Source organism: Nocardioides marmoraquaticus, assembly GCF_054777915.1.
In genome coordinates this window covers 55,315-169,619 of record NZ_BAAHAA010000004.1, presented here as the reverse complement: position 1 = coordinate 169,619, position 114,305 = coordinate 55,315, and the positions used below count along the sequence as shown (strand labels likewise).

At 74.1% G+C, this 114,305-nt stretch carries 104 protein-coding genes, 1 tRNA gene and 1 riboswitch (2 of these 106 only partly in view); of the genes, 60 read left to right on the top strand and 45 right to left on the bottom strand.

The window, feature by feature from the left end:
* The 11 genes from ACYU8I_RS04755 to dnaA form a co-directional block, all read right to left on the bottom strand.
* On the bottom strand, window positions 1-945 hold the 5' portion of the coding sequence (locus ACYU8I_RS04755; protein WP_460838021.1) for an HNH endonuclease. It extends 348 nt beyond the left edge of the window; only the first 945 of its 1,293 coding nucleotides appear in the window; its start codon is at window positions 943-945; its stop codon lies off the left edge, out of view.
* A 318-nt stretch (window positions 946-1,263) separates the two neighbouring features.
* The gene (locus ACYU8I_RS04750; RefSeq protein WP_460838019.1) at window positions 1,264-2,097 is read right to left on the bottom strand and encodes a phosphotransferase family protein; all 834 of its coding nucleotides are present in this window, start codon (window positions 2,095-2,097) and stop codon (window positions 1,264-1,266) included.
* Window positions 2,098-2,104: 7 nt separating this feature from the next.
* A tRNA-Ile gene (locus ACYU8I_RS04745) sits at window positions 2,105-2,178 on the bottom strand.
* Between the two features lie 79 nt (window positions 2,179-2,257).
* Entirely contained in the window at window positions 2,258-3,037 is a 780-nt protein-coding gene (locus ACYU8I_RS04740) for a DUF3566 domain-containing protein (RefSeq protein ID WP_460838016.1), read from the bottom strand.
* Window positions 3,037-5,736, bottom strand: a complete 2,700-nt coding sequence (gene gyrA, locus ACYU8I_RS04735; RefSeq protein WP_460838013.1) for a DNA gyrase subunit A — start codon at window positions 5,734-5,736, stop codon at window positions 3,037-3,039. The genes ACYU8I_RS04740 and gyrA overlap by 1 nt, the downstream gene beginning before the upstream one ends.
* Before the next feature lie 53 nt (window positions 5,737-5,789).
* Window positions 5,790-7,937: a DNA topoisomerase (ATP-hydrolyzing) subunit B gene (gyrB, locus tag ACYU8I_RS04730; protein WP_460838011.1), complete on the bottom strand. Its 2,148-nt coding sequence runs from the start codon at window positions 7,935-7,937 to the stop codon at window positions 5,790-5,792.
* A gap of 198 nt (window positions 7,938-8,135) precedes the next feature.
* Window positions 8,136-8,669 (bottom strand): DciA family protein, encoded by a 534-nt coding sequence (locus ACYU8I_RS04725; RefSeq protein ID WP_460838008.1) that lies wholly within the window; start codon window positions 8,667-8,669, stop codon window positions 8,136-8,138.
* A complete protein-coding gene (gene recF / locus ACYU8I_RS04720) occupies window positions 8,662-9,828 on the bottom strand; it encodes a DNA replication/repair protein RecF (protein ID WP_460838006.1) in 1,167 nt (388 codons plus the stop codon). Before recF ends, ACYU8I_RS04725 begins: the two co-directional genes overlap by 8 nt.
* A 3-nt stretch (window positions 9,829-9,831) precedes the next feature.
* The gene (gnd, locus tag ACYU8I_RS04715; protein ID WP_460838003.1) at window positions 9,832-10,752 is read right to left on the bottom strand and encodes a phosphogluconate dehydrogenase (NAD(+)-dependent, decarboxylating); all 921 of its coding nucleotides are present in this window, start codon (window positions 10,750-10,752) and stop codon (window positions 9,832-9,834) included.
* Window positions 10,753-10,788: 36 nt separating this feature from the next.
* The gene (gene dnaN, locus ACYU8I_RS04710; RefSeq protein WP_460838001.1) at window positions 10,789-11,973 is read right to left on the bottom strand and encodes a DNA polymerase III subunit beta; all 1,185 of its coding nucleotides are present in this window, start codon (window positions 11,971-11,973) and stop codon (window positions 10,789-10,791) included.
* A gap of 431 nt (window positions 11,974-12,404) precedes the next feature.
* Window positions 12,405-13,886, bottom strand: a complete 1,482-nt coding sequence (gene dnaA / locus ACYU8I_RS04705; RefSeq protein ID WP_460838103.1) for a chromosomal replication initiator protein DnaA — start codon at window positions 13,884-13,886, stop codon at window positions 12,405-12,407.
* Between the two features lie 499 nt (window positions 13,887-14,385).
* Between dnaA and rpmH the strand changes: the two genes are divergently transcribed.
* From rpmH to ACYU8I_RS04665, 8 genes are read left to right on the top strand one after another with little or no spacing between them, the layout of a single operon-like run.
* Window positions 14,386-14,523 (top strand): 50S ribosomal protein L34, encoded by a 138-nt coding sequence (gene rpmH / locus ACYU8I_RS04700; protein ID WP_460837998.1) that lies wholly within the window; start codon window positions 14,386-14,388, stop codon window positions 14,521-14,523.
* A gap of 16 nt (window positions 14,524-14,539) precedes the next feature.
* Window positions 14,540-14,935: a ribonuclease P protein component gene (rnpA, locus tag ACYU8I_RS04695; protein ID WP_460837995.1), complete on the top strand. Its 396-nt coding sequence runs from the start codon at window positions 14,540-14,542 to the stop codon at window positions 14,933-14,935.
* Window positions 14,932-15,222 carry a membrane protein insertion efficiency factor YidD gene (gene yidD / locus ACYU8I_RS04690; RefSeq protein ID WP_460837993.1) on the top strand — a complete coding sequence of 97 codons (291 nt, stop codon included), beginning with the start codon at window positions 14,932-14,934 and terminating at the stop codon, window positions 15,220-15,222. Before rnpA ends, yidD begins: the two co-directional genes overlap by 4 nt.
* Window positions 15,223-15,256: 34 nt before the next feature.
* Window positions 15,257-16,276 carry a membrane protein insertase YidC gene (gene yidC / locus ACYU8I_RS04685; protein ID WP_460838101.1) on the top strand — a complete coding sequence of 340 codons (1,020 nt, stop codon included), beginning with the start codon at window positions 15,257-15,259 and terminating at the stop codon, window positions 16,274-16,276.
* Entirely contained in the window at window positions 16,273-16,830 is a 558-nt protein-coding gene (locus tag ACYU8I_RS04680; protein ID WP_460837991.1) for a Jag family protein, read from the top strand. Before yidC ends, ACYU8I_RS04680 begins: the two co-directional genes overlap by 4 nt.
* 53 nt (window positions 16,831-16,883) lie before the next feature.
* On the top strand, window positions 16,884-17,477 hold the full coding sequence (rsmG, locus tag ACYU8I_RS04675; RefSeq protein WP_460837989.1) for a 16S rRNA (guanine(527)-N(7))-methyltransferase RsmG: 594 nt from the start codon (window positions 16,884-16,886) through the stop codon (window positions 17,475-17,477).
* Between the two features lie 42 nt (window positions 17,478-17,519).
* On the top strand, window positions 17,520-18,515 hold the full coding sequence (locus ACYU8I_RS04670; protein ID WP_460837987.1) for a ParA family protein: 996 nt from the start codon (window positions 17,520-17,522) through the stop codon (window positions 18,513-18,515).
* Window positions 18,512-19,534, top strand: coding sequence for a ParB/RepB/Spo0J family partition protein (locus ACYU8I_RS04665; RefSeq protein WP_460837985.1), 1,023 nt, complete (start codon window positions 18,512-18,514; stop codon window positions 19,532-19,534). Before ACYU8I_RS04670 ends, ACYU8I_RS04665 begins: the two co-directional genes overlap by 4 nt.
* 346 nt (window positions 19,535-19,880) lie before the next feature.
* On the opposite strand, the gene ACYU8I_RS04660 is transcribed toward ACYU8I_RS04665, so the two are convergent.
* Window positions 19,881-20,654 carry a lysophospholipid acyltransferase family protein gene (locus ACYU8I_RS04660; RefSeq protein WP_460837983.1) on the bottom strand — a complete coding sequence of 258 codons (774 nt, stop codon included), beginning with the start codon at window positions 20,652-20,654 and terminating at the stop codon, window positions 19,881-19,883.
* A gap of 59 nt (window positions 20,655-20,713) precedes the next feature.
* Here ACYU8I_RS04660 and ACYU8I_RS04655 point away from each other — a divergent pair, with 59 nt between their 5' ends.
* Window positions 20,714-21,931, top strand: coding sequence for a pyridoxal phosphate-dependent aminotransferase (locus tag ACYU8I_RS04655; RefSeq protein WP_460837980.1), 1,218 nt, complete (start codon window positions 20,714-20,716; stop codon window positions 21,929-21,931).
* Between the two features lie 15 nt (window positions 21,932-21,946).
* Window positions 21,947-22,585, top strand: coding sequence for a GNAT family N-acetyltransferase (locus ACYU8I_RS04650; RefSeq protein WP_460837978.1), 639 nt, complete (start codon window positions 21,947-21,949; stop codon window positions 22,583-22,585).
* On the opposite strand, the gene ACYU8I_RS04645 is transcribed toward ACYU8I_RS04650, so the two are convergent.
* From ACYU8I_RS04645 to ACYU8I_RS04600, 10 genes are all read right to left on the bottom strand, one after another.
* Window positions 22,582-23,064 (bottom strand): SRPBCC family protein, encoded by a 483-nt coding sequence (locus ACYU8I_RS04645; protein WP_460837976.1) that lies wholly within the window; start codon window positions 23,062-23,064, stop codon window positions 22,582-22,584. The genes ACYU8I_RS04650 and ACYU8I_RS04645 overlap by 4 nt on opposite strands.
* Window positions 23,065-23,083: 19 nt before the next feature.
* Window positions 23,084-24,205 carry an N-acetylmuramoyl-L-alanine amidase gene (locus ACYU8I_RS04640; protein ID WP_460837975.1) on the bottom strand — a complete coding sequence of 374 codons (1,122 nt, stop codon included), beginning with the start codon at window positions 24,203-24,205 and terminating at the stop codon, window positions 23,084-23,086.
* Window positions 24,206-24,288: 83 nt separating this feature from the next.
* Window positions 24,289-24,615, bottom strand: a complete 327-nt coding sequence (gene trxA, locus ACYU8I_RS04635) for a thioredoxin (RefSeq protein ID WP_460837973.1) — start codon at window positions 24,613-24,615, stop codon at window positions 24,289-24,291.
* A 63-nt stretch (window positions 24,616-24,678) separates the two neighbouring features.
* Window positions 24,679-25,656, bottom strand: coding sequence for a thioredoxin-disulfide reductase (trxB, locus tag ACYU8I_RS04630; protein WP_460837971.1), 978 nt, complete (start codon window positions 25,654-25,656; stop codon window positions 24,679-24,681).
* A gap of 96 nt (window positions 25,657-25,752) precedes the next feature.
* Window positions 25,753-26,562: a transglutaminase-like domain-containing protein gene (locus tag ACYU8I_RS04625; protein WP_460837969.1), complete on the bottom strand. Its 810-nt coding sequence runs from the start codon at window positions 26,560-26,562 to the stop codon at window positions 25,753-25,755.
* A gap of 26 nt (window positions 26,563-26,588) precedes the next feature.
* Window positions 26,589-27,413: a hypothetical protein gene (locus ACYU8I_RS04620; protein ID WP_460837967.1), complete on the bottom strand. Its 825-nt coding sequence runs from the start codon at window positions 27,411-27,413 to the stop codon at window positions 26,589-26,591.
* Window positions 27,410-28,075: an RNA polymerase sigma factor SigM gene (gene sigM, locus ACYU8I_RS04615; RefSeq protein ID WP_460837965.1), complete on the bottom strand. Its 666-nt coding sequence runs from the start codon at window positions 28,073-28,075 to the stop codon at window positions 27,410-27,412. Before sigM ends, ACYU8I_RS04620 begins: the two co-directional genes overlap by 4 nt.
* Before the next feature lie 55 nt (window positions 28,076-28,130).
* The gene (locus ACYU8I_RS04610) at window positions 28,131-30,203 is read right to left on the bottom strand and encodes a protein kinase family protein (protein ID WP_460837963.1); all 2,073 of its coding nucleotides are present in this window, start codon (window positions 30,201-30,203) and stop codon (window positions 28,131-28,133) included.
* Window positions 30,204-30,331: 128 nt separating this feature from the next.
* Complete coding sequence (gene murJ / locus ACYU8I_RS04605; protein WP_460837961.1) at window positions 30,332-32,017, bottom strand: murein biosynthesis integral membrane protein MurJ; 1,686 nt, start codon at window positions 32,015-32,017, stop codon at window positions 30,332-30,334.
* Window positions 32,014-34,449, bottom strand: coding sequence for a hypothetical protein (locus ACYU8I_RS04600; RefSeq protein ID WP_460837958.1), 2,436 nt, complete (start codon window positions 34,447-34,449; stop codon window positions 32,014-32,016). Before ACYU8I_RS04600 ends, murJ begins: the two co-directional genes overlap by 4 nt.
* Window positions 34,450-34,535: 86 nt before the next feature.
* Here ACYU8I_RS04600 and ACYU8I_RS04595 point away from each other — a divergent pair, with 86 nt between their 5' ends.
* The 4 genes from ACYU8I_RS04595 to ACYU8I_RS04580 all read left to right on the top strand — a co-directional run bounded on the left by ACYU8I_RS04595 (window position 34,536) and on the right by ACYU8I_RS04580 (window position 37,927).
* Entirely contained in the window at window positions 34,536-35,972 is a 1,437-nt protein-coding gene (locus ACYU8I_RS04595; RefSeq protein WP_460837956.1) for a CCA tRNA nucleotidyltransferase, read from the top strand.
* A 29-nt stretch (window positions 35,973-36,001) separates the two neighbouring features.
* Complete coding sequence (locus tag ACYU8I_RS04590; RefSeq protein WP_460837953.1) at window positions 36,002-36,634, top strand: UdgX family uracil-DNA binding protein; 633 nt, start codon at window positions 36,002-36,004, stop codon at window positions 36,632-36,634.
* Window positions 36,635-36,738: 104 nt separating this feature from the next.
* Window positions 36,739-37,206, top strand: coding sequence for an SRPBCC family protein (locus ACYU8I_RS04585; RefSeq protein WP_460837951.1), 468 nt, complete (start codon window positions 36,739-36,741; stop codon window positions 37,204-37,206).
* Window positions 37,207-37,222: 16 nt separating this feature from the next.
* On the top strand, window positions 37,223-37,927 hold the full coding sequence (locus tag ACYU8I_RS04580; protein WP_460837948.1) for an AIM24 family protein: 705 nt from the start codon (window positions 37,223-37,225) through the stop codon (window positions 37,925-37,927).
* Window positions 37,928-38,003: 76 nt separating this feature from the next.
* Here the strand turns inward: ACYU8I_RS04580 and ACYU8I_RS04575 are convergent, their stop codons facing one another.
* Together ACYU8I_RS04575 and ACYU8I_RS04570 are read right to left on the bottom strand one after the other, a co-directional pair.
* Complete coding sequence (locus tag ACYU8I_RS04575) at window positions 38,004-39,104, bottom strand: inositol-3-phosphate synthase (protein WP_460837946.1); 1,101 nt, start codon at window positions 39,102-39,104, stop codon at window positions 38,004-38,006.
* Window positions 39,097-39,771, bottom strand: a complete 675-nt coding sequence (locus tag ACYU8I_RS04570) for a PadR family transcriptional regulator (protein WP_460837944.1) — start codon at window positions 39,769-39,771, stop codon at window positions 39,097-39,099. Before ACYU8I_RS04570 ends, ACYU8I_RS04575 begins: the two co-directional genes overlap by 8 nt.
* A 317-nt stretch (window positions 39,772-40,088) precedes the next feature.
* On the opposite strand from ACYU8I_RS04570, the gene ACYU8I_RS04565 reads away from it, so the two are divergent.
* Together ACYU8I_RS04565 and ACYU8I_RS04560 are read left to right on the top strand one after the other, a co-directional pair.
* A complete protein-coding gene (locus tag ACYU8I_RS04565; RefSeq protein WP_460837942.1) occupies window positions 40,089-42,236 on the top strand; it encodes a transglycosylase domain-containing protein in 2,148 nt (715 codons plus the stop codon).
* A gap of 61 nt (window positions 42,237-42,297) precedes the next feature.
* Entirely contained in the window at window positions 42,298-43,728 is a 1,431-nt protein-coding gene (locus ACYU8I_RS04560) for a glycosyltransferase family 87 protein (protein ID WP_460837939.1), read from the top strand.
* On the opposite strand, the gene ACYU8I_RS04555 is transcribed toward ACYU8I_RS04560, so the two are convergent.
* Genes ACYU8I_RS04555 through ACYU8I_RS04540 form a run of 4 tightly spaced genes read right to left on the bottom strand, consistent with a single transcriptional unit; the run spans window position 43,689 to window position 47,717 of the window.
* Entirely contained in the window at window positions 43,689-44,807 is a 1,119-nt protein-coding gene (locus ACYU8I_RS04555; RefSeq protein ID WP_460837937.1) for an alanine racemase, read from the bottom strand. The two genes, ACYU8I_RS04560 and ACYU8I_RS04555, sit on opposite strands and share 40 nt — an antisense overlap.
* A gap of 1 nt (window position 44,808) precedes the next feature.
* Window positions 44,809-45,990: a lipid II:glycine glycyltransferase FemX gene (locus ACYU8I_RS04550; RefSeq protein ID WP_460837935.1), complete on the bottom strand. Its 1,182-nt coding sequence runs from the start codon at window positions 45,988-45,990 to the stop codon at window positions 44,809-44,811.
* A 30-nt stretch (window positions 45,991-46,020) separates the two neighbouring features.
* Window positions 46,021-46,902 (bottom strand): alpha/beta hydrolase family protein, encoded by an 882-nt coding sequence (locus tag ACYU8I_RS04545; protein WP_460837934.1) that lies wholly within the window; start codon window positions 46,900-46,902, stop codon window positions 46,021-46,023.
* Between the two features lie 11 nt (window positions 46,903-46,913).
* The gene (locus ACYU8I_RS04540; RefSeq protein ID WP_460837931.1) at window positions 46,914-47,717 is read right to left on the bottom strand and encodes a deoxyribonuclease IV; all 804 of its coding nucleotides are present in this window, start codon (window positions 47,715-47,717) and stop codon (window positions 46,914-46,916) included.
* A 23-nt stretch (window positions 47,718-47,740) separates the two neighbouring features.
* Here ACYU8I_RS04540 and ACYU8I_RS04535 point away from each other — a divergent pair, with 23 nt between their 5' ends.
* The 5 genes from ACYU8I_RS04535 (at window position 47,741) to rplI (ending at window position 50,120) form a co-directional block, all read left to right on the top strand.
* Window positions 47,741-48,235, top strand: coding sequence for a hypothetical protein (locus ACYU8I_RS04535; RefSeq protein ID WP_460837929.1), 495 nt, complete (start codon window positions 47,741-47,743; stop codon window positions 48,233-48,235).
* Between the two features lie 99 nt (window positions 48,236-48,334).
* A complete protein-coding gene (gene rpsF / locus ACYU8I_RS04530) occupies window positions 48,335-48,625 on the top strand; it encodes a 30S ribosomal protein S6 (protein WP_030483671.1) in 291 nt (96 codons plus the stop codon).
* Between the two features lie 99 nt (window positions 48,626-48,724).
* Window positions 48,725-49,342, top strand: coding sequence for a single-stranded DNA-binding protein (locus ACYU8I_RS04525; RefSeq protein WP_460837925.1), 618 nt, complete (start codon window positions 48,725-48,727; stop codon window positions 49,340-49,342).
* Between the two features lie 83 nt (window positions 49,343-49,425).
* Window positions 49,426-49,662, top strand: a complete 237-nt coding sequence (rpsR, locus tag ACYU8I_RS04520) for a 30S ribosomal protein S18 (protein WP_460837923.1) — start codon at window positions 49,426-49,428, stop codon at window positions 49,660-49,662.
* 14 nt (window positions 49,663-49,676) lie between these two features.
* A complete protein-coding gene (gene rplI / locus ACYU8I_RS04515; RefSeq protein WP_460837921.1) occupies window positions 49,677-50,120 on the top strand; it encodes a 50S ribosomal protein L9 in 444 nt (147 codons plus the stop codon).
* Between the two features lie 228 nt (window positions 50,121-50,348).
* On the opposite strand, the gene ACYU8I_RS04510 is transcribed toward rplI, so the two are convergent.
* Entirely contained in the window at window positions 50,349-50,861 is a 513-nt protein-coding gene (locus ACYU8I_RS04510; RefSeq protein ID WP_460837919.1) for a hypothetical protein, read from the bottom strand.
* A 52-nt stretch (window positions 50,862-50,913) separates the two neighbouring features.
* Here ACYU8I_RS04510 and ACYU8I_RS04505 point away from each other — a divergent pair, with 52 nt between their 5' ends.
* Together ACYU8I_RS04505 and ACYU8I_RS04500 are read left to right on the top strand one after the other, a co-directional pair.
* On the top strand, window positions 50,914-51,630 hold the full coding sequence (locus ACYU8I_RS04505) for an MBL fold metallo-hydrolase (protein WP_460837916.1): 717 nt from the start codon (window positions 50,914-50,916) through the stop codon (window positions 51,628-51,630).
* 28 nt (window positions 51,631-51,658) lie between these two features.
* Window positions 51,659-52,351 (top strand): SDR family NAD(P)-dependent oxidoreductase, encoded by a 693-nt coding sequence (locus tag ACYU8I_RS04500; protein WP_460837914.1) that lies wholly within the window; start codon window positions 51,659-51,661, stop codon window positions 52,349-52,351.
* Between the two features lie 19 nt (window positions 52,352-52,370).
* On the opposite strand, the gene ACYU8I_RS04495 is transcribed toward ACYU8I_RS04500, so the two are convergent.
* Window positions 52,371-53,672 (bottom strand): MATE family efflux transporter, encoded by a 1,302-nt coding sequence (locus ACYU8I_RS04495; protein WP_460838097.1) that lies wholly within the window; start codon window positions 53,670-53,672, stop codon window positions 52,371-52,373.
* Between the two features lie 761 nt (window positions 53,673-54,433).
* On the opposite strand from ACYU8I_RS04495, the gene dnaB reads away from it, so the two are divergent.
* Together dnaB and ACYU8I_RS04485 are read left to right on the top strand one after the other, a co-directional pair.
* Window positions 54,434-55,741, top strand: coding sequence for a replicative DNA helicase (gene dnaB / locus ACYU8I_RS04490; protein ID WP_460838096.1), 1,308 nt, complete (start codon window positions 54,434-54,436; stop codon window positions 55,739-55,741).
* A 144-nt stretch (window positions 55,742-55,885) separates the two neighbouring features.
* Window positions 55,886-57,250, top strand: coding sequence for a GntP family permease (locus tag ACYU8I_RS04485; protein ID WP_460837913.1), 1,365 nt, complete (start codon window positions 55,886-55,888; stop codon window positions 57,248-57,250).
* 140 nt (window positions 57,251-57,390) lie between these two features.
* Here ACYU8I_RS04485 and ACYU8I_RS04480 read toward each other — a convergent pair whose 3' ends face one another.
* Window positions 57,391-58,020, bottom strand: coding sequence for a hypothetical protein (locus ACYU8I_RS04480; RefSeq protein ID WP_460837910.1), 630 nt, complete (start codon window positions 58,018-58,020; stop codon window positions 57,391-57,393).
* Between the two features lie 55 nt (window positions 58,021-58,075).
* Here ACYU8I_RS04480 and ACYU8I_RS04475 point away from each other — a divergent pair, with 55 nt between their 5' ends.
* Genes ACYU8I_RS04475 through ACYU8I_RS04450 form a run of 6 tightly spaced genes read left to right on the top strand, consistent with a single transcriptional unit; the run spans window position 58,076 to window position 64,779 of the window.
* Window positions 58,076-59,251 (top strand): MFS transporter, encoded by a 1,176-nt coding sequence (locus ACYU8I_RS04475; protein WP_460837908.1) that lies wholly within the window; start codon window positions 58,076-58,078, stop codon window positions 59,249-59,251.
* A gap of 25 nt (window positions 59,252-59,276) precedes the next feature.
* A complete protein-coding gene (locus tag ACYU8I_RS04470; protein WP_460837905.1) occupies window positions 59,277-60,074 on the top strand; it encodes a MerR family transcriptional regulator in 798 nt (265 codons plus the stop codon).
* A gap of 30 nt (window positions 60,075-60,104) precedes the next feature.
* Window positions 60,105-61,589 carry a fused MFS/spermidine synthase gene (locus ACYU8I_RS04465; RefSeq protein ID WP_460837903.1) on the top strand — a complete coding sequence of 495 codons (1,485 nt, stop codon included), beginning with the start codon at window positions 60,105-60,107 and terminating at the stop codon, window positions 61,587-61,589.
* A 31-nt stretch (window positions 61,590-61,620) separates the two neighbouring features.
* Window positions 61,621-62,469 carry a patatin-like phospholipase family protein gene (locus ACYU8I_RS04460; protein ID WP_460837900.1) on the top strand — a complete coding sequence of 283 codons (849 nt, stop codon included), beginning with the start codon at window positions 61,621-61,623 and terminating at the stop codon, window positions 62,467-62,469.
* A gap of 44 nt (window positions 62,470-62,513) precedes the next feature.
* Window positions 62,514-63,983 (top strand): peptide MFS transporter, encoded by a 1,470-nt coding sequence (locus tag ACYU8I_RS04455; RefSeq protein ID WP_460837897.1) that lies wholly within the window; start codon window positions 62,514-62,516, stop codon window positions 63,981-63,983.
* Between the two features lie 40 nt (window positions 63,984-64,023).
* Window positions 64,024-64,779, top strand: coding sequence for a hypothetical protein (locus ACYU8I_RS04450; protein WP_460837895.1), 756 nt, complete (start codon window positions 64,024-64,026; stop codon window positions 64,777-64,779).
* A gap of 535 nt (window positions 64,780-65,314) precedes the next feature.
* On the opposite strand, the gene ACYU8I_RS04445 is transcribed toward ACYU8I_RS04450, so the two are convergent.
* Genes ACYU8I_RS04445 through ACYU8I_RS04430 form a run of 4 tightly spaced genes read right to left on the bottom strand, consistent with a single transcriptional unit; the run spans window position 65,315 to window position 68,619 of the window.
* Window positions 65,315-67,033, bottom strand: a complete 1,719-nt coding sequence (locus ACYU8I_RS04445; RefSeq protein WP_460837893.1) for a DUF429 domain-containing protein — start codon at window positions 67,031-67,033, stop codon at window positions 65,315-65,317.
* Window positions 67,033-67,623 (bottom strand): hemerythrin domain-containing protein, encoded by a 591-nt coding sequence (locus ACYU8I_RS04440; protein WP_460837889.1) that lies wholly within the window; start codon window positions 67,621-67,623, stop codon window positions 67,033-67,035. Before ACYU8I_RS04440 ends, ACYU8I_RS04445 begins: the two co-directional genes overlap by 1 nt.
* 35 nt (window positions 67,624-67,658) lie before the next feature.
* Window positions 67,659-68,078: a hypothetical protein gene (locus ACYU8I_RS04435; protein ID WP_460837886.1), complete on the bottom strand. Its 420-nt coding sequence runs from the start codon at window positions 68,076-68,078 to the stop codon at window positions 67,659-67,661.
* A gap of 58 nt (window positions 68,079-68,136) precedes the next feature.
* Window positions 68,137-68,619: a C40 family peptidase gene (locus ACYU8I_RS04430; protein WP_460837884.1), complete on the bottom strand. Its 483-nt coding sequence runs from the start codon at window positions 68,617-68,619 to the stop codon at window positions 68,137-68,139.
* Between the two features lie 18 nt (window positions 68,620-68,637).
* Window positions 68,638-68,775: riboswitch (cyclic di-AMP (ydaO/yuaA leader) on the bottom strand.
* Window positions 68,776-68,915: 140 nt separating this feature from the next.
* Between ACYU8I_RS04430 and ACYU8I_RS04425 the strand changes: the two genes are divergently transcribed.
* From ACYU8I_RS04425 to ACYU8I_RS04415, 3 genes are all read left to right on the top strand, one after another.
* Window positions 68,916-70,079 (top strand): FUSC family protein, encoded by a 1,164-nt coding sequence (locus ACYU8I_RS04425; RefSeq protein WP_460837882.1) that lies wholly within the window; start codon window positions 68,916-68,918, stop codon window positions 70,077-70,079.
* Window positions 70,080-70,086: 7 nt separating this feature from the next.
* Entirely contained in the window at window positions 70,087-71,592 is a 1,506-nt protein-coding gene (locus ACYU8I_RS04420; RefSeq protein ID WP_460837880.1) for a cryptochrome/photolyase family protein, read from the top strand.
* 108 nt (window positions 71,593-71,700) lie between these two features.
* Complete coding sequence (locus ACYU8I_RS04415; RefSeq protein WP_460837878.1) at window positions 71,701-72,684, top strand: SDR family NAD(P)-dependent oxidoreductase; 984 nt, start codon at window positions 71,701-71,703, stop codon at window positions 72,682-72,684.
* A gap of 1 nt (window position 72,685) precedes the next feature.
* Here ACYU8I_RS04415 and ACYU8I_RS04410 read toward each other — a convergent pair whose 3' ends face one another.
* Complete coding sequence (locus ACYU8I_RS04410) at window positions 72,686-73,252, bottom strand: N-acetyltransferase (RefSeq protein ID WP_460837876.1); 567 nt, start codon at window positions 73,250-73,252, stop codon at window positions 72,686-72,688.
* Between the two features lie 22 nt (window positions 73,253-73,274).
* Between ACYU8I_RS04410 and ACYU8I_RS04405 the strand changes: the two genes are divergently transcribed.
* Complete coding sequence (locus ACYU8I_RS04405) at window positions 73,275-74,243, top strand: YihY/virulence factor BrkB family protein (protein WP_460837874.1); 969 nt, start codon at window positions 73,275-73,277, stop codon at window positions 74,241-74,243.
* A 157-nt stretch (window positions 74,244-74,400) separates the two neighbouring features.
* Here ACYU8I_RS04405 and ACYU8I_RS04400 read toward each other — a convergent pair whose 3' ends face one another.
* Window positions 74,401-75,693, bottom strand: a complete 1,293-nt coding sequence (locus tag ACYU8I_RS04400) for an MFS transporter (RefSeq protein ID WP_460837873.1) — start codon at window positions 75,691-75,693, stop codon at window positions 74,401-74,403.
* A gap of 95 nt (window positions 75,694-75,788) precedes the next feature.
* Here ACYU8I_RS04400 and ACYU8I_RS04395 point away from each other — a divergent pair, with 95 nt between their 5' ends.
* The 8 genes from ACYU8I_RS04395 (at window position 75,789) to ACYU8I_RS04360 (ending at window position 84,186) form a co-directional block, all read left to right on the top strand.
* A complete protein-coding gene (locus ACYU8I_RS04395) occupies window positions 75,789-76,211 on the top strand; it encodes a TOBE domain-containing protein (protein WP_460837872.1) in 423 nt (140 codons plus the stop codon).
* A complete protein-coding gene (gene modA / locus ACYU8I_RS04390; protein WP_460837869.1) occupies window positions 76,208-76,987 on the top strand; it encodes a molybdate ABC transporter substrate-binding protein in 780 nt (259 codons plus the stop codon). Before ACYU8I_RS04395 ends, modA begins: the two co-directional genes overlap by 4 nt.
* Before the next feature lie 10 nt (window positions 76,988-76,997).
* On the top strand, window positions 76,998-77,792 hold the full coding sequence (locus ACYU8I_RS04385) for an ABC transporter permease (protein ID WP_460837868.1): 795 nt from the start codon (window positions 76,998-77,000) through the stop codon (window positions 77,790-77,792).
* Window positions 77,789-78,877, top strand: coding sequence for an ABC transporter ATP-binding protein (locus tag ACYU8I_RS04380; RefSeq protein WP_460837866.1), 1,089 nt, complete (start codon window positions 77,789-77,791; stop codon window positions 78,875-78,877). Before ACYU8I_RS04385 ends, ACYU8I_RS04380 begins: the two co-directional genes overlap by 4 nt.
* A gap of 68 nt (window positions 78,878-78,945) precedes the next feature.
* Complete coding sequence (locus ACYU8I_RS04375) at window positions 78,946-79,659, top strand: GAF and ANTAR domain-containing protein (RefSeq protein WP_460837863.1); 714 nt, start codon at window positions 78,946-78,948, stop codon at window positions 79,657-79,659.
* Between the two features lie 170 nt (window positions 79,660-79,829).
* Window positions 79,830-81,716, top strand: a complete 1,887-nt coding sequence (locus tag ACYU8I_RS04370) for a penicillin-binding transpeptidase domain-containing protein (RefSeq protein WP_460837861.1) — start codon at window positions 79,830-79,832, stop codon at window positions 81,714-81,716.
* A 63-nt stretch (window positions 81,717-81,779) separates the two neighbouring features.
* Complete coding sequence (locus ACYU8I_RS04365) at window positions 81,780-82,694, top strand: oxygenase MpaB family protein (protein ID WP_460837857.1); 915 nt, start codon at window positions 81,780-81,782, stop codon at window positions 82,692-82,694.
* A gap of 151 nt (window positions 82,695-82,845) precedes the next feature.
* On the top strand, window positions 82,846-84,186 hold the full coding sequence (locus ACYU8I_RS04360) for an NAD(P)/FAD-dependent oxidoreductase (protein WP_460837855.1): 1,341 nt from the start codon (window positions 82,846-82,848) through the stop codon (window positions 84,184-84,186).
* A 120-nt stretch (window positions 84,187-84,306) separates the two neighbouring features.
* Here ACYU8I_RS04360 and ACYU8I_RS04355 read toward each other — a convergent pair whose 3' ends face one another.
* Complete coding sequence (locus tag ACYU8I_RS04355) at window positions 84,307-84,996, bottom strand: pirin family protein (protein WP_460837853.1); 690 nt, start codon at window positions 84,994-84,996, stop codon at window positions 84,307-84,309.
* Between the two features lie 91 nt (window positions 84,997-85,087).
* On the opposite strand from ACYU8I_RS04355, the gene ACYU8I_RS04350 reads away from it, so the two are divergent.
* Window positions 85,088-86,161 carry a hypothetical protein gene (locus tag ACYU8I_RS04350; protein ID WP_460837851.1) on the top strand — a complete coding sequence of 358 codons (1,074 nt, stop codon included), beginning with the start codon at window positions 85,088-85,090 and terminating at the stop codon, window positions 86,159-86,161.
* A 68-nt stretch (window positions 86,162-86,229) separates the two neighbouring features.
* Here ACYU8I_RS04350 and ACYU8I_RS04345 read toward each other — a convergent pair whose 3' ends face one another.
* Together ACYU8I_RS04345 and ACYU8I_RS04340 are read right to left on the bottom strand one after the other, a co-directional pair.
* The gene (locus ACYU8I_RS04345) at window positions 86,230-88,479 is read right to left on the bottom strand and encodes an oxidoreductase (RefSeq protein WP_460837849.1); all 2,250 of its coding nucleotides are present in this window, start codon (window positions 88,477-88,479) and stop codon (window positions 86,230-86,232) included.
* Window positions 88,476-89,033 (bottom strand): PadR family transcriptional regulator, encoded by a 558-nt coding sequence (locus ACYU8I_RS04340; protein ID WP_460837846.1) that lies wholly within the window; start codon window positions 89,031-89,033, stop codon window positions 88,476-88,478. Before ACYU8I_RS04340 ends, ACYU8I_RS04345 begins: the two co-directional genes overlap by 4 nt.
* Before the next feature lie 109 nt (window positions 89,034-89,142).
* On the opposite strand from ACYU8I_RS04340, the gene ACYU8I_RS04335 reads away from it, so the two are divergent.
* From ACYU8I_RS04335 to ACYU8I_RS04320, 4 genes are read left to right on the top strand one after another with little or no spacing between them, the layout of a single operon-like run.
* The gene (locus tag ACYU8I_RS04335; protein ID WP_460837844.1) at window positions 89,143-90,024 is read left to right on the top strand and encodes an ABC transporter substrate-binding protein; all 882 of its coding nucleotides are present in this window, start codon (window positions 89,143-89,145) and stop codon (window positions 90,022-90,024) included.
* Window positions 90,021-90,884: an amino acid ABC transporter permease gene (locus ACYU8I_RS04330; RefSeq protein ID WP_460837842.1), complete on the top strand. Its 864-nt coding sequence runs from the start codon at window positions 90,021-90,023 to the stop codon at window positions 90,882-90,884. Before ACYU8I_RS04335 ends, ACYU8I_RS04330 begins: the two co-directional genes overlap by 4 nt.
* A complete protein-coding gene (locus tag ACYU8I_RS04325) occupies window positions 90,881-91,642 on the top strand; it encodes an amino acid ABC transporter ATP-binding protein (RefSeq protein WP_460837840.1) in 762 nt (253 codons plus the stop codon). The genes ACYU8I_RS04330 and ACYU8I_RS04325 overlap by 4 nt, the downstream gene beginning before the upstream one ends.
* 47 nt (window positions 91,643-91,689) lie before the next feature.
* Window positions 91,690-92,844 (top strand): CaiB/BaiF CoA transferase family protein, encoded by a 1,155-nt coding sequence (locus ACYU8I_RS04320; protein ID WP_460837838.1) that lies wholly within the window; start codon window positions 91,690-91,692, stop codon window positions 92,842-92,844.
* Between the two features lie 149 nt (window positions 92,845-92,993).
* On the opposite strand, the gene ACYU8I_RS04315 is transcribed toward ACYU8I_RS04320, so the two are convergent.
* Window positions 92,994-93,611: a PepSY domain-containing protein gene (locus ACYU8I_RS04315; protein WP_460837834.1), complete on the bottom strand. Its 618-nt coding sequence runs from the start codon at window positions 93,609-93,611 to the stop codon at window positions 92,994-92,996.
* Window positions 93,612-93,634: 23 nt separating this feature from the next.
* On the bottom strand, window positions 93,635-95,014 hold the full coding sequence (locus ACYU8I_RS04310) for a serine hydrolase domain-containing protein (protein ID WP_460837832.1): 1,380 nt from the start codon (window positions 95,012-95,014) through the stop codon (window positions 93,635-93,637).
* A gap of 131 nt (window positions 95,015-95,145) precedes the next feature.
* On the opposite strand from ACYU8I_RS04310, the gene ACYU8I_RS04305 reads away from it, so the two are divergent.
* From ACYU8I_RS04305 to ACYU8I_RS04265, 9 genes are all read left to right on the top strand, one after another.
* Window positions 95,146-96,357, top strand: a complete 1,212-nt coding sequence (locus ACYU8I_RS04305; RefSeq protein ID WP_460837830.1) for an acetyl-CoA C-acetyltransferase — start codon at window positions 95,146-95,148, stop codon at window positions 96,355-96,357.
* Window positions 96,358-96,515: 158 nt separating this feature from the next.
* Window positions 96,516-98,702, top strand: a complete 2,187-nt coding sequence (locus ACYU8I_RS04300; RefSeq protein ID WP_460837828.1) for a 3-hydroxyacyl-CoA dehydrogenase NAD-binding domain-containing protein — start codon at window positions 96,516-96,518, stop codon at window positions 98,700-98,702.
* A gap of 181 nt (window positions 98,703-98,883) precedes the next feature.
* Complete coding sequence (locus ACYU8I_RS04295; protein ID WP_460837825.1) at window positions 98,884-99,618, top strand: ABC transporter ATP-binding protein; 735 nt, start codon at window positions 98,884-98,886, stop codon at window positions 99,616-99,618.
* On the top strand, window positions 99,593-101,161 hold the full coding sequence (locus tag ACYU8I_RS04290; RefSeq protein ID WP_460837822.1) for a hypothetical protein: 1,569 nt from the start codon (window positions 99,593-99,595) through the stop codon (window positions 101,159-101,161). The genes ACYU8I_RS04295 and ACYU8I_RS04290 overlap by 26 nt, the downstream gene beginning before the upstream one ends.
* A 164-nt stretch (window positions 101,162-101,325) precedes the next feature.
* Window positions 101,326-101,607 (top strand): LPXTG cell wall anchor domain-containing protein, encoded by a 282-nt coding sequence (locus ACYU8I_RS04285; protein ID WP_460837821.1) that lies wholly within the window; start codon window positions 101,326-101,328, stop codon window positions 101,605-101,607.
* A gap of 117 nt (window positions 101,608-101,724) precedes the next feature.
* Complete coding sequence (locus ACYU8I_RS04280) at window positions 101,725-103,431, top strand: DUF4012 domain-containing protein (RefSeq protein WP_460837819.1); 1,707 nt, start codon at window positions 101,725-101,727, stop codon at window positions 103,429-103,431.
* 37 nt (window positions 103,432-103,468) lie between these two features.
* The gene (locus ACYU8I_RS04275) at window positions 103,469-104,248 is read left to right on the top strand and encodes an SDR family NAD(P)-dependent oxidoreductase (protein ID WP_460837817.1); all 780 of its coding nucleotides are present in this window, start codon (window positions 103,469-103,471) and stop codon (window positions 104,246-104,248) included.
* Window positions 104,245-105,306, top strand: coding sequence for a phosphotransferase family protein (locus tag ACYU8I_RS04270; RefSeq protein WP_460837815.1), 1,062 nt, complete (start codon window positions 104,245-104,247; stop codon window positions 105,304-105,306). The genes ACYU8I_RS04275 and ACYU8I_RS04270 overlap by 4 nt, the downstream gene beginning before the upstream one ends.
* A complete protein-coding gene (locus ACYU8I_RS04265; RefSeq protein WP_460837814.1) occupies window positions 105,306-105,962 on the top strand; it encodes a histidine phosphatase family protein in 657 nt (218 codons plus the stop codon). The genes ACYU8I_RS04270 and ACYU8I_RS04265 overlap by 1 nt, the downstream gene beginning before the upstream one ends.
* 44 nt (window positions 105,963-106,006) lie before the next feature.
* On the opposite strand, the gene ACYU8I_RS04260 is transcribed toward ACYU8I_RS04265, so the two are convergent.
* Window positions 106,007-108,136 (bottom strand): MMPL family transporter, encoded by a 2,130-nt coding sequence (locus ACYU8I_RS04260; RefSeq protein WP_460837813.1) that lies wholly within the window; start codon window positions 108,134-108,136, stop codon window positions 106,007-106,009.
* A gap of 50 nt (window positions 108,137-108,186) precedes the next feature.
* Here ACYU8I_RS04260 and ACYU8I_RS04255 point away from each other — a divergent pair, with 50 nt between their 5' ends.
* Entirely contained in the window at window positions 108,187-108,648 is a 462-nt protein-coding gene (locus ACYU8I_RS04255) for a MarR family winged helix-turn-helix transcriptional regulator (RefSeq protein ID WP_460837811.1), read from the top strand.
* A gap of 26 nt (window positions 108,649-108,674) precedes the next feature.
* Window positions 108,675-109,433, top strand: a complete 759-nt coding sequence (locus ACYU8I_RS04250; RefSeq protein WP_460837809.1) for an SDR family oxidoreductase — start codon at window positions 108,675-108,677, stop codon at window positions 109,431-109,433.
* 176 nt (window positions 109,434-109,609) lie between these two features.
* Here the strand turns inward: ACYU8I_RS04250 and ACYU8I_RS04245 are convergent, their stop codons facing one another.
* The gene (locus tag ACYU8I_RS04245) at window positions 109,610-111,118 is read right to left on the bottom strand and encodes a PH domain-containing protein (protein WP_460837807.1); all 1,509 of its coding nucleotides are present in this window, start codon (window positions 111,116-111,118) and stop codon (window positions 109,610-109,612) included.
* Entirely contained in the window at window positions 111,115-111,636 is a 522-nt protein-coding gene (locus ACYU8I_RS04240; RefSeq protein ID WP_460837804.1) for a PH domain-containing protein, read from the bottom strand. Before ACYU8I_RS04240 ends, ACYU8I_RS04245 begins: the two co-directional genes overlap by 4 nt.
* Before the next feature lie 119 nt (window positions 111,637-111,755).
* Between ACYU8I_RS04240 and recC the strand changes: the two genes are divergently transcribed.
* Window positions 111,756-114,305, top strand: partial view of an exodeoxyribonuclease V subunit gamma gene (gene recC / locus ACYU8I_RS04235; RefSeq protein WP_460837801.1) — the 5' portion only. Its footprint extends 726 nt past the window's final position; only the first 2,550 of its 3,276 coding nucleotides appear in the window; its start codon is at window positions 111,756-111,758; its stop codon lies beyond the right edge, outside the window.

The window sequence follows — 114,305 nt, the reverse complement described above, 5'->3', positions numbered from 1 at the left end:
GCGTGAGTCCATGGCGACGAGGTCGCCGCGCTGGGGGTCGGTGTAGAGCCGTCTGACGAACACGTCGGCGGCGTCGCGGACGAGGGCGCGGGCGTGGTCGGCGGGGATGGTGGACTGCAGGCCGGTGTCGGTGACGACCTGGGCGGGTTCGTGGTGGGCGGCCGGGTCGTCGGTGCCGAGCAGCGCGGCGTCGGTCATCACGAGGGTGACCTCGACCGGGGACTCTGCGGCCGTGCGGCCGAGGATCCTCGTGACGAGCTCGTCGGCCATGACCTCCCCGCGGGCTCGTTCGTCACCGTGAGCTCTGGCGGTGTCGGCGATGCGGCACAGCTCGGCCCACACGCTGATGCCGTCGACGACGGGCAGCACCGCAGACAGCCGGGCCATGCCGTCGGGCGCGGGTCGCAGCGACACCCGCCGCTGCTTGACCGCGGCGGCGTTGCGGCGGACCGCGGCGGCAGGGTCGAGACGCTGCCCGATGAGCCGGGCCTCGGCTTCCGCGCCGCGGTCGGACAGGGCGCCGATGCCGCCGGGGCGCTGGTGCAGCTCCCGGTCCACCGCCGCCCGATCCTCTCGCGAGAGCAGCATCGTCTCCCTCGCGATGGAGAACGCCCGGAACTCGCTGGTCTCGCCGGCGGCGAGCGCGTCGTAGGTGCGGGGCAGCTCGGCCAGGGCGTGGGCGAACCCCACGAACCGGCGGGCGCGGTACGGCGACTGCCTCGTGGCGAGGCCCACCTGCGCCGGCACCCCGTCACCCCGGCCGACGGCGCGTTCGTGGTCGGCGAACGCGACGGTCGCCCTGGCCTGGCAGGCTGCGGCTGCGCCCTTGAGGCGCTCGCAGACAGCGAGCAGGTCGACAAGTGCCTCGGGTGGGAGGTGGTCGACGTCCTCGGTGCCGAGGCGCGCGACCAGGGTGGTGGCGGCGTCGGTGAGGGTGTCGATCATGTGTTCGATTCTAGCTATCACCGCCGACAAGATGCGGGTTGTGCACGGGGTCGTAAGCGGGTTGCGGGGTCTCGAGGCTCCTCGCCCGGGGGCTCGTCGCACCTCGACCACCCCAGTTCCGCGCTCCGGTGGTCGAGGTGCGAGGAGCGCCAGCGACGAGCCTCGGGACCCGGCGAGACGACCGGTGCGGCCCTTCGAGACGGTCGCTGCGCGACCTCCTCAGGGAGCAAGGAGGGCGTGCGGCGTCCGGGGCCTCGAGGCTCCTCGCCCGGGGGCTCGTCGCGCCTCGACCAGCCCCGCTCCCGCCCTCCGGCGACCTCAGGGGGTGGCGTCGAGCCAGCGGGTGGTGGCGGCGACGTACTGGGTGACGACGGCGTCGGGCTCGCCGGTGAGGACGGCGGCGACGACCTGCTCGATGCCGAAGGTGCGCCACCAGGTGCGGGCACGGTCGTACGTCGTGGGGTCGACGACGGCGCGCACCTGCTCCCAGCCGAAGTGGGCGAGGCAGGCGGCGTCGACGGCGGGGTCGAAGGGGGAGGCGACTTCCCAGTCGAGCACCCCGCAGACGCGGCCGCGCTCGTCCCAGTGCACGTTGGCACCGGCCAGGTCACCGTGCACGAGCCGCGGGGCGACGGGGTCCAGCGCGGCGGCGGCGTCGACCCGCCGTCGGGCCTCGTCCTGCAGCCGCTCGGGCAGCCGCGGCACGGCCTCGGCGAGGAGCAGGTCGTGCCAGCGCTCGCGGCCGGCGTATGCGTGCGGCACGTCGAGGTACGCCGCCACGGCGGACAGGTCGACGCCTGCCAGGGCGTCGAGCAGCTCGCCGAGCGCCTCCGGCGAGACCTCGTCGCGCGAGCGCACCTCGCCGGGCAGCCACGACAGCGCGACGGCGGTGCGGCCGCCCACCTGCCGGACCGGCGACAACGGCGTCGGCACCGCGAAGGGCAGGTCGAGGGCGTCGAGGGCCCGCAGCAGCGCCGTACGCCGCTCGAGCGCCGCGGCCGCGGACGGGTGCCGCGCGACCCGCACCACCGCGGTGCCCGGGAACAGCAGCACCTCGTGGTCCTGGCCGGCGGACACGGAGACCCGGTCGGCGTCGAGACCGGGCAGCAGCTCGGCGGCGACCGCCAGGAGCTCGGGGAGGGGAGTCGACATGAGGGGGTGGGCCTAAGAGGACTTGAACCTCTGACCTCTTCCTTATCAGGGAAGCGCTCTAACCGTCTGAGCTATAGGCCCGGGTGGCCTGCCGAAGGGATCGCCCCGGCGGACCGACAGGGAAGGTTACCCGACCCTCTCGGGCCGCCACAAAACGGGGTCAGTTGTCCTCGGCGAGGGTGACCTCGACGCCGCCGAGCAGGGCTGCGGAGAGGTTGTAGAGGAACGCACCGAGGGTGGCGATCGCGGTGATCAGCACGACGTCGAGCGCCGCCACGAGGGCGGTGAACCCGAGCACCCGGGAGGTGCCGAGGTAGTCGGTGACGTCGAACTGCGGACCGTCCGCGTTGCCGACGGCCTGCTGCACGATCGAGTTGACCGAGTCCCACACGCCGGCCGCGCCGAGCACCGCCCAGATGATCGCCACGGCGACGATGAGCACGATTCCGAGCGCGATCGAGAGCAGGAACGACGTCTTCATCACCGACCAGGCGTCGACCTGCACCAGCCGCAGCTGCGCCTTGCGGGTACGCCGCGCGGGTGCCGGCGGGGCGCCGCGACCGCGGGTCGCCTGGCCCGAGGGCACCCCGGCCGCCTGCGAGGCCCGCTCGCGCTCGGCCTGCTGGGCGCGCGCCGCCTCCTGGCGGGCCGCCTTGTCACGGGCCTTCTGCTCGGTGGCGGCGGACTTCGCGGCCTGACGCTCCTCGCGTGCGCGCTGCCGCTCGGCGGCCCGGGCGTCGCGCTCGGCCTGTTTGGCCTCGGCGGCCTCGCGCTTGGCCTGCTCTGCGGCAGCGGCATCCCGCTCGGACTGCTCGGCGGCCGCGCGGTCGGCGGCCGCCTTCTCGGAAGCGGCGCGCTCGTCGTCGGCGAGGGCAGGCGGCGGGGGCGGCAGGATGGGGCGCTTGCTCCCGGACTGGCCGCCGGCGTCTGGCTGGACCATCAGCTCTCCCGGGGATCGTCGGTCTCGTCGGGCCCGATCATGTCACCTGTGCCGTCGAGGTCCTCGTCGACGGCGTCCTCGCCCTGCACGTCGGCGGGCACGTCGGCCAGCTCGGCCGCCTGGACCTCGACGTCGTCGGCCGCCTCCTCGACGACCGCCTCGACCTCGGCGTCGCGCTCGACGCTGCGCGCCACGACCGCCACCTCGTCACCCGACTTGGGCGTCACGAACTTCACGCCCATGGTGGACCGACCCGTCGGCCGGAAGCCGTCGTCGATGGGGCTGCGCACGACCTGGCCACCGGAGGTGATCGACAGGATCTCGTCGCCGTCGACGACGATGAAGGCGCCGACGAGACCGCCTCGGTCCTCGTTGGTCAGTGCCATCGCCTTGATGCCGAGCCCGCCACGCGACTGGGTGCGGTAGTCGGAGATCGCGGTGCGCTTGGCGTAGCCGCCGTCGGTGATGGTGAAGACGTACTGCGGCCTCACGTCGGGGTCGTCCTCGTCGGACTGCACGACGTCGGCGCGGATCACCGACATCGACAGCATCGAGTCGCCCGGGCGGAACTTCATGCCGGTGACGCCGGAGGTGGCGCGGCCCATCGGACGCAGCTGGGAGTCGTCGGCCGGGAACCGGATCGCCTGGCCCTTGCGGGAGACGAGCAGGATGTCGTCGCCCTCGGCGACGAGCTCGGCGCCGATCAGGGCGTCGTCGTCCTCGCGGAAGTTGATGGCGATGACACCGGCCTGCCGCGGCGAGTTGTAGTCGGCGAGCCGGGTCTTCTTGACCAGGCCGTTGCGCGTCGCGAGCACGAGGTAGGGGGCTTGTTCGTAGTCGCGGATCGCCAGCACCTGCGCGATCTCCTCGTCGGGCTGGAAGCTCAGCAGCCCGGCCACGTGACCGCCCTTGGCGTCGCGCGAGGCCTCGGGGAGGTTGTAGGCCTTGGTGCGGTAGACGCGACCGGCCGTGGTGAAGAACAGCAGCCAGTGGTGGTTGGAGGTCGCCATGAAGTGCTGCACGACGTCGTCGCCCCGCAGCGCCGCCCCGCGCACGCCCTTGCCGCCCCGCTTCTGGGTGCGGTAGTTGCTGGCCAGGGTGCGCTTGGCGTAGCCGCCGCGCGTGATCGTGACGACGAGGTCCTCGTCGGGGATGAGGTCCTCCATCGACATGTCGCCCTCGGCGGCCACGATCTGCGTGCGGCGGTCGTCGCCGTACTTGCCGACGATCTCGCCGAGCTCCTCGACGACGATCGCGCGCTGGCGCGAGACGTTGGCGAGGATGTCCTCGAGGTCGGCGATCACGGCCTCGATCTCGGCCAGGTCGTCGATGATCTTCTGGCGCTGCAGCGCGGCCAGCTGCCGCAGCTGCATGTTGAGGATGGCGTTGGCCTGCAGCTCGTCGACGTCGAGCAGCGCCATCAGGCCGGTGCGTGCCTCCTCGGCGTCGGGGCTGCGCCGGATCAGCGCGATGACCTCGTCGAGCATGTCGAGCGCCTTGACCAGGCCGCGCAGGATGTGGGCGCGCTCCTCGGCCTTGCGCAGCCGGAACTCGGTGCGCCGGCGGATGACCTCGACCTGGTGCTCGACCCAGTTGCTGATGAAGGCGTCGAGGGACAGCGTGCGCGGCACCCCGTCGACGAGCGCCAGCATGTTGGCGCTGAAGTTGGTCTGCAGCTCGGTGTGCTTGAACAGGTTGTTCAGCACCACCCGCGCGACCGCGTCGCGCTTGAGCACGACGACCAGCTGCTGGCCGGTGCGCGAGGAGGTGTTGTCCATGACGTCGGCGATGCCCTGCACCTTGCCGCTCGTCGCCAGGTCGGCGATCTTCTCGGCGAGGTTGTCGGGGTTGACCATGTACGGCAGCTGCGTGATGACCAGGCGCACCCGGCCCGAGGAGTCCTCGTCGATGTCGACGACCGCGCGCTGCATGATCGAGCCGCGCCCGGTGCGGTAGGTCTGCTCGATCCCCTGGCGACCGACGATGAGCGCCTTGTTGGGGAAGTCGGGCCCCTTGACGCGCTCGAGGCACGCCTCGAGCAGCTCCTCCTTGGAGGCGTCGGGGTGCTCCAGCGCCCAGGTCGCGGCGGCCGCGACCTCGCGCAGGTTGTGGGGCGGGATGTTGGTCGCCATGCCGACCGCGATGCCGGCGGAGCCGTTGACGAGCAGGTTGGGGATGCGGCTCGGCAGGATGGTCGGCTCGGAGGAGCGCCCGTCGTAGTTGGGCGCGAAGTCGACCGTCTCCTCCTCGATGTCGCGCACCATCTCCATCGCCAGCGGCGCCATCCGGCACTCGGTGTAGCGCATGGCGGCGGCGGGGTCGTTGCCCGGCGAGCCGAAGTTGCCCTGGCCCTGGATCAGCGGGGCCCGCATCACCCAGGGCTGCGCGAGCCGCACCAGGGTGTCGTAGATCGCGCTGTCGCCGTGCGGGTGGTACTGACCCATGACGTCGCCGACGACGCGGCTGCACTTGGAGAAGCCGCGGTCGGGGCGGTAGCCGCCGTCGAACATCGCGTAGAGCACCCGCCGGTGCACCGGCTTGAGGCCGTCGCGCACGTCGGGCAGCGCCCGGCCGACGATGACGGCCATCGCGTAGTCGATGTAGGCGCGCCGCATCGAGGTCTGCAGCTCGATCGGCTCGATGCGCCCGCCGCCGTCGCCGTCGCCGCCACCGGCGAGGTTGCTCGTGGTCTCGGTCATGCGTCAGTGCCCTCCTGGGCTGGTGCTGTCGTCGTACGCCGCGGCACGCGGCGTCAGATGTCGAGGAAGCGGACGTCCTTGGCGTTGCGCTGGATGAAGCTGCGACGCTGCTCGACGTCCTCTCCCATGAGGACCGAGAAGATCTCGTCGGCCTGGGCGGCGTCGTCGAGGGTGACCTGGAGCATCAGCCGCTGGCTGGGGTCCATCGTGGTCTCCCACAGCTCGTCGGCGTTCATCTCGCCCAGGCCCTTGTAGCGCTGGACGGGGTTCTCCTTGGGAAGCTTCTTGCCCTGGGCGAGGCCGTCGGCCATCAGGGCGTCGCGCTCGGCGTCGGAGTAGACGAACTCGTGCTCGGCGGGCTTGTTCCAGCGCAGCCGGTAGAGCGGGGGCTGCGCCATGTAGACGTAGCCGTGCTCGATGAGCGGCTTCATGAAGCGGAACAGCAGCGTCAGCAGCAGCGTGTTGATGTGGTGGCCGTCGACGTCGGCGTCGGCCATCAGCACGACCTTGTGGTAGCGCAGCTTGTCGAGGGTGAACTCCTCGTGCACCCCGGTGCCGAGGGCGGAGATGATCGCCTGCACCTCGGTGTTGGCCAGCACCTTGTCGATGCGGGCCTTCTCGACGTTGAGGATCTTGCCGCGGATCGGCAGGATCGCCTGGATCCGTGGGTCGCGGCCCGACTTCGCCGACCCGCCCGCGGAGTCGCCCTCGACGATGAAGACCTCGCACTCCTCGGGGTTGCGCGACTGGCAGTCGCTCAGCTTGCCGGGCAGGCCGCCGCCGCCGAGCAGGCCCTTGCGGTTGCGGGCGAGGTCGCGGGCCTTGCGCGCGGCGACGCGCGCGTGCGCGGCCGCCTGCGCCTTGCGGACGATGTCCTTGCCCTCGGCGGGGTTCTTCTCCATCCAGTCGCCGAGCTGGTCGTTGACGATGCGCTGGACGAAGCCCTTGGCCTCGGTGTTGCCGAGCTTGGTCTTGGTCTGGCCCTCGAACTGGGGCTCGCCGAGCTTGATCGAGATGATCGCGGTCAGGCCCTCGCGGATGTCGTCGCCCTTGACGCGGTCCTCGGGCTTCTTCATCAGCCCCCAGGTCTCGCCCCAGCCGTTGACCAGCGAGGTCAGCGCCGCGCGGAAGCCCTCCTCGTGGGTGCCGCCCTCGTGGGTGTTGATGGTGTTGGCGAAGGTGTGCACCGACTCCTGGTAGGAGACGTTCCACTGCATGGCCAGCTCGAGGCTCATGTGGTTCTCGACGCCGTCGGGCGTCTCGGCCTCGAAGCTGATGATGCTCGGGTTGGCGGCCTGCTTGCGCTTGTTGAGGTGCTCGACGAAGTCGACGAGCCCGCGCTCGTAGCAGAAGCGCCGCTCCATGCCCCCGGTCTCGGAGGCGCGCACGGCGTCGTCGCCGGACTGGTCGACCTCGGGGTCGACGGTGCCGTCCTGGACCGCCTCGACGATGCCGGCGGCCGAGGGCCGCTCGTCGCGCACCACGATCTCGAGACCCTTGTTGAGGAAGGCGTACTCGCGGATGCGCGAGACGATCGTCTCCAGCGAGTGCTCGGTCGTCTCGAAGATGTCGGGCGAGGGGTAGTAGGTGATGGTGGTGCCGGTGCGCTCGTCGGGCTCGGTGGCGCGCACCTCCTCGAGCGGGCCGTCGGGCACGCCCACGGTGAAGGTCTGGCGCCACAGGTGGCCGCGGTTCTTGACCTCGGCGATCACGCGCGACGACAGCGCGTTGACGACCGAGACGCCGACGCCGTGCAGGCCGCCGGAGACCTTGTAGCCGCCACCGCCGAACTTGCCGCCGGCGTGCAGCACCGTCAGCGCCAGGGTCAGCGCGGGGAGCTCCTGGCCGGGCGCCGTGTCGGTGGGGATGCCGCGGCCGTTGTCCTCGACCCGGACGCCGCCGTCGGCGAGCAGCGTCAGCACGATGCGGTCGCAGTGGCCCGCGAGCGCCTCGTCGACGGCGTTGTCGACGATCTCCCAGATCAGGTGGTGCAGGCCGCGCTCGCCGGTCGAGCCGATGTACATGCCCGGACGCTTGCGGACCGCCTCGAGTCCCTCGAGCACCTGGATCGCGCTGGCGTCGTAGTTGCCGTCGCCGACGGAGTGACCGTCGACGATCGAGGCGGGCACGACGTCGGGAGCCGGGGGGTGGTCGTCGGGGAGCTCACCGGGGACGTTCTGCTCGGGGGTCTCGTCGGCCACGGACGCGGGTCCTCTTCTCTTCCTCGGACAGCGGAGGAGCCGCCTCGCGGAGCGGTCGGCGACTCGTGTCGATCCTACCTCTCCGAGCGCCTCGGATCACGCCCGAGGAGCCCTGTGAGCCGGGTTTCCGGCCCCTCGCGGCTGCTGATCCAGGGCGGGGTACGCCCGTCGGGCTGCCAGTGGCTCCACGGAGGATTTTCAGCCGTAGGTGTCGCGGGGGCCACGACCCTTGACCCGGAGCCTCCCGCGCGACCAGCTCGGGGGCCGCGGACCCTGCACGTCGATGGCGGTCACGGTGCCGTCGCCGAGCACCTCGTTGAGGCGGCGCACCAGGTCGGGGGCGAGGAGCGTGACCTGGGTGGCCCAGGCCGTCGACCCCGCGCGGACGACGAGCCGGCCGTCGGCGTACGACTCGGGCCGCACGTGCTGGCCGACCTCGCGCCCCACGATCGCCTCCCACCTAGCGAAGACGCCGTGCACCCGCAGCTCGGTCTCCCAGCCCTGGTCGAGCACGAAGCGCCCCAGCGCGGCGTCGACGGTCTGCGGGTCGCGGTCGTCGGGGTGCGCGCCCGAGGAGCGCGGCGTCGCCGGCTTGCGGTCGCCGAGGCGCCGCCCGGCGCGCAGCCGCCGCTCGCCGGTGCGCCCCGCCAGGCCGCGCGCCACCTGCTTGGCGAGGTCGAGGCCGGTGTCGTCGTGCTGCTCGTCGGGGGTGGTCTCCTCCTCCTCAGCCATGCGCCACCACCTGGCCGTCGGCCACGTCGTAGCGACGGCCGCGGAGCGCCTCGGGCACGTCGTCGGCGACCGCGGCGGTGACGAGCACCTGCTCGGCACCGACGACGAGGTCGGCCAGCTGGGCGCGGCGGGTCGCGTCGAGCTCGGCGAAGACGTCGTCGAGCACGAGGATCGGGTCGTCGACCCAGTGTCCTGCTGCGCCGCCCTCCACGCCCTGCGTCGGCTGGCGCAGCAGCTCGTACGACGCCAGCCGCAGCGCGAGCGCGAACGACCAGCCCTCGCCGTGGGAGGCGTAGCCCTTGACCGGCAGCTCGCCCAGGGTGCACACCAGCTCGTCGCGGTGGGGCCCGACCAGGGTCACGCCCCGGTCGACCTCGTCACGACGCCGACGGGCGAGCTCGGCGAGGAACGCCTGCTCGACCTCGGCAGGCCCCGCGCCCGGGTCGACCTCGAAGCTCGGGCGGTAGGCCAGCACCGCGTCGTCGCGCCGCGCACCCCGGGCGACCGCCTCGTAGGCCTTGCCCAGCAGCGGCACCAGCTCGTCGACGAGGGCGGCGCGGCGCAGCATCACCTCGGTGCCGAGGGCGGCCAGCCGCTCGTCCCACACCTCGAGGGTGGCCAGCATCGCCTCGGCGGCCGAGCCGCCCCGCACCCGCGCGGAGCGCAGCAACGAGCTGCGCTGCTTGAGCACGCGGTCGTAGTCGGCGCGGGTGCCGGCGTACCGGGGCGTGGCGAGCACCTGCAGGTCGTCGGCGAAGCGGCGTCGCTCCGACGGGTCGCCCTTGACCAGGGCGAGGTCGTCGGGGGCGAAGACGACCGTGCGCACCAGCCCGACGAGGTCGCGGGCCCGCGGCAGTGCGGCCCGGTTGACCCGGGCGCGGTTGGACTTCCCGGGGTTGATCTCGACCTCGAGGGTGGCGGTGCGGTCCTCGCGCACCACCGCGGCCCGCACCACCGCGCGATCGGCGCCCTGCCGCACCAGCGGCGCATCACCCGAGACGCGGTGCGAGCTGAGCCGCGAGAGGTAGTCGACCGCCTCGACCACGTTGGTCTTGCCCTGCCCGTTGCGCCCGACCAGCGAGCTCACCCCGGGCTCGAGCGCGAGCTCGAGGTCGGGGTAGGAGCGGAAGTCGTGCAGCGACAGGTGGGCGACGTGCACGGGCTACTTGTCGGCGGGACTGTCGACGTCGGCGGTGGTGGGCGGGGCCTCCGCCTTGGTCGCGTGGCCGCCGAACTGGTTGCGCATGGCCGCGATCGCCTTCATCGCCGGGCTGTCGTCCTGGCGCGACTGGAACCGTGCGAAGAGGGAGGCGGCGATGACGTGCATCGGCACCGCGTGGTCGATGGCCGCCTCGACGGTCCAGCGGCCCTCGCCGGAGTCCTCGGCGTAGCCGCGGATCTGCTCGAGGTGCTCGTCCTCGTGCAGCGAGGCGCACAGCAGGTCGAGCAGCCACGAGCGGATGACCGTGCCCTCGCGCCAGGAGTCGAACACGTGCGGGACGTCCTCGACGAGGTCGGTCGCCTCGAGCAGCTCCCAGCCCTCGGCGTAGGCCTGCATCATCGCGTACTCGATGCCGTTGTGGACCATCTTGGCGAAGTGGCCGGCGCCCGGCTTGCGGCCCGCGTGGGCCATGCCGAAGTCACCCTCGGGCTTGAGCGCGAGCAGCGCGGGCTTGACCTTGTCGACGTCGGCCTCGGAGCCGCCGTACATCAGGGCGTAGCCGTTCTTCGCGCCCCAGACGCCGCCGGAGACGCCGCAGTCGACGAAGCCGATGCCCTTCTCGGCGAGCGAGGCGGCGTTGTCCTGGTCGTCGGTGTACTTGCTGTTGCCGCCGTCGACCACGAGGTCGCCGTCACCGAGCAGCTCGCGCAGCTCGGCGATCGTGGCGCGGGTCGGGTCGCCCGCCGGCACCATCACCCAGACGACCTTGGGCGAGGGCAGCGCCTCGACCAGCTCCGCCAGGCTGCCGACGTCGCTGACGTCGGGGTTGCGGTCGTAGCCCGTGACGGTGTGACCGCCATCGCGCAGACGGGTGCGCATGTTGCCACCCATCTTGCCCAGGCCGACGAGTCCGAGGTGCATGGCGGGGGTCCTCCCAGGAGAGCGGGGCGTGGTGGGTCAGGAGAGCAGGCGACGCGGCATCAGCAGGTAGCGGAAGCCGGCGTCGGGCTCGCCCTCGAGCGAGTCCACCCCTGAGAGTACGGCGGCCTTGCTGGCCTGCGTGAAGCCCAGCTCGACGACCGGCCGGTCGATCGCGCCGAGGCCGTCGAGCAGGTAGCCGGGGTTGAACCCGGTGGTCAGGTCGTCGCCCGTGACGTGGGCCTCGAGCGACTCGCTGGCCATCGCCTCCTCGCCGGAGCCGGCGTCGAGGGTCAGCGTGCCCTCGGTGAAGGCCAGCTGCACCGCGGTGTTGCGCTCGGCGACCAGCGAGACGCGACGCACCGACTCGATGAGCGCGGCCCGGTCGACCCGCGCGACGGTGAGGTGCTCGCTGGGGAACAGCGACCGGACCTTGGGGAACTCGCCGTCGAGCAGCCGGGTCGTCGTACGACGCGTGCCGCCGGCGCCGGCGGAGCCCTCGAAGCCGATGATGCCCTCGCCCGCCGAGCCGGGCGACGACAGCGCGATCGAGACGGTCTCGCCACCGGTGAGCGCCTTGGCGGTGTCGGAGAGCACCTTGGCCGGCACCAGCGCCGCGGCGTCGATGTCGGTGACGCCCGGCGACCAGGTCAGCTCGCGGCTGGCCAGGCGGAACCGGTCGGTGGCGAGCATGGCGATGTTGTCGCCGTCGAGCTCGACGCGGACACCGGTGAGGACCGGCAGCATGTCGTCGCGGCCGGCCGCCGTGACGGCCTGCGCGACGGCCTGGGCGAAGACGCCGCTCGGCACGGTGCCGCGGCTCTCCGGCATCTCCGGCAACGTCGGGTAGTCCTCGACCGGCATCGTCTGCAGGCTGAAGCGGGCCGAGCCGCACACCAGCGACGCCTTCGAGCCCTCGATCGTCACCTCGACCGGCTTGTTGGGCAGGCTGCGGCAGATGTCGGCCAGCAGCCGGCCCGAGACCAGCGCGGTGCCCTCCTCGGCGACGTCGGCCGTGAGCGTCGCGCGGGCGGAGGTCTCGTAGTCGAACGTCGACAGCCGCAGCCCGCTGCCGCCACCGTCGCCGGCACCCGGCTCGTCGTCGGTCGGACCCGCCTCGATCAGCAGCCCGGACAGCACCGGGGAGCTCGGACGGACGGGGAGCGCGCGAGCGGTCCAGGCGACGGCGTCGGCCAGGACGTCGCGGTCAACGCGGAACTTCACCTTCGGGGCCCTCTTCTGCGGTCGGGGCGGCGTGCGGTCGAGCAGGCACGTGCGGGGTGTGCATCCTGCCACGCCCGTCTCCTGTCGTGCGCCCCGCAGTCACAGGCCCCGCTCGCTCCACAGGTGAGCGGCCCGTACGACGTTGGGCGGCTCGGGATGACTCTGGAGGACAGTCGTCGTAGTAGGGCCGGTGGATCCTGTGGAGCGAGACCGTCGTCGCAGGTCGCGCGGCGCGTCGCGATGTGGACGCGGTGTGGACGACGACGGGGACCGACGACCGGCGCCTGTGGCCGGCCGAAGGGGGTGTGGGTGCAGTGGCGCACTTGTCCACAGCCCCGCGCACACCCGCTCCACGGACGCGCCGAAGGTGAACCACATCTTGCACGCGTGTAGTTCGGGCCCCGCTGGTCGAGGTGCGAGGAGCCCCCGGGTCAGGCTTGCTTGGCCTGCTGCTTGATGCGGGTCGTGAGCTCGGTGACCTGGTGGAAGGTCGTGCGGCGCTCGGCGAGGTCCTTGCGGATCCGGCGGTCGGCGTTCATCACCGTGGTGTGGTCGCGGCCGCCGAACTGCTGACCGATCTTGGGCAGCGAGAGCTCGGTGAGCTCGCGGCACAGGTACATCGCGATCTGGCGGGCGGTGACGAGCGCGCGGGTGCGGCTCGGGCCGGTGAGGTCCTCGATCGAGAAGCCGAAGTAGGTCGAGGTCTGGGCGATGATGAGCCCGGCGGTCACCTCGGGCTCGCCGCCCTCGGGGATGAGGTCGCGCAGCACGATCTCGGCCAGCGAGAGGTCGACCTCCTGCTGGTTGATGCTGGCGAAGGCGGTGACCCGGATCAGCGCGCCCTCGAGCTCGCGGATGTTGGTCTGGATGCGCGAGGCGATGAACTCGAGCACGTCGGCCGGAGCCGAGAGCCGGTCGGCCGCCGCCTTCTTGCGCAGGATCGCGATGCGGGTCTCGAGGTCGGGCGGCTGCACGTCGGTCAGCAGGCCCCACTCGAAGCGGTTGCGCAGCCGGTCCTCGAGCTGGGTCAGCCGCTTGGGGGGTCGGTCGGAGCTGATGATGATCTGCTTGTTGGCGTTGTGCAGCGTGTTGAAGGTGTGGAAGAACTCCTCCTGCGTCTGCTGCTTGCCCTCGAGGAACTGGATGTCGTCGACCAGGAGCACGTCGACGTCGCGGTAGCGACGCTGCAGTGCTGCGGTGTTGGCGTCCTTGATGGCGTTGATGACGTCGTTGGTGAAGGCCTCCGAGGAGACGTAGCGGATCTTCGCGCCCGTCCAGAGGTTGCGCACGTAGTGGCCGATGGCGTGCAGCAGGTGGGTCTTGCCCAGACCGGAGTCGCCGTAGACCAGCAGCGGGTTGTAGGCCTTGCCCGGTGCCTCGGCGACCGCGACCGCCGCGGCGTGCGCGAAGCGGTTGGACGACCCGATGACGAAGGTCTCGAAGGAGTAGCGCGGGTTCAGCGGGCTGTCGGGGATGCCCGTGGCCAGCGAGGCGGAGCCCCTGGACGACAGGTCGACAGGTCGGTTTGTCGACATGTCGCCAGGTCGGTGCGACGCGTCGTCGAAGGCCGACGGCTGGGTCGGCAGCTCGCCGCCGGCGCGCGGGCCGATGCGGCGTACGTCGCTCCCGGGCGCGGCCGGGCCGGCGGTCGCCGGGCCGTCGGTCTCGGTGCCCGCCTCGTCGGGCGGGGCAGCGGCACTGCCGTTGGCGCTGCCGGCCGTGGCGGCGCCGCCGTCGAGCGAGGTGTCGACGCTGACGACGAGGCGCACGGGGCGGTCGAGGCGGTCGCTGAGGGCGTCCTCGATGCGGGTGCGGAGCCGACCCTCGAGCTGGTTGCGGGTGAACTCGTTGGGCACGGCCACGACCGCGGTGTTCTCGGCGAGCATCAGCGGCTGGCTCGCGGTGAGCCACATGCGCTGGTTGGGCGGGAGGTTGTCGACGATCCCGGGCCAGAGGTGGTGCAGCTGTCCCGTCTGGGTGCTGCCGTCGCTGCTGCCGCTCTGGCCGTCGTGCGCGTCCACGCCCTGGATGCTCCGTCCCCCGGTCCTCCACGACCGACTTCGCCCGGGGGGTCGGTGGGGTCGTCCACACCTTTGTCCACAGGCTGTGCAACAAGTAAGGGTCCGGTGACGGGCCGCTCGTGCGCGCTTGGAACGCGCTGGTCCGCCGAGCCGGAAGGGGCGACGCTAACAACACGATCCACAGGCAGCAACCGGTGGTCCACAGGCGGTCCACCCCACCCGTGGGCGGCACACCGGACGGGCACCGCGCCGCTGAATTGACCCCCCGGAACGCCACCGCGTACCGTTGGGCGGTCGGCCGTGTCGACCGGTGCCGCATGCCCCTGACGTGTGCGCTGCACGCGACCGCCGCCGTGGACCGAACGCCCAGCACCCCAGTGGAGTGACCGAGATGAGCAAGCGCACCTACCAGCCCAACAACCGTCGCCGTCACAAGAAGCACGGCTTCCGGCTCCGCATGCGCACCCGTGCGGGCCGAGCGATCCTGTCGGCGCGCCGCCGCAAGGGTCGCAGCAGCGTCGCCGTCTGACGCCACGGCGTCAGCGTTGCTCCCCGCCACCCACCGGTTGACCGCCCCCGCGGACTTCCGCGAGGTGGTCCGGCGCGGCCGTCGCCAGGGTCGACCGACCCTCGTCGTGCACGCCCGCGTCGGCGACGGTGCCCCCGGCACCGACGCGGCCCCGGTGACCGCCGGCTTCGTGGTCTCGAAGGCCGTCGGCACGGCCGTGGTCCGCAACCGCGTCAAGCGCCGGCTGCGTCACCTCGTGGCCGACCGCCTGGGCGCGCTGCCGCCCGGCACCCGGCTCGTCGTGCGCGCCCTGCCGTCAGCGGCGGCCTCCGACGCCGCCGGGCTGGCACGCGACCTCGACCGGGCGCTCGGGCGGCTGGTCCCGATGCCGGTCCCGGTGCCGGTTTCTGCGCTGACTTCGGGGCCCGCGTGAAGCACGTCCTCGTCCTGCTGCTGAAGGCCTACCGGCTGCTGATCAGCCCGCTCTACGGCGAGGTGTGCCGCTACTACCCCAGCTGCTCGGCGTATGCCCTGGGCGCGGTGCAGACCCACGGCAGCCTGCGTGGCTCCTGGCTCGCCGTGCGCCGCCTGGCCCGGTGCCACCCCTGGGCCGACGGCGGCGTCGACCTCGTGCCGCCCGCCCGTACCGTGAAGACCCATCCCCCTGCGGCCAGCCCTGCGACCAGCCCTGCGAACCGTTCCGTGACCCGAGAGGCCTGACGTGGACACCCTCAGCTCGCTCGGCGGCTTCATCATGACGCCGCTGTACTACCTGATCACCGCGGTCCTGCTGGCCTGGCACGCGCTGTGGGGTGCCGTCTTCGGCGACGCGTCGGGCTGGGCCTGGGCGCTGTCGATCATCGGCCTCACCCTGGTCATCCGCGCGGCCCTGATCCCGCTGTTCGTCAAGCAGATCAAGTCGAGCCGCAACATGCAGCTGCTGCAGCCGCGGCTCAAGGAGCTGCGCGAGAAGTACGGTCACGACCGCGAGCGCTTCGCCCAGGAACAGATGAACCTGTTCAAGGAGACGAAGACCAACCCGCTCGCCTCGTGCCTGCCGATCCTCGTGCAGATGCCGGTCTTCTTCGCGCTCTTCCGCGTGCTCGACCGCGCCGCCCGCGAGACCGACGTGACCCGTGGCCTGATGACGGTGCGCCTCAACGAGCAGTTCGGCGAGGCGACGTTCCTCGGCGCCAAGCTCTCCGACACCTTCCTGTCCAGCGACGACCTCAGCACCAAGATCTTCGCCGCGGTGCTCGTCCTGACGATGACGGCCACGACCTTCCTCACCCAGCGCCAGCTGATGAGCAAGAACATGCCGGCCGAGGCGCTCAGCGGTCCGTTCGCCCAGCAGCAGAAGCTGCTGCTCTACGTGCTGCCCGTCGTCTTCGGCATCGGCGGCATCGCGTTCCCGATCGGCGTCATCCTCTACTGGACGACCTCGAACCTGTGGACGATGGGCCAGCAGTTCTACGTCATCCGCAACAATCCCGCGCCCAACACCGAGGCCGAGCGCGCCAAGAAGGCCCGTGACGAGGCCAAGCGCATCAAGAAGGGCCTGCCGCCCGAGGAGGCGCAGACGCCCGCTGCCACCCAGGTCGAGGAGCGCCCCGCCCCGACCCGGCAGCAGCCCAAGAACCAGTCGCGCTCCCAGCGCAAGAAGCAGCCCGGCAAGGGGGGCAAGCCGCAGTCGCAGCGCCAGCAGCAGCAGGGCCAGCGACAGCAGCGACCACCCGCGACGTCCGGCGACGACCCCGCAGGAGGATCCTCGTGAGCACCGCCCCCGACCTGACCCCCGACGAGAACACCGACGACAGCGCCGGCGAGAGCGCCGAGCAGGCGCTCGACGCGACCGAGGAGAAGGGCGGTCGTCGCTCGCAGCTCGAGCGCGAGGGCGACGTCGCCGCCGACTACCTCGAGGAGCTCCTCGAGATCGCCGACCTCGACGGCGACCTCGACATGGACGTCGAGGGCGACCGCGCCACGGTGTCGGTCGTCGGCGCCGAGCTGCCCCAGCTCGTGGGTGACGGCGGCGAGGTGCTCGAGGCGCTGCAGGAGCTGACGCGCCTCGCGGTCTACCGCGAGACGGGCGAGCGGTCGCGGCTCATGCTCGACGTCAGCGGCCACCGCGCCGATCGCCGCGAGAAGCTCGAGGCCCTCGCCCGCGACGTGGTGGCCCGCGTGCAGGAGAGCGGTGAGCAGGCGGCCCTCGACCCGATGAGCCCCTTCGAGCGCAAGGTCGTGCACGACGTCGTCGCCGAGGCCGGACTGCGCTCCGAGTCCGAGGGCGTCGAGCCCCGCCGCCACGTGGTGGTCCTGCCCGCGTGAGCGACGTTTCACGTGGAACCACACCGCCCCCCGCGCCCGACTCGGCGCGGGGGGTGTTCGCTTCCCGGCTCGCGCTGGCCGAGCAGTACGCCGCCCTGCTCGCCGACGAGGCCACGGTCCGGGGGCTGATCGGTCCGCGCGAGGTGCCGCGGCTGTGGGAGCGCCACCTGCTCAACTGCGCCGTGGTGACCGACCGGGTGCCCGAGGGTGCGCACGTCGTCGACGTCGGCACGGGAGCCGGGCTGCCGGGTCTCGTGATGGCGGTGCGGCGGCCCGACCTGCGCGTCACGCTGCTCGAGCCGCTGCTGCGCCGCACCACCTTCCTCGAGCTCGCCGTCGAGCAGCTCGGCCTGTCCGAGCAGGTGGAGGTGCGGCGCGGTCGCGCCGAGGAGGTGCGCGACGCGTCGTACGACGTGGTGACCTCGCGCGCCGTCGCCCCGCTCGACCGGCTCGCCGGCTGGTGCCTGCCGCTCGTGGCCGGGGGTGGCTCGATGCTGGCGATGAAGGGCTCCTCGGCGGTCGAGGAGATCGCGGCGGCGACGACCCGGTGGGGCCGGAAGGGCTTCGCGGAACCCGCCGTGCACGAGCTCGGTGTCGACTTTCTCGACCCGCCGGTCACGGTCGTCGAGGTACGCCGGACTCGGTGAGAGCATCGCGGTTCCACGTGAAACACACGAAGGGAACCCCCGATGACCTCCCCCGTGCGGACGGCCGGCGACCTCGCCGCCCAGCGACCGCGCTACGACGAGACCACCCCCATGGCGCGTGCCATCGAGCGCCAGCTGCTGGTGCGCCAGGGACGCCGCTTCGTCGACCCGATGCCGCGCCCCGACCACACCCGCGTGATGGTCGTGGCGAACCAGAAGGGTGGCGTCGGCAAGACCACCACGGCCGTCAACCTCGCCGCGGCGCTGGCGCAGGGCGGGCTGCGGGTGCTGGTGATCGACCTCGACCCGCAGGGCAACGCCTCGACGGCGCTCGACGTCGACCACGGCCGCGGCACGCCGTCGACGTACGACGTGCTGGTCGACGAGGTGCCCCTCGCCGAGGTGGTGCAGGAGCACACCACGCTCCGGGGTCTGTTCTGCGTGCCGGCCACCATCGACCTGGCGGGCGCCGAGATCGAGCTGGTCAGCGCGTCGGGCCGGGAGCAGCGGCTGCACCGCGCCATCTCGGCCCACCCGTGGGTCGGCACCGCCGCCGAGGCCGGCGACGACCGGTTCGACTACGTGCTCGTCGACTGCCCGCCGTCGCTGGGGCTGCTGACGCTGAACGCCCTCGTGGCCGGGGCCGAGATGCTGATCCCGATCCAGGCGGAGTACTACGCCCTCGAGGGCCTCGGACAGCTGCTCGAGACCGTCGACATGGTGACCCAGCACCTCAACGCGCGGCTGCGGGTCTCGACCATCCTCATCACGATGTTCGACGCCCGCACCAACCTCGCGGCGGGCGTCGCGGCCGAGGTGCGCGGCCACTTCGGCGAGCAGGTGCTCGCCACCGCGATCCCCCGCTCGGTCCGTGTCTCCGAGGCGCCGAGCTACGGCCAGAGCGTCATCGCCTACGACCCCGGAAGCCCCGGGGCGCTGTCCTACCTCGAGGCCGCCCGCGAGGTGGCCCGCCGCGGCGCCCCCGCCCGCACGTCCGCACCCACCCCCGCTCCTGACACCGCCGGAGGCACCCTGTGAGCACCCACCAGCCCGTACGACGCGGCCTCGGCCGGGGCCTCGGCTCCTTGATCCCCACGGCTCCCCCCGAGCAGGCGGGTCCGCCGTCGGCCGAGGCTCTCACCGGGGTCGGCGGCGTCGCGGTGGCCGCTCCGCCGCAGGTCAGCGACGTGTCGACCGACCCGGCACCCCTCACGGTGGCCCCCGCCCCGGTCGCCGGCGCCTACTTCGCCGAGCTGCCGGTGACCGCGGTCTCGCCCAACCCGCGGCAGCCGCGCCAGGTCTTCGACCCCGAGGACATGGCCGAGCTGGTGCACTCGGTGCGCGAGATCGGGCTGCTGCAGCCGGTCGTCGTGCGCCGCGTCGGCGACGCCGACGGTGATGCGGCCTACGAGCTGGTGATGGGAGAGCGCCGCTGGCGCGCCACCCAGGAGGCCGGCCTCGACACCATCCCGGCCATCGTGCGCGAGACCAGCGACGACGACCTGCTCCGCGACGCGCTGCTGGAGAACCTCCACCGCTCGCAGCTGAACCCGCTCGAGGAGGCCGCGGCGTACCGCCAGCTGCTCGACGACTTCGGCTGCACCCACGAGGAGCTCGCCTCCCGCATCGGGCGCAGCCGCCCGCAGATCAGCAACACGCTGCGCCTGCTCAACCTCTCGCCCGCCGTGCAGCGTCGGGTCGGAGCCGGTGTGCTCAGCGCCGGCCACGCCCGCGCCCTGCTCGGCGTCAGCGATGCGGGTGCCCAGGACCGGCTTGCCACGCGGGTCGTCGCCGAGGGCATCTCGGTGCGGGCGCTCGAGGAGCTATTGTCGCTCGGCGTCGACGACGAGGTCGCCCCCAAGGCACGGACCACCCGTCCCAGCGCCCCCGGGCTGGCCGAGATCGGCGACCGCCTGGGCGACCGGCTCGACACGCGGGTCAAGGTCGCGCTCGGTCGGTCGAAGGGTCGCATCTCCATCGAGTTCGCCTCGTTGGCCGACCTCGAGCGCATCGTGTCCGTCATCGACCCCCGCAACCGCGACGACCGACCGATCTAGCGTTGTAGCGACACGTCGCTTTGTCGACATGTCGTTCTGTGGGAGCGATTCTCCCGCGAGTGCGTGGGGGTCGCGTCCGTCCGACCCTGGCTGGTCGAGGTGCCCGGAGCCCCTGGGCGAGGGGTCGCGCCGCCCCTTCGTGGCTCGCTCCGCTCGCACCTCAGGGAGCGGATCGTGGCTCGCTCCGCTCGCACCTCAGGGAGCGGATCGTGGTTCGCTCCGCTCGCACCTCAGGCAGCGGAGTGAGGTCATGAAGCGACCATCTACATGTCGACAAAGCGACGTAGCGACAGGTCGACGAAGCGACAGGTCGACGAAGCGACAGGTCGATGTTCGACGTGAAACGTCAGGCGTCGCGCTCGGCCTGCTTGGCGGCCTTGCGGGCGGCGCGGGCGGCCTTCTCCTCGGCGTCCATCTCGGCGGCGCGGGCGGGGGTGGGGGCGGTGCCGCCGTGGGAGGCGGGGAGCCACCAGCTGCCGGGGGGCTGCTCGTCGGCGGGGTACGCCGCGATCGCCCGCGCGACCAGGTCGCTGAGCCGGGAGTGCAGCTCCAGGGTCTCCGCGGCGGGGTCGGCGCCGGTCGGGTGCATCGGCTCGCCGACCTGGATGCCGATGGTCTTGCCGCGGGAGAAGTCGCGGGGGTGGTGCTTGGTCATCAGCCGCTGGGTGCCCCACAGCGCGACGGGGACCAGGGGGACGCCGGCCTCGGCGGCGATGCGGACGGCGCCCGACTTCAGCTCCTTGACCTCGAAGGAGCGCGAGATGGTGGCCTCGGGGAAGATCCCGACGGCCTCGCCGTCCTCGAGGTAGCGCAGCGCCTCCTCCATCGAGGCCGCGCCCTCGGCGCGGTCGACGGAGATGTGGTGCATCGAGCGCATCACCGGGCCGCCGACGGGGTGGTCGAAGACCTCCCGCTTGGCCATGAAGCGGACCAGGCGTCGCGACGGGTGGGCGGCGAACCCGCCGAGGACGAAGTCGAGGTAGCCGACGTGGTTGAAGGCCAGCAGCACGCCGCCGTCGCGCGGCACGTGCTCGGTGCCGTCCGTCTGGAACCTCAGCCCGAGCGCCTTGAAGGCCACGAGGGCCGTGCGGATGATCGGCGGGTAGGTGAGGTCGCGCATGGCGCGCATCGTCGCACGGCGCGCGCGCCCGGGGGTGGGCACCTGCGAGACTCGTCCCCATGCGACCGATCGTCCAGAGCCGCAAGCTGCAGCACGTCCGGTACGACGTCCGGGGCCCGATCCTGGTGGAGGCCCAGCGGCTGGAGGCCGAGGGACACAAGATCCTCAAGCTCAACATCGGCAACCCGGCGCCGTTCGGCTTCGAGGCCCCCGAGGCGATCGTCGCCGACATGGTGCACAACCTGCCCGAGGCCCAGGGCTACAGCGACAGCCGCGGCATCTACTCGGCCCGCACGGCGGTCGCGCAGTACTACCAGTCGCGCGGGCTGACCGAGACCAGCAACGACGACGTCTTCATCGGCAACGGCGTCTCCGAGCTGATCAGCCTGGTGCTGCAGGCGTTCGTCGACGACGGCAACGAGATCCTGGTGCCGGCGCCCGACTACCCGCTGTGGACGGGGGCGGTGAGCCTGTGCGGCGGGGTGCCGGTGCACTACCGCTGCGACGAGACCAACGGGTGGGACCCCGACCTCGACGACATCGAGTCCAAGATCACCCCGAACACCCAGGCGCTGGTGGTGATCAACCCCAACAACCCCACCGGCGCGGTCTACAGCGAGGAGACGGTCAAGGGCCTGGTCGACATCGCGCGACGCCACGAGCTGGTGCTGATGAGCGACGAGATCTACGAGAAGATCCTCTTCGACGACGCCCAGCACCACCACACGGCGGCGTACGCCGGCGACGACGTGCTGTGCCTGACCTTCTCGGGGCTCTCGAAGGCCTACCGCGTCTGCGGCTACCGCGCCGGGTGGGTGATGGTGTCGGGGCCCAAGCACGTGGCCAGCAGCTTCCTGGAGGGCCTGACCCTGCTCGCCAACATGCGCATGTGCGCCAACGTGCCGGCCCAGCACGCGATCCAGACCGCGCTGGGCGGCTACCAGTCGATCAACGAGTACATCGGGCCCGGCGGCCGCTTCTACGAGCAGTCCACGACCGCGTCACGACTGCTCAACGAGATCGAGGGCGTCAGCTGCGTCGAGCCGCGCGGAGCGCTCTACTGCTTCCCACGGCTCGACCCGGAGGTCTACCCGATCAAGGACGACGAGGCGTTCGTCATCGACCTGCTGCGGGCCAAGAAGATCCTGGTCACCCACGGCACTGGGTTCAACTGGTTCGAGCCCGACCACTTCCGGCTGGTCACGCTGCCCGACCTCGAGACGCTCACCGAGGCCATCGGCCGCATCGGGGAGTTCCTGGCCACCCGCCGGGCCTAGCGGCACCATGGAGCCATGAGCCGCCGCACCGAACGGCTGACCGTCGACCACCTGGCCGCGCTGCCGGCCGGGTCCGACTGCGTGTTCTGGGAGCTCGACCCGGTGCGCCGCCGCGAGGTGCGCGGCCACGAGGCCGAGGAGAAGGCGGCCTGGGTCTCCGAGGTGCTGCGCGAGTGGGGCTCCTGCGGGCGCGTCGTGACGGTCGACGGGGTCGTGGTGGGGCACGCGCTGTGGGCGCCGCCGGCGCACGTGCCCGGCGCGGTCGGCTTCCCGACCTCACCGGTCGGCGAGGACGCCGTGGTGCTGACCGAGACGTACGTCGACCCGGCCCACCGCGGCGGCGGGCTCGGCCGGCTGCTGGTGCAGGGGATGGCCAAGGACCTGGTGCGCGCCGACGTCCGCGCGGTGGAGGCCTTCGGTGGCCCGGCCGGCGACGCCGCGTGCGTGGTGCCGACCGACTTCCTGCTGGCGGTGGGCTTCCGGACCGCCCGGCCCCACCCGGTGCACCCGCGGATGCGGATGGACCTGCGCTCGACGCTGCGTGACCTCGAGCGTGGCCTCGGGCGCAACCTCGGTCGCGCCCGCGACCGGCTGCTCGCCCCGGTGCGCCCCCAGCCGCAGCCGGTGCCGCGCCAGGCGACAGAGCCCGACTAGGAGCCGGTCGCGGCGGCGACGGTCTCGGGGTCGCGGCAGGCCTTGGCGAAGGCGGCGATGCGGGCCCGGATCTCGCGTCCCAGCAGCCGGGTGCCGATCGGGTCGGCGACGGGGGAGAGCCAGGAGGGCTGGGTGCGGAAGGTGTACTTCCATGAGGCCAGCGTGCCGTCGGTGCCGTCGCGGGTCTCGGGGGTGAACCGCCAGCCGCCCCCGAAGGACGCGAAGAACCACGGGCCCGACTCCATCGTCATGCCGACCGAGGTGGGTGGGCGGTAGGAGACGTAGCGGCTGACCATCTTCGGCCCGACGCGGGCGTGGGTCCAGGTGCGGACGCCCACACCCGCTCGGTCGGCGTCGATCAGCCGCTGGGCCTTGATGAACGGGTCCCAGCGCAGCCGCAGCTCGCCCGTGGTCTGGCTGACGGCGAACGCCGCCTCGGGCGCGACCGGCACCCACGCCTCCGCGCTCACCTGCGGCACTGCGTGAGCCTCCCCGACCTCATGAGCTGTAGGCCTCGCGCAGGTCGCGGTAGGTCAGCACGCCGGTGTGGGCGTCGGCGTCGGGAGTGAGGTAGAACCGCTGGATCGCCACCACCAGCCCCTCGGCCAGGGTGTCGCGGAAGGCGGGGTCCTCGAGCTTGACCCGGTCGCCGGGGTGGCTGAGGTAGCCCACGTCGAGGCGCACCGCAGGCATCGCCGTGCCCCGCAGCAGGTCGCCGGCCTTGGCGTGGCTGCGCAGGTCGAGCAGCCCGGAGCGGGCGACGACCTCGCGCTGCACGAGCCCGGCGAAGCGCTCGCCGGCCGACGACCACGACGCCGGGTCGGCGCCGCCGTAGAAGTAGGTGGAGCAGCCGCGGGCCTGGAGGTTCTCGGACCAGTCGAGCGCGAGCGAGCAGAACAGGTTGGCGCGGGTGCGGTTGGCGAAGGCGGCCCGCTCGGCGTCGGGCTGGGGGTGGCGACCGAGCCCGCTGAGGTAGGCCTGGACGCCGATCGCGACCAGGCGCCCCTCGACGCGGCGGGCGAGGTCGGCCAGCACCTCGTCGTGCACGCCCGCGACCTCGGCGGGGACCAGGTCGGGCCGGCCGACGTCGATCACCACGGTGCGGCCCGACAGGTTGGGTCCGACGTCGCGGATGTGCTCGGCATCGCGCAGCGCCCCGGGGGTGCCGCCGCGCACGATCGGCGCGAGCCGGGCCAGCGCCTTGAGCGTGGCCGGGCCGCAGGTGCCGTCGGGCGGCAGGCCGGTGTTGCGCTGGAACTCGGCGAGCGCCGCCTCGGTCTCGGGCCCGAAGTAGCCGTCGACCTGCAGCACGCCGAACCCGAGGTCGAGCAGCCGGCGCTGCAGGGTGGTGACGTCGTCGCCGACGAGCAGGTCGCCGGGCAGGTGGGTCAGGATGCGGTCGCCGAGGCGCCAGCGGGCCTCGTCGAGGCGCCGGAAGGTCTCGTGGCCGACGACCCCGTCGACGATGAGGCCGCGCTGCTGCTGGAAGTCGCGCACCGCGAGCTCGCAGGCCTCGTCGAAGGTGTCGGTCGTGGACTCGAGCAGGCCGAGACGCTGCAGCATCGCCGTCACCTGGGTGACGACGGCACCGGAGTCACCGCGGCGGCAGGGGGCGTCCATCGAGCCGACGATAGACCACGCCGAAGGCCCTCCCGCGTCCGTGACGCGGGAGGGCCTGGCGTGGTGTCGCGAGCCGGTGGGGCTCAGGCGATGAACTCGTCGAGCTCCTTGAGCAGCGCGGCCTTGGGGCGGGCGCCGACGATCTGCTTGACGACCTCGCCGCCCTGGTAGACGTTGAGCGTCGGGATGCCGGTCACGCGGTAGCTGGACGGCGTGACGGGGTTCTCGTCGACGTTCATGGCGACGAACGAGATCTTGTCGCCGTGGGCGGCGTTGAGCTCGTCGAGGATCGGGCTGACCTGGCGGCACGGACCGCACCACTCGGCCCAGAAGTCGACCAGCACGGGCTTGTCGGACTTCAGCACCTCGGACTCGAAGGTGTCGTCAGTGACCTTGGGCAGGTTGCTCATGTGTGCTCCTCGGGGTGTGGCGTGGTGTCTGGTCTGAACAAGGGCGGGGCGCAGCGTGTTCCCTCAGCCCGCGGCACCGACTCCGGCCGCGCCTGCTGGGGTGGAGGCGGCGAAGTCGAGGTCGGCGAGGTAGCGCTCGGTGTCGAGCGCGGCCGCGCAGCCGGTGCCGGCCGCGGTGATGGCCTGGCGGTAGTGGTGGTCGACGAGGTCGCCGCAGGCGAAGACGCCGGGGACGTCGGTCTTGGTGGACGGGTGGTCGACGAGGACGTACCCCTCGTCGTCGAGCCGCACCTGGCCCTTGACCAGCTCGGAGCGCGGGTCGTGGCCGATGGCGATGAACAGGCCGGTCGCGTCGAGCAACCGCGTCTCGCCCGTGGTGGTGTCGCGCAGGGTCACGCCCGTGAGCTTGTCGTCGCCGTGGATCTCGGCCACCTCCGAGCTCCAGGCGAACTCGATCTTGTCGTCGGCGAAGGCGCGCTCCTGCATGATCTTGGAGGCGCGGAGCTCGTCGCGGCGGTGGATCAGCGTCACCTTGGAGCCGAACCGCGACAGGAAGGTCGCCTCCTCGATGGCCGAGTCGCCGCCGCCGACCACGGCGATGTGCTGCTGGCGGAAGAAGAAGCCGTCGCAGGTCGCGCACCAGCTGACGCCGTGGCCGGAGAGCCGGTCCTCGTCGGGCAGGTCGAGCTTGCGGTAGCCCGAGCCCATCGCGAGGATCACCGCGCGGGCGGTGAACTCGCCCTCCTCGGTGCGCACGACCTTGGTCTCGCCGGTCAGGTCGAGGGCGGTGACGTCGTCGGCGACCAGCTCGGCGCCGAAGCGCTCGGCCTGGGCGCGCATCTCGTCCATCAGGGCGGGGCCCTGGATGCCGTCGCGGAAGCCGGGGAAGTTCTCCACCTCGGTGGTGTTCATCAGCGCGCCGCCGGCGGTCACCGAGCCCTCGAAGACGAGCGGCTGCAGGCCGGCGCGGGCGGCGTACACCGCGGCGGTGTAGCCCGCGGGGCCGGAACCCACGATGATGACGTCGCGCTGCTGGCTCACTGGTGCTCCTCGATGAGGTCGGTTCGTGGTGGATCGGTCGTACGGGGGCGTCAACGCATCCTAGGCAGCGGGTGTTCCCGCCGCCCGGCCGCTCGCTCAGCCGAGCGCGACCAGTCGGTCGACGTCGTCGGCGGGCAGGTCGCCGTCGACCACGGCGTCGACCGACATCGAGACCAGGTCGGCCCGGCCCGACTGCACCGTGAGGAACGCCGTGTCGGAGGCGTCGCGACCCGAGGCGATGCGCACCAGCGCCGGACGCGGCGCCAGCGCGGTGGCGTCGACGACCCACCACCGGCCGTCGATCGCGGCCTCGACGACGGCGTGGAAGTCCATCGGCGCGAGGCCGGGGGCGTAGACCGACACCAGGCGGGCCGGCACGTTGCGCGCGCGCAGCATGGCGATGACGAGGTGCGCGAAGTCGCGGCACACGCCCTGGCGGGCCAGCAGCGTCTGCGTGGCGCCGTCGGTGGGCCGGCTGGAGCCGCTGACGTAGTAGAGCTGCGTGCCGACCCACGAGCTGACGGCGTCGAGCAGCGGCTTGCCGTCGAGGTGCTGGAACTGCGCCCACGCCGTCGGGCCGAGCTCGTCGGACTCGGCGTAGCGGCTCGGCCGACGAAAGACGATGTCGTCGACCGGGTCGACCACCGCGGGCGCGGCGCGGCCCGTCACCGTGGCGGCGTACGACAGCACGAGGCGGCCGGGCGGGGCGGTGACGACGTGGAGCCGGCCGGCGTCGGCGACGCGCTGCTCGCGCACCTCGACCGGCGTGCCGTCGACGGTCACCTCGAGGTGCTCGTGCTCGCGCGGCACGTCGTCGGCCACCGCGACCGACCACACCAGCTCGGCGCGCTCGCTCACCTGGAGCTCGACCTGGGCCTGGACACGGCGGGGGGCGGGATCGCTCACCCGTCCAGTATCGGGGGTGGCGCCGGTCAGCGGGCCGGCACGGTGGTCTCGTCGAGCACCCGGCCGAGGCACCCGCGCAGCTCGACGACCTGCTCGTCGCCCCGTGCCTCGCCCACCACGAGGACGGCGGGGTCGCCGTCGAGCGACACCAGGGTGGCGGCACCGCGGTCGGCCGGAGGCACGGCGCAGCCGGAGCCCTCCACGCGGTCGCGCTCGGTGGCGTCCTGCTCGGCGTCGGAGCCGGTCGCCACCTCGCCGTCGCGCACCAGGGCACGGGCGTCGGCGGCGAACCCGGCGGCGGTGAGGTACGGCGCGGGCGTCATGCGGGTGCCGGAGCCGCTGTCGCTGCCACCGTCGCTGCCACCGTCGCTGTCACCCGAGCCGCCGCCCGCGCCGTCGTCGGGCGAGGGTGCGTCGAGCGCCTCCGGCTCGCCGGTGGCGTCACCGTCGTTGCCACCGTCGCTGCCACCGTCGCTGCTGGACTCGTCGGCCGTCGAGCCGGCCGCCGACGAGCCGCCGGCAGCGGAGTCGTTGCTGCCGGTGCCGTCGCCGAGCTGCCGGAGGGCCACCACGGCGCCGCCGGTCGCGAGCACGAGGGCCGCGGCCACCAGCACGGGCGCGAGCCGGCGGCGCAGCGGCAGCACGACAGCGTCGCCGTCCGACGGTCCCGGGGTCGGCCCGGGAGGAGGGTCAGCCGCGGGGTCGGGGTGCCCGGTCACGCGCTCGCGGGAGAGCTCGGCGAGGCGGTCGTCGAGCCGGGCAGCGAGGTCGGCGGGCATCGCGGGCGGGGTGGTGTCGTCGGTGGCGCCGAGGTCGCCGAGCAGGCGACGCACGCGGTCCTGCTCGTTCACGCGGGGTCACCTCCGGTCGGTCGGGCAGCAGGGCGGGTCGCGGGATGGGACGCACCGGGGTCCTCGGGGGTTCCGTGGGGGCCCGCGAGGTCGGGCAGCAGCGCCGCCAGTCTGGCGCGGCCACGGTGGCAGCGGCTCTTGACGGTGCCGGTCGGGACCCCCAGCCGCGCCGCCACCTCGGTCACCGACCACTCCTCGAGGTCGACGAGCACCAGGCAGGTGCGCTGCTCCTCCGGCAGCTCGCGGAGCGCCGCGTGCACCCGGTCGCGCACCTCGGCGGAGAGCACCCGCCGCTCGGGGTCGCCGTCCGGTGTCGTCGGGACCACGAGGTCGGGCCGGTCGTCGAGGTCTTCGGGCAGCGGGTCGGCGCGTCGTACGCCGCTGCGGCGCAGCCGGTCGAGGCAGGCGTTGACGACGATGCGGTGCAGCCAGGTGGTGACCGCCGCGTCACCGCGGAACGAGCCGGCGCGGCGGAAGGCTGAGACCAGGGCGTCCTGCAGGGCGTCGGCCGCCTCCTCGCGGTCGCCGGTGGTGCGGACGGCGACGGCCCACAGCCGGTCGCGGTGGCGGGCGACGAGGGTCGCGAAGGCGTCGGGGTCGCCGTCGACGTGGGCGCGGAGCAGGGCGGCGTCCGTGGGTCCGCCACCGGCCTGAGCGCTCACGCCACCACTGTGGCGCACCACCGGCCCGACCACGACCCCGCGCGCCGGGGACCGGTCAGGAGCGCAGCTGCACCTCGGCGACCTCGCCCTGGTAGCCGTCGGGCGAGGCGGGCAGGGTGGTCAGCCACAGCAGCACGAAGCGGGTGGTCGGGGCGCCCTCGAGCTCGACGGTGGCCCGCTCGCCGGCGCCGTCGGCGTTGCCGACCTGGCGCATGGCGTCCGGGCCGGTGGGCGCAGCGGTGACGCCCTCGGGGGCGGCGTACACCGAGAAGCCGGTGCCGGCCTGGCCGAAGCGTGCCGTGAGCGAGCCGACCTGCTGGTCGGAGCCGAGGTCGAGCATCAGGCCGACGCCCGGCTTCAGGCCGCCGAGGTCGGGACGGTTGTAGTAGGTGACCGTCGTCCACGACGTGGCGGGGTCGCCGTCGATGACGTTGCCGACGGTGTCGGGGTTCTCCTCGCCGTTGCCCGCGGGCGGCGGGTCGACGTCGGTGACGGCCTGGATCCGCACCGGTTGGGCGGAGGCGGAGGCCGACGGGGACTCCTCACCGCCGTCGTCACCGCCCACCAGGGGCAGGCTCCCGCCGCGGCCGAGGGAGAACGCCACCACGACCGCGAGACCGGTCACCAGCAGCAGCCCGACCGCGACCGCGGTGCGCAGCCAGCCGCGCCCCTCGTGGTGGTCCTGGGTGGCCGGCCGGGGCTCGTCGTCGCGCTCGTAGGGCCAGGACTCCGGGCCCCCGGCTCCCGCACCGCCGTGGGTGCCGGTGGTGGTCGTGCCGGTGGTGCTCGTGCCGGTGGTGGTCGTGCCGGCGGCGGCCTGCTCGCCGGTGCCCCAGGCGGGAGCGGTGGCGGCGGCCGCCGTGGGCACGCGCCGTCGCAACTCGGAGAACAGCGGCCGCTCGGGGGAGTCGAGGAACGGCGGCGGTGGCGGGGGCTCTACGCGGGCGGCCTGCTCGTCGCCCGGTCCTGGGTCGCCCTGGGTGTCGGTGGCTTGGGTGCCGGTGGCCGGGGCGTCGGTGGCCGGGGCGTCGCTGGCGGGGACGGCGGGCACCGCGGCCTGGGTGGCCTCGAGCTCGCCGGTGTCGACGCCGACCACGGTCTGCGTGGTCTCGGGGTCATCAGGGTCGCCGGGGTCGCCGGGGTCACTGGAGTCGCCGGGGTCGTCGGGGTCGGGGACGGCACCCCCGGCCGCCTGGTCGTACGCCGCTGCGGCCGCGGCGCCGGGCGCCCGGCGGCGGGCCTCCTCGGCGAGCGCGGCCCGCGAGATGACGGCGGTCGGCTCCTCCTGGAGGTCGTCGGGGCCGTCGATCGCGACCCGGCCGGGGTGCTGGCCACCCCGGTCGGTGACGTCGGCGAGCGTCGCCGCCAGCTCGTGGGCGCTCTCGATGGGCAGCTCGTGGCGGGCGCCGTCGCGGTGCAGCACCCGCTCGCAGATCGCGTCGAGCGCCCGCGGGACGCCGGCGCGGACCTGGCGCGGCCGCAGCGGACGCCCGGCGTCGAGCGGGGCCGGCGGCACCGACGACTCGGCCACGCCGGGCCAGCGGCCGGTGAGCGCGGCGTACAGCACCCCGGCGACGTCGATGACGTCGGCCTCGCGGGCGTCGAGCTCGCCGTAGACCGGGCTGGTCGGCGGGTCGCGGTGCAGCGAGGCGTCGACGACGTAGCCGATGAGCTTGACCGACCCGGAGTGGGTGACCAGGACGGCCTCGGGGTTGAGCCGGCCGTGGGCGACGCCCTGGGCGTGGCCCGCGGCGATCGCGTCGGCCACCTCCTGGGCCAGCCACGCGGCCCGGGTCGGGGCGAGCGGGCCCCGCTCGAGCATGAGGTCGAGCGAGAGGCCCTCGCCCCACTCGTGCACCACCCAGCAGACCGGGCCCTCCTCGGCGCAGTCGAGCACGCGCAGCAGGTGGGCGTCGTTGACGGTGGCCGAGAGCCGCGCGGCGTCGAGCATCAGGGGAGCGCGGTCGTCGTCGCTGCCGACCGCGTGCACCGCCACGCTGCGGGCCAGCACGGTGTCGGTAGCGCGCCAGAACCACGCCCCCGAGCTCTCGACGAGCAGGTCCTCGAGCCGGTAGCGCCCGGCGAGCACGGTGCCGGGTCCGACGGATCCGGCGCTCGTGCTGGTCACGGTGCTCCTCGCGGGCACCGGGCAGGCGCCCCTCGGGGACATGGGCGAGGTCCACTGTAGGCCCCCGGGCCGAACCGCGCGGGTGGTCCGTGAGGCCTGTGGGGCGCGTGGGGGGCCGGTGCTGTGCGTCAGCGACCGGGCCGCAGCCGCCTCGTGACCAGGCTCACGACCTCCTCGACCTCAGCCAGCCGCAGCACGCGGGCGGTGCCCAGGTAGGCCAGGCCGAAGGCGGCGCCCACCAGCACCAGCTCGAGCAGGGCCTGGGCCTTGGTGCGGTCGGCGGCGTCGGCCGGCAGCATCGTCAGGACCCCCAGCCGCGCCGCCCAGCCGACGAGGGCGGCGACGCCCACCGCGAGCGCGAGCCGGACCAGGAAGCGCACCAGGTGGCGCAGCGCCACGTCGCCGACCGTGCGCCTCAGCACGGCCCACGAGACCGCGACGCCGACGGCGTAGGCCAGCACGTAGGCCGTGACCAGGCGGGGGGCCGTGTCGGCCGGGCTCGCACCGCGCACCAGCACCACGGCGGCGCCGACGTTGACGGTGGCGATGACGCACTGGATCCAGAAGACCCGGCGGGTCTGCTCCATGGCGTAGAAGCCGCGCAGCGCGAGGTAGTGGGCGGTGAACAGCACCACGCCGATGCCGAACAGCGCCATCGTCGGGGCGAACGACGCGTACGACGCGCCGCCCGCGCCCCAGTCGAAGAGCACCTGGGCCAGCGCCAGCGACGTCAGCGCCAGCAGCACCGCCGCCGGTACCACCAGCGCGAGGGCCGAGCGCAGCGTCTTGCTGACCTGCCGGCCGAGCGCGGCGAGCTCGCCCTGGGCGGCGTATGACGACAGCAGCGGGAGCACCGCGGTGGCCAGCGAGACCGTGATGATCGAGTGGGGGACCATCGTGATGAGGAAGCTGTTGGAGTAGACGGTGTAGCCGGTGCCGCCGCCGCTGCCCTCGAGCGCCGCGGCGGCCGTGCCGGAGCTGGCCAGCCGCACGACCACGGTGTAGGCGACCTGGTTGACCAGGACGAAGAGCAGCGTCCAGACGCCGAGGCGCAGGGTGTGGCCGAGCCCGGTGCCACGGAGGTCGAGGCGCGGGCGGAACCGGACGCCGGCCGCGCGCAGGTAGGGCACCAGCACCAGCAGCTGCACGACGATGCCGAGGGTCGAGCCCAGGCCGAGCAGCGCCTCCTGGCCGGGGTCGAAGGCCGACGACAGCTCCGAGCGCGGGACGGGCCCGTGGGCGACGAGGTAGACGACGAGCACGAGCACCGCGACCACGTTGTTGGCGATCGGTGCCCACATCATCGGACCGAAGCGGCGGCGGGCGTTGAGCACCTGCCCGACCAGCACGAACATGCCGTAGAAGAACACCTGCGGCAGGCAGTAGCGGGCGAACGCGACCACGCTCTCGCGCTGCTCGGCCAGCTCGGGGCCGTCGTAGCGGCCGTCGAGGTAGAGCCCCATCAGCCATGGCGCGCCGATCACGAGCAGCACCGTCACCACGCCGAGGAAGAGCGCCGCCAGCGTCATGACGCGGTTGACGTAGGCCTCGCCGCCGTCGGGGTCGTTGCGCATCGAGCGCACCAGCTGCGGCACGAGCACGGCGTTGATGACGCCGCCCGCCAGCAGGATGTAGAGCATGTTGGGGACGGTGTTGGCGATGGTGAACTGGTCGGCGTGCAGGCCGGCCCCCAGCGCGGCCACCAGCAGCACGCCGCGCACGTAGCCGCTGGCCTTCGACACCACGGTGCCCGCGGCCATCACCGCGCTGCTGCTCAGCAGCGAGCGCGCCTCGCGCTCGTCGTCGCTGCTCACGCGCCCTCCTCCCGGGCCTGCGTGGCGCGGGTTCGCAGCCGGCGGCCGTCGCGCATCCGCAGCCACAGCCGACGCAGCAGGGTCACCAGGAACAGGGCGGCACCGCCGGCCATGACGTACCAGACGGTGCGGCCGACCTGGCTGGTGCGCAGCACGAAGTCGAAGGGGGTGCCGGCCGGCTCGCCGCCGGCGGTGACCGGGACGAGGCCCACGTCGTGCACGCCCTGGTCGCTGCTGACCGGGACCCGCACGGTGCCGCGCTGCTCCGGACCCAGCGCGAGCGGCTCGACCGGGCCGACCTCCACCCCGGCGTCGGCCCGGGCGCCGATGCCCACCGTGACCGGCTGCGACAGGCCGTTGACGACCGTGATGGTCACCGTGCCGCTGCCGCTGGAGAGGGTGAAGAAGTCGGTGCCGAGGATGCTGACCCGCGACAGGTCGTCCTGCAGCGTGCGGGTCAGTCCGGTCGCCGAGTCGAGGGCACGCCGCGGCCGGGCGCGGGCGCCGTACGACACCGTCTGCAGCGCGGCGCCGTCGACCCGCGGCAGCACGTCGTTGTCGTTGGCGAGCAGGTCGTGCAGCACGCCCCCGCTGCGGGCCAGCTCGCGGGCGGCCGCGACCGCCGTCGCCGACACCTCGCGGGTGGCGGTCGAGCGGGGGTAGGACAGCGCGTCGTCGACGCTCTCGTCACTCGTGGGCGGCGCCTCCCAGCGCAGCCACGGCACGTCGAGGGCGTCGAAGAAGTCGGAGGACGCCCAGTCGGCGCCCGGGTCCCAGCCCGACGGGAGTGCCACCACCAGGGGTCGGGGGTCGGTGCCGGCGTCGCTCGCGGTTGTGCTCTCGAGCCAGGTCTCCGCGACCAGGCGCTGGCGCAGCGCGAGCGGGTCGAGCGCCGGGGTGGGCTCCGGTCCGCCGCGCCCGACGCGCGCGTCGGCGAGCAGCAGGTCGCGGTCGTCGACGCGGCCGCTGACCGGGCCGTCGAGGTCGCCCCGGTCGCTGGCGAGCAGGCCGACGTCGGTCGGGACGTCGTCGAGCACGGTGGGGTCGATGCGCCCCGTCGGCGGTGCGAGGACGGGGCGGCCCTCGAGACCACGCACGTCGAGCGTGGCCCGGGTCTGCGCCACCGCCCGGTCGAGCATGCCGGGCGCGGTGCGGGCGAGCGCCATCGCGTCGGCGTCGGCGTAGGGCAGCGCGAGCACGCTGCCGTCGTCGAGCTGACCGAGCAGCCGGTCGAGCAGGGCCCGGGCGGCAGCGGCCGCCGCCTGGTCGGGCACGCCGCTGTCACCGAGGTCGTCGGTGGCCTCCGGGTCGTCGGGAGCCGGCTGCTGGGCGAGGACGTCGTCGTCGGGCGGGTCCTGGACCGACGGCGAGCCGCTGGGCGAGCCGCTGCCCGACCCGCTGGGCGAGGCGGTGGCGCTCCCGGAGGGCGCGTCGGAGGGGCTGCCCGCGGAGCTGCCCGAGGAGCTGTCCGGTTCGCTCGGCGACGGCTCCGCGGGGCCGCTCACCCGCTCCCGGGGGCCGAGCGACAGCGGCGGGTTGCCCTGCCCGAGGTCGGAGAGCGCGTCGATGACACCGGGGTCGAGCAGCCAGCCGAGCGGGCGGTCGTCGGCGGTGGCGGCGAAGCGCGAGATCCGGTCGAGCCGTCCGTCGACCCCGCTGACCTCGACCCAGCGGGCGGGGTCGAGGAGGCTGCCGTCGGACCCCCGCAGCGCGGTCTCGCGCAGCGGCAGCACCAGGGAGACCGGCACGGCGTCGGCGGCGGCCTGCCGCTGGTCGGCCGCCGCGGTGGTGCCGCCGTCGCGCTCGACGGTCACGCCGCGGCCGGAGGTGGACGCGGCCGTCTCCGGCAGCACCGGGACGAACGTCCGGGCCCGGCCGTCGGCGACGCCGTCGCGGCCCTGCGAGCTGGTGCCGAGGGCGTGGGCGCCGACCCAGTAGACCCCGGGCGCGGACGCGGGGGGCAGCTCCGTGCGCGGCACCGTGAGCCGGAAGTCGAGCTCCTCGCCCGGCACCAGGTCGCCCACCCCCACGAACGTGCCCGGGGCGTCGAGGCGGCTGCCGACCGTCGTCTCCTCGGGGGTGTCGGCGGCGAGGCCGAGCTCGGCGCGCGAGGTGATCGGGGCGTCGCCGACGAAGGGCGCGACGTTGACGTCGGTCCAGACCTCGTCGGAGTCGTTGCGCACCGACCCGGCGAGCACCAGGGACCCGCGCGGCTGCACGACGGCCGGGCTCATGGCGCTCAGCCGCACCGTCAGCGGCGTCGCCTCGGCGTCGTCGTCGGGTGCCACGGCGGCGCCGGCCGGCTGGTTCGCGAGCGGGGCGACGAGCAGGCCGCCGACCACCCCCAGCAGCAGCACCGCGCGGGCGACCGCCGTCCGGAGCGCGGGTGCCGAGGGTCCCGACCGCGGGGTCAGGCCTCGGGCACGCATCACCCCGGGATGCTACCGACGCCCCCGAGCGCTGCGGCCCCGCGACGCGGCCGTGCCGCAGGGCGGGTCGGCACCTAGACTTGACGCCCGTGTCCCCCGAGCCCCTGCTGATCACCGACGTGCAGGAGCGGGTGACCGCCGAGCTCGACCGCCTCTCGCCCGTCCTCGACGGCCTCGGCCGTCGCTTCGCCGAGGCGGGCCACGAGCTCGCCCTCGTCGGCGGGCCCGTGCGCGACGCGATGCTGGGCCGGCTCCAGCAGGACCTCGACCTCACCACCTCGGCGCGCCCGGAGGTGACCGAGCGGCTGCTCGGCGGGTGGGCCGACGCCGTCTGGGACATCGGCCGCGCCTTCGGCACCATCGGCTGCCGCAAGGGGCCCTGGACGGTCGAGATCACGACGTACCGCTCCGAGGCCTACGACCCCGAGAGCCGCAAGCCGTCGGTGGCGTACGGCGACACCCTCGCCGGCGACCTCGCGCGGCGCGACTTCACCGTCAACGCGATGGCGCTGTCGCTGCCGGGCAAGGTGCTCGAAGACCCCTTCCACGGCGTCGTCGACCTCGCCGAGCGCCGGCTGCGCACGCCCGGCACCCCCGAGGCGTCGTTCTCCGACGACCCGCTGCGCATGCTGCGGGCAGCCCGCTTCGCCGCCCAGCTCGGCTTCGCCGTCGACGACGACGTCGTCGCCGCCATGCGTGACATGGCCGAGCGGATCCGGATCGTCTCGGCCGAGCGGGTCCGCGACGAGCTGGTCAAGCTGCTGCTGGCGCCCGACCCGGTCGCGGGCCTGCGGCTGCTCGTCGAGACCGGGCTGGCCGACCACGTGCTGCCCGAGCTGCCGGGCCTGGCGCTCGAGCGCGACGAGCACCACCGCCACAAGGACGTCTACGAGCACACCCTGACGGTGCTCGAGCAGTCGGTCGACCTCGAGCACCGCCTCGGCGGGCCCGACCTGGTCTCGCGGCTCGCGGCCCTGATGCACGACGTCGGCAAGCCGCGCACCCGCCGCTTCCTCGACGACGGCAGCGTCACCTTCCACCACCACGACGTGGTCGGCGCCAAGCTGACCCGCAAGCGGATGCAGGCGCTGCGCTTCAGCAAGGACCAGACCGAGGCCGTCAGCAATCTCGTCGAGCTGCACCTGCGCTTCCACGGCTACGGCGACGGCGAGTGGACCGACTCCGCCGTACGCCGCTACGTCCGCGACGCCGGCGACCAGCTCGAGCGGCTGCACGTGCTCACCCGGGCCGACTGCACCACCCGCAACCGGCGCAAGGCCGAGCGGCTCCGGCGGGCCTACGACGACCTCGAGGAGCGGATCGCCCGGCTCGCCGAGGAGGAGGAGCTGGCGTCGATCCGGCCCGACCTCGACGGCAACCAGATCATGCAGGTGCTCGGCATCGGCCCCGGCCGCGAGGTCGGCGAGGCCTACCGCCACCTGCTCGAGCTGCGGCTCGACCACGGGCCGATGACCCCCGAGCAGGCCACCGCCGCGCTCCGGGAGTGGTGGGCCGCCCGGGGCTGAGGCCCCCTCGGCGCGGGTACCGCCCGCGCATGGCCGACACCCCCGACCGACCCGGCGCCGCGACCTGGGTCCCCGCCGACGCCGACGTCGACGCGCTGCGTGCCGCGGCACCCGACTGCCGCGGCTGCGAGCTGTGGGAGCCCGCGACGCAGGTCGTCTTCTCCGCCGGCTCCGCCGGCGGCCGGCTGGCCCTGGTGGGCGAGCAACCCGGCGACCAGGAGGACCAGCGCGGCATCCCCTTCGTCGGTCCGGCGGGCCGGTTGCTGCTCGAGGCCGTCGAGGCGGCCGGGATCGACCGCGGCGACGTCTACGTCACCAACGCCGTCAAGCACTTCCGCTTCGAGCAGCGTGGGAGGCGGCGCATCCACGCCAAGCCCGGGGTCGCCCACGTCGAGGCCTGCCACCCGTGGCTCGCCGCCGAGCTCGCCGCGGTGCAGCCGCGCGTCGTGGTGTGCCTCGGCGCCACCGCGGCCCGCTCGGTGCTGGGACGCACCGTCAAGATCGGCGAGGTGCGCGGGCGGGTGCTGGAGGAGCAGGCCGGTCCGGTGCTCGTCACGGCGCACCCGTCCGCGCTGCTGCGCATGCAGGAGGAGGCGGAGCGCCGCACCGCCTTCGACGCCCTGGTCACCGACCTCGGCACGGCCGCGGCCGCGGCGTCCTGACTGCGAGATGGGACACGACCGCTTGCCCTGCGAGCGACCGACCCGGCACGGTGGGGCACCTACCCGCAGGTAACCCGACGTACCGACACCCTGGAGGAGCCACCGTGCCGCTCACCGACGTCCCGCCGATCGAGGCCGAGATCGAGATCGACGCCCCGCCCGCGAAGGTGTGGAGCCTGGTCTCCGAGCTGCGCAACATGCCGCGCTGGAGCCCGCAGTGCCGCAAGGTCTTCGTGCGCGGTGGTGAGGTGCGCGAGGGCGCCAAGATGATCAACGTCAACCGCAAGGGCTTCCTCGTCTGGCCGACGCAGAGCCAGGTCGTCGAGATGGTGCCCGAGCAGCGGGTCGCCTTCCGGGTCAAGGAGAACTGGACCGTCTGGTCCTTCGACCTCAGCCAAACCCCGTCGGGCGGCACCCGCGTGGTGCAGCGCCGCGAGGCCCCCAAGGGCATCTCCGACCTGTCGGTGCAGCTGACCGAGCGGGTGCTCGGCGGCGTCGAGGAGTTCACCGAGGAGCTGCAGCAGGGCATGCAGCAGACGCTCGCGAAGATCAAGGCCGACGCCGAGCGCTGAGCCCTAGGCTGCCCCTGTGCGCAGCGACCTCTTCGACCAGTCCAACCTCGAGCGCGAGGGCACCGACCGCTTCGCGTTGCAGAACTCGCAGCTGCTGCGGGTCTCGCTCGGCGACGACGTGCTCGCGACCAAGGGCACGATGGTGGCCTACCAGGGCCGCGTCGAGTTCGTGCACGAGAAGGCGGGCGGCGTCGGCAAGCTGCTGAAGAAGCTCGCGACCTCCGAGGACCTCCCGCTGATGCGGGTGCGCGGCCAGGGCGAGGTGTTCTTCGCCCACGAGGCCGGCTACGTCTACCTGCTCCACCTCGACGGCGACGCGCTGTCGGTCAACGGTCGCAACCTGCTCGCCTTCGACGCCGCCCTGCAGTGGGACATCAACCGCGTCAAGGGCGCGGGCATGCTCTCCGGCGGGCTGTTCAACACCACCCTCAGCGGCACCGGCACCACCGCGCTCTGCACCGTCGGCAAGCCGGTCGTGCTCGACTGCTCGCAGCAGCCGACGTACGTCGACGTGCAGGCCGCCGTCGCCTGGTCGGCCGGGCTCGTGCCCCAGGTCGTCTCGAGCATGAAGATGGGCTCGCTGCTGCGCGGCGGCTCGGGCGAGGCGTTCCAGTACGCCTTCCACGGCCCGGGCTTCGTCGTCGTGCAGCCCTACGAGTTCGTGCCGCCCCAGCAGGGGTCCGGCGGCGGCAGCGGGCTCGGCAGCATGTTCAACGGCTGACCGGACGACGACGCCCCCACCGCGGGTGCGGCGGGGGCGTCGGTCTCGACGGGCTCGACCAGCGAGGGTCAGGCGCTCAGTGGTCGTCCTCGCCGGCGATGAAGGCCTCGACGGCGGCGCGGCCGAGGTCGTCGGCACGCTGCACCGGCGGGCTCTTCATCAGGTAGGACGAGGCCGACAGCAGCGGGCCGCCGTGGCCGCGGTCCCTCGCGATCTTGGCGGCGCGCACCGCGTCGATGATGATGCCGGCGGAGTTGGGGGAGTCCCACACCTCGAGCTTGTACTCCAGGTTGAGCGGAGCGTCACCGAAGGCACGACCCTCGAGCCGGACGTAGGCCCACTTGCGGTCGTCGAGCCACTGGACGTAGTCGGACGGACCGATGTGGACGTTCTTGTCGTGGACCTTGCCGGCCAGCGAGCCGGTGACGTTGGAGGTCACGGCCTGGGTCTTGGAGACCTTCTTGGACTCGAGACGGTCGCGCTCCAGCATGTTCTTGAAGTCCATGTTGCCGCCGACGTTGAGCTGGTAGGTGCGGTCGAGAGCGACGCCGCGGTCCTCGAACAGCTTGGCCATCACGCGGTGGGTGATGGTGGCGCCGACCTGGCTCTTGATGTCGTCGCCGACGATCGGCACGCCCGCGGCGCGGAACTTCTCGGCCCACTCGGGGTCGGAGGCGATGAAGACGGGCAGGGCGTTGACGAAGGCGACGCCCGCGTCGATCGCGCACTGCGCGTAGTGCTTGGCGGCCTCCTCGGAGCCCACCGGGAGGTAGCAGACCAGCACGTCGGCGCGGGTGTCCTTGAGCACCTGCACCACGTCGGCCGCCTCCTCGGGCGACTCCTCGATGGTCTCGCGGTAGTAGCGACCGAGGCCGTCGAGGGTGGGGCCCTTCTGGACGGTGATGCCGGTCGGCGGCACGTCGGCGATCTTGATGGTGTTGTTCTCGGAGGCGTTGATGGCCTCGGAGAGGTCGAAGCCGACCTTCTTGGCGTCGACGTCGAACGCGGCGACGAACTCGACGTCGCCGACGTGGTAGTCGCCGAACTTCACGTGCATGAGGCCGGGGACGGTGCCCTCGGGGTCGGCGTCGCGGTAGTACTCGACGCCCTGGACGAGCGAGCTGGCGCAGTTGCCGACGCCGACGACGGCCACCCGGACCTGGGTGTTCTCAGTCATGGGGTTCTCCTTGTCGATCTGGTGCGTGGTGCGGAACGGGTGGGGATGGTGCTGCTGGGGGTCCTGACCGGGTCTGCGGTGGCGGCGGGTCGGGGTCACCGCGGCCCTCGGCGGCACGACCGCCGCGCTCGGCCTCGATGAGGTCGGTCAACCAGCGCAGCTCGCGCTCGACCGACTCGACCGAGTGGCGCTGCAGCTCGCTCATGTAGCGGTCGACCGGCCCGGTCGCCGAGGCGCCCGGGGGTCGGCTGGAGCGGGCCCGGTCGAGCCGCTCCTGCAACCGGCTGCGGCGGCCCTCGAGCACCCGCAGCCGGACCTCGGCGTCGGTGCGGGAGAAGAAGGCGAAGCGCATCTGGAAGTCCTCGTCCTCCCAGGCGGAGGGGCCGACGTCGGTGATGCGCCCGGCGAAGTAGTCCTCGCCCGCGGGGGTGATGCGGTAGACGATGCGCTGGCGCCGCGAGACCCCGAGCGTGCTGCTGGAGTCCTCGGCGACGTGGCCCGACCGGAGCAGCCGCTTCAGGGCGGGGTAGAGGGTGCCGTAGGACAGCACCCGGCTCCAGCCGAGCAGCAGGTTGAGCCGCTTGCGCAGCTCGTAGCCGTGCAGCGGGGAGTCGTGCAGCAGGCCGAGCACCGCGAGCTCGAGGGTCGCCGCCTTGCTGGCTGCCACGTCTCGCCTCCTGCCTGCACTGATGGGCTGTCGTCGGACTCGGTGCACGGGTGTGCGCCGCCGCCGCAGTCGTGCCCGACGCTACATCGCACAAACCTATCGAGTCGATATATCCGACGTGTCGTACGACACGTCGCCCCGCCTGGAGCGCACCGGCGTGGTTCGGCGACCCCGTACATTGGTGAGCCGGTCGCCCCGGGCTGACCGCATCCCGTCGCGCCCACCCGCCCCGTGTCGACGCGCGGCACCACGATCCCCCCACGAGCAGGACCCCCGAGAGCACCCGGCCGCCCGCCGACCGGGACGAGGAGACTCACGTGAGCAAGACCGCCCCGACCACCGCGACGTCCGGCCGTCCCCGCGGCCGGGGGCGTCGCCTGCGCCGGATCGCGAAGTGGACCCTGGTCACCGGGCTGGTGCTGGCCCTGGTGCTCGCCGGCATCTTCTACTTCACCTACCGCAACACCGAGATCCCGAGCGCCAACGCGGCGTACGAGGCGCAGGCGACGTACGTGACCTACGACGGCGGTGGGCGCATCGGCACCTTCGCCGAGCAGAACCGCCAGTCGGTGCCGCTCTCCGAGATCGCCGAGCCGATGCAGGACGCCGTGGTCGCCGCGGAGGACCGCACCTTCTACACCAACAGCGGCATCGACCCGCGCGGCATCCTGCGCGCCGCCTTCTCCAACGCCCGCGGCAACGCCACGCAGGGCGCCTCGACCATCACCCAGCAGTACGTCAAGCTGCTCTACCTCAACCAGGAGCGCACCCTCGAGCGCAAGGCCAAGGAGGCCTTCCTCTCGCTGAAGGTGCAGCAGCAGACCTCCAAGCAGGAGATCCTCGAGGGCTACCTCAACACCATCTACTTCGGCCGCGGGGCGTACGGCGTGCAGGCCGCCGCGCGCGCGTTCTTCGACAAGCCGGCCAGCGAGCTCAACGTCAGCCAGTCGGCCATGCTCGCCGCGGTGCTCAACAGCCCGAGCGGCCTGTCGCCCGACGAGAGCGACGAGACCCGCTCCCGGCTCCTCGGGCGCTACCAGTACGTCGTCGACGGCATGGTCGACATGGGCACGCTCGACAGCAGCCGCGCCGACCGGATCCGCGACCGGCTGCCCAAGATCGTCGAGCGCTCGAGCGACAACGCCTACGGCGGCCAGCGCGGCTTCATGCTGACGATGGTCAAGGACGAGCTGCAGCGGCTCGGCTTCGACGAGCAGACCATCGACACCGGCGGGCTGCGGGTCGAGACCACCATGACCCGCCAGGCCATGGATGCCAACCGCGACGGCGTCGCGGCGCAGCGGCCCGAGGGCCTGCGAGGCCTGCACGTCGCGAGCGCCTCGGTCGACAACGCGACCGGCGGACTGCTGGGCTTCTACGCCGGCCAGGACTACCTCGACAGCCAGCTCAACTGGGCCCGGATCGGCGGCTCGCCGGGCTCGACGTTCAAGATGTTCGCCCTCGCCGCGGGCCTCGACGCGGGATACGGGCTGCGCAGCACCTTCGACGGCAACGCGCCGTACACCTTCGACAGCGGCGGCGAGGTCGGCAACCAGGGCGAGGGCACCGGCACCAACTTCGGCTCCGCCATCAGCCTGCTCACGGCGACCGAGAACTCCGTCAACACCGCCTTCGCCGACCTCACCGACGCCCTGCCCGGCGGCCCGAAGGACGTGCTCGACATGGCGGTGAAGATGGGCGTGCCGCGCAACGCGCCCGGCCTCGAGCCCAACAACGCCATCGCGCTCGGCTCCGCGACCGTCGGCCCGATCTCGATGGCCAGCGCCTACTCGACCATCGCCACGGGGGGCACTCACCGCGACGTCCACGTCGTCAAGCGGGTCACCCGGGTCGCCGACGGCAGCGTGCTCTACAAGGCGCCGCGCGACGCCGAGCGGGCCGTGCCCGACGACGTCGCCGCCGACGTCAGCTACGCGCTGCAGCAGGTCGTCACGAGCGGCACCGGTGGCAACGCCGCGCTGTCCGACCGTCCCGTGGCCGGCAAGACCGGCACCGCCACCAACGCCGACGGCAACGTCTCGTCGTCGTGGTTCGTCGGCTACACCCCGCAGGTCACGACCGCGGTGATGTACGTGCGCGGCCAGGGCAACGAGGCGCTCGACGGCTTCCTGCCGACCTTCTACGGCGGGCAGTACCCGGCACTGACGTTCCGCGACGTCATGGGCCGGATCATGACGGGCCTCGACGTGCAGGACTTCCCGCCGCCCGTCTTCGCCGAGGGCACGCCGCCGGAGAGCGGCCACGAGCCCTACACCCCGCCGCCGGAGCCCGAGCCGGAGCCGGAGCCCGAGCCCAGCGAGTCGCCGAGCCCGTCGCGGACGCAGCGGCCGGAGCCCTCGCAGCCGCCGGAGACGGCGCAGCCCGAGCCGGGCGACGGCAGCGAGCCGACGCTGCCCGGCGGGCCGCCGGACGACGGCCGGCAGCCGGGTGAGCCGCAGCCGTAGGCGTCCCGGTGCCGCCGGCCCGGACCACGGGCTCCGGTCTCCGGCTCAGTAGGCTCGCGACGTGAGCAAGCCCGGGGTGGTCGCGCCCACCCGCACCGACCCCGTGGCCGCTGCGCTCGCCGACGTGGCGGGCGGACCGGCAGGGCGCCACGCCCGCCCGCACCGCTGGATCACGCCGCTGCGCGTGCTGCTGGCGCTCTACGCCGTGGTGATGGTGCTCTCGGTCGTGCACCACGTGCCGTGCCTGTCGACCGGCTGGAGCAACGACCAGGCCCGCTACGGCAAGGGCTGCTACTCCGACGTGCCCTACCTCTACACCGGCCGGGGGCTCGCCGAGGGCTGGTGGCCGTACGGCGACGACGGCGGCCGGCACCAGGTGATGGAGTACCCGGTCGGGATCTCCTACCTGGCCTGGGGCGCCGGTGCCCTGACCCGCGCGGTCGCGCAGGACGGGCCCGACGTCGACGTGCGCCGCGCCACCCCGCCCGACGGCGTGTGGGGCCTGCCCGGCATGGCGGCCGAGGTCGACAGCTACTTCCTGGTGACCGCGGTCCTGCTGGCGCTCGCCGGCTTCGGCGCCGTGTGGTTCCTCGCCCGCACCCACCGGCACCGGCCCTGGGACGCGCTGCCCTTCGTGCTGCTGCCCGCACTGGGGCTGACCCAGCTCGTCAACTGGGACCTGCTGGCGGTGCTCTTCGTCGCGGCGGCCCTCTGGGCCTGGGAGCGGGGCCGCCTCGTCACCGCCGGCGTGATGGTGGGCCTCGGCACGGCCGCGAAGCTCTACCCCCTGTTCCTGCTCGGACCGATGCTGGTCCTCGCCGTACGACGCCGGCAGCCGCGGCTCGTGGTGGCGCCGGTGCTGGGGGCCGTCGTCGCCTGGGTGCTCGCCAACGCCCCGGCGTACCTCTCCTCGCCGTCGCGCTGGGAGGTCTTCTGGACCTTCAACGCCGACCGCGGCGCCGACCTCGGCTCGGTGTGGCTGGCCATGACGCACGCCGGGGCGAGCTTCACCCCGGAGGTCATCAACGACTGGTCGTGGTGGTTCTTCGGCGGCGCCTGCGTCATGGTCGCCGTGCTCGGTCTGGTCGCGCCCGAACCTCCGCGGCTCGCGCAGCTGGGGTTCCTCGTGGTGGCGGCGTTCCTGCTGGTCAACAAGGTCTACTCGCCGCAGTACGTGCTGTGGCTGCTGCCGCTCGCGGTGCTCGCCCACCCGCGCTGGCGGGCGCTGCTGGTGTGGCAGGCCGGCGAGGTCTTCTACTTCTGGATGGTCTGGGCCTACCTCGGCGGCTACCTCGAGGCGGGCGGCGGGGGCACGCCGACCTACGACCTGGCCATCTGGGTGCGGCTCGCCTGCCAGCTGGTGCTCGTCGCCGTCGTGGTGCGCGAGGTGCTGCAGCCCCACCGCGACCCGGTGCGCACCGACGCGTCGTGGCCCCCGGACGAGCCAGCGGCTCAGTCGACGGCGACCCGGTCGAAGGTCGTGGTGGTGTAGCGGACGCGCACGCCGACCTCGTCGCCCACCTCGGGGACGGGCGAGCCGTGGGGCAGCAGCAGCATGCTGACCTGCATGTGCGGCGGCTCGGCGAAGAGCCGCTGCTTGCCGCCGACGGTGAAGGGGGAGCGCACCAGCCCGGCGGCGTCGAGGCTGCCGCGGGCGATGGTGGCGGCGCGGGCCTTGAGGGTGCCCTCGCCGACCGGGGCCTCGAGCCCGATGCCGTGGGAGGTGCCGCCGGAGACGACGACCACGTGGCCGCGGCGCGGCGCCGAGCGCTGGCGGTAGCCGAAGGTCTGGCCGCGCTCGACCGGGTGGACGTCGAGCACCGTCGCGCCGACGCGCAGCGCCCCGCGGTCGCCGAGCCACAGCCCGGTGCCGGTGCGCGGGCGCAGCCGCAGGCCGGGCAGGCGCTGCGCGAGGGTCTGCTGCTCCTCCACGCCGAGGTGGGAGACCCACAGCTGCGCGGCGGACGGGCCGCCCGAGGCGAGCAGGCCGGCCAGCGGCTCCTCGCGCACCAGGGCATCGACCTCCTCGACGTGGCCGGGCACGGCCCGGCTCGTCGCGGCCCGGGGGGAGGGCAGCGGCAGGTGCAGCGCGACGCCCTCCAGCCGCAGGCCACCGTCGCGGACGAGGCGCGCCGCCTCGTGGAGGTCGTCGCGCCCCAGCCCGTGGCGCAGCATCGAGGTCAGCCGCTCGAGCAGCACGCGGGGGCGGTCGGGCCCGAGGTCGCCGGCCCGGGACCGCGCGACGAGCGCGGCGAGGTCACCGGGGCGGCCGACGGTGTGCACGACCCGGCCGGGGTCGACGCCGAGCTCGCCCGGGGTGGGAGAGAAGGGGCGCCAGGGGCTGAGCACGACGAGCGAGCCGGGGAAGCGCTGGTGCACCTCGGGCAGCTCCTCGTAGGTGCCGACGGCGACCGTCTCCACGCCGAGCCACTGCGCGCGCCGGGCCAGCCGGGCGAGCCCGAAGCCGTAGCCGTTGCCCTTGACCACCGGCACCAGCCCGGGCCGCTCGGCGTGCACCGCGCGCAGGTGGTCGCGCCACCGCTCGCCGTCGACGTGCAGGACCAGCGCCACGTCATCCCCTCCTGCGCAGGTAGGCGGCGAAGGCGGCGTACAGCGCCCGGTTGAGCGGGCCGGGCAGCGGGAGGTCCCACTCGCCGACGTGCTCGACGGCCTCGCCGCCGGTGCCGACCTTGAACTGCACCAGCCCGACGTGGGAGTCGTCGGCGTCGAGGGTGTCGGTGATGCCGCGCAGGTCGTAGACGCGGGCCCCGGTGGCCAGCGCGTCGCGCACCATCGCCCACTGGGCGGCGTTGGAGCCGCGCACCTCGCGCTTGGTGGTCGACGAGGCGCCGTAGGAGTACCAGGCGTGGCTGCCGACCCGGATCCACAGCGTGGCCGCGACCAGGTCGCCCTCGTGGCGGGCCAGGTAGAGCCGCAGCCGGTCGGGGGCGTCGCCGTTGAGCGCCTCGGCCATGGTCCGGAAGTACGCCGCCCCCCGCGGCGTGAAGTGGTCGCGCTCGGCGGTGTGCACGTAGAGGTCGTGGAACTCCTGCAGCTCGGGGCTGTCGGCCCCCGGCGCCAGCGAGGTGACCTCGACGCCCAGCTTGTCGGCCTTCTTGATGTTGCGCCGCCACAGCTGGTTCATGCCCCTGAGCACGTCGTCCTCGGTGCGCGGCGTGCCGTCGGGCCCGGCGAGCGGCACCTGGAAGTTGTACTGCGGCTGGCCGGCGGCGAAGCCCCCGGCGACGGCCTGCGAGCGCCAGCCCAGCCGCTCGAGCTGCGCCACCACGCCGAGCCCGGTGTCGCTGGTGCTGCTGGGCGGCAGGCTGGTCAGCGAGGCGGTGCCGGGGTCGGCGATGCCCTCCTTGACCTGGGCGGCCGACCAGCGCCGGGTGACCACGGCGGGGCCGATGCGCACGCCGAAGGCGCCCTGGGCGCGCAGGTGGCGGGTCATCGGCGCGAGCCAGGCCGCGAGGTCGTCGCCGACGGCGTCGTAGTCGAGCACCGGGCCCTCGGGCAGGTAGGCGAGGGAGCGCCGCACCTTCGGCAGCCGGCGGTAGAGCACCAGGGCGACGCCGCGCAGCTCGCCGCCGACGAGGAAGCCGAGCGACTCGGCCCGCCACTCCGGCTTGACCGCGGCCCAGCCGGGGGTCTGCAGGAAGCTCGCCGCCCCGCCGCGCCCGGCCAGGGCGTCGACGAAGTCGCGGTGCTCGTCGGCCCCGATGGTGCGTACGGAGACGCCTGCGTCAGCCACGACGTCGACCCTAACGGCCGTGGAGCACCCTCAGCCGGACCCCCCGGAGGAGGCAGCCTCGCGGAGCAGCCGCTCGATCGTGCGCCAGGACTCCGCACCGGTGTCGATGATCGAGAAGTGGTCGCCGGGGACCTCCACCAGCCGTGCCCGGTCGGGGTGGGCGGCGACGTAGGACTCGCTCTGGGCCACCGGCACCACCTGGTCGTCGGTGGCGTGCACCGCTGCCACCGGGCACGTGGGGGCGAGCAGGGTCGGGTCGGCGGCGGCGTAGGCGTCGGGCACGGCGTCGGGGCTGCCGCCGACGAAGCCCTGCACCGGGTCGCTGCTGCCCGGGCCGGTGGCGGCGGTGGTGAGGTCGAGCACGCCGGAGAGGGAGACCGCGGCCGTCAGCGGCACCCGCGGCGCGCCGCCGGGCAGGTCGGCGGAGCGGGCCGCCGCCCAGGCCGCGAGCTGCCCCCCGGCCGAGTGGCCCAGGGCGACCACCGTGTCGGGCACGTCGCGCTCGGCGACGAGGTCGAGCGCGGCGGCGACGTCCTCGAGGGTCTGCGGCACGCCACCCCCGTCACCGGCGGCGCGGTACTCGAGGTTGGCGGTGACCCAGCCCTGCTCGGTGAGCAGCTCGGCCATGCCGTCGAGCTGGTCGAGGGCGTACTGCGGCAGCCAGTAGCCGCCGTGGAGCAGCGCCACCGTGCCGAGCACCCGCCCGCCGGCGGGCCGCCGCAGGTCGAGCACCTGGTCGGGGTGGTCGCCGTAGCGCAGCCGCTCGGCGCCGGACGGCGCCGCGGGCGGCGTACGTCGCTCGGAGCCGCAGCCGGCGAGCACCGCACCGACGGCACCGACGGCACCGAGGAGGACCGCCCGGCGTCCTGGCGCCGCTCCTGAGGACGGTGCTGTCGCGGACGGTGCTGCCACGGGCCGTGCCGTCACAGGCCGTGCTCGCGCAGCCAGGCGAAGTCGGCGCGGTGCTCGTCGGGCCCGCCGGGCGTCTCGCAGACCACGGGGGCGCCGGCGTCGCGCACGACAGCGGCGAACTCGGCCTCGTCGAGGTGGCCCTGGCCGAAGTTGGCGTGGCGGTCGGCGCCGGAGTCGAAGCCGTCGCGGCTGTCGTTGGCGTGCACGAGGTCGATGCGACCGGTGATCGCGCGGACCCGCTCGACGGCGGTGGCCAGCTCGATGCCGCCGGCCCAGGCGTGGCAGGTGTCGAGGCAGAACCCGACCTGCTCGGCGCCCTCGGCGGCCTGGATCGCCTCCCAGGTGCCGGCGATCCGGTCGAGCCGACGCGCCATGGCGTTGTCGCCGCCGGCGGTGTTCTCCAGCAGCAGCGGGAGCTTGAGGTCGGTGGCCTCGACCGCCTTGCGCCAGTTGTCGAACCCGGTGGCCGGGTCGTCGGTCTTGTTGACGTGGCCGCCGTGCACCACCAGGCCCTTGGCGCCGATCTCGGCGGCGGCGTCGACGTGCTGCTGCAGCAGCTTGCGGCTGGGGATGCGGATGCGGTTGTTGGTGGTGGCGACGTTGACGACGTAGGGGGCGTGCACGTAGAGGTCGACGCCCGCCGCCTCGGCCGCCGCCCGCAGCGCCGCGGCCCCGCCCTCGTAGCGGACCTCGGGCCCCTGGTAGCCCTGCGGGTCGCCGAGGAAGAACTGCACCACGGTGGTGCCGCGTGCCTGCGCCTCCGCGATCGGGTCGGTCTGGTCGACGTGGGCGCCGATGGCGATGGTGCTCGACATGCGGCCGAGCCTACGATCGGCCGGTGACAGACGCGCGGCCCTCGTCGCCACCGCCGCGCTGGTGGGAGGGCGTCGCCTCGCCGGGCCCGCTGGGCTACGCCCTCGCGGTGCTCGTCAGCGTGGTGGCGCTGGCCGTGCTGGCCGCGGTCGTCGAGGCGACGTACGCCGAGGCCGCGTCCGACCCGGCGAGCGTGCTGGTCGGCGTGGCTCTGTTCGGCACGGTCCTCGCCCTGGGCATCGCGCCGCCGGGGGTGCTTGCGGTGCACCTCGTCACGCTGCGGGTGCGCTCGCAGGCGGTGCACGTGCTGGTCACGGGGGTGGTGGGCCTGGTCGCCGGCCTGGTCGTCGTGCGCGACCTCGAGCCGCTCGTGGCCCTGCTGGCCGTCGCCACGGCCGTCGGCCGCGCGACGGTGGTGCCGCTGGTGCCCGGCGTACGCCGCCGGCGCGCGGAGCGGGCGCGTCGGCGAGCGGGTGCGCGGCCCGTCGCCGATTTCGGCGCCACCGGTCGCGCGGGGTAGCCTTGCTCGTCGCGCTCCCCCGACGGGAGCGCGTCTTGTACAGCCCTCCTGCCACGGAAGTCCCGTGGCCGCCTGAGTCCGAAGGAGGTGGAGCACGCTGTGCGTACCTACGAACTGATGGTGATCCTCGACCCGAACCTCGAGGAGCGGACCGTCCAGCCCTCGCTCGACACCTATCTCAACGTCGTCCGCAACGACGGCGGCAGCGTCGACAACGTCGACGTCTGGGGTCGTCGTCGGCTCGCCTACGAGATCGACAAGTTCGCCGAGGGGATCTACGCCGTGGTCTCCCTGCAGGCCGAGCCCGCGACCGTCAAGGAGCTCGACCGCCAGCTGGGGCTCAACGAGTCCGTGCTGCGCACCAAGGTCCTGCGTCCCGACGCTCACTGAGCCCGGTCGTCCACAGGCCGGGCGACGCCCGCTGACGATGTCGGCGGCGTCGCCTAGCCTCGGCCGAGCACCCGACCCCCAGGCACACCAGGAGCCCCCATGGCAGGCGAGACCGTCATCACGGTCGTCGGCAACCTCGTCGACGACCCCGAGCTGCGCTTCACCCCCTCGGGGGCCGCGGTGGCGAACTTCCGCATCGCCTCCACGCCGCGCACCTTCGACCGCCAGACCAACGAGTGGAAGGACGGCGAGGCGCTGTTCCTGTCCTGCTCGGTGTGGCGGCAGGCCGCAGAGAACGTCGCGGAGTCCCTCACCAAGGGCATGCGCGTCGTGGTCCAGGGCCGCCTGAAGCAGCGCTCCTACGAGGACCGCGAGGGCCAGCGACGCACCGTCGTGGAGCTCGAGGTCGAGGAGGTCGGTCCCAGCCTGAAGTACGCCACCGCCAAGGTCGCCCGCGTCCAGCGCGGCGGCGGGGGCGGCGGCTACGGCGGCGGGGGCGGCCAGGCGGCCGACGACCCGTGGGCCTCCAGCCCCTCGCAGGGCGGCGGCAACCAGGGCGGCGGCCAGGGCGGCGCCCAGCAGGGCGGCTACGGCGGCGGCCAGCAGTCGGCACCCTCGCAGGGTGGCGGCGGCTGGGGCGGCCAGCAGGGTGGCGGCAACCAGGGCGGGCAGCAGTCCGACCCCTGGGCCACCGGCAACGACGAGCCCCCGTTCTGACCAGCACCGCCTGATCCACACCATCCACCGATCCATCACCGAACCATTCCGGCGCGAGCCGGGCTCTCGAGAGGAGCACCACAATGGCCAAGGCAGTGATGCGCAAGCCCAAGAAGAAGGTTTGCCAGTTCTGCAAGGAGAAGCAGACCGTCGTCGACTACAAGGACACGACGCTGCTCCGCAAGTTCATCTCCGACCGCGGCAAGATCCGCGCGCGTCGGGTCACCGGCAACTGCGTGCAGCACCAGCGCGACGTCGCCACGGCCGTGAAGAACGCCCGTGAGGTCGCCCTGCTGCCGTACACCTCGACGGCTCGCTGAGAAGGGGGCAGACGATGAAGCTCATCCTGACCCAGGAGGTCGCCGGTCTCGGCGGCGCCGGCGACGTGGTCGAGGTCAAGGACGGCTACGGCCGCAACTACCTCATCCCGCGGGGCTTCGGCATCCGCTGGACCCGCGGTGGCCAGAAGACGATCGACTCGATCAAGGCCGCCCGCAAGGCCCGCTCGGTGCGCGACGCCGACCACGCGGCCGAGGTCAAGACCCAGCTCGAGGGCACCACCTTCCCGGTGAAGGTGCGCGCGGGCGACGGCGGTCGGCTCTTCGGTGCCGTCACCGCCGGTGACATCGCCGAGGCGATCGCCGAGGGCGGCCCGGCCGTCGACAGGCGCACCATCGTGGTGACCAACCCGATCAAGTCGCTCGGCGCCCACACCGTCACGGTGCGCGTCCACGACGAGGTCGAGGCCACGGTCAACCTCAACGTCGTGCCCGCCTGAGCGCACGCACGTCTCCTCGCCGAGGGCCGCCCCCCGTCCGGGGGCGGCCCTCGGTGCGTCTCCGGGACTCTCGGGGTCCCGGCGCCGGGGGCTTTTCGTTCGAGAAGCTCCACCGGCCACGGTTTTCCGACCGATCCGCACCCTCCCGTCGGCGTGTCGGGGAGCGGATCGGTCGGAATCTGACGGCCGCCGTGGCGCCGGGTGCTTTTCGTTCGAAAAGCACCGGACTCAGGCCGGTTGCCCGACCGGCTCGTCGGCGGCGGGGGCGCTGAGCAGCAGCCAGACCAGGTAGAGCGAGGCGGCCACGGCGACGAAGGCGGCCAGCCCGACGAGGCCGGCGCCGGCCGTGCCGCCACCGAGCACCGCGACCGGGATCACGCCGACGGCGACCTGCAGCCAGCCGGCCAGCCGCCACGAGCCCCGGCGACCGGGCGTGGCCTCGGACATCGCGAAGGCCAGCAGCGCTGCGGCGGCCACCTGCGGCAGCGACACCGCCCACGCCAGCGCGGGGTCGCCGATGGCGACCAGGCCGGGCACGTAGAGCACCAGCGCGACGACCAGGGCGAGGGCCGGGGCCGCGACCGCGGGCACGCCGACCGCGGTGCGCCACCTGGGCACGGCGACCAGCGCTGCGACCACCAGCGCCCAGCCCACGGGGTCGGGCAGCACGTCCCAGCCCGCGACCGGCAGGTCGAGCAGGACCAGGAGGTAGCCGAGGGCGACCCACTGCAGCGGCTGCACGCGGCCAGACTAGGGCCAGGCCTCGGGGCCGCCCCAGGAGTAGCGTCCGGTCATGGCCCGCTCCCTCACCGTCGCCCTCGCCCCCGGGGTCTGGCGGATCCGGTTGATCGGCGACTACGTCAACGGCTTCTGCTTCCGCGACGACGACGGTCAGGTGACCCTGCTCGACCTCGGCGTCGTGCGCTCCGGGCCGAAGGTGCTCCGGGCGCTCGAGGAGATCGGGTCGGGGCCGGGCGACGTGACCCGGATCCTGCTGACCCACTGCCACCCCGACCACGTCGGGGGCGCCGCCCACGTCGCGGAGCGCACCGGCCGGCCGGTCGACGTGCACGCGGACGACGCGGCGTACGTGCGTGAGGGGCGGCAGCCGGCCAACGACACCACGACGCTGCTCGGCAGGCTGATGCGCCGGCTGCCCGACCCGAGCCTGCCCGGCGTCGAGGTCGGGGAGGAGCTGCACGACGGCCAGCTGCTCGACGTCGCGGGCGGGCTGCGGGTGATCCACACGCCGGGGCACAGCCCCGGGCACGCGTCGTACCTGCACGAGCCGACCGGCGTGCTGGTGACCGGCGACGCGATCTTCAACGTGGTCGGGCTGCGCTGGCCGCTCAAGGCGCTGTGCAGCGACGTCGTGATGACGCGGCGTACGGCGCAGCGGCTGGTCGACACCGAGTACGACGTCGCCGCCTTCACCCACGGCGCCGAGCTGCGCGACCACCCGCGCCGGCGGATCGGCGACTTCCTGGCCCGCCAGCCGGTCTCGGACTAGCGTCCGGCCCGCTGGGCACCCCTCCGGCATGGAGCTGGACGGGGCGAAGGTGCTGGTGTGCGGGGCGTCGGGCGCGCTGGGCGGCGGGCTGGCGAGCGCGCTGCACGAGGCGGGCGCCCGGGTGGTGCCGGCCGGGCGTGACGTGTCGTCGCTCGAGGAGCTGGCCCGCAGCCTGGGCACCACCGCCCTGGGCTTCGACGTCGTCGACGTGGAGTCGTGCCGGGCCGCGGTCGAGGGTGCGGTCGAGCAGCTCGGCGGCCTCGACGCCCTCGTCGTGACCGTCGGCGTCGCCGGCTTCGGCCGTGCCGTCGAGCTCGACGACGCGGTCGCGGAGGAGCTCTTCGCCGTCAACGCGCTGGGCCCGATGGCCCTGGTGCGTGCCGCGGCGCCACACCTCGAGGGCGGCGTCGCGGTGGTCGTGAGCGCGGTGCTGGCCGACCTGCCGACCGCCCAGATGGCCGACTACTCGGCCGCCAAGAGCGCCCTGGCGACCTGGCTCGGCGTGCTCCGCCGCGAGGAGCGACGCCGGATGCGGGTGCTCGACGTGCGCCCGCCCCACCTCGACACCGGACTGGAGACCCGCGCCCTGGCCGGCGAGCCGCCCAAGCTGCCCGAGGGGGCGTCGTCGGCCGACGTGGTCGCCCGCGTGGTGGAGGCGATGCGCGACGAGGCCAAGGAGATCGTGACGGACACCAAGACCGGGGAGCTCGTGACCCGCTGAGTGCGCAGCGCCGGCCGGACTAGGCCCCGAGCCGCATCCAGGCGTCGCCACGGGCGCGGAGCAGCAGGGTCACGGCCCGGGTGCCCATGAACAGCGCGCCGAACGCGACCCAGAGCCAGACGAGGCCGGCGTCGCCGAGGTCGCGGGTGCCGAGCCACCACGCGGCGGGGGCGAAGAGCGCGACCGAGGCGGCCTGGGCCCAGGCCAGGTAGACCGCGTCACCCGCGCCGATGAGCACCCCGTCGAGGACGAAGACGATGCCGGCCAGCGGCTGCGCCAGCGCCGCGACCAGCAGCACGGGCACCAGCAGGTCGAGCACCGCCGGGTCGGAGCTGAAGGCCCGCCCGACCACGGGCGAGAGCGCCGCCAGGACGACCCCGGTGACGACGCCCGAGCCCCAGCCCCAGGCCTGCATCCGGGCGGTCACCGCGCGCGTGCCGGCTGGGTCGGAGGCGCCGAGGTAGCGGCCCGTCAGCGCCTGGGCGGCGATCGCCACGGCGTCGAGCACGAAGGCGAGGAAGGTCCACAGGGTCAGCGCCAGCTGCATGGCGGCGAGGTCGGCCTCGCCGAGCCGTGCGGCGGCGTACGTCATCACGAGCAGCGAGGCGCGCAGCAGCAAGGTGCGCACGATCAGCGGCACGCCGGCCCGCCCGGCGCGGGCGACCCCGCGCACCTCGGGACGCATCGGGGCCCGCTCGCGGCGGGCGCCCCGCACCACGACCCACACCAGCGCGAGCGCCGCCCCGACCTGGGCCAGCAGGGTGCCGAGCGCGGAGCCCGGCAGGCCCAGGCCCTCCCAGGGCCCGACGCCGTAGACCAGGACGAGGTTGAGCACGACGTTGGCGAGGTTGGCGGCCACGGCGACCACGAGCGGCGTACGGGTGTCCTGCAGGCCACGCAGCACCCCGGTGGCGGCCAGCATCAGCAGCAGCGGCACCGCGCCGAGCAGCGCGATCCGCAGGTAGGTCGTGGCGAGGTCCTCGACCTCCGCGCCGGTGGCGAACAGCCGCGCCAGCGGTCGGGCGAGCGGGACCCCGACGAGGGTGACGACGATCCCGAGGCCGGTCGCCAGCCACAGCCCGTCGACCCCCTGGGTCAGCGCGTCGCGCACCCGGCCGGCGCCGACCTGGCGGGCGACCGACGCGGTGGTGCCGTAGGCGAGGAAGACGCAGAGGCTGACCAGGGTGCCCATGACGGCCGAGGCGACGCCGACGGCGGCCAGCTCGGGGGTGCCGAGGTGGCCCACGATGGCCGCGTCGGCGAGCAGGAACATCGGCTCCGCGACGAGCGCGAAGAACGCCGGCACCGCGAGCCGCAGGATCTCCCGGTCGTGCGCCCGGCGGTCGGTCGCCCCCGTCGTGGTGGTCGTGCTGGTGCCCCCGTCCGCGCTCACCCGGGGACCGTACGCCGCTCCGGCGCACTACCAGAGCACGGCCCCGACGCACCAGGTCCGTTGGAGGCATTGCGCCGCCACGACCTGTGCATAACCCCGGTCTCCCTGTGGACGACGGTTCTCGACCCCTCGTCGGGGCTGCTCCGCAACCCCTGGTCCACATGACGGGAAGGTGAACGGGAGTTCACCGAGAATCTTTCCTCCACATCCTTCGGATGCCTGTCCTTGCAGGTCAGCGCGTTGTTACGGTCGTTCACCGAGCGTCGCTCCACAGGAAGCCTGGGGTGTCGTGCACATGATCGGCGGCGTGTTCCACAGATGCACAGGGTTGTCCACAGGTGCCTGTGGATTCGGGACTTGGCGGCGGCCCCGGACGGGTCCTACTGTCCGGGGACGGACCCGGTCGTGGGCGCGGTCGCACGGTCCGGTCGCCGGTCTCGCGGGAGGCCGGCCGGCGACGAGGAGCACCACCCGCCACCAGGTCCCGGGGTCGTCCCCGGCGCTCTGTCGGTGGGTCGTCCTAGCGTGCCCGTCATCGGGTCGGGAGCAGCGCACGAGGGAGGGAGTCGCCGGTGAGCACCACCGAGAGCTGGGGGCCGGACACCTTCTCGCCCTACCCCGACTTCGCGGGCGACCCGGCCGACGCCGCGGGCGGCCAGGGCGGCAACCAGGAGCACTGGTCGGGCCGGATGCCCCCGCAGGACCTCCACGCCGAGCAGAGCGTCCTCGGCTCGATGCTGATGAGCAAGGACGCCATCGGCGACGTCAACGAGGTCATCGGCGGCACCGACTTCTACAAGCCTGCCCACGAGATGATCTACGACGCGATCATCGACCTCTACGGCCGCAGCGAGCCGGCCGACCCGATCACCATCAAGGCCGAGCTCGAGCGCCGCGGCCAGCTCGACCGCATCGGTGGTGCGCCGTACCTCTTCACCCTCGAGAGCAGCGTCCCGATCGCCGCCAACGCGGGCTTCTACGCCTCGATCGTGCGCGAGAAGTCGATCCTGCGGCGGCTCGTCGACGCCGGCACCCGCATCGCGCAGATGGGCTACGCCGGTGAGGGCGACGTCGACCAGGTGGTCGACGTCGCGCAGCAGGAGGTCTACGCGATCGGCGAGAAGCGCTCGGCCGAGGACTACGCCCCGCTGTCGGCCATCATGGAGTCGACCCTCGACGAGATCGAGGCGATCTCCAACCACGACGGCTCCACCAACGGCGTGCCGACCGGCTTCGCCGACCTCGACGAGCTCATCAACGGCTTCCAGCCCGGGCAGATGGTGATCGTGGCCGCGCGACCCGCCATCGGCAAGTCGACGCTCGGCCTCGACTTCTGCCGGGCCGCGTCGATCCACAACAACATGACCTCGGTCATCTTCAGCCTCGAGATGTCCAAGAGCGAGATCACGATGCGCCTGCTCTCGGCCGAGGCCGGCGTCGCCCTCAACGCGCTGCGCAAGGGCCCCATGACCGAGGACGACTGGGCCAAGCTCGTGCCCAAGATGGGTCAGGTCTCCGGGGCGCCGATGTTCATCGACGACAGCCCCAACATGACGATGATGGAGATCCGGGCCAAGGCCCGCCGGCTCAAGCAGCGCCACGACCTCAAGCTGATCGTCATCGACTACCTCCAGCTGATGACCTCGGGCAAGAAGGTCGAGTCGCGCCAGGTCGAGGTCTCGGAGTTCTCCCGCCAGATCAAGCTGCTCGCCAAGGAGCTCGGCGTCCCCGTCATCGCGCTCTCGCAGCTCAACCGTGGCCCCGAGCAGCGCTCCGACAAGCGCCCGATGATGTCCGACCTCCGTGAGTCCGGCTCGATCGAGCAGGACGCCGACATCGTCATGCTGCTCCACCGCGAGGACGCCTACGAGCGCGAGTCGCCCCGCGTCGGCGAGGCCGACATCATCGTCGCCAAGCACCGCAACGGCCCCACCCGTGACGTCGTCGTCGCCTTCCAGGGCCACCTGTCCCGCTTCACCGACATGACCCGCTACTGACCGGTCCGCGCAGCAGTCCGCTCCCTGTCGGTCCGGCAGGGCGGCGTACGCCGCGGTCACCGTCAGCGCACACAACGCACGAAAGCCTCGCGGTGTGACCGCCGCCACCTAGGGTCTGGCCTACGTCGAGCCCGAGGAGGGACCGTGGAGGTCGTCCACACCGCCATCGCGATCGTGCTGGTCGTCGGCCTGATCATCTGGGTCAAGGTCGACCCGGTGATCTCGCTGGTGATCGCCTCGCTCTACCTCGGCCTCGCCGCGGGGGCGGGCTTCCTCGGCACGTTGACCGCGATCACCGAGGGGTTCGGCTCGATCATGGCCGAGGTGGGCCTGCTCATCGGGTTCGGCGTGCTCATCGGGGCGCTGCTGCACTCGCTGGGCACCTTCCGCAAGCTGGTGCGCGCGCTGCTGCGGGTCGTCGGCACCAAGCGGCTGCCGTACGCGCTGACCGGCGCGCTGTCGACGATCTTCCCGTCGATCTACGTCGACGTGCAGGTCGTGCTGGCCTCGCCGATCGCCCGGTCGTCGGCACCGCACCTCGGCCCACGCGGCCTCGCGCACCTCTCGGGCGCCATCGGCACCGGCATCTTCGCGGGCTACGTCTTCGTCGTCCCAGGCCTGGCCGCGGTGTCGATCGCCGGCCTGCTCGAGGTGCCGCTGGGGAGCTGGCTGCTCTACGGCCTCGTGCTCGGCCCGCTCACCGCGGTCGTGACGACCTTCCTGTTCGGCCTGATGCTGCGCGCCGGCTGGTGGAAGGCCGAGACCGACGAGGACCAGGACGACCCGATGGCCGGGGTCGAGAAGGGCGTCGCGGGCACCGGGCCCGACGAGCACGACAACCTCAGCGACGTCGACGTGCCGCTGACCATGTCGCTGCTGCCGATCCTCGTCCCCCTGGTGATGATCGCGTTCGGGGCCTTCGCCGAGCTGCTGGGCTTCAGCAACGACCTCATCGCCTTCCTCGGCGACGCCAACGTCGCGCTCTTCGTCGGCCTGCTCGGCGCCTACCTGCTGGCCCGATCGGCCAGCGGCACCGAGCGCACCGAGGAGGCCGTCAAGACCGGCTTCCACACCACCGGCGAGATCCTGCTCATCACCGGCGTCGGCGGCTCGCTCGGCGCCGTCATCGAGGCCATCGGCCTCGACGAGACCCTCGCGGGCCTGTTCACCGCGAGCGAGGGCGCGGCCGTCGTGACGAGCGTGCTGCTGGCATGGTTCATCGCCGCCGTGCTGCACCTCGCCATCGGCTCGGTCTCGGTCGCCGCCATCGCCGCGGCCGGCATCATCGCCCCGGTCCTGGGGTCGATCGACGTCGCACCGATCGCCATCGGCCTCGCGATCGCCTCGGGCGCGATGTTCGCGCTGACCGTCAACTCCAACTTCTTCTGGATGTTCAAGTCGCTGCTCGGCCTGACCACCAAGGGCGCGCTGAAGACGATGACCACCGTCACGAGCATCGCCTCGCTCGTCTCGCTGCCGCCGGTGATCCTGGTCGCCTTCGTCGTCTAGGTGCTCCTCAGCACTGCCAGGTCGCGGCGGTCTCGCTCTCCTCGCCCACAGCCGTCCGACGGTGGCCCACGTCGCCCGGTGGTCGGCGGCCGTGCTGACCGCGCGCAGCTGCACCCGGTCGGCTCGGCCATCCGCCGAGGCTAGGACCGCCCACCGACACCTGACGAGAGCCCGAGGCTGCGCAGCTCGAGCGCGGCGAGGGCGGCCACGACCTCCGGGTCACCGCTGCGCCAACCCGCGGCCGCCCCGGGCACCCGCCGGGCGATGACGTCGACCGGCTGCCGCACCAGCGCACGCAGCGCCCACAGGTCGGGGTCGGGATCGCGGGCGAGCAGCCGCGCGGCCACGGTGGCGGTGACGATCCAGCGCACCCGTGCCGGCAGGTAGTACGGCGCCGCCAGCAGCAGCGGCACGAGCAGCACCAGCCAGCCGAGCACCGTGCCGAGCAGCTCGATCGAGTCGGCCACGCTCGCGCCGGTGGCGGCGAGGTCGAGCGCCCCGGACGCCGCGGCGTCGAGCGGGCGGCGTACGTCGTCACCGACGAAGGGGGCGCGACCGAGCACGTCGCCCACACCGGAGAGGTTGTCGGCGAGAGCGCGGCCCGCGCCGTCGGAGCGGCGCACGTCGGCGGCGTACTCGTCGACACGGTCGTGCACCCGCCGCCCGAGGACGGCGAAGAGGACGACCCACGCCAGCGCGAGCAGGTCGAGGACGACCTGGCGGGTGCGTCGGGCCGGTTGGTCGGCGTACAGCTTGACGGGCGGGGTCATGCCGAGCGCGTACCCCCTGGCCACGCCCGGCGGCACTGACCCGGAGACTTGTCGCATGACGTCCGTGCTCGCCGCCCGCAACGCCGTCGGCGTCACGTTCTTCCTCAACGGCCTGCTCTTCGCCACCTGGGTCTCACGGATCCCCGAGGCCCGCGAGCAGCTCGGGCTGTCGAACTCCGGGCTCGGCCTGCTGCTGCTCGCCATCGCCGCGGGCTCGCTGCTGTCGATGCCGACGGCCGGCGCCCTGATCCAGCGGCTCGGCACCCGCACGGTGACGCGCGGCGCGGGCCTGCTCGCCCTCGCCGGGCTCTCGACGGTCTCGGTCTCGCTGTCCGTCAGCGTGCTGCCCAGCGCCGCGGTCGGGCTCTTCCTCTACGGCATCGGCACCGGCGTGTGGGACGTCGCGATGAACGTCGAGGGCGCCGCGGTCGAGCGCGACCTGGCCCGCACGATCATGCCGCGCTTCCACGCGGCCTTCAGCGCGGGCACGGTCATCGGCTCCGGGCTGGGAGCAGCCGCCGTGGGGCTCGACGTGCCGACGCTGCTGCACCTCGGCCTGCTCGCCCTGCTCGCGGTCGCCACGCTCCTCGTCGTCACGGGTCGGTTCCTGCCCGAGGCCCCGGTGACCGACGACGCCGCCGCAGCCGACGGCTCGTGGTGGACCGCCTGGCGCGAGCCCCGCACGCTGCTGATCGGCCTGATGGTGCTCGCGCTCGCGCTCACCGAGGGCACCGCCAACGACTGGCTCGCGCTCGCGCTGGTCGACGGGTACGACGTGCCGCACTGGGTCGGCGTGGCCGGCTTCGCCGTCTTCGTCACCGCGATGACGGCCGGCCGGCTGCTCGGCCCCGTGCTGCTCGACCGCTTCGGCCGGGTGCCGGTGCTCTGGGGCACCATGGCCGGCGCCGCGGGCGGCGTGCTGCTCATCGTGCTCGGCGGCCACCCCGCCCTGGTCGTGGTCGGCATCGTGCTGTGGGGCGTGGGCGCCTCGCTCGGCTTCCCGGTCGGCATGAGCGCGGCCGCCGACGACCCGCGCCGGGCCGCCGTCCGGGTCAGCGTCGTCTCGACCATCGGGTACGGCGCCTTCCTCGCCGGACCGCCGCTGCTCGGCTTCGTCGCCGACCACGTCGGCACGCTGAACGCGCTGCTGGTCGTGGCGCTGGTGCTGCTGCCGAGCGCGCTGGTGGTGCCGTCGGCCCGCGAGCCGGAGAAGGTGCGCGCCGGGGCTTGACCCTGACGTGACGTCAGGCGCTGTCATGGACGACATGGAGACCACGAGCACCGAGCGTCGTCGCACGGTGGGCGAGGTGGCCGACCTGGTCGGGGTGTCGGTGCGGACGCTGCACCACTACGACGCCCTCGGCCTGGTGCGACCCAGCGCCCGCAGCGGAGCCGGCTACCGGCTCTACACCGACGTCGACCTGCAACGGCTGCAGCACGTCGTGGTCTACCGCAGGCTCGGGTTCGGCCTCGACGAGGTCGCCGAGCTGCTGTCCGAGGACGCCGACGTCGTCGCGCACCTGCGCCGGCAGCGGGCGTCCGTGACCCGGCGCCTCGAGGAGCTCAGCGGGCTCGTCGAGGCGATCGACCACGCCCTGGAGCGAGAGATGACCGACCGACCTGCCACCCCGACCGAGCTGCGCGAGATCTTCGGCGACGCCTTCGAGGAGTCCTTCGGCTCCGACTACCCCGCCGAGGCCGAGCGCCGCTGGGGAGACACCGACGCCTGGGCCCAGAGCCAGGAGCGCACCGCGCGGATGACGCCGCAGCAGTGGGCCGAGGTGAAGGCGGAGGGCGACGCCCTCGACGCGGCGCTGGCCGACGCCTGCCGGCGCGGTGTCGCGCCCGACTCACCGGAGGCGATGGACCTCGCCGAGCGCCAGCGCCGCGGCATCGAGGTGTTCTACGACTGCGACGTCGCGTTCCACCGCTGCCTGGGTGACATGTACGTCGACGACGAGCGGTTCGCGCGACGGTACGACGCCCTGGCGCCCGGCCTGGCTGCGTGGCTGCGCGCCGCCGTGCACGCCAACGCGGACCGGCAGGACGCCTGAGCTGAGGCCGCGCCTGACAGGATCGGCGGCGTGAGCGCCGACTCCCGTTCCCTTCCCGGCTGGGCCGCCGCGGCGTTGGTCTTCGGCAGCAACGCGGCCGTGCTCGTGGTCGAGCTGGTGGCGCTGCGGCTGCTCGCGCCCTACCTCGGCCTGACGCTCGAGACCAACACCCTCGTCATCGGCACGGCCCTGGCCGCCATCGCCCTGGGCTCGTGGCTGGGCGGACGGGCGGCCGACGTGGTGCCGCCGCGACGCACCCTCGCGCCGCTCCTCGCCGCGAGCGGCGGCGTGGTCGCGCTGACCCCGCTGCTGGTGCAGGGCGCGGGCGCCACGGGCGACGCCGGGCTGCTGCTGCTCGCCGCCGCGCTGACCATCGTCGTGCCCGGCGCGCTGCTCTCGGCGATCACCCCGATGGTCACCAAGCTGGTGCTCGCCAGCCTCGACGAGACCGGCAGCGTCGTCGGCCGGCTCTCCGGCATCGGCACCGCCGGCGCCATCGTCGGCACCGTCGTCACCGGCTTCGTGCTGGTCTCGCGGGTGCCGGTCACCGGCATCATGGTCGGCCTCGGCGTCGCGCTGCTGCTCGCCGCTGTCGCCACCGAGGTCGCCATCAGGGTCGACGGACGGCGCCGCGTGCCGACCGCCGCGCTGGTCGCCGGGCTCGTCACCGCCGGTCTCGGCGTGGTGGCCCCGCAGCCCTGCGACGCCGAGACGACGTACCACTGCGCGCAGGTGCGGGCCGACCCCGAGCGTGAGGGCGGCCGCACGCTGGTGCTCGACTCGCTGCGCCACTCCTACGTCGACGTCGACGACCCGACCTTCCTCGAGTTCGACTACGTCAAGGCGCTCGCCGGCGTCACCGCGGCGGCGTACGACGAGGGCGAGCCGCTGCGCGCCTACCACCTCGGGGGTGGCGGCCTGACCTTCCCGCGCTACCTCGCCGCGACCCGACCGGGCACGCGGAGCCTCGTCTCCGAGATCGACCCCGGCGTGGTGCGCGTCGACGAGGAGCGGCTCGGCCTCGAGACCGGGCCCGAGCTGCGGGTGCGCGTCGAGGACGGCCGGCTCGGCGTACGACGCCTCGACGACGCCAGCCGCGACCTGGTGGTCGGCGACGCCTTCGGCGGCGTCAGCGTGCCCTGGCACCTGACGACCCGCGAGGCGGTGGGTGACGTGGCCCGGGTGCTCGACGGCGGTGTCTACGCCGTCAACCTCATCGACTACCCGCCGCTCGGCTTCGCGCGCGCCGAGGTCGCGACGTTGCGTGCGGTCTTCGACCACGTGGTGCTCGCCTCCGACCCCGCGACGCTCGCCGGCGAGGAGGGCGGCAACCTCGTCGCCGTGGCCTCCGAGCGGCCGCTCGACGTCGGTGCCGTCGAGGCCGGGTTCACCGAGCAGGACCTCGCGTGGGGCGTGCTGGCCGGCGACGACCTCGACGCGTGGGTCGGTGACGCCCGTGTGCTGACCGACGACTACGCCCCCGTCGACCAGCTGCTGACACCGACGCCCTCCTGAGGCCTGGTTACCGGCGGGTAGCGTGACGGGCATGAGTTCCGCACCCGCTGGTACCCGCTCGCTCGTGCTCGGTGGCGGAGGCGTCACGGGCATCGCCTGGATGCTGGGCCTGCTCAAGGGCCTGCAGGACGCCGGCGTCGACCTGACCGCCGCCGACACCGTGGTCGGCACCAGCGCCGGCTCCGTGGTGGGCGCCCAGGTCACGGGCGGGCTCACCGTCGAGGAGCTGTACGCCGAGCAGCTGCGGCCCGCCGACCGCGAGATCGGCGCCAGCTTCAACCGGCTCACCCTGCTCCGGCTCGCCCCCGCCCTGCTGCTGCCGGGCAGCAGCGACGCCAAGCGGGCGCGGGTCGGCAGGCTCGCGATGAAGGCCCACCCGCCGGGCGACGACCGCCGGGTCGAGGTGATCCGCTCGCGCATCGGGATCGGCGACTGGCCGGCCGACCGCGACCTGCGCATCACCGCCGTCGACGCGCAGAGCGGCCGGCCGACGACGTTCGATCAGGCTGGCGCGGCCGACCTGGTCCACGCGGTCGCGGCGAGCTGCGCCGTACCGCTGGTGTGGCCGCCCGTCACGATCGCGGGCCGGCACTACGTCGACGGCGGCGTGCGCTCGACCGCCAACGCCGACCTCGTGAAGGGCGCCGAGCGGGTGGTGGTCCTCGCGCCGCTGCCGCAGTCGGTCAGCAAGTCGTCGTCGGTGCCCGCGCAGGTCGCGCGGACCGGCGCGCGGCACCACGCGGTCGTCAGCCCCGACAGGCAGGCGCTCGCCGACATCGGCAAGAACGTGCTCGACCCGGCCAAGCGCGCGGACGCCGCCCGCACCGGCCTGCGTCAGGCCGCCGACGTGGTCGACGAGGTGCGTGCCGCCTGGGGCTGAGGCCGGTTCGGGCGCGCGACCCGGGGCGGCGTACCGTCGGATAGGTGTCCGATACAACTAGGTCCACTGCCCAGGGCGCCCGGGAGGACACCGGGTTCCTCGGCCAGCCGCGGGTGCTCGCGAACCTCTTCGGCGTCGAGCTGTGGGAGCGGTTCAGCTTCTACGGCATGCAGGGCATCCTGCTGATCTACCTCTACTTCGCCGTCACCGACGGTGGCCTCGGCGTCGACCGCGGCACCGCGACCGGCATCGTCGGGGCGTACGGCGGGGCCGTCTACCTCTCGACCATCCTCGGCGCCTGGCTCGCCGACCGGGTGCTCGGCCCGGAGCGCACCCTCTTCGCCAGCGCCGTGGTCGTGATGGCGGGCCATGTCGCGCTCGCGGTGCTGCCCGGTCTGGTCGGCGTCGCCGTCGGCCTGGTGCTGGTCGCGCTCGGCAGCGGCGGCGTCAAGGCCAACGCCACCTCGCTGGTCGGCTCGCTGTACGACGAGCACGACGAGCGGCGTGACGCGGGCTTCTCGCTGTTCTACATGGGCATCAACATCGGCGCGCTCGTCGGCCCGCTGCTCACCGGCGTCCTGCAGCAGGAGGCCGGCTTCCACGTCGGCTTCGGCCTCGCCGCCGTCGGCATGGCCGCGGGCCTGGTGCAGTACGCGATCGGCCGTCGCCGGCTGCCCGCCGCGACCGCCGTGGTGCCGCACCCGCTCGCCCCGCACGAGCGCGTGCGCTGGGCCGTGGCCGGCGTCGTCGCCCTCGTGGTCGTCGCCGCCCTGCTCGCGAGCGGCGTGGTGACCGCCGAGCGGCTGCCCGACGTCGTCATCTGGCTCACCGTCGTCGCCGCGGCGGCGTACTTCGTGGTGATGCTCGCCGACCGCACCCTCAGCACGGTCGAGCGCAGCCGCGTCTGGGCGATGCTGCCGCTGTTCGTGGCGAGCGCAGTGTTCTGGTCGCTCTACCAGCAGCAGTTCACCGTGGTGACGATCTTCGCCGACGAGCGGCTCGACCGCTCGCTGCTCGGCTGGACCATGCCGATCTCGTGGGTGCAGTCCATCAACCCGGTCTTCATCATCGTGCTGGCCGGTGCCTTCGCCGCGCTGTGGACGCGTCTGGGCGACCGGGCGCCCTCGACCCCCGTGAAGTTCGGCCTCGCGACGCTCGTCATGGGGCTGGCGTTCTGGCTGTTCCTGCTGGTGCCCGCCGGGCAGAACACCGTGCCGGTGCTCGCGCTCGCCGGCATCCTGCTCGCGTTCACCGTCGCCGAGCTGCTGCTCTCGCCCGTCGGGCTCTCGGTCGCCACCAAGCTCGCGCCGGCGAAGTTCCGCACCCAGATGGTGGCGCTGTTCTTCCTCTCGGTCGCGCTCGGGTCCGCCATGGCCGGCGAGCTGGGCGGCTACTACTCCACCCAGGACGAGGGCGCCTACTTCGGCTGGGTCGGCGGCGCCGCGGTGCTGACCGGCGTGGTCGTGCTCGCCGTCGCCCGACCCGTACGGCGCCTCATGGCGGGGGTGCGCTGAGAGCGGCGCCGGCGTTTGGAGGGTTACGGACACTGGCGCCATGAGGTCGGGACGCGGGCTGCTGCTGGCACTCGTCGTCTCCGGGGTCCTCGTCGTCGGGCTGCTCGTGCTCGCGCAGCGGCCGTCGTTGCTGAGCAGCGCGCTGCCGGGCGTCGACGACTGCACCGTCGACGTCGACGGCACCGAGGTCGGGCTCAGCACCGCCCAGGCCGAGCGCGCCGCCGACGTGGCCGCCCGGTCGGTGCGGCTCTCGCTGCCCCGGCGCACCACGACCACCGCCCTCGTCGGCGAGCTCGACCTGTCGCGCGACGAGGCCGCCGCGGTCGCCGCCGCCCTCAAGGGCGCCAGCCCCGGCGGCCTCACCTGCCTCCACGGCGGCGCCACCTCCGCCGACTCGACCGACCTCGACGACCGCGGACTGACCGCGCGCGCCGCCACGCTGCGCCGCGAGCTGCTGGCGGCGTACGGCGACCTGCCGCTCGGCGGGTTCGCCCCCGGCGGCGTCGACAGCGGGCACATGCCGGGCTCGGCCCACTACGACGGTCGCGCCGTCGACGTGTTCTTCCGCCCCGTCGACGAGCCCAACCTGCGCCGCGGCTGGGCCGTCGCCCAGTGGCTCGTCGCCCACGCCGACCGCCTCGGCGTCGAGACCGTCATCTACGACCGCAAGATCTGGACCGCCCGCCGCGCCGTGCAGGGCTGGCGCGACTACACCCCCGACACCTCCGACCGCCCCGCCGAGGTCGTCGAGGTGCTCGAGCACCGCGACCACGTCCACGTCGACGTCAGCGCCTGAGCCCCCGTCCCTTCGTGACGCCCGTTCGTCCCTCGCCGGCTCCCTGAGGTGCGAGCGGAGCGAGCCTCGAAGGGCGGCCCTTCGTGACGCCCGCTCGTCCCTCGCGGCCTCCTCAGGGAGCGGGCGACGGCGGCCTGAACGTCCTTCGCTGGTCGAGGTGCGAGGAGCGCTAGCGACGAGCCTCGAGACCGGGTGAGGCGGCCGCGGTGGTCTCGACAGGCTCGACCAGCGGGTGGTGCCGGTCCCTGAGGTGCGAGCGGAGCGAGCCGCGAAGGGCGGCGGCCCTTCGTGACGCCCGCTCGTCCCTCGCGGGCTCCTCAGGGAGCGGGCGACGGCCGCGGCGGTCCCGGTCCCTGAGGTGCGAGCGGAGCGAGCCGCGAAGGGCGGCCCTTCGTGACGCCCGCTCGTCCCTCGCGGGCTCCTCAGGGAGCAGATGACGGCTGCGGCGGTCCCGGTCCCTGAGGTGCGAGCGGAGCGAGCCGCGAAGGGCGGCCCTTCGTGACGCCCGTGCGTCCCCCCGGGGTTCTCAGGGTTCTCAGTCGCCGCGGAGGCGGGCGAGGCGGGCGTGGAGGAGGTCGGTGCGGTGGGCGTTGCCGGGGAGGGCGACGTACTGCTCGCCGCGGGCCCAGAGCAGGGCGTCGTCGAGGCGGCGTACGGCGCCGGGCGGGTAGCGGTAGTCCATCCGAGCGGCGATGAGGGGCTCGTCGACGGGGCGGAGCGTCTCGGCGAGCTCGTCGAGGGAGCCGATGCCGAGGCCGGAGACGAGCTCGGCCATCCAGTCGTAGTGGTCGGTGCGCGACCAGCCGGCGTCGGCGTACTGCCCGGCGAGGAAGGCCGCGAGCTCGCGCGCGGCGATGCCGCCGCGGCCGGTCGGCGAGGGGCCGGCGCGCAGGGTGTCGCGGATGGTGGCGAACTCCTGGTCGGCCAGCTCGAGCAGGCCGGCGGCGAGGGTGAAGCGGCGGTCGAAGTCGCTCGACAGCTCGGCCGGCACCGTGCCCTTGTAGCGGATGTCGTGCTCGAACTCGGCCCACGCGTGCTGCAGCACCGTGCGCACCTGCACCTGAGCGACGACGCCGTCGTCGGTCTCGACGAGCAGGTGGCGGCTGGAGTAGCCGAACCGGCCGGCCCGGGCGGTCTCGCGACCCATGTCGCGGTCGTCGATGACGTGCAGGTCGGCGCCCAGCAGCCCGGCGACGGCGTCGACGTCGCGCTGCACGTAGGTGATCACGCGCAGGCCGACGACGTCGGTGATCTGGCGTCCCGGGTCGTCGTAGAGGGGGGTTCCGTCGGGCGCGGTGCGGCGGGCCTTCTCGGCGTACGACGCCACGGTCTTGGCGCGCGAGGTGACGGAGAGGTAGTTGATGCCGCCGTCGTCGAGCACCCGGGTGACCTGGTCGACCAGGGCCCTGGTCGCCTCGACCAGGGCCGGGCGCCGCAGCGCGTAGTCGGTCACCGCCGCGTCGGGGTCGGGGGTCGGCACCGACCGCTCGCGTGGGGTGGGCCGGTGGTCGGGCGGCAGCGTGGGCGTGACGATCTGCCCCGTCTCGGGATCGCCGTAGACGGTCACCTCGGCCGGACGGCGCGTGGCGTGCAGCGCGACGTAGGCGCAGACGACGGCGTCGACCTGGTCCTCGACCACGCGCAGCTGCGACTTGCGCTCCGCCTGCTCGACGTCGCGTCGCAGCGAGGCCCACGGGTCGTCGCGGCCGCCCAGCAGCAGCGGCGGGTGGGCGTCGTGGAGGCCCTCGAGCAGGCCCATGAGGTGCAGCAGCGCGCCGCGGAGCTGCTCGAGGTCGCGGCCGGGCTTCTGCTTGTACTTCAGGGTGCGGCCGAGCCGGAAGAGCGCGACCGTCGCCGCGTGCGGGTAGACCTCGAGCGCCCGCCGCCGGTCGTCGGCGGGGCGGTCGAGCCCCGGGTCGAGGTCGAGGTCGAGCTCGGCCGCGAGCGCGCCGCCGCGGCTGCCCTCGCGGAACTCGGCCTTGCCGGTGTTAGTCGGGTGGGCGCCCGCGTCGAAGCGGGCGAAGTCGGCGTTGAGCTCGCGCTCGGCCAGCCGGTTGCCGGTGGGGTTGGTGACGAGGAGCGGCGCGTCGACGGCGACGGTGCACGGCCCCTCGACGTACGGCGCCACGGCCGCGAGCACCTCGGCGTCGGTGCGGACGGTCGTCACCGTGAGCAGCCGCCCCTCGTCGTCGAGCACCGCGACCCCCGTGGGGCGGCGGGTGCCCCAGGCGAGGTCGATCCCGACGTGGTGCATCAGCCGGTCACCATGCCGTGGACCGCGAGCGGGTGGTGCAGCTCGGTCTCCTCGTAGGTCAGGTGCGACAGCAGCACCGTCGACAGCTGGTCGACGACCTCGGCGAGGTGCTCGAGCGCGTCGGACACCTCGGCCGGCGACGCCGCGACGAGTGCGACGAGGCGCCGGTCGACCTCCTCGAGCACCTCGGCGACGACCTCGTGCTCGGCGTGCAGCCGCTCGACGACCGGGCGGCTGTCGGGGTCGACGGCGGCGAGGTGGCGCAGCATCGAGCGGTCCTCGAGGGTGTGGTGGCCGGTGACGACGCGGCAGTAGCTCTCGCAGTAGGCGCCGAGGGTCCAGTTGTTCTGCCGGATCGTCATGGTGTTGATCACCGAGCGCGCCTGGCCCACCTGCAGCAGCCCGCGGCGTACCTGTTCGACGACGTCGCGCAGCTGGGTCAGCTCGGCGCGCAGCATGTCGTGCACGTCGACGAGGTGCCGCGCCTGCTGCTCCTGCCACGGGTCGTACGACGCTCCGGCCGGCACCGGGTAGCGCGGCCGGGTGGCGTCGTCGAGCGCAGGCACGGTCGCGGGGGCGGGGTCGGGCACGTCGTCCAGGCTAGGAGAGGACGCGGACGACCCGCTCAGACGGGCGGGGCGGGGAGCAGCGCGGCGAGCCAGTCGACGAGCGGGCGCAGCGACAGGTCGCCGGCGACAGCGGTGTCGACCCCCGCGTAGCGCAGCGCGACCAGGGCGCCGGTCAGCAGGGCGGCGACGAGCCCGAGGGCCGCGGTGACTCCGCCGGCGGTGCCGGGCCGGCTGGCGCGGGCCAGCCCGATGACGCTGAGGACGACGGCCAGCACGGCCAGGGCGACCGCGATCCCGAGGTTGGCGCGCCACAGCGAGGAGACGAGGGCGGCGAGGCCCGCGAGGAGGCCGAGGGTGGCGGGCACGGTGGTGCGCGCGGGGACCTCGGGCGAGGCGACGAAGAGCTGGTCGAGCGCCCCGAGGGGGTGCTCGACGGTCGTGGGGGCGACCTGCGCGTCGGGACCGGGAGGGGTCATGAGGGCAGGCTAGGACCGGCGCGGCCGCCGGGACGGCAGCCGCGCCGGTCTCGGGGCATCAGCGCAGGGTGCCGCCGAACCAGCTCGACGTCCACGGCGACGCCTTCGAGACCCGCTTGCCCGAGCTGGGGGAGTGCAGCATGTGCACCTTGCCCTTCGAGCGGCCGAGGAAGATCGCGGCGTGGTAGACCCGGCCGCCGTTGTGGAAGAACATCAGGTCGCCGCGCTTGAGGTTCGACTTGGCGACGCGGCGCACCGCGCCGGCCTGGGCGCCGGAGGTGCGGGGAACGCTGACGCCGGCCTTGCGGAAGCTGTAGTAGATGAGGCCGGAGCAGTCGAAGGCGCTGGGGCCCGCCGCGCCGTAGCGGTAGGGGTCGCCCTTCTGGTTCAGCGCGATGCCGGTGGCGTTGGAGATCTTCTTCGCACGGGAAGCGGCGTGGGCGTCGCCCACGGGGCTGGCGAGCAGCAGGCCGAGCGCCATGACGACCACGAGGAGGAGCTGGGCGGGGATGCGCAGGGCAGGGTGCAGGGCAGGGAGCACGGGGGAGCCTTTCCCACGCCTGCGAGGTGAGCTGTCGGGTTGGAGCCGGGAAAGTGCTCTGCCGTCGTGAGACGACTTCACCCCTAGCGCGACCGGGCGGACCCGGTCGGCGCGGTGGAACGTGTGGTTCCCCCACTCCTGCCCCGTCGATCTCGGTCGGACCTCGCGTCGGTGGGCAGGACTCGGCGTACCGGCGAGGGGTGCGATGTCGCCGGAGCAGCGTAGGGCCTGACGACCACCACGGTCCAGGGAACGGTGCGACCGGTGGGGCACGGGTGCCGGGGTACGTGCCCCGGGTGGTGACCAGCGTCTCGACCGAGCCCGTGCAGCGGCTGCGCCGCCGGGTCGACCCGGTCCGCGTCGTCGACCAGGTGCAGATCGTCAAGACGGCCCTGGCCGGTGGTCTGGCGTGGTGGCTGGCGACCGACGTGGGCCAGCTCGACCAGGCCTTCCTCGCACCGTGGGCGGCGGTGCTCGTGGTGCACTCGACGATCTACAAGACCGTCTCGCGCGGCACCCAGCAGGTGGCGGCGACGTTCTTCGCGGTCTTCCTGGCCTTCTCCGTCGGCACGCTGTTCGGCATCGAGCCGTGGAGCCTCGGGCTGGTCATCCTGGTCGGCTTCATGCTAGGGCAGCTGCCGTGGGTCAAGGAGGAGGCCGGCACGATCGCGACGACCGGGCTCGTCACGCTGGCCACCGGGTCGACCGACCAGATGGAGCTGCTGTCGAGCCGGCTCGTCGACACCGCGGTCGGCGTCGCGGTCGGCCTGGCGGTCAACCTGCTGGTCTGGCCGCCGCTGCGCGACCGCGCGGCGTGGTCGTGGGCCGAGCAGCTGCCCGGCCAGCTCGCCGACGTGCTGGGGGCGATGGCCCGCGGCGCCGGCGACGGCCTGACCACCGACGAGACCGACGAGTGGGTGCGCGACATCCGCCGCGTCGACCTCCACGTCGACCAGGCGTGGCGGCTGCTGTGGCAGGCGCGCGAGAGCGGTCGCTTCAACCCGCGCCGCTCCCGACCCACCGGCTGGGCCGACCTCAAGAAGATGCTGCACGAGCTCGAGCAGGGCATCGCCGACTGCCTCAGCATGGCGCGCACGATGCGGCGCAGCGTCGAGGAGGACACCCCGTGGGACGTCGAGTTCCGCGAGCGGTGGTGCGACCTCGCCGGGTCGGTGGCGGAGCTGGCAAAGCTGCAGGACGCCGACGGCCTCGAGACGCTCACCGCCCGGCTCGAGCAGCTCGCCCGGGACTTCTCCGAGGCCTCGCTGCCGCCGGTCAAGTGGCGCCAGTACGGCGCCCTGGTGATGAACCTCCGCAACGTCCACGACGCCCTGACCCGGGCGGCGAGGGCGGCGCGCGAGGCGACGCCGGAGAAGCGCCGTACGCCGCGCTACGAGCTGCCCGGGGCCCGCCGGCGGGCCGGCTTGTCGCAGTCGGGCACGGGTACGGAACGTCCATGAGGCGCCCATGACGACGCGCTGGCTCTTCGGTGACCAGCTCGGCGAGCACTTCCTCGACGACCACGACGGCGACGTGCTGATGGTCGAGAGCAAGCGGGTCTTCGCCCGCAAGCGCTACCACCGGGCCAAGGCCCATCTGATCCTCTCGGCGATGCGCCACCGCGCCGCTGAGCTCGGCGACCGGGTGTCGTACCGGCAGACCGACACCTACGTCGAGGGCCTCGGCCGCCGCACCCGCGACCTCCAGGTCGTCCAGCCGACGTCCTTCGCCGCGGTGCGGTTCGTGCGCGGGCTCGCCGACGGGTCGGTCGGCGGCAAGGAGCGTGACATCGAGCGGCTCCCGGCGCGGGGCTTCGTGACGACCCGCGAGGACTTCGACCACTGGGCCGACGGCCGCGAGGGCAACCGGCTGCTGATGGAGGACTTCTACCGCCACGCCCGCCGGCGCCACGAGGTGCTGATGGACGGCAACGACCCCGTCGGCGGCAAGTGGAACTACGACCACGACAATCGCGAGCCCCCGCCCAAGGGGCAGGACACCCTCGGCCTCGACGACCCGCCGTGGCCCGAGGAGGACGAGATCGACGAGCAGGTGCGTCGCGACCTCGACCGCTGGGAGGCCGACGGCGACGTCTCCTTCATCGGCCGCGACGGCCCCCGGCTCTTCGCCGCGACCCGGGCCGAGGCGGAGGCGGTGCTCGACCACTTCCTGGCCCACCGGCTGCCGCAGTTCGGCCCGCACGAGGACGCCATCCTCGAGGACGACCCCTGGATGGCCCACTCGGTGATCTCGGCGCCGATGAACCTCGGGCTGCTCGACCCGCTGACCGTGGTGCGGCGCGCCGAGGAGGTGCACGCCGCGGGAGACGCGCCGCTGGCCTCCGTCGAGGGGTTCGTGCGGCAGGTGATGGGCTGGCGCGACTACATGTGGCACCTCTACTGGTACCTCGGCGACGACTACCGCCGCTCCAACAAGCTGCAGCAGCGGCGCAAGGTCCCCGACTGGTGGGCGACGCTCGACGGCGACGCCACCCGCGCGCGGTGCCTCTCGCACACCCTCGACGCCGTCGCCGAGCGGGGCTGGGTGCACCACATCCCGCGGCTGATGGTGCTCGGCTCCTACGGCCTGCAGCGCGGCTGGGCGCCGGAGCAGCTGACCGACTGGTTCCACCGTGCGTTCGTCGACGGCTACGACTGGGTGATGGTGCCCAACGTGGTCGGCATGAGCCAGCACGCCGACGGCGGCGTGCTGGCCACCAAGCCGTACACCTCCGGTGGCGCCTACATCAACAAGATGAGCGACCACTGCGGGTCGTGCGAGCTCGACCCCAAGGTCCGCGTCGGCGACGACGCCTGCCCCTTTACCGCCGGCTACTGGTGGTTCCTGCACCGCCAGCGCGAGCGCCTCGAGGGCAACCAGCGCATGGCCCGCGCGCTCAACGGCCTCGACCGGCTCAAGGACCTCGAGGCGCTCGTCGAGCAGGAGGAGAGCCGCGGGTCCGACCCGCCGTGACCGAGCAGCCGGGTGCTTCTCGAACGAGAAGCACCGGCCCGGCGCCGACCGACCTGGCGGGCCGACCGCCCGCGGTTTCACGTCGAACCACACGGTTACGAGCCCTGCATGAGCTCCCTGCCCGCCTCGCTCGCCCGCGCCCTCGACACCGGCCTCGACCGCAGCATCGCCCTCGGGTTCTCGCAGCTGGGGTACGCCGCCCGGCGTCGGCTGCCGACGTGGCCGGCCGACCCCGCGCCCGACGCGCTGGCCGGGCGCACCGCCGCGGTCACGGGCGCCAGCTCCGGGCTGGGACTCGCGACGGCGACCGGCCTGGCCCGCCTCGGCGCGACGGTGCGGCTGGTGGTGCGCGACACCGAGAAGGGCGAGCGGGTGCGCCGGCAGCTGCTCGACGACGTGCCCGGGGCGACGGCGGTGGTCGACCGCTGCGACGTGAGCGACCTCGACGACGTACGTCGCTTCGCCGCGGCGCTGCGCGACGACGTCGACGGCCTCGACGTGCTGGTGCACAACGCCGGGGCGCTGCCGGCCGAGCGCACCGAGTCGCCGCAGGGCCACGAGCTGACCATGGCGGTGCACGTGCTCGGGCCGGTGCTGATGACCGAGCTGCTGCTCGACCGCCTCGTCGGCCGCGACGCGCGGGTCGTCATGGTGACCTCCGGCGGCATGTACGGCCAGCGCCTGCGCGCCGACGACCCGGAGTACCTCGAGGTGGGAAAGGGCGGCTACTCCGGCACCACCGCCTACGCGCGCAGCAAGCGCGCCCAGGTCGAGCTGCTGCCGGTGCTGGGGGCCCGGTGGGCGCCGCAGCGGGTCGGCGTCCACGCCACGCACCCCGGCTGGGCCGACACGCCCGGCGTGGTCGACTCGCTGCCCGGCTTCCACACGATCACCAAGCCGGTGCTGCGCGACGCCGACGGCGGCGCCGACACCACCGTCTGGCTCGCCGCCGTCGAGCCCCCGCCCGCCTCGGGCGAGCTGTGGCACGACCGCCGCGCCCGGGCCACCCACCTGCTCGCGAAGACCCGGAGCCGACCCGGCGACGTCGAGCGCACGTGGCACTGGGTGCGGGAGCAGACCGGCCTCGACTGACCTACTCCGCGAGACCCGTGGAGGCCGTCCAGGCGCCGGGTGGTGAGGCGGGCACGTCCTCGTCGGTGACCACCTCGTCGACCACCGACATCCCGCGGGCGCGGTAGTTGGCCAGCGCGGCGTCACCGTCGAGCGAGCACGTGTGGACCCACACGCGGGTGGTGGTCGGCAGGCCGTGCCGGGCGGGCAGCGACCAGGCCAGGTCGATGCCGTGCTCGAGCAGCAGCCCGCCCCAGCCGCGGCCGATGGCGTCCCCGACCAGGCCGAGGTAGCGGATCTCGACCTCGCGACCGGCCGGCTGGAGCTCGACGTACCCCTGCGGCGCGCCCTCGGCGTGCAGCACGTGCAGCTCGGTGCCGGGCACGGCCAGCTCGTCGAGCCACTGCTGCCACGACCACCCCAGGCGGTCGGTCCACGTCCAAGGACCGCCCACCACGGCGTACAGCCACCGCGCGAGCTCCGGCGTCGGCGCCGCCACCCGCTCCAGCCGTACGCCGCCCGGCCACGGCCGCGGGGGCCCGTCGGGAGGTCGGCGGGACTCGAGCGTCCAGGTGGTCACGCGCAGCACTGCTGCACCCTAGGCTCCGGTCGTGACCACCGCCCGCCTCGTCCCGGTCACCGTCGAGATGGACGGCGACGAGCTCGACGCGGAGGACGCCTGGCACGCCGTACGACGCCTCGGCCTGCGCCGGCTGCTCGTCGACTCCTTCGTGCGCTTCCGCTACGGCGACGGCTTCTCCAGCTCGCGCGCGCTCGCGCTGCAGTCGGCGATGGCGGTGGTGCCGTTCGTGCTGGCGCTGACCGGACTGGCGTTCGACCTCGACGCCGAGCGCCCCGCGCGGCTGCTCGCGCTCGTCGTGGAGGCGGTCTCGCCGGGCTCGGGCCAGGGCGACGCGCTCGCCGCCGCGCTGGAGGAGGGTGGCAGCGAGGTCGCGGGCGAGGTCGCACTGGCCGGCGGCCTGCTGCTCTCGGTGCTGTCGATGACCACCGCGGTCGCCCAGGTCGAGCGCGGCGGCAACCGGATCTACGGCATCCGCCGCGACCGGCCCGCGCTCGCGAAGTACGGCCGTGCCGCGGCGATGACGGCGCTGCTCGCGGCGCCGGTGGGCGTCGGCTTCGTGCTGCTGGTCGGCGGCGGGGCGCTGGCCGACGGGCTGGTCGACCTCTACGGCTGGGACCCCGGCACCGCCCGGACCTTCGAGGTGCTGCGCTGGCCGGCCGGGCTGGCGCTGCTGGTCGTCACCATCGCCGTGCTCTTCGACCACGCCCCGCGCCGACGGCAACCGGGACTGTCGTGGCTCGCGCTCGGGTCCGGCCTCGCGGTGGTGATGACGCTCGTCGCGACCGGCCTGCTGGCGACGTACGTGCGCCTCAGCCCGGCCTTCGGCGACGTGTACGGCCCGCTGGCCGGCATCGTGGCACTGCTGGCCTGGACCCTGATGACGTCGGTCTCGCTGTTCTACGGCCTCGCCGTCTGCGCCCAGCTCGAGGCCGCCCACGCCGGCGACGCCGGCCCCGCCGAGGCCGACCCCGGTCGCCCCCACGGCGTGCGGGTCTGAGGCGGTCCACGTGGGGCACGCCTGACGGCCCGGCGCTCCTGCGTGGTGTGGACCGTCGCAGCAGCCTGGCCGGGTGCCCGACGACGTGGTGCTGCCGACCGAGCTCGTCGTGCGCGACAGCACCGCCCGGCCCCGCGCGACCTGAGCAGGCGGACCCTCAGGCCGTCCTCTGCGAGACGACCTGGCTCACGCGGTAGCGGACGAAGGCGGGGTAGGCGAGGACGGCGAGCACGGTGCCGACCACGACGAGCACGCCACCGCCGCCGGCGGTGACGGCGGTGCCGAGGCTGACGGCGGCGGCGCCGTGGACGACGTCGGCGATGCGTGGGCCACCGACCACGACGACGGTGAAGACGCCCTGGAGCCGGCCACGGACGGCGTCGGCGGCCGCGGTCTGCAGCATCGAGGTGCGGAACGCCGCCGAGGTCATGTCGGCGGCACCGCCGACGACGAGCATCAGCACGGCCAGGACCAGCGCGGGGCCGGGGGCGACGGCGGCGAGCCCGACGGCCGAGCCGAAGCCGGCCATGGCCACGCCCCACACCAGCACCGCGACGACGACGGCGAGGCCGTGGCGGTCGATGCGAGAGACCCAGCCCGAGAAGATGCCGCCGAGCACGGCGCCGATGGGGATGCCGGCGAAGAGCAGCGCGAACACGAGCCCCCCGTCGGCCGGGCCGCCGAAGTCGAGGTGCGCGATCTCGGGGAACAGCGCCCGCGGCATGCCGAAGAGCATCGCGATGACGTCGACGACGAACGACATCAGCAGCACCGGCTGGCGTGCGAGGTAGGCGAAGCCGTCGACGACCCCCCGCAGGCCCGGGCTGCCGGTGGTGCCCTCGACCGGCAGCGGCGGCAGCGCCACCACGGCGAGCAGCGTCGGCACGAGGGTCACGGTGTCGACCAGGTAGAGCCACGCGAACCCGGTGAAGGGCAGCAGCACGCCCGCCACCAGCGGCCCGGCGATCGCGCCGGCCTGCATCACCGTCATGTTGAGCGAGTTGGCCGCGGGCAGCAGCTCCTTGTCGAGCAGCCGCGGCAGCACGGCGCTGCGCGTCGGCTGGTTCACCGCGAAGAAGGCCTGCTGCACCGAGAACAGCCCCAGCAGCAGCCACACGTCGGTCGACCCGCTGGCGGAGAACAGCCAGAACAGCCCGCTGGTGCCGATCAGCCCGACCGTCGTCACCACGAGCATGGTGCGGCGGTCGAAGACGTCGGCCAGTGCGCCTCCCCACAGGCCGAACACGACCAGCGGCACCAGGCCGAAGACGCCGGTCAGGCCGACGTACGCCGACGAGCCGGTGATGGCGTACACCTGCGCCGGCACCGCCACCACCGTCAGCTGCGCCCCCACGACCGTGACGATGTTGGCCAGCCACAGCCGCCGGAAGTGGCGGTCCCGCAGCGGCCGGGTGTCGGCGAGGAACGAGCGCACGTCACCAGCCAACACGGTGGACCCCGACAACCTTCCCCGGGGGCTGATCACGTCGTGCCACAGACGCAGATGCGGACTTGGCTGGCCGGGACGACCGCGGATGCGGTTGGATGTGCGCCGTGGCGACGTACCCGATCCGACAGGCGGCCGAGCTGCTCGGCGTCAGCGACGACACCGTGCGGCGCTGGGCCGACTCGGGGCGGCTGACGACCCGGCGCAACGACAGCGGACGTCAGGTGGTCGACGGGGTCGAGCTGGCGAGCCTGGCGCAGGAGGTCGCGGCGGCGGGCGAGCACCTCGACCCGGGGCCGATCGTCTCGGCGTCGGCGCGCAACCGCTTCGTCGGCCTGGTCACCCGGGTCGTGCGCGACACCGTGATGGCGCAGGTCGAGCTGCAGGCCGGGCCGCACCGCGTCGTGTCCCTGATGAGCCGCGAGGCCGCTGACGAGCTCGAGCTCGAGCCCGGCGTGCTGGCCGTGGCGAGCGTGAAGTCCACCAACGTCGTCGTCGAGCTGCCGGAGGTCTCCCGATGAAGCGCACCCGTCTGGTGGCGGTCACTGCCACCACTGCTGTCGTCCTGGTCCTCGCGGGCTGCGGGGGGGAGGGCCAGGACGAGGATCCCGCCACGCAGGAGAGCACCACGCTGCGGATCTTCGCCGCGGCGTCGCTCACGGAGTCGTTCGGGGAGCTGGAGAAGACCTTCGAGGAGCAGAACCCCGACGTCGACGTCGAGCTCGAGCTCGGCCCGAGCTCGGGGCTCTCGGAGCAGATCGCCGGGGGTGCGCCCGCCGACGTGTTCGCCTCCGCGAGCACCACGAACATGCAGACCCTGGTCGACGCCGACGCGGTCGACGAGCCGACCGTCTTCGCCACCAACGACCTCGCCGTCGTCACGCCGCCCGACGATCCCGGTGGTGTCGGCTCGCTCGACGACCTGGCCGACCCCGAGGTCAGCGTCGCGGTCTGTGCCCCCGACGTGCCGTGCGGCGTGGTCGCGGCGCAGGTCTTCGACAACGCCGGCCTCGACGTGCAGCCGGTGACCGAGGAGGTCGACGTCAAGTCGGTGCTGACGAAGGTCACGCTGGGCGAGGTCGACGCCGGTCTCGTCTACGTGACCGACGCGCAGGCGGCGGGCGACGAGGTGCGCGAGGTCGAGGTCCCGGCCGACGTCAACGCCACCACCGACTACCCCGTCGCGGTCGTCGCTGCCTCCGAGCACGCCGACCTGGCGCAGGCCTGGGTCGACCTCGTGCTCTCCGACGAGGGCACCCGGGTGCTCCAGGAGGCCGGGTTCGGGTCCGCCCCGTGATGATGGGGCCATGAGGCCGTCGGTCCCCTGGTCGCTGCGCCTCCCGGCGGCGCTCGCGGTGCTGCTCCTGCTGCTGCCCCTGCTCGGCCTGCTGCTCCGTGCACCGTGGGGGCAGCTGCCGGCGCTGCTGACGACGCCGGCCTCGCTCGACGCGCTGCGGCTGTCGCTGCTGTGCGCCACGGCGGCCACGCTGGTCTCGCTCGTGCTCGGGGTGCCGCTGGCCTGGGTGCTCGCGCGGTCGCGCGCCCGCGGCGTACGCCTGCTGCGGGCGCTGGTCACGGTGCCGCTGGTGCTCCCCCCGGTCGTCGGGGGCATCGCGCTGCTGCTCGCCTTCGGCCGCAACGGCGTGGTCGGCCGCTGGCTCGACGCGTGGTTCGGCGTCTCGATCCCCTACTCGACGCCCGCCGTCGTGCTCGCCAACACCTTCGTGGCCATGCCCTTCCTCGTGATAGCGGTCGAGGGTGCCTTCCGCACCGCGTCGCAGGGGTACGACGAGGCGGCCGCCACGCTCGGGGCGGGCCGGCTCACCACCTTCCGCCGGGTCACGCTCCCGCTGGTGCGCCCGGCGGTGGTGGCGGGCGCGGTGCTGTGCTGGGCGCGGGCGCTGGGCGAGTTCGGCGCCACCATCACCTTCGCCGGCAGCCTGCAGGGCGCCACCCGCACCATGCCGCTGGAGATCTACCAGCGCTTCCAGTCCGACCCCGACTCCGCGGTGGCGCTGGCGCTGGTGCTGCTCGCGGTGTCGGTCGCGGTGCTGGTGCTGCTGCGGGGGCGCTGGGCGAGCGCCGAGGTGGTGCGCCGGTGAGCGGGGGTCTCGTGGTCGACGGTCGCGTCGAGCGGGGCGGGTTCTGCCTCGAGCTGGCCCTGGAGGTGTCGCCGGGGGAGGTCGTCGCCGTGCTCGGGCCCAACGGCGCCGGCAAGTCGACGCTGCTGCGCGCCGTCGCCGGGCTCGAGCCGCTCGCCGCCGGCGCGGTGGGCGTCGCCGGCCGCACCTGGGAGGGCCCGGGCGTGCACGTGCCGGCGGAGCGTCGGCGGGCGGGCGTGGTCTTCCAGGACTACCGGCTCTTCCCGCACCTCAGCGTCGTCGACAACGTCGCCTTCGCCGCGCGCTCGCGGGGACGGGGCCGTCGGGCGTCGCGCGAGCACGCCCACGGCTGGTTGGAGCGGCTCGGGCTCGCCGACCTCGCCCCGCGCCGGCCCGGCGCGCTCTCGGGCGGCCAGGCGCAGCGGGTCGCGATCGCGCGAGCCCTGGCCAGCGAGCCTGAGGTGCTGCTGCTCGACGAGCCGATGGCCGCGCTCGACGCCGGCGCCCGGCTCGACGTGCGCGCCTTCCTGCGCACCCACCTCGCCGACGTCGCCGGACCCACGGTGCTGGTCACGCACGACCCCCTCGAGGCGATGGTGCTCGCCGACCGCCTCGTCGTGGTCGAGCAGGGCCGGTTGGTGCAGCAGGGGCCGCCTGCCGAGGTCGCGCAGCGGCCCGCGTCGACGTACGTCGCCCGGCTGATGGGGCTGAACCTCTGGCGCGGCCGGCACCGCGGTGACGGCCGCGTCGACCTCGTCGTCGGCGGCACGCTCAGCGTCGCCCCCGACGGGCCGCTGACGCCCGGTCCGGTGCTCGTCGCGGTGCGTCCCAGCGCCGTCGCGCTCCACCTCGAGCAACCGCGCTCGAGCAGCGCGCGCAACTCCTGGAGCGGTCGCGTGGGCGCGATGGAGCGGCTCGGCGAGCGGGTCCGGCTGCAGGTCGTCGGCGGGCCCGCTGCGCCCGACGCCCTGGTCGACGTCACCGCTGCCGCGGTCGCCGAGCTGCGCCTGGGCCCGGGGCGCGAGGTCTGGGTCTCGGTGAAGGCGACCGAGACCGAGGTCTACCCCGAGACGCCCGTGTCATGATCTGCTCCGGACCGGTCGGGCCTCACCGTTCGTCCGGCGCCCCACCGCCCGGAGAGGAGCCGTCTGTCGTGCCCGAGAACTACCCGCCCGAGATGCAGCAGACCTTCCGTGGGCTGGCCGAGGTCGTCTACGCAGGCGAGTCCCACGAGGCCGTGCACCAGCACGTCGTGGAGGCCGCTGTCCAGCTGGTCGACGGCTGCGACCACGCGTCGCTGATGCTGCGGCGCGGCCACCGGGTCCACACCGCCGCCGCCTCCGACGCCACGGCCAAGGCGTGCGACGAGATCGAGCAGGAGGTCGACGCCGGGCCGTGCCTCGACGCGCTCGACGACGACAAGCCCGACGAGCACCTGTGCGGCGACCTCGGCTCCGGCACCTGCGACTGGCCCGAGCTGGCCGAGCGGCTGCAGGGAGAGCTCGGCATCCGGGGCTCGGCCGGCTTCCGGCTGCGCCACGACGGCCACAAGGTGGGCGCGCTCAACCTCTTCAGCGACACCCCCGGTGCGCTCACCCAGCGTTCGCTCGACCAGGCCTCGATGCTCGTGTCCTTCGCCTCCGTCGCCCTGGTCGCGCTCGACCGTGGCGACGAGGCCCGCACGCTGCGTGAGGGCCTGACCAGCAACCGCGAGATCGGCAAGGCCATCGGCCTGCTCATGGCCAGCCACGGCGTCGACGCCGACGAGGCCTTCCGGCTGCTCTCGCGGGTCTCGCAGGAGATGAACCTCAAGGTGGTCGAGGTGGCCGCCCAGTTCATCCGCAAGCACGGCACCGCCGCGGGCTGACCGCAGGCCGCTGACCTGCACGAGCGTGTCAGCGGGGCGGGCGCCGGGTACGGACGGGGCGGTCGAGGCGACGGCCACCGGACCTGTGTCGCGCCGACCGCCCTCTCCGCCGTCGGCCGGTCGGCGCGACACAGACCAGCGCCGTGGGTGCGCACGACGGGCGTGGTCTCATGCTGACCATGCGCCCGGGTCACCGCACCGTCCCGCTGGTCCTCCTGCTCCTCCTGGGCAGCGCCTGCAGCGCACCCTGGAGCAGCGACGACGAGGTGCAGGCCGCCGCGGAGACCGCCGCGGCGGCCCTGAGCTCGGGCGAGACCGAGCGCGTCCGGTTCGCGGGCGACGAGCCGGCGGCCCGAGCGGCGTACGACGCCGTGGTCACCGGGCTGCCGGGCGACCCGTCCGTCGAGGTGCGCGACGTCGAGGTCGGGGGCGAGGCCGGCGACGGTGCCGCCACCGCGACGCTCGCCTGGTCGTGGGACCTCGGTGTCGAGACCTGGCGCTACACCAGCGAGGGCGTGCTCGAGCAGGCCGGCGACGAGTGGCGGCTGCGGTGGCAGCCCGCCCTCGTGGCCCCCGGGCTCGGCGACGACGAGCGGCTGGTCGCGACCCGCGTCGGGGCCGTGCGCGGCGACGTGCTCGGTGCGGACGACGCCCGGATCGTCGAGCCGCGACCGGTCGTGCGGGTCGGCGTCGACCGGGGTGCGGTGCCCCGCCGCGTCGCGGTCGCGGCCGCCCGCGAGGTGGCCGCCCTCGTCGACGTCGACCCCGCGCCGTACGTCGCCCAGGTGCGCGCCGCGGGCGAGCGCGCCTTCGTCGAGGCCATCGTCTACCGCGCCGCCGACCTCGACGAGAGCACACGTGACGCGCTCGCGGCGGTGCGCGGTGCCCGGCTGCTGACCGACTCCCTGCCGCTCGCGCCCACCCGTGACTTCGCCGCTGCCCTGCTCGGCTCGGTGGGTCCGGCGACCGCGGAGGTCGTCGAGGACAGCGACGGCCGGGTGGCGGCGGGCGACGAGGTGGGGCTGTCGGGGCTGCAGCGCCGCTACGACGAGCGGCTCGCCGGCAGGCCCGGGGTCACCGTCGACGCCGTGCCGAGCGACGGCGAGCCCCGGGAGCTGTTCGCCGTCGACGCGGTCGCGGGCGAGCCGCTGCGCACCACCCTCGACCTCGCCCTGCAGGAGCGGGCGCAGCGGGTGCTCGCCGACGTCGGCCCGGCGAGCGGGCTCGTCGCGCTGCGGCCGTCGACGGGCGAGGTGCTCGCGGCGGCCAGCGGTCCCGGGTCCGACGGCTACTCGACCGCGACGTTCGGCCAGTACGCGCCGGGCTCGACGTTCAAGGTGGTCACCAGCCTCGCGCTGCTGCGCGAGGGGCTCGGCCCCGACAGCCTGGTGTCGTGCCCGGCCACCGTCACCGTCGACGGCCGCGAGTTCGAGAACTACGACGACTACCCCGGCTCCGGCCTCGGCGACATCACGCTGCGCGACGCCGTCGCCCGGTCGTGCAACACGGCCTTCATCGGCGCTGCCGACCGGCTCGGCCCCGACGCCCTCGCCTCGGCGGCCGCCTCGCTCGGCCTCGGGGTCGACCACGACCTCGGCTTCCCGGCCTTCCTCGGCGAGGTGCCGCGGGCGGAGTCGGGGACCGGCGCGGCCGCCGCGACGATCGGGCAGGGCACCGTGCTCGCCTCGCCGCTCGCGATGGCGGCCGTGACCGCGTCGGTGGTCGCCGGGGAGGCGGTGCTCCCGCGGCTGCTGCCCGACGTCGACGTCGAGCAGGAGCAGCCGCGCACCCCGCTGACGGGCGCCGAGGCGCAGGCGCTCCGCACGATGATGGGGGCGGTCGTCACGGAGGGCAGCGGCTCGCTGCTGGCCGACCTCGCCCCGCCCGCGGTGCTGGCCAAGACCGGGACGGCGGAGTTCGGCGACGACCAGCCGCCCCGCACGCACGCGTGGATGGTCGGGGCGCAGGGCGACCTCGCCGTCGCCGTCTTCGTCGAGGAGGGCGAGTCGGGCTCGAGCACGGCCGGGCCGCTGCTGCGGGCCTTCCTGGAGGGCTGAGCACCTGGTCGAGCGACCGTGACAGTAGTACTGTCACGGTCATCCCGGACCCAGGAGCACCCCGTGACGTCTCGAGACCGCCGGCCGCGCCTCGTGCCCCGCCGCCACTGGGAGCGGCGCAGCCGCACCCTCGACCCGGTGGCCGACCACGCCGAGATCCTCGAGGGGCTCGGCGCCCACGACTACCCGTGGGACACGCTCCAGGCGCTGTCGTTCGCGCTGTTCCGCACCTACGCCGTGCCGTCGATCGGCCGCCTGCTGATGAGCACCGGGGAGTTCACCGAGCGGGTGCAGAAGCGCTACGACGACACCGGCCTGCTGCTCGAGGAGGTCTCGCGCCACGGCCTCGGCAGCACCCGCGGACGGGCCGCCGTACGCCGGATCAACCAGATGCACGGCCGGCACGACATCAGCAACGACGACATGCGCTACGTGCTGGCGACCTTCGTGGTGGTGCCGAAGCGGTGGATCGACGACTGGGGCTTCCGCCCGATGACGGCGCAGGAGGTCGAGGCGGGCGTGCACTACTACCGCGAGCTCGGCCGCCACATGGCGATCCGCGACGTGCCGACGACGTACGACGGCTTCGCGCGGCTGCTCGACGCCTACGAGAGCGAGCGCTTCGGCTTCGACGAGGGCGCGCGCCGCGTCGCCGACTCGACGCTCGACCTGATGGCCACCTTCCCGCCGAACCACCTGCTGCCCGCCTCGCTCGTACGACGCTTCGCCTTCGCGCTGATGGACGACCCGCTGCTCGACGCCCTCGGCTACGACCGCCCCTCGCGGCTCGACCGCGCGGTGGTGCGGGCCGGCATGCGGGCCCGGGCCCGCGTGCTGCGGCTGCTGCCGAGCCGTGGCCGCCCGAAGTACGCCAGCGACTTCGGCTGGTTCCGCAGCTACCCCGACAGCTACCGGGTGGAGGACCTCGGCGTCCACGCCGGCTGCCCGGTGGCACCGCGTCCCGCCGCGCACGGCTGACCGGAACCCCGGCCCTTCCTGGCCCACTCCTGACCCGCTCCTGACCAGGCACGACGCTGTCGAGCGCGCCTCGTCCGTGGTCCAGACCAACGCCGGCGGCTGGTCGCGTCCGGGTCGGGGTCGAGGCGCCCTGGGCGATACTGGTCGCACCATGGGGCCCTCGGACGGGGCCGACCCGGCCGCCGATCACGCCGCGGCCGCGGCGGCCGAGACGCGTGGTGGGCGTCGTTCGATGGACGCCGACGTCGTCGTGGTCGGCGCGGGGGTCGCCGGGCTCGCCTGCGCGCGCGTGCTCGAGGGGTCGGGGCTGCACGTCCGGGTGCTGGAGCGCAGCGCCCGAGTCGGGGGCCGCACCGGCGGTCACGTGGTCGACGGCTTCCGCTGCGACCTCGGCCTGTCGTGGGTCGACGCCACGCACCCGGTGCTGCGCGAGGCGCTCGACGTCGCCGCGCTCAACCCGCGGCCCATCGACCGCGGCCTGGTCGTCGCCTCGCCGCAGGGCTACCGGATCCTGCAGGGTTCGCAGACCGCGCTGATCCACGCCGTGCGTGCCGGTCTCGGCGAGCCGCAGGACGTCGCCCGGCTGATGCGCTGGAGCGACCCCCTGCGCCGGCCGACCGAACGCATCGCCCTGGGTGCCGACCGCACCCTCGGCGAGTCGCTCGACCAGCACGGCATCAGCGGCCGGCTGCGCGAGGAGGTGCTGCGGCCGGCGTTCCGGCTGCTGTTCGGCGACGAGGACCTCCGCACCTCCTACCAGCACGCCATGACCGTGCTGCAGCGGCTGCGCGACGGCAGCCCGGCCGTGCCGTCGCTGGGCATGCAGTCGCTGCCCGACCAGCTCGCGCTCGGCCTCTCGCGTCGCGTCGAGCTGGGCGTCGCCGTCGAGGCCGTGTCGCGCGACACCGGCGTCGGCACCGCTGTGGCCACGGGCGACGACGTGCTGCGGGCCTCGGCCGTCGTCGTCGCCACCGACCCCGGGGCGGCGTCGATGCTCCTCGGCCTCGGGGTGCCGGCGATGCGAGCCGTCAGCACGTGGTGGTTCGCCACCGAGGCGCCGCCGACCACCCTCAAGACGACCTTCGTGAACCCCCTCGGCCCGGCCGGCGGGCCGGTGTCCCACGCCCTCGTCGTCTCCAACGTGGCCCCCCGCTACGCCCCGGCCGGCCGCGCCCTGGTCGGCGCCGCGGCCGTGCCGCTGCCCGGCGAGCCCGCCGGCGCCGAGTCGGAGGCCGACGTGCGCCGCCACCTCGGCCAGCTCTTCCACGCCGAGACCGCCACCTGGGACCTCGTCACCCGCCACGCCCACGACTCCGCCTGGCCGGCCGTCCGGCCGCCGCTGCTCCGCCCGCGCGAGGTCGACCTCGGCGACGGCGTCTTCGTGGCCGGCGACCACCGCGAGGCCCCCGGCGTGGCCGGCGCGATCTCCTCGGGCCTCCGCGCCGCCCGCGCCGTCCTCGACCGGCTCGGCGTCGCCGCCCGGCGCGACTAGGCCGTCCTTCGGGTGCGGGGGTCTCGCGGCCCCTCGCCCAGCCTGCGGGCTCGTGGTGGTCGAGGTGCGAGGAGCCCTGGCGACGAGCCTCGAGACCCCGGTGACCTGTGCGGTCGGCCGTCAGGCGAACGCCCAGACGAGGACCTGGGCGGGGCCGGTGGCGGTGAGGGGGCGGCCGCCCTCGTCGAGGAGGCGGGCGGCATCGCCGTCGAGGAGGCGACGCTCCGCCAGCATCACGCCGTGCGACGCCTCGTCGGCGGCGGTGGCCACGAACACGTGCAGCCGCGGGGCGTCGGGCAGCACCAGCCGGTCGCCGTCGGTGAGCCGGGCGGCGTGCAGCGAGACCCCGGCCGCGCCGAGGTCGAGCACGCCATCGGCCCCGGCGAGGCAGGTCCAGTCGGCGCCGAGGGTCACCGGTGCGGCGTCGTACGACGGCCGCGTCCCGGGCTCGTCGGGGCGCACCCACGCCTGCAGGAAGCGGGTGGTGGTGCCGGACGCCGCCACCTCGCTGTGCACGACGCCGGAGCCGGCCGAGAGCCGCTGCACGGAGCCGGCGCCGAGCTCTCGGGAGCCGACGGTCGAGGCGTGGCGCAGCGCCCCGTCGACGACCCAGCTGACGATCTCGGTGTCGGCGTGGGGGTGGTCGGCGTACCCGGTGCCCGGGGGCAGCAGCTCGTCGTTGTGCGCGACGAGCGAGGCGAAGCCGACGTTGCGCGGGTCGTAGTGGGCGCCGAAGGAGAAGGAGTGCCGGGTGGTGCGGCCCTCCGCGAGCGTCTCGGACCGCCCGTCGGCCGTGCGCACCTCGATCACGCGCCCCATGGTGCCGGACTGGTCTCCACCACCGGCAGGATGAGTAGCCGCGCTCATGCCGTCCGGGCCCGACCGAGCGCACGATGAGCGCATGACCACCACCTCGCCCACGGCTCCCGCGGCGGCCCCGTTCGCGACCCGCCTCGTCGACCGGCTCGTCGCCGAGCAGCTGATCCACCCCGGCCAGCGGGAGCGGGCGTTCGCCGTCGTCGCCGACGAGCTCGACCCCCGTGGCCCCGGCGGCCCGGCCGTGCCGCCCGCGAGGACCGGCGCGTCGGGCCGCGGTGGCATGTCCGCCCTCGTCGAGGTCGTCGCCTACCTGGGCGGCGCGCTGGTCCTGGCGGCGGGCGCGCTGTTCGTGGTCGAGCTGTGGGACGCGCTGTCGTTCGGCTCCCAGGTCGCCACCGTCGCCGTGCTGGCGGTGGCGCTGCTGGGCGGCGGGGTCGGCGTCGTCGCCGGGCACGCCCACGCGGTGCTCCAGCGGGTCGACGGCAGCGACTCCCGGCGCCGGCTCGCCAGCACCCTGCTCACCGGCGGGGCGCTCGCGGTGGCGGTGCTGGTCGGCATGCTCGTCGACCGCGCCGGCGGCTCGTCGGCGTACGACGCCTCGTCGGTCGACTGGACGCTGCTGACGGCCTCGTTCGCCGGCCTGCTGGTGGCCGCGGCGGCGTACGCCCTGCTCGCGGGCAGCGCCGTGGGCGTGATCGGCGTCGCGACCGCCCTCGTCACGCTGGTCGGGACGGCCGTCGGACCGGTCGGCGGCGACGAGGGCCTCGTCTCGGCCGCCGTCTTCGTGCCGCTGGCCGTGGCGTGGCTGGTCGCCACCGAGCGCGGGCTGCTGCGCGAGGTCACGCTCGCGCGGGTGCTGGGCGTGCTGCTGGCGCTGTACGCCGTGCAGGCGCCGGTCGTCGAGGGCGACGCCGGCACCGTCGCCTACGCGCTGACCGCGCTGCTCGCCGTGGTCGGGACCGTCGTCTACCTGCGCCTCGGCGCGTGGCCGTACCTGGCGATCGGCGTCGTCGCGGTGACCGTCGTGGTCCCGGAGGCGGTCACCGACTGGACCGGCGGCGGCCTCGGTGCGGTCGGCGCGGTGCTCGTCACCGGCCTCACGCTGCTGCTCGCCTCGCTCGTCGGCGCCTGGTTGCGCAGCCGTCGCGAGACCTGAGCCCCGAGTCGTGTGCCTCAGAGGGCGCTCTGGCGCCCTCTGGGGCACACGACTGCGTCCGGCGGGGGTCAGGCGGGCTGTGCGGCGGCCGCGACCCGGGTGCCCTGCTCGATGGCGCGCTTCGCGTCGAGCTCGGCGGCCAGGTCGGCGCCGCCGATGAGGTGGGTCGGGCGGTCGGGCCTGGCCTCCACGAGCGCGTCGTAGAGCTCGCGCACCGACTCCTGCCCGGCGCACACCACGACGTCGTCGACCTCGAGCAGCTGCGGCTGCCCGTCGACGGTGAGGTGCAGGCCGCGCTCGTCGACGGCGTCGTACGTCGCCCCCCGCACCTGCTGCACGCCCGACTGCTTCAGCACCGCTCGGTGCGCCCAGCCGGAGGTCTTGCCGAGGCCGAGGCCGATCGGGGTGGTCTTGCGCTGCACCAGCCACACCTCGCGGGCGGCCTCGCGCGGCTTGGCCTCGGTCAGCCCGCCGCGGTGCAGCGACGGGTCGCCCACGCCCCAGTGCGCGAGCCACTCCTCGAGGTCCTCGGGCTGGTGGGCCAGCCAGTGCGAGACGTCGACGCCGATGCCGCCGGCACCGATGACGGCGACGCGCCGGCCGAGCTCGCGACGGCCGAGCAGCGCGTCGGCGTACGACACGGCGTGCTCGATGCCGGGGATGTCGGGGATCCGCGGCTCCACCCCGGTGGCGACGACCACCTCGTCGAAGGCCTCGAGGTCGGCGACCGACGCGCGGGTGCCGAGGCGCACCTCGACGCCGAGCACCTCCATCCGGCGGCGGTAGTAGCGCAGCGTCTCGGCGAACTCCTCCTTGCCGGGGATGCGCATCGCCAGGCGGAACTGCCCGCCCAGCTCGTCCTCGCCCTCGAGCAGGGTGACGGCGAAGCCGCGCTCGGCGTACGACACCGCGGCCGCCAGGCCGGCGGGACCGCCGCCGACGACGGCCACCGAGGGGACCGTGGGCACGGTGGTCTCGACGGGCTCGACCGACGATGTCCCGCTGGTCGAGCCTGTCGATGTCCCGCTGGTCGAGCCTGTCGATGTCCCGCTGGTCGAGCCTGTCGATGTCCCGCTGGTCGAGCCTGTCGACGTCCCGCTGGTCGAGCCTGTCGACGTCCCGCTGGTCGAGCCTGTCGACGTCCCGCTGGTCGAGCCTGTCGAGACCACGTCGTCGGTCGTCGCGCGCCAGACCCCCGGCAGCGGCAGCAGCACGAGCTCGGTCTCGTGGCAGGCGCGCGGGTTGACCAGGCACGACGCCCTCTTGTTGGAGAAGACGTGGTCGAGGCACGCCTGGTTGCAGGCGATGCAGGTGTTGATCTCGTCGGCGCGACCGGCGGCGGCCTTGGCGACGAAGTCGGGGTCGGCGAGCAGCGGGCGGGCCATCGAGACCAGGTCGGCCGTGCCGTCGGCGAGCAGCTCCTCGGCGAGGTCGGGGGTGTTGATGCGGTTGGAGGCGCAGACCGGGATCGCCACCTCCTCGCGCAGCCGCCGGGTGGTCCACGCCCAGGCGCCGCGCGGCACCTGCGTGATGATCGTCGGCACCCGGGCCTCGTGCCAGCCGATGCCGGTGTTGAGCACGCTGGCGCCGGCGTCCTCGAGGAGCAGGGCGAGCTCGGTCACCTCCTCCCAGGTCTGGCCGCCCTCGACGAGGTCGAGCAGCGAGAGCCGGTAGACGATCGGGAAGCCGTCGCCCACCGCCTCGCGGATGCGGCGCACCACCTCGACGGGGAAGCGCATCCGCTTGGTGGCCGTGCCACCCCAGGCGTCGTCCCGGTGGTTGGTGCGCTCGGCGAGGAACTGGTTGATCAGGTAGCCCTCGGAACCCATCACCTCGACCGCGTCGTAGCCCGCCTTCTGCGCCAGCCGCGCCGAGTGGGCGAAGGCGCTCGCGGTGCGGTCGACCTGCCTGCTGCTCATCTCGCGCGCCGAGAAGGGCGTGATCGGCGACCTGCTCGCGCTCGCCGACTCCGAGAACGGCGTGTAGCCGTAGCGGCCGGCGTGCAGCAGCTGCAGCGCGATCGCGCCGCCCTCGTCGTGCACCGCGTCGGTGACCTGACGGTGCCGGGCGCTGTCCATGCGCGAGGTCATCTCGCCGGCGAACGGCTTGAGCCAGCCGCGCTTGGAGACCGCGAACCCGCCGGTGATGATCAGCCCGACCTGGCCGCGGGCGCGCTCGGCGGCGTACGCCGCGAGCTTGGGCAGGTCCCACGCGTGGTCCTCGAGCCCGGTGTGCATCGAGCCCATCACCACGCGGTTGCGCAGCGTCAGCGAGCCGATCGCGAGCGGCTCGAGCAGGTGGGGGTAGGGCTGGGTCATGAGGGTGCTCCTTCGGTGGTCGAGCCTGTCGAGGCCCAGGCGTCGAGGTAGTCGGTGAGCCAGTCGACCCAGTACTGCTCCTGGCGCAGGCCGCCGCGCAGCACGAGCCACACGTCCCGGGCGTGCTCGGAGAGGGCCGTGGGGTCGGGGAACTGCTCGCGCTCGAGCTGCTCGTAGTGCGCCAGCCGGGCCTGGTGCTCCAGGCGCAGCCCGCGCAGCTGCTCGAGCAGGGCCGCGCGGTCGCCGTACGCCGCCCCGCGCATCTTGACCGCGACCTCGGACCGCAGGGCGGCGGGCTCGGTGGGCTCGGCGATCCAGCGGGCCAGCTCGGCGAGCCCGGCGTCGGTCGGGGCGTAGCGGCGCTCGGTGCTGCGGCCCTCACCGGCGCTGGTGGCGAGCCAGCCGTCGGCCTCCATGCGCCGCAGCACGCGGTAGATCTGCTGGTGGGTGGCCTGCCAGAAGAAGCCGACGGTGCGGTCGAAGCGACGGGCCAGCTCGATGCCGGTGCCGGGGCGCTCGCGCAGCGAGACCAGCAGCGCGTGCTCGAGGGACATGGAGGCAGTGTGCCTGCTGTGCAACTCGTTGCACAAGGTGGTCCAGGCCTGTCGTCTCACGGCCGCGTCACGGCGCGGACCGGCGCGTCCCCGGACCTACGATCGCGCCATGCGCCTGCGCCGTACGACCGTCACCGCCGCCCTCGCCGCCCCCCTGCTGCTCCTCGCCGCGTGCGGATCGCCGCCGGCGAGCCCGGGCTCGCAGGAGGGCTCCTCCTCCGAGAGCGCCGCGGCGGAGGGTGACTGCGCGGTCGAGGACCTGCCGCTCACGACGCCCGGCACGCTGACGATCGCGACCGACTCCCCGGCCTACGAGCCGTGGTTCGTCGACAACGACCCGACCAACGGGGAGGGCTTCGAGTCGGCCGTGGCGTACGCCGTCGCCGAGCAGCTCGGCTTCTCCGAGGACCAGGTCGAGTGGGTGACGGTGCCCTTCAACAACTCCTACGCGGCCGGGCCGAAGCGCTTCGACTTCGACATCAACCAGATCTCGATCACCCCCGAGCGCGAGCAGGCCGTCGACTTCTCCGAGGGCTACTACACCGCCTCGCAGGCCGTCGTCGCCCTGAGCGACTCCGGCATCGAGGCGGGTTCGCTCGAGGACCTCGAGGGCCTGCGCCTCGGCGCGCAGACCGGCACCACCAGCCTGACGGCGCTGCGCGAGGTGGTGCAGCCCGACACCGAGCCCGTGGTGCTGCAGAACACCAACGTCGCCAAGCAGCAGCTCCTCAACGGCCAGCTCGACGCGATCGTCGCCGACCTCCCGACCGCCTTCTACATCACGGCGGCCGAGATCGACGGCTCCGAGATCGTGGGTCAGTTCGAGCAGCCCTCCAGCGACGCCGAGCAGTTCGGCCTGCTGCTGGAGAAGGGCTCGCCGCTGACGCCGTGCGTCGACGCGGCGGTCGCGGCGCTCGCCGACGACGGCACCCTCGCCGACCTGCAGGAGGAGTGGCTCTCGACCAGCGTCGACGTGCCCGTGCTGAAGTGACGGCCCCGCCGGCGGCCGAGGTCGGCTGGACCCCCAGCGAGCGGGAGGTCGAGCGGCGCCGCGTGCGCCGCCGCGACCGGGCGCGGCAGGCCTCGCTGGCCACCGCCGTGACGGTCGTGGCGCTCGGCCTGGTCGTCTGGGTCGTCGTCAGCTCACCGGGCTGGACCCGGGTCCGCGACCTCTTCTTCTCGCCGTACCACGCCTGGGAGTCCTTTCCCCTGGTGCTGCAGGGCTTCGGCTACAACGTGCTGGCGTTCCTCGTCGCCGAGCCGCTCATCCTGCTGATCGGGGTGCTCGTCGCGGTCGCGCGCACGACCGTCTCACCGTGGTTGGCGCCCGTGCGGCTGGTCGCCGTCGGCTACACCGACGTGCTGCGCGGCGTGCCGACCCTGCTCGTCGTCTACCTCTTCGGCCTCGGCATCCCCGCGCTGCAGCTCGCCGGGGTGACGACGAGCTACTTCTGGCTCGGCACCACCGCGCTCGTGCTGTCGTACGGCGCCTACGTCGCCGAGGTGGTGCGCGCCGGCATCGACGCGGTGCACCCCTCCCAGCTCGCCTCCGCCGAGGCGCTCGCGCTGTCGCGCGGCCAGACGATGCGGCTGGTGGTGCTGCCGCAGGCGCTGCGCAAGCAGGCGCCACCGCTGCTCAACGACTTCGTCTCGCTGCAGAAGGACACCGCGCTGCTCGCCACCATCGGTGTCTTCGAGGCGCTCTTCCGCGCCCAGGACTACGGCAACTTCAACTTCAACTTCACGCCGCTCGTGGTCGCCGCGGGCTTCTTCCTGGTGCTGACGATCCCGCTGGCGCGGCTGACCGACCACCTGGGCCGCCGCGCGATGCGGCGGGAGCGCGGCCGGTGAGCGCGCCCGTGCTGTCGGCCCGGGGCCTGCGCAAGTCGTACGGCGACCGGGTGGTGCTCGACGGCATCGACCTCGACGTGCACGCGCACGACGTGGTCTGCCTGATCGGCGCCTCGGGGTCGGGCAAGTCGACGTTGCTGCGCTGCCTCGACCTGCTCGAGGAGATCGACGACGGCGTCGTCGAGCTCGACGGCCGCGAGGTCTCCGACCCGCGCGTCGACCCGCGCGACGTACGCCGCTCGGGGCTCGGCATGGTCTTCCAGGCCTACAACCTCTTCCCCCACCTCTCGGTGCTGGGCAACTGCACCCTGGCGCCGGTGCGCGTGCACGGCGTCGGCCGGACGGAGGCCGAGGAGCGTGCCCGCGGCCTGCTGGCCCGCTTCGGCCTGGCCGACAAGGAGCAGGCGCACCCCGACCAGCTCTCCGGCGGCCAGCAGCAGCGGGTCGCGCTGGTGCGGGCGCTGTGCACCCAGCCGCGGGTGCTGCTGCTCGACGAGATCACCGCCGCGCTCGACCCCGAGCTGGTGGGAGAGGTGCTCGACGTCGTGCGCGCCGAGGCCGAGGCCGGCACGACGATGGTGCTCGCGACCCACGAGATGGCCTTCGCCCGCGAGGTCGCCACCACCGTGTGCTTCCTCGACCGGGGCCGGATCCTCGAGCAGGGCCCGCCGTCCCAGGTGCTCGTCGCCCCTCGTGAGCCCCGCACCCGCGAGTTCCTCCGCCGCGTCCTGCCCGACGCCCCCACCGCAGCCCCCTGATCCGACGGGCGCTCGACGGTGACAGCAGATCTGTCATGATCCGCGGCATGCCGATCGAGCTGGGACAGGGCACGGGGCCGCTGCGCGGGGTCCGGGTCGTCGAGATCGCGGGGATCGGGCCGGGGCCGCACGCGTGCATGCTGCTGGCCGACCTGGGGGCCGACGTCGTGCGGGTGGAGCGTCCGGGCGGGCAGCCGCTGACCGGCGGGCCGCACGACCTGCTCAACCGCGGTCGGCCGAGCGTGGCGCTCGACCTCAAGCACCCCGAGGCCGCCGGCGTCGTGCTCGACCTCGTGGAGCACGCCGACGTGCTGGTCGAGGGCCTGCGTCCCGGAACCACCGAGCGGCTCGGCATCGGCCCGGAGCCGTGCCTCGCGCGCAACCCGGCGCTGGTCTACGGCCGGATGACCGGCTGGGGCCAGGACGGGCCGCTGGCCCACACCGCCGGCCACGACATGAACTACGTCGCCCTCACCGGTGCGCTCCACGCGATGGGCCAGGACCCGGCCCGTCCGCACTTCCCGGCCAACCTCGTCGGCGACTTCGGCGGCGGGTCGACGTACCTCGTCATCGGGGTCCTCGCCGCGCTGCTCCGCGCCAAGGTGGGCGGCGAGGGGCAGGTGGTCGACGCGGCGATCGTCGACGGCACCGCGAGCCTCGACGCGATGGCCTGGGGGTTCCTGGCCAGCGGCGGCTACCACGAGCGCCGCGGGGTCAACCTGCTCGAGGGCGGGGCGCCGTTCTACGACCTCTACGAGACCGCCGACGGCCGGCACCTCAGCGTCGGGCCGCTGGAGCCGCAGTTCTACGACGAGCTGGTGCGCCTCCTCGGGCTCGAGGGGGCGCCCGACCGCTACGACCCGAGCCGGTGGCCCGAGCTGCGCAGCCTGATCGCCGCGAGCGTCGCGAGCCGCACCCTGGCCGAGTGGACCGAGGTCGTCGAGGGCACCGACGCCTGCGTCGCCCCCGTGCTCACCCGCAGCGAGGCAGCGGAGCACCCGCACCTCGTGGCGCGGGGCACCGTGGTCGAGCACGACGGCGTACGACAGCCGGCGCCCGCGCCGCGCTTCAGCGCCACGCCGGCCACCCTCGGCCTGCCGCCCGCTCGGGAGGCCGGCGCCCACACCCGCGACGCGCTGACCGCCTGGGGCGTCCCGGACGTCGAGGGGCTGCTCGAGCGCGGTGTGGTCGTCCAGGCCTAGCGAGCCTGTCCGCGTCCCGGCCGGACCGGCTCGATCGGCCACTGAGCCACGAAGTCTGACGCTGAGCCACGATTGTTTGCCGCGTTCAGCGTCGAAGTCACTGGTTGACCAGTGACTCTGCGCGCCCCCGGGTCGACGCCCCGGCCGGCTCAGTCGTCGGGGGAGCTCGCGCCGGTGACCGCGTCGACGCGGACGCCGCCGGCGTCGACGAGGTCGACCTGCCAGATCGGGGCGCCGTCCTCCTCCTCGAGCTGGATCGAGGAGACGGTGCCGTCGGGGGCGGCACGGACGCCGCTGCGCAGCGCCTCGACGACGTCGACGCGCACCTGGCCGACGAGGCCGGAGAGGTCGTCGTCGCCCTCGACCGGGGTCGGGCCGAGCGTCACGCGGCCGCCGCCGGGCGCGACGACGAGCTCGACGGTCTCGCCGTTGGGTCGCACCACGTCGACCTCCCAGCCGCGGACGTCCTCGTCGTCGTCCTCGACGCCGACCACGGTCGCGGCCGGGAGCGCGCGCTGCGCGGTGACGGCGGCGCGCAGGATCGGCGGTCCCTGCGCCTGTCCCTGCGGCGCGGCCGAGGCGGACGGCGCGGGCGAGCCGGTGCTGCTGCCCGTCGCCGACGGGTCGGGCTCGAGCGTGACGACCCCGTCGTCGCTGTCGCGGGCGGCGTCGTCGGCGGGAGCGGTGTCGCCGCCTCCGCAGCCGGCCAGCAGCACGACGCAGAGAGGTGTGGCGATCGTCGCGGCGGCGCGCGCGGTGAGCGTCATGCGGCCCAGCCTGACAGGGCCGGTCACCGCACCGCCAACGCGACGGGATCGGTCCCGTGCAGCGGCAGCCGGTGCCAGCGCAGCGACGCCTCGCCCCCCGAGACCCGGACGTCGATCCGGTGGGGGGTCTCCACGACCAGCACCTGGGCGCGGAAGGTGTCACCCGACCAGCCGCCGCTGACCGACACCGGCAGGACGTCGATCGCGCCGTCGGTCCACCGGCCGTCGCCGACTGTGAGGTCGTGCCAGGTGCCGAGCCTGCGCAGCCGCAGCCGGTCGCCCACCACCTCCACCGCGTCGTACGCCGCTGCCAGGTCGAGGCCGTCGCCCCGCGGCACCGGGCTCGCGGCGACGACATCGTCGCGCCGCCCGCCGCCCAGCGGGGGGATCGTGGCGGCGGCCAGCCTTGCGGCGAGGCGCTCGTCGTCGGCGGGCGACCCGGGGCGGTCGACCGCGGGCACGAGGTGGGTCCAGAGCGCGTTGAGCGTGGCCTGCATGTCCTCGTTCTCGGAGGTGATCGCGACGGCCACGTCGTGCTCGGGGAGCACGGCGAGGAACTGCCCGAACGCGCCGTCGCCGCGGTAGCCGTGCCGCTGCTGCCAGAACGAGAAGCCGTAGCCGCGACGCCAGTCGGGCCCGGCGCCCGCGTCGCGATGGAGCGGTCCGGAGCCGCGGGTCGCCTCGGCCACCCAGGCGGGGTCGAGCAGCTGCTGCTCGCCCCAGCGTCCGCCGTCGAGGTGCAGCTGGGCGACGGCCGCGATGGTCTCGGTGACCGGGTGCGCACCGCTGAAGCCGAGCTCGTGGCCCTGCCGGTCGGTGTGCCACGGCGGCACCGGGAGCCCGAGCGGCTCGAGCAGGCGGGTCCGCAGCACCTCCGACGGGCCGGCGCCGGTGAGGTGGTGCAGCGCCCGCGCGAGGACGTACGTCGCGACCTGGTTGTAGGCGAAGTGGGTGCCGGGCTCGTGGTCGAGCGGGACGCCGAGCGCCAGCGGCAGCAGGTCGTCGGCGGCGTGACCGCGCACCCGGTCCCACGCCTCCACGTCGTGCCCGATCGTCATGGTCAGGCAGTGGCGCACCGTCGCGCGGCCCCAGCCGGCGGCGTGCGGGGTCGGTGGCAGCAGATCGAGCACGGGGTCGTCGAGGCCGAGCACGCCCTCGCCGACGAGGAACCCGACCGCGGTGGCGGTGAGCGACTTCGACAGCGAGTAGCCCAGGTGCGGCCGCGAGGCGGCGTACGGCGCCCACCAGCCCTCGGCGACCACGCGGCCGTGCCGCAGCACCATGAGCGAGTGCAGCCCGAGGTCGCGCGCCTCGGCGGCGTCGAGCAGGTCGAGCAGCCCGGCGGCGTCGACCCCCTCCACGCTCGGGGTGCTGCGGGGCAGGACACGGGGAGACGTGTGCACCGGTCGAACGTACGTGACGTGACCTGCGCCACCTGGCTGCGGATTGACGATGACAGCATTACTGTCACAATGATCGAGCACGTTCTACCGACGGGTAACCACCCGTTCCCACGCACCTGGAAGGGCATCTCATGGCCGAGGCGTTCGTGTACGACGCGCTGCGCACCCCGCGCGGCAAGGGCAAGAAGGACGGCAGCCTCCACGAGGTCAAGCCGGTGGACCTCGTGGTCGGGCTGCTCGACGCCGTGAAGGAGCGCAACCCCTCGCTCGACCCCGAGCGCGTCGACGACGTCGTGCTGGGCGTGGTCACCCCCGTCGGCGACCAGGGCGGCGACATCGCCAAGACCGCGGCGCTGGCCGCGGGCTACCCCGAGACCGTCGCCGGCGTGCAGCTCAACCGCTTCTGCGCCTCGGGCCTGGAGGCCGTCAACCAGGCCGCGTCGCGCGTCCGCGGCGGCTTCGAGGACCTCATCCTCGCCGGCGGCGTCGAGTCGATGAGCCGCGTGCCCATGGCCAGCGACGGTGGCGCCTGGGCGATGGACCCCGCCACCGCGTTCGACACCGACTTCGTCCCGCAGGGCATCGGCGCCGACCTCATCGCCACGGTCGAGGGCTGGGGCCGCGACGACGTCGACACCTTCGCCGTCGAGAGCAACCACCGCGCCGCCAAGGCGTGGGCCGACGGCCGCTTCGAGCGCTCGGTGGTGCCGGTGCGCGACCGCAACGGCGTCGTCGTGCTCGCCCACGACGAGTTCATCAAGCCCGAGTCGACCGTCGAGGGGCTGGCGAGGCTGCGTCCGTCGTTCGCCGGGATCGGCGAGCAGGCCGGCTTCGACGCGGTGGCGCTGGAGAAGTACCACTGGATCGAGGACATCGACCACGTCCACCACGCCGGCAACTCCTCCGGCATCGTCGACGGCGCGGCCCTCGTCGCGATCGGCAACGAGCAGGTCGGCAGCGACCTCGGCCTGACCCCGCGCGCCCGGATCGTCTCGGCCGCCGTCTCTGGTGCCGACCCGACGATCATGCTCACCGGCCCCGCGCCGGCCTCCCGCAAGGCGCTCTCGCGCGCCGGTCTCACCGCCGACGACATCGACCTGTGGGAGATCAACGAGGCCTTCGCGGCGGTCGCCATGCGGTTCATGCGCGACATGGGCATCAGCCACGAGGTCACCAACGTCAACGGCGGCTCCATCGCCATGGGCCACCCGCTCGGCGCCACCGGCGCGATGATCCTCGGCACCCTCGTCGACGAGCTCGAGCGCCGCGATCTGCGCCGCGGCCTCGCCACCCTCTGCGTCGGCGGCGGCATGGGCATCGCCACGGTCGTCGAGCTCGTCTGAGCGGGGGCGGCCGACGAAGGAGGCCGCGCCCCGCTCGATGGTGGTCGAGCAGCGCGCACGAGCGAGGAACGAGCTCGTGACCGCGCGTGTCGAGACCCGGTGAGACGACCCACGACCGCAACCCCGGCACCGCCTTACAGAACACGAAGGACTCCCACATGACCGACCAGCCCGCCGTCCGCTACGACCGCGACAGCGAGGGCATCGTCACGCTCACGCTCGACGACCCGAAGTCCAGCGCCAACACCATGAACGAGCGGTACGCCGCCGCGATGCACGACGCCGTCGAGCGGCTGCACACCGAGAAGGACGACGTCGTCGGCGTCGTCGTCGCGTCGGCCAAGAAGACCTTCTTCGCCGGCGGCGACCTCAAGGGGATGCTCCGGACCGGGCCCGACCAGGCCGAGGCCGTCTTCGCGGAGGTCGAGGGCGTCAAGCGCGACCTGCGCCGTCTCGAGACGCTCGGCAAGCCCGTCGTGGCGGCCATCAACGGAGCCGCGCTCGGCGGCGGCCTCGAGATCGCGCTGGCCTGCCACCACCGCGTCGCGGCCGACGGCCGCTACGAGATCGGCCTGCCCGAGGCCACCCTCGGTCTGCTGCCCGGCGGCGGCGGCGTGACCCGCACGGTGCGGATGTTCGGCATCCAGACGGCGATGATGGACATCCTGCTCCAGGGCCCGCGGATGAAGCCGGCCCAGGCCCGCGAGAAGGGGCTCGTCGACGAGGTCGTGCCGGCCGACGACCTGCTGGCCGCCGCCCGTGCGTGGGTGCTCGAGCACCGCGACGACGCCGAGGCCGCGAGCCAGCCGTGGGACCGCGAGGGCTACCGCATCCCCGGCGGCACCCCGAGCACGCCCAAACTGGCGCAGTTCCTGCCGGCCTTCCCGGCGATGCTGCGCAAGCAGCTCAAGGGCGCCGACTACCCCGCCCAGCGCGCGATCATGTCGGTCGCCGTCGAGGGCGCGCAGGTCGACTTCGAGACCGCCTCGCGCATCGAGTCGCGCTACCTCGCCGGCCTGATCACCGGCTCCAACAGCACGAACATGATCCAGGCGTTCTTCCTCGACCTGCAGGCCATCAACGGCGGCTCGCTGCGGCCCGAGGGCGTGCCGACGTACACCGCCCGCAAGGTCGGCGTGCTCGGCGCCGGCATGATGGGCGCCGGCATCGCCTACGTCTGCGCCAAGGCCGGCATGGAGGTCGTGCTCAAGGACGTCGCGATCGAGTCGGCCGAGAGGGGCAAGGCCTACAGCCAGAAGATCCTGGCCAAGGCCGTCGAGCGCGGCCGCTCCACCCAGGACGCGGCCGACGAGGTGCTCGCCCGGATCACCCCGACCGTCGACGCGGCCGACCTCGCCGGCGCCGACCTGCTGATCGAGGCGGTCTTCGAGGACCCCACCCTCAAGGCCAAGGTGTACGCCGAGGTGCTGCCGCACCTCGCGCCCGACGCGCTGCTGTGCTCCAACACCTCGACGCTGCCTATCACCGGTCTCGCCGAGCACGTCGACCGCCCGGCCGACTTCGTGGGCCTGCACTTCTTCAGCCCCGTCGACAAGATGCCGCTCGTCGAGATCATCCGCGGCGAGCAGACCTCCGACGAGGCCGTCGCCAAGGCGCTCGACGTCGTCAAGGCGATCCGCAAGACCCCGATCGTGGTCAACGACAGCCGCGGGTTCTACACCTCGCGCGTCATCGGCACCATGGTCAACGAGGGCCTCGCCATGCTCGCCGAGGGCGTGCACCCGATGTCGATCGAGCGGGCCGCGACGCAGGCGGGCTACCCCGTCGGCACGCTGCAGCTCTCCGACGAGCTCAACCTCGAGCTGATGGCCAAGATCGCCAAGGCCACTCGCGAGGCCGCCGAGAAGGAGGGGGGGTCGTCGTACGTCGAGCACCCGGGCACCGCCGTCGTGCAGAAGATGCTCGACGCGGGTCGCCCCGGCAAGCTGCGCGGCGCCGGCTTCTACGACTACGCCGACGGCCGCCGCGGCAAGCTGTGGCCGGGGCTGACCGAGCTCTTCCCGAGCAACGACGAGCCGGCCGACCTCGACGACCTCAAGGACCGCTACCTCTTCGCCGAGGCCCTCGAGACCGCGAAGTGCTTCGAGGAGGGCGTCATCGAGTCGGCGGCCGCGGCCAACATCGGCTCGATCATGGGCATCGGCTACCCGCCGCCCACCGGCGGCACGGTGCAGTTCATGCAGGGCTACGACGGCGCCACCGGCCAGGGCCTGCCCGGCTTCGTCGAGCGCGCCGACCAGCTCGCCAAGCTGTACGGCGACCGGTTCCGCCCGACCGACCGGCTGCGGGAGATGGCCGAGAAGGGCGAGCGCTTCCCCGCCTGAGCGGGACCGCGCGTGCCGGCGGTGCTTTTCGAACGAGAAGCACCGCCGGTCTCGACGTTCCGACCGATCCGCACCCGACACGCCGAGCACCAGGGAGCGGATCGGTGGAGAACTGCCCGCCGCTGGTGCTTTTCGCACGAAAAGCACCGCACCCGCGGCGTCCCCGCCTGACCATGGACGCATGGAGGGACCCGGTGAGGGACGCCGCGGCGTCAGCGTGCGCGGGCTGTGGGTGCGCTTCGGCGAGGTCGCTGCGGTGCAGGGCGTCGACCTGGAGGTGGCGCCCGGTCGGGCGACGGCGCTGCTGGGGCGCAACGGCGCCGGCAAGTCGACGACGATGCGCGTCGTGGCCGGGGTGGTGCCGCCCAGCGAGGGCGTGGTGCTGCTCGACGGCGTCGACGTCGCCCACGACCCGATGGCGGCCAAGCTGCGGCTGGGCTACTGCCCCGACGTCGGCGGACTGGTGCCGCGCGCGACGCCCTGGGAGCACCTGCAGCTCTCGGCCCGGCTGCGCCGGCTCGACCGCGACCGGCCCGGTTGGGAGGTCGACGCCCGGGCGGCGCTCGAGCGCTTCGGGCTCGGCGAGGTCGCCCACCGTGTGACCTCGGGGTTCAGCCACGGCATGTGCCGCCGGCTCTCGGTGGTGCTGGCGACCTTCCACCGGCCGTCGCTGCTGCTCCTCGACGAGCCCTTCGACGGCGTCGACCCGCTCGGGGTCGAGGCCACCCTCGAGGCGGTCGCCGACGCGTGCGCCCGCGGCGCCACCGTCGTCGTCTCCACCCACCTGCGCGAGCTCGCCACCGAGGCGTGCGAGCACGCGCTGGTGCTGCGTGGCGGCGCCCAGGTGGCGGCCCTCCCCGCGGCCGACCTCGCCGGGGAGGTCGGTGCCGATGCCTACCGCGCGCTCCTGGCCTGACCCCACGGGCGCCCTGACCGAGCTCCGGCCGGAGGCGCTCGCCCGGGCCGTGCGCGACGTACGGCTCCTCCTCGCCTTCCGCGCCGCCGGCCTGACCCGTGCGCAGCGGCGACGCGTGCGCCTCGCCGGGCTCGTCGTCGGGCTGCTGAGCGTCCTGGCCGCGACGGTGCCGGCGTACGCCGCACGCGGCGACTCCGGCAACGTGCTCGCCCTGCTGCCGTCGTCGGCGCTGGTCTTCCTGGTGCTCGGCGTCGTGACCGCGGTCGCCTCGGCCGGCGGCCGCGAGGTGGTGCCCCGCGAGGAGGCGGTGGCGCTGCCGGTCTCGACCTCGGCCGACCACCTCGGCGCGCTCGTGCTTGCGCCGCTCAACGTCGCCTGGGTGCTCCAGGCGTGGCTGCTCCTCGGCGCCGCGGCGTACGGCGTGGGGCCCGTCCCCCTGCCCGCCCGCCTCGCAGCGCTGCTGCCCGTCGTGCTGTGGCTGGTCGCGGCGACCGCCCTGGCGCAGCTGGCGGGTTGGCTGGTCGAGGGCGTGCGCCGTGGGCCGCGCGGGGCGCTGCACTTCGGGGTCGGCCTGCTCGCGGTGCTGCTGGGGTGCGCGGGACTCGCCGTCGGCGGCCGCACCACGGCGCTGCTCGACGACAGCCCCACCGGCGTCGTGCTCGACGCCGTCCTGCTGGGCTCGACGCAGGCGTGGGCGGCCTGGGCGGCGTACGTCGCCGGGCTGGCGCTGCTCGCCCTCGCCGCGGTGGTGCTCGGCACCCTGCCGGCGCGGTGGGCGTTGCGACGGCCGATGCGGGCAGAGCAGGGTGCCGAGGCGGGCGAGCGGACGCCGCGACGCCTCCCCACCAGCGACCTCGGGGCCGCGCTCCGGATGGACCGTGCCTCGGTGTGGCGCTCGGTGCCGCTGCGACGCGGGATCGTCGTGCTGGGCCTGGTGCCCGGGCTCGTCGCGCTGGCCGGCTCGGTGCCCTGGCACGTCGCGACCGTGCTGCCCGCCCTGGTGGCCGCGGGCGGTGCCCTGCTCTTCGGCGTCAACGCCTGGTGCCTCGACGCGCGCGGGGCGCTGTGGCGCGAGAGCCTGCCCGTCCGCCCGCGCACGGTCGTGACGGCCCGCTCGCTGGTGCTGCTGGAGCTGCTGCTCGGCCCGGGCGCGCTGACGGTGGTGCTCGTCGCGGTCGGCGCCGGTCCGCCGCGGGCGCCCGAGCTGGTCGCCGTGCTGGTGTGCCTGGTCGTGGTGGCCGTGCAGGTGGTCGCGGCGTCGATGCGCTGGAGCCTGGCCCGGCCCTTCGCCGTCGACCTGCGCAGCGCGCGTGCCACGCCGGCCCCGCCGGTGGTCATGGTCGGCTACAGCGCCCGCCTCGCCGTCGCCACGACCGTGAGCTCGATGTTCCTCGGCGCCCTCGGTCAGCTCCCCACCGTGTTGCCGGCCCTGGCCGCGGGGCTGCTGATGCTGCTGTGGTCGACGTGGCGCTGGGAGCGGGCGGTGCAGGCCTGGGAGGACCCCGTACGCCGCTCGCACGTGGTGGCCTGCGTCACGGGCTGACACGTGCGCGGTTTGGCTGGGGGCCTTTCGGGCAGTCTGCGGGTCGAGATGGTCTAGTCAACCAGCCGGTGCCCGTTCTGCCGGTTTCGGTCGCGACCGTCTTCTGTGCGTACTATCGACCCTGCGCTTCCAAGCCGCGCCAGACCTATCGGGGGACCAGCTCCATGAAGAAGTTCTTTGCCTCGCTCGCCGTCGTCGCCATGCTCGCCCTGGCGCCGCTCTTCCTCGTCGGTTCGGCCCACGCCGCCGAGCGCTACGGCGACTCCGGCACCAGCAACTCCGGCGTCTCGCCGAGCTCGGTGAGCGACGGTGCGGCCGCTGCGTCGTCCGACGGTTCGCTGCCCAGCACCGGCGGCCCGCAGACCATGCTCCTCGCCGGCGGTGCGGTCCTGCTGGTCGCGGGCGGTGCGACGATCGTCGTCATGCGTCGGCGCAGCAACGCCTGACGACAGGGCTTGCCCTCGTCGACCGAGCCCGGTGATGCCGTGAGGCACCCGGGCTCTCGGCGCGTCGGAGAGCCGGGCGCGGGCCGACGGCGTCCGCGGCGCACCTGGCTCCGGGTCGTGGGGCTCGTGGTCGTCCTGGTGCTGGCCGTCCTGGCCTACCAGCTGACCCGCACCGCGCTCGCCCTGCGTGACGCCGAGGCCGACGCGCGTGCCGTGCGGGACGCGCTCGCCGACCGCGACCTGGACACCGCCGAGGATCGCCTGGCCGACCTGCAGTCCTCGGCCGGCACCGCCCGCCGCAGCTCCGACGGGCTGCTGTGGCGGGGCGCCGCGGCGCTCCCGTTCCTCGGCGACGACCTCGCGGCGCTGCGACAGGTGTCCTCGGCGGTCGACGAGGTCGCCCGGGCTGCGCCGGCGGGCGTCGACCTCGTGTCCCGGCTCACCACCGGCCCGGGCCTCCGCACCGGTGACGGGTCCGTCGACCTCGACCTGGTGCGCTCGCTGCGCCCCGGCGCGACGACGCTCGCCGACGGTGCCGGTGACGCGGTCGACGACCTCGACTCCGTCGACCCGTCGACGCTCGTGGGCCGCCTGCAGCCCGAGGTCGAGTCGGCGATCGCCCAGGTGACCGACCTCCGCGCGGCCGCCCAGGGCATCGTCACGGCCACCGACGTCCTGCCCCGGGTGCTGGGCGAGGACGGCGAGCGGCGCTACCTCCTCGTGGTGCAGAACAACTCCGAGATCCGCGCGACCGGAGGCCTGCCGGGATCGGCGTCCGTCGTGACGGCTGCCGGCGGCAAGGTCGAGCTGGGCTTCCAGGGCGACGCGCTCGACGTCGACGCCGGCAGCGGAGCGGTCGCCGACTTCCTGCCGGGCGAGGAGGAGGTCTTCGGGCCGCTCCTGGTGAGCGACTTCCGCGACACCAACTTCACCCCCGACTTCCCCCGCGCCGCCGGCCTCATGACCGACTTCGCCGACCGCTCCTCGGGCGCCCCGCTCGACGGTGTCGTCTCGGTCGACCCGGTGCTGCTCTCGGAGGTGCTGCGGTCCACTGGTCCCGTGAGCGTCGACGGGCGTCGGCTCGACTCCCGCAACGCCGTCCGCGAGCTGCTGCTCGAGCCCTACCTCCGACTCCCGGACCCCGAGGAGCAGGACGCGTTCTTCCGTCGTGCGGCCCGCGTCATCTTCGCCAAGGTGCTCGACGACGCCGGCGACCAGGTCGAGCTGCTCCGCACGCTCGGCGAGGGCGTCTCCCAGCGACGGTTGCTCTTCTGGAGCGACGACGACGCGGTGCAGGACCGCGTGGCGGCGACCGCGATCGCGGGAGCCCTGCCCCGTGGCACCGGACGGCCCGAGGTGGGTCTCTACCTCAACGACGGCACGCAGGCGAAGATGCAGTACTTCCTGCGCTCGGACGCCTCGATCGTCTCCGAGGGCTGCGACGTCGACGGGCGCCAGGTGGTCCGCGCCCGGCTGACGCTCACCAACGACCTCGACCGCGACGTCGCCGACCTCCCCGACTACGTGACCGGTGACGGGTCGACGACACCTCGGGGCAACAGCCTGATGCAGCTGCGGATGTTCGCTCCCGAGGGCGGGGAGCTCCTGGGCCTCGACGTCGACGGTGAGCGCGCCGACGTCGGGCAGGACACGGTCTACGGTCGCGAGACCACCCAGCTCGAGGTCGAGCTGGCCCCCGGCGAGACGACCGAGGTCGTGGCGCAGTTCGCGGGCCCCACCGGGCAGACCGGAGATCCGCGGCTGCAGTGGACCCCCGGCATCACCTGGAAGGCCACCCAGGCCGTCGCACGCTCGGCCTGCTGACGGCACCGGCCTCGAGGCACGCGGGTAGGGTCCGCGCATGGCGAGGGTGCTGGTGACCGGGGGGGCCTCCGGGCTCGGAGCAGCCCTCGCCGACGCGTGGGCCGCACGGGGTGACGAGGTGCTCGTCGCCGACCTGCGGCCCGGTGACGGGTCCCACCCGTCGGTGACGCTCGACGTGCGCTCCGAGGAGCAGTGGCACGCCGTGCGCGAGCGCGTCCTCGCCGACTGGGGCGGGCTCGACGTGCTGGTCAACAACGCCGGTGTCGCGGGCGGCGGGCGGCTCGAGGTCAGTCCGGCCCAGGAGTGGCGCGACCTGGTCGAGGTCAACCTCATGGGTGCCGTCCTCGGCACCCGCACCTTCGTGCCGATCCTCAAGACGCAGCGCTCCGGCCTCGTCGTCAACGTCGCGTCGCTCGCCGGACTGGTGCACCCCGCCGGCATGGCCGCCTACAACGCCACCAAGGCCGCGGTGGTGGCGCTCAGCGAGACCACCGGCCACGAGCTCGCCGACGCCGGCGTGCGGTGCGCCGTGGTGTGCCCCTCCTACTTCCGCACCGGCCTGGTCGACGACCTCGACGTCGCCGACGACGCCCTGACGAGCGTGATGCGCCGGCTCGTCACCGAGGCCCCGCTGGGCCCGGTCGAGATCGCGGCCGCCGTGCTCGAGGGGCTCGACCGCGGCGACGAGCTGGTGCTGCCCGACCCGGCCGCGCGAGCGGCGTACGCCCTCAAGCAGGGCGACCGGGCGGCGTACGACGAGACGATGCGGGCGCAGGCGCGACGGCTGCACGCGCTGGCGCAGGAGGGGGAGTCATGAGCGAGGTGCCCGACAGCACGGCGGTGCGCGAGGAGGACGCATTCGACCTCGACGCGGTGAGCGCCTGGCTCGCGGGCGAGGGGGTGGAGCTCGGCGACGACGTCGAGGTGCGCCAGTTCGGCGGCGGGGCGTCGAACCTCACCTTCTCGCTGCGCGACGGCAGGCACGACCTCGTGCTGCGCAAGCCGCCGTCGGGCCAGAAGGCCAAGGGGGCCCACGACATGGGTCGCGAGCACGCGGTGCAGGCCGGGCTCGCCGGCGTCTTCCCGCTGGTGCCGCGCATGGTCGCGCTGTGCGACGACGACGCCGTGCTGGGCGCGCCCTTCTACGTCATGGAGCGCGTCGAGGGCGTCATCCCGCGGCGTGACTTCCCGCCGGAGGTCCGGCTCGACGAGCAGCAGGTGCGCGCGCTGTGCGGCAACGCCCTCGACGTGCTCGTGCGGCTCCACCAGGTCGACGTCGCGACCACCCCGCTCGCGGCGATGGACCGCGGCGACGGCTACGTCGCCCGGCAGGTCGGCGGCTGGACCCGCCGCTACCGCGACGCGGTGACGGACGACGCCGCCGACTACGAGCCCGTGATGGCCTGGCTCGACGCGCACCAGCCGCCCGACGTCGAGCACACCCTGATCCACAACGACTTCCGCTTCGACAACCTCGTGCTCGACGCCGACGATCCCACCCGGGTCGTCGGCGTGCTCGACTGGGAGATGGCCACCGTCGGCGACCCGCTGATGGACCTCGGTGGCACCCTCGCCTACTGGGTCGAGCCCGGCGACGACGAGTTCATGCAGCGGTTCCGCCGCCAGCCGACGACCGTGCCCGGCATGTTCACCCGGGCCGAGGTCGTCGAGCACTACCTCGCCGCGACCGGGCGGTCGCTGACACCCGAGCAGTGGCGCTTCTACGAGGTCTTCGGGCTCTTCCGGCTCGGCGTCATCGCCCAGCAGATCTACTACCGCTACTTCCACGGCCAGACCACCAACGAGGCGTACGCCGTCTTCGGCCCGGCCGCGCGTCACCTCGATCGCCGCTGCCGGGCGCTGATCGACGGCTGATGGGCCAGCTGCTCCTCGTCCGGCACGGTCAGGCCTCCTGGGACGCCGACGACTACGACGTGCTCTCGCCCACCGGGTGGGAGCAGGGCCGCGTGCTGGGCGAGGCCTGGGCGCAGCGTGGCACCCGGCCCGACGTCGTGGTGCGCGGCGGGTTGCGGCGCCACCGCGAGACGACCGAGGCGCTGCTCGAGGGGGCAGGCCTCTCGATGCCCGTCGACGTCGACGCGGGCTGGGACGAGTTCGACCACGTCGACGTGCTCGCCGGCATGCCCTCGCCGCCCGCCGAGCAGCCCACCGACAAGCGCGGCTACCAGGCGCTGCTCGAGGGAGCGCTCGACTCCTGGATGTCGGCCGACGGCCGCTACGCGGAGTCATACGCCGCCTTCACCGACCGCGTCGCGGGCGCCTTCGCCCGCGTGCCCGCTGACGGCACCGTCGCCGTGGTGACCTCCGGCGGAGCGATCGCGGGCGTCTGCGCCGCCCTGCTCGCCGACGGCGACGCCGACGTCGCGACCCACCTGTGGCGCCGCCTCAACGTCGTGTGCGTCAACACCTCCGTCACCAAGGTCGTGCTCGGCCGCCGGGGCCGCACCCTGGTCACCTTCAACGACCACAGCCACCTCGACCCCCACCCCGAGCTGCTCAGCTACCGCTGAGCGGCCGGGAAGGTCCTCGTGGAGCCCCGGCCTGCGCGGGTCGCTCAGGCGTGGACGGGCTCGGCCACCGGCTCCGGCGGTACGCCGGCCTTGTGCGCGCCGCCCTCGTCCCACGGCCGTCGCGGCCACCAGAAGCGGTCGCCGAGCACGAGCGCGAGCGACGGGACCAGCACGGTGCGCACGACCAGGGTGTCGAGCAGCACGCCGAGGCAGATCACGACGCCGAGCTGGGCGAGCACGACGAGCGGCAGCACGCCGAGAACCGCGAAGACGGCGGCGAGCAGGACGCCGGCGCTGGTGATGACGCCGCCGGTGGCGGCCAGCGCTCGCAGCATGCCCTCTCGCGGCCCGTGGGCGAGCGACTCCTCGCGGGTGCGGGTGACGAGGAAGATGTTGTAGTCGATGCCGAGCGCCACCAGGAAGAGGAAGGCGAACAGCGGCACCGTCTGGTCGAGGGCGCTGAAGTCGAGCAGCCCGGTGAAGATCCACCAGCTGACGCCCATGGCGGCGGCGTACGTGCCGACCACGGTGAGCACGAGCAGCACCGGGGCGACGACGGAGCGCAGGAGCAGCAGCAGCGCCCCGAGCACCAGCGCCAGCACGAGCGGGATCACGACCCGTTGGTCGCGCGACGCCGCGTCGTCGAGGTCGACGGCCTCGGCGGTCGCGCCGCCGACGTACGTCGAGGGGACCTCGGCCAGCGCGTCACGCACCTGCCCGACGGTGTCCTTCGCGGCCTCGGAGTCGGGGTCGGCGTCGAGCACCACGGAGAGCTCGGTCCAGCCGTCGCCGGGGGCGCCGGGCGTGACCTCGCCGATGCCGCCGACCCCGTCGAGGGCGGCGGTGGCCGCCTCGGGGTCGCGCGTGACGACGGTGGCGGGCTGGGCGCTGCCGGCGGGGAAGGACTCGGCGAGCCGCTCGCTGGCGGCGATCGCCTCCGGCTGCTGCAGGAACTGCTCCGCGGTGGGGAGGCCGAGCCGGGTGGGGACCAGGCCGCTGGCCAGGACCGCGAGGAGCACGACGACGCTGCCGGCGAACACCGCGGGGCGCCTCGCCACGGCGTCGCCGACCCGGCGCCAGATCGAGCGGCCCTCGGTGAGCACGGCGCTGCCGACGTGGGGGACCTTGGGCCAGAAGACCCAGCGGCCGCAGGCGACGAGGAGCCCGGGCAGCGCCAGGAGCACGAACGCCATGGCCACGAGGACGCCCACGGCGCAGGCGATGCCGAGGCCCCGGGTGGTCGGGGTGAGCGAGAGCGCGAGGCACAGCACGCCGACCACGACGGTGCTCGCGCTGGCGAAGACCGCCTCGGCGGCCCGGCCGAGGGCGACGCGCATGGCGACGTACCGGTCGTCGTGCAGGCGGAGCTCGTCGCGGTAGCGCGAGATCAGCAGCAGGGCGTAGTTGGTGCCGGCGCCGAAGACGAGCACCGAGAGGATGCCGGTGGTCGACTCGTCCCACGGGACGCCGAGGCCCGCGAGCACCCGGGTGGCAGCGACGCTGGCGACCTGGTCGGCGACGCCCACCACGGAGAGCGGCACCAGCCACAGCACCGGGCTGCGGTAGGTCACGACGAGCAGCAGCGCGACGACGGCCGCCGTCGAGGCGAGCAGGCGGAAGTCGGCGCCGTCGAAGACCGCGGCGAGGTCGGCCTGGATGCCGGCAGGCCCGGTGACCTGGGCCGTCACGCCGCTCGGCACGGCGTCGTCGAGCGCGTCGCGCAGCCGCTCGACCGCCTCGGCGGTCGCGGTGGCGCCGGTGGCGTCGACGGGGAGGATCGCGAGCGCGGCGGTGCCGTCGTCGCTCGGCACGACGAGCGGCGGGCCCTGCTGCCCCTGGGCCTGGGGGACGACGACGTCGCGCACGTCGAGGCCCTCGACCGCGCCGGCGGTCCCGCGCAGCTGCTCGCTGCCGAGGCGCTCGTCGCCGTCGGCGGTGAACAGGACCAGGGCGGTCGAGCCCTCCTCCTCGGGAAGGCTGTCGAGGACCTGCGCGGCGCGGGTGCTGTCGAAGCCCGCGGGCAGGGCGTCGTCGACCGCAGGGGTGCGTTCCGCTTGGCCGATGCCGGCGATGGCAGCAGCGCCGAGGAACAGCATCACGAGGCCGACCGCGAAGCTCCACCGGGCGACCAGGAGGTGGCTGGTCCTGGGGGCGAGGCGGCGGTCGTGAGTCACGGCGTACACTCCTGGTGTCTCAGCAAGTAACTAAGTAGGTGAGCAACTTCGTGAGTGAAGGTAGCACGGACGTCGACCCCACCGCAGGGTGGGCGCAGACCTCGTCCCTCGTCGCGCTGCGCGAGCTGGTCAGCGCCGGCGGCCAGGTCGCCCCCGCCGTCGCCAACCGCGCCGGGCTCTCCCACAACGAGCTGCGTACCCTCGAGCACCTCATCGACCGACCACTCGGACCCGGTGAGCTGGGTCGCCTGCTGGGCGTCAGCTCGGCGGCGTCGTCGGGCATCATCGACCGGCTCGAGCAGCGCGGCCACGCCCAGCGCGTGAGCCACGAGTCCGACGGACGACGCACCCGGGTCACCATCAGCGACTCCGGTCGCGCCGAGGTCGTCGGTCACCTGATGCCGATGTTCCGCGAGCTCGCCGAGCTCGACGCCACCCTCGACGACGCCGAGCGCGAGGTCGTCACCCGCTACCTGCGCGGAGCCCTCCAGGCCATCCACCGCGTGCTCTGAGCCGACCGGCTGCCACCATGGCCGGCATGGCGACCACGCGGCAGCGGATCCTCATCACCGGCGCGAGCAGCGGCCTGGGCGCCGAGATGGCGCGCCAGCTCGCGGCGAGGGGTCGCGACCTGGCGCTGTGCGCGCGTCGTACCGACCGGCTCGAGGCGCTGCGCGAGGAGATCCTCGGGGCCCACCCCGGCGCCACCGTCTCCGTGCGCGCGCTCGACGTGACCGACGACGACCAGGTCTTCGAGGTGGTCCGCGCCTTCCGCGACGACCTCGGCGGCCTCGACCGGGTCGTCGTCAACGCCGGCCTCGGCAAGGGCGCCCCGATCGGCACCGGCCGCTACGACGCCAACCGGCAGACCGCGATGGTCAACTTCGTCGGCGCCCTCGCCCAGACCGAGGCCGCGATGGAGGTCTTCCGCGAGCAGGGCCACGGCCACCTCGTCATGGTGAGCTCGATGTCGGCCATGCGCGGCCTGCCCCGGACGGTCACGACGTACGCCGCCACCAAGGCCGCCGTCGCCCACCTCGTCGAGGGCCTGCGGCTCGAGCTGCTCGGGAAGCCCTACGCCTTCACCGTGCTCTACCCCGGCTACATCGTCTCCGAGATGAACGACGCGAACGACACCGGCAAGCCCGGTCTCGTGTCCACCGAGAAGGGAGTGCGCGCCATGGTCGAGGCGATGGAGAAGGAGAAGGCCGAGGCCTGCGTGCCCCCGCTGCCCTGGGCCCCGCTCTCGGTCGTCATGAAGCACGCCCCGCTGCCGCTGCTCAAGCGGCTCGTCTGACGGTTCGCTCGTGCTCTTCGTGCGCAGGGACCGACGGGTGGAGGCTGCCGCCGGCAAAGTCACTGGTTGACCAGTGACTTTGACGCTGAGCCATGAAAGCTTGCCGCGTTCAGCGTCAGACTTCGTGGTCCAGTGGCCCGCCGGAGGGTCGCTCCGCGCGGACGAAGACCCTCGCTTCAGGCGGTGAACTGGCCGACCAGGCCGGGGTCGGCGGTGTGGGCGAGGGTGACGGCGACGTCGAGGGGGACGTCGAGCACCTCGTAGTGGCCGCCGCCGGCTGCGGTGGTGGCGACCAGGGTGGCGACACCGGAGCGGCGCTGGAAGAAGGTCTGGTCGACCCGCCACGAGATGACGCCGTCGAGGTCGAGCACGGTGTGCTCGCCCGCGAGCGAGCCGCGCCGTACGACGAGGTGGGTCGCGGTGAGCGCGTGGCCGAGGCGGCGGTAGCGGTCGCGGGCGAGCAGCAGCGCCGCAGGCAGCAGCACGACGGCCGCGACGAGGGCGCCCCAGCGCAGCGCGGCGGCGTCGAGGCCGCTCCACTGCGCGGCGGCCAGGAGCGCCAGCGGCACGACCACAGCCGGCAGCAGGGCGCGGAGGAGGCGTCGGCGGCGGGCGACCGGGCCGTGCTCGCGCAGCGGCACCTGCAGCGCCGTGCCGGCCCCCACCACGCGCTCGGCCAGGTCGACGGAGACCTCGCGGGGGCAGTACGGCGCGACCGTCGAGCTGCCTCCGCCGAGGAACCCGCTGCCCACCGTCAGGGCCTCGAGCCGCCCCGCGCCGACCGCGCGGATGCCGAGCGGCTCGCGCAGCTCGACAGCGCGCACGCGCTCGACCTCGAGGCTGGTCTCGGTGGTGGTGAGCAGGCCGCGCCGGACCCGGAGCGTGCGGCCGGCCGCGTCGCGGGTGAGCAGGAATCCCCAGTTGGTGACGAGGTAGCCGAGCACCCCGAAGACGGCCGAGAGCACGACCAGCACCAAGAGCAGGCCGACCAGCGACGGCACGAGCGGCAGCCGGTCGAGGGCGCGGAGCATGCCGACCTCCGAGCGGCCGAGGTCGACCACGCTGGTCACCTGGCTCGCGGCGCCGGCGAGACCGGCGGCGACGACGGCGCCGCTGGAGGTGAAGGCGGCGTACCGCGCCCAGCGGGGGTCGAGCCGCAGCAGCTGCTCGTCGGGCGCGCGCGCCGCCGGGGGCGGGCCCTCGGGGTCGACGGGCTCGCCCGACGCGACCGAGCCGAGCCGCAGCAGCGCCACCCGCAGCCGTTCGGCCTCGCCGGCCCGCAGCGCGTCGAGGTCGAAGCCGCCCTCGTCGCTCGAGCCGGTGCCGATGCGCACCTTGGCCAGGCCGAGCAGCCGGTGCAGCAGCGGCGCGGTCAGCTCGACCGAGCGCACCCGGTCGAGGCGCGCCGTGAGCACCTTCTGCGAGACCAGGTTGCGGCGCAGCTCGACCTGGGTCGGGGTGACGCGGTACGTCGTCGTGACCCACTGCAGCAGGCCGAAGGCGATCGGGAGGACCACGGCGAGCAGCTGCCACCCGCCGCCGTCGCGGTTGAACAGCGTGATGCCGACGAGCACCGGCAGGAAGGAGAGCACCGCGTTGACCGGGTGCACCAGCAGCATCCGCGGGTCGAGCCGCCGCCAGGGCTCCTCGGCGGGCGCCGGCTCCGGAGCGGGCACGTCGCTCACGTGGCGTCGTCCGCCTCGGCCTCGGTGCGCTGGGTGAGGTCGGCGACGAGCTGTTGGGCGACCTGGCGGTCGATGGCGGTGATCGTCAGCGACCCCATCGCCGAGGCGGTGGTGACGGTGACGGTGGCGAGCCCGAAGAGCCGCGCCAGCGCCGACTCGTCCATGTCGATGGTCTGCACCTTCGACATCGGCGCCACGTGCCGCTCGCGGGAGAGGAACCCGACCTGGGTGTAGACGGCCGTCTCGGTGCTCTCCCAGCGGTGGATGCGGTAGCGCACCAGCGGCATCAGCACGACGTACGCCGCCCCGGCGACGGCGAGCAGCGTCCAGGCCCACCAGGCGAGGTCGACGAAGCCGAGCACCCCCGCCACGACCGCCGCCACGACGACCACCACGACCCGCACGACCGCGCCGATCGCCCACAGCCACGGCGCCGAGCGTGACACCCGGTGGGCCGGCTCGCGCAGCGCGACGGCGGCCGAGGGGCTCGGCGCCGGGTCGGCGGGGGTCGAGGTCATGCTCCCAGCCTGTCAGAGGGTCGCGACGCTGCCGCCCCCAGCGACGGCCGACGTGTCGGGGGCTCGGGCTAGGGTCGCGCTCGTCGTGGCCGGAGGGGTCGTGTCGAGGGGGTGGGGCGATGGCACTGGTGGTGCACCGGGCGGCGCGCGCGGACGCGCTCGCCGACGGCCTCGCCGAGCTGCTCGCCACCCCGCTGGTCGACCCCTTCGCCCCCGAGCTGGTGCTGGTGCCGGCCAAGGGGGTCGAGCGCTGGCTCTCCCAGCGGCTCTCCCACCGTCTCGGCACGGGCCCGGGCCGCGACGACGGCGTGTGCGCCGGCGTCGAGCTGCGCAACCCCGCCGGCCTGGTCGCCGAGCTGCTCGGCACCCGCGACGACGACCCCTGGGCGCCCGACACGCTGGTCTGGCCGCTGCTCGAGGTCGTCGACGACAGCGCCGGCGAGGCGTGGGCCCGGCCGCTCGCGCTGCACGTCGGGCACGGCCCCGGGTCGACGGGCGAGGAGGCCGAGCTGCGGCGCGGTCGCCGCTACGCCGTGGCCCGTCGCCTGGCGCGCCTCTTCGCGTCGTACGCCGCGCAGCGTCCCGGCCTGCTCGGGGCCTGGGAGTCGGGCTCCGACGGCGACGTCGAGCCCGACCTGGCCTGGCAGCCCGAGCTGTGGCGCCGGCTGGTCGCCCGCGTCGGCGCACCCTCGCCGGTGCGGCGCCACCGCGCGGTCTGCGAGGCACTGGGACGTGGCGAGGTGCCCGACGCGGTGCCGGAGCGGCTCTCGCTCTTCGGCCACACCCGGCTGCCCGTGACGGAGGTGGGGCTCCTCGCGGCCCTCGGTGCGCACCGCGACGTGCACCTGTGGCTCCCGCACCCCTCGCCCGCGCTGTGGCGGTCGCTGGCCGACGTCCGCGGTGCGGTGACCCGCGACCACGACGACTCGGCCGACGCCGTGCGGCACCCGCTGCTCGCCTCGCTCGGGCGCGACGTGCGCGAGCTGCAGCGGCTGCTGCAGGACGTGCCCCACGACGACGCCGGCCCGCTCGACGCGCTCGGCCCCGGCGCGACGCTGCTGGGCCGGCTGCAGCGCGACCTGGCCGACGACACCCCGCCCACGACCGGCGCGGTCGACCCCGGTGACCGCAGCGTGCAGGTGCACGCGTGCCACGGCCCGGCCCGGCAGGTCGAGGTCCTGCGCGAGGTCGTGCTCGGCCTGCTGGCCGACGACCCGACGCTCGAGCCGCGTGACGTCGTGGTGATGTGCCCCGACATCGAGGCCTACGCGCCGCTGGTGGCGGCGGCCTTCGGCATGGGTGAGATCGGCACGCACCCCGGCCACCGGCTGCGGGTCCGCCTGGCCGACCGCTCGCTCACCCAGACCAACCCGCTGCTCGGGGTGCTGACGCAGCTGCTCGACCTCGCCGGCGGGCGGGCCGAGGCGAGCCGGGTGCTCGACCTGCTCGGCGCCGAGCCGGTGCGTCGGCGCTTCGGCCTCGCCGACGACGACCTCGAGACGGTGACGGCCTGGGTGCGCGAGGCGGGGGTCCGCTGGGCCTTCGACGCCGAGCACCGGGACGAGTTCGGCCTGGCCGACTACGTCCAGAACACCTGGCGCTTCGGGCTCGACCGGGTGCTCGCCGGGGTTGCGGTCAGCGACGACGCCGACCGCTTCTTCGGCACCACGCTGCCGCTCGACGACGTCGGCTCGACCAGCATCGACCTGGCCGGGAGGCTCGCGGAGGCGCTCGAGCGGCTGCAGCGGGTGACCGACGCGCTCACCGGCGCCCGCCCGGTCGAGCACTGGCTCGACACCCTGGGCGAGGCGGTCACCACCCTGACCGCGCCGGCCCGTGGCGAGGAGTGGCAGACCGCCCAGGTCCACCGCGAGCTGGCCGCCACGCTGCAGGCCAGCGCCGGCACCGACGCCGACCTGCGCCTGCCCGACGTCCGCGCGCTGATGCGCGAGCGCCTGGCCGGCCGCCCGACCCGCGCCAACTTCCGCACCGGCACGCTCACGGTCTGCACCCTGACCCCGATGCGGTCGGTGCCCCACCGGGTGGTCTGCCTGCTGGGCCTCGACGACGGGGTCGTCCCCCGGGCCTCCGTGGTCGACGGCGACGACGCCCTCGCCCGGCACCCGGTCACCGGTGAGCGCGACCCGCGGAGCGAGGACCGCCAGCTGCTGCTCGACTCGGTGCTCGCCGCCACCGACCACCTCGTCGTCACCTACAGCGGAGCCGACGAGACCACCGGCCGACCCCGGCCGCCGGCCGTGCCGCTGGGCGAGCTGCTCGACACCCTGGCCGCGATGGGCGACGGCGTGCGCGAGCAGGTGCTGCGGCACCACCCGCTGCAGGGCTTCGACGCCCGCAACTTCGACCCGCTCGCCCCCGTGTCGTTCGACCCCGCCGCGCTGGCCGCCGCCCGCGCCGCCACCCGACCTCGGGTCCCGGCCGACGACCTCGCCTCGCTCCGGCTTCCGGAGCGCGCCGACGACGTCGAGCTCGACGACCTGCTGCGCTTCCTGCGCCACCCGGTCAAGGAGTTCCTCCGACGGCGGCTCGAGGTCGCGGGGCTGCAGGAGCTCGACGAGGTCGCCGACGGTCTCCCCGTCGACCTCGACGGCCTCGCGCAGTGGCAGGTCGGCGAGCGCCTGCTCGGCGACCTGCTGCTCGGCCGCAGC

Coding starts and splice junctions, on each gene's coding strand:
- trxA (WP_460837973.1), bottom strand. CDS start 24,615: ATGAGCAACCTGCCCAAGGTCACTGACGACACCTTCGAGTCCGAGGTG.
- ACYU8I_RS04460 (WP_460837900.1), top strand. CDS start 61,621: ATGAGTTCCGCACCCGCTGGTACCCGCTCGCTCGTGCTCGGTGGCGGA.
- ACYU8I_RS04540 (WP_460837931.1), bottom strand. CDS start 47,717: ATGTCGAGCACCATCGCCATCGGCGCCCACGTCGACCAGACCGACCCG.
- ACYU8I_RS04250 (WP_460837809.1), top strand. CDS start 108,675: ATGGCGACCACGCGGCAGCGGATCCTCATCACCGGCGCGAGCAGCGGC.
- ACYU8I_RS04420 (WP_460837880.1), top strand. CDS start 70,087: ATGACGACGCGCTGGCTCTTCGGTGACCAGCTCGGCGAGCACTTCCTC.
- ACYU8I_RS04340 (WP_460837846.1), bottom strand. CDS start 89,033: ATGTCCCTCGAGCACGCGCTGCTGGTCTCGCTGCGCGAGCGCCCCGGC.
- ACYU8I_RS04270 (WP_460837815.1), top strand. CDS start 104,245: ATGAGCGAGGTGCCCGACAGCACGGCGGTGCGCGAGGAGGACGCATTC.
- rplI (WP_460837921.1), top strand. CDS start 49,677: ATGAAGCTCATCCTGACCCAGGAGGTCGCCGGTCTCGGCGGCGCCGGC.
- ACYU8I_RS04575 (WP_460837946.1), bottom strand. CDS start 39,104: ATGACTGAGAACACCCAGGTCCGGGTGGCCGTCGTCGGCGTCGGCAAC.
- ACYU8I_RS04395 (WP_460837872.1), top strand. CDS start 75,789: ATGTGCGCCGTGGCGACGTACCCGATCCGACAGGCGGCCGAGCTGCTC.
- ACYU8I_RS04350 (WP_460837851.1), top strand. CDS start 85,088: ATGACCACCACCTCGCCCACGGCTCCCGCGGCGGCCCCGTTCGCGACC.
- yidC (WP_460838101.1), top strand. CDS start 15,257: ATGACGCCGCTGTACTACCTGATCACCGCGGTCCTGCTGGCCTGGCAC.
- ACYU8I_RS04290 (WP_460837822.1), top strand. CDS start 99,593: ATGCCTACCGCGCGCTCCTGGCCTGACCCCACGGGCGCCCTGACCGAG.
- ACYU8I_RS04500 (WP_460837914.1), top strand. CDS start 51,659: ATGGAGCTGGACGGGGCGAAGGTGCTGGTGTGCGGGGCGTCGGGCGCG.
- ACYU8I_RS04320 (WP_460837838.1), top strand. CDS start 91,690: ATGCCGATCGAGCTGGGACAGGGCACGGGGCCGCTGCGCGGGGTCCGG.
- ACYU8I_RS04265 (WP_460837814.1), top strand. CDS start 105,306: ATGGGCCAGCTGCTCCTCGTCCGGCACGGTCAGGCCTCCTGGGACGCC.
- ACYU8I_RS04370 (WP_460837861.1), top strand. CDS start 79,830: ATGCTGACCATGCGCCCGGGTCACCGCACCGTCCCGCTGGTCCTCCTG.
- rpmH (WP_460837998.1), top strand. CDS start 14,386: ATGAGCAAGCGCACCTACCAGCCCAACAACCGTCGCCGTCACAAGAAG.
- ACYU8I_RS04740 (WP_460838016.1), bottom strand. CDS start 3,037: ATGGTCCAGCCAGACGCCGGCGGCCAGTCCGGGAGCAAGCGCCCCATC.
- ACYU8I_RS04450 (WP_460837895.1), top strand. CDS start 64,024: ATGAGGTCGGGACGCGGGCTGCTGCTGGCACTCGTCGTCTCCGGGGTC.
- modA (WP_460837869.1), top strand. CDS start 76,208: ATGAAGCGCACCCGTCTGGTGGCGGTCACTGCCACCACTGCTGTCGTC.
- ACYU8I_RS04385 (WP_460837868.1), top strand. CDS start 76,998: ATGAGGCCGTCGGTCCCCTGGTCGCTGCGCCTCCCGGCGGCGCTCGCG.
- ACYU8I_RS04590 (WP_460837953.1), top strand. CDS start 36,002: ATGGCCGACACCCCCGACCGACCCGGCGCCGCGACCTGGGTCCCCGCC.
- ACYU8I_RS04480 (WP_460837910.1), bottom strand. CDS start 58,020: ATGACCCCGCCCGTCAAGCTGTACGCCGACCAACCGGCCCGACGCACC.
- ACYU8I_RS04670 (WP_460837987.1), top strand. CDS start 17,520: ATGACCTCCCCCGTGCGGACGGCCGGCGACCTCGCCGCCCAGCGACCG.
- ACYU8I_RS04315 (WP_460837834.1), bottom strand. CDS start 93,611: ATGACGCTCACCGCGCGCGCCGCCGCGACGATCGCCACACCTCTCTGC.
- ACYU8I_RS04305 (WP_460837830.1), top strand. CDS start 95,146: ATGGCCGAGGCGTTCGTGTACGACGCGCTGCGCACCCCGCGCGGCAAG.
- ACYU8I_RS04360 (WP_460837855.1), top strand. CDS start 82,846: ATGGGGCCCTCGGACGGGGCCGACCCGGCCGCCGATCACGCCGCGGCC.
- ACYU8I_RS04655 (WP_460837980.1), top strand. CDS start 20,714: ATGCGACCGATCGTCCAGAGCCGCAAGCTGCAGCACGTCCGGTACGAC.
- ACYU8I_RS04295 (WP_460837825.1), top strand. CDS start 98,884: ATGGAGGGACCCGGTGAGGGACGCCGCGGCGTCAGCGTGCGCGGGCTG.
- ACYU8I_RS04240 (WP_460837804.1), bottom strand. CDS start 111,636: ATGACCTCGACCCCCGCCGACCCGGCGCCGAGCCCCTCGGCCGCCGTC.
- ACYU8I_RS04725 (WP_460838008.1), bottom strand. CDS start 8,669: ATGGCTGAGGAGGAGGAGACCACCCCCGACGAGCAGCACGACGACACC.
- ACYU8I_RS04435 (WP_460837886.1), bottom strand. CDS start 68,078: ATGACCCCTCCCGGTCCCGACGCGCAGGTCGCCCCCACGACCGTCGAG.
- ACYU8I_RS04475 (WP_460837908.1), top strand. CDS start 58,076: ATGACGTCCGTGCTCGCCGCCCGCAACGCCGTCGGCGTCACGTTCTTC.
- ACYU8I_RS04300 (WP_460837828.1), top strand. CDS start 96,516: ATGACCGACCAGCCCGCCGTCCGCTACGACCGCGACAGCGAGGGCATC.
- dnaA (WP_460838103.1), bottom strand. CDS start 13,886: ATGTGGCTCACCGCGAGCCAGCCGCTGATGCTCGCCGAGAACACCGCG.
- ACYU8I_RS04640 (WP_460837975.1), bottom strand. CDS start 24,205: ATGGACGCCCCCTGCCGCCGCGGTGACTCCGGTGCCGTCGTCACCCAG.
- rpsR (WP_460837923.1), top strand. CDS start 49,426: ATGGCCAAGGCAGTGATGCGCAAGCCCAAGAAGAAGGTTTGCCAGTTC.
- ACYU8I_RS04470 (WP_460837905.1), top strand. CDS start 59,277: ATGGACGACATGGAGACCACGAGCACCGAGCGTCGTCGCACGGTGGGC.
- ACYU8I_RS04345 (WP_460837849.1), bottom strand. CDS start 88,479: ATGACCCAGCCCTACCCCCACCTGCTCGAGCCGCTCGCGATCGGCTCG.
- ACYU8I_RS04525 (WP_460837925.1), top strand. CDS start 48,725: ATGGCAGGCGAGACCGTCATCACGGTCGTCGGCAACCTCGTCGACGAC.
- ACYU8I_RS04750 (WP_460838019.1), bottom strand. CDS start 2,097: ATGTCGACTCCCCTCCCCGAGCTCCTGGCGGTCGCCGCCGAGCTGCTG.
- gyrA (WP_460838013.1), bottom strand. CDS start 5,736: ATGACCGAGACCACGAGCAACCTCGCCGGTGGCGGCGACGGCGACGGC.
- ACYU8I_RS04660 (WP_460837983.1), bottom strand. CDS start 20,654: ATGCGCGACCTCACCTACCCGCCGATCATCCGCACGGCCCTCGTGGCC.
- gnd (WP_460838003.1), bottom strand. CDS start 10,752: ATGCACCTCGGACTCGTCGGCCTGGGCAAGATGGGTGGCAACATGCGC.
- ACYU8I_RS04650 (WP_460837978.1), top strand. CDS start 21,947: ATGAGCCGCCGCACCGAACGGCTGACCGTCGACCACCTGGCCGCGCTG.
- ACYU8I_RS04285 (WP_460837821.1), top strand. CDS start 101,326: ATGAAGAAGTTCTTTGCCTCGCTCGCCGTCGTCGCCATGCTCGCCCTG.
- ACYU8I_RS04445 (WP_460837893.1), bottom strand. CDS start 67,033: ATGCACCACGTCGGGATCGACCTCGCCTGGGGCACCCGCCGCCCCACG.
- ACYU8I_RS04275 (WP_460837817.1), top strand. CDS start 103,469: ATGGCGAGGGTGCTGGTGACCGGGGGGGCCTCCGGGCTCGGAGCAGCC.
- ACYU8I_RS04415 (WP_460837878.1), top strand. CDS start 71,701: ATGAGCTCCCTGCCCGCCTCGCTCGCCCGCGCCCTCGACACCGGCCTC.
- ACYU8I_RS04335 (WP_460837844.1), top strand. CDS start 89,143: ATGCGCCTGCGCCGTACGACCGTCACCGCCGCCCTCGCCGCCCCCCTG.
- dnaB (WP_460838096.1), top strand. CDS start 54,434: ATGCCCCCGCAGGACCTCCACGCCGAGCAGAGCGTCCTCGGCTCGATG.
- ACYU8I_RS04505 (WP_460837916.1), top strand. CDS start 50,914: ATGGCCCGCTCCCTCACCGTCGCCCTCGCCCCCGGGGTCTGGCGGATC.